Here is a 115,343-nt window from a genome sequence, read left to right on the forward strand (position 1 = left end):
GACCGTGCCGGTCGGCCGGGCCTTCGCCTCCGACACCCGCAGCCAGACGCAGATCCTCGCCGGTTCCAGCGAGTCCACGGTCTCCGCGACCGCCACGGCGAACTGGGCCAAGAAGGGCGCGGCCCCCGCGCTGTCGGCCCAGAAGAACTGCGCCAAGGGCGGCGTGGACATCACGGCGACCAACAAGGGCGACGAGGCGTTCACCTTCAAGCTGATGGGCATCGAGCACACCATCGCGGCCGGTGCCTCGCAGACGGTGACCATCCCGTTGCAGGAGGACCAGGCGTACGACTTCACGATCAAGGGTCCGAACGGCTTCGAGAAGCGCTTCAAGGGCGTCCTCGACTGCAAGACCGAGAGCACCACGGGCGGCGGTGAGCAGCCGTCGTCGCAGCCCAGCCCGGCTTCCGTGGGCGGCACCGGCACCCAGGCCGGCGACCTCGCCGAGACCGGCAGCTCGAACGCCACCCCGATGATCGCGGGCATCGCCATCGCCCTCGTGGTGATCGGCGGCGGAGCGGTCTTCCTGGTCCGCAAGAAGAAGACCCCGACCCAGGACTGACCCCCACCACGCCTGACGCCGGCCCCGGTCCGCCTTCACGGCGGCCGGGGCCGCATGCGTTCTCGGCCGCACCCGGAGCGTCGCCAAGAGCAGCAGAATTCGACGGCCCGGCACGTTTCCGTAGCCCGGCGCCAAGCCCGCCGAACGGGCGAAAAGTGCCGCAGCCGCGCCAGGCGCCCTGCCTCGAAGCGGAGGCTCCCCTAGGGTTCCCGTGCTCTTTGATCACCTGTGGTCTCAAACATCCGATGCCGTTCGTCCGGAGTTGGGGGCCTTCATATGTAGCTGTCCACGAGTGGGGAGCCGTACGACCTCACCTCGGGGACGCTCGTCGTTCTCCCTCAAGGTGGGCCCCATGCCGGTGTGGGAGTCGTGAACTGGATGGCGCAGATCGGCGTCACCGTGAGCCATGCCGTCGAGCAGCCGGAGCCGAGGCGGGCGAGCGCAGAGGAAGTCTCACTTCTCGGTATCCAGAAGTCCGCTCTGGTGACCCACATCCGGCGGACGTACTACAGCGACCAAGGGCGGCCAGTAGAGACGGCTGACATCGTCGTGCCTGCCGCCCTGTGCGAGATCGTTTACGAGATTCCGGTCAACCCTCACTAGGGTCCGAAGCAGCGTCGGCGTGACTGAGTTCCGCGGCTGGCTTTTTGAGCCCTGAGCGGGCACCAAGGTCCGGGGTGAAATGGGGGATGGCTGTGAGCCATCCACGGGGGAGGCGGGGGCCATGGCGGCGGACAGTGAACGGGAGCGCTGGGAGTGGGCGCCCGAGGTCGGTGTGGGGCCCTTGCGGTTCGGGATGAGTTCGGCCGACGTCGCAGTCGCGCTCGGGGTCTCCGCCCCGCAGGAACAGGTAGGCGGCCCGTACGAGCAGGAGAACTTCGCCGACGGGGTGAAGGTCTTCTACTGCGAGGGCAGGCTGGCGTGCGTGGCGTTGGACGCGGTCCTCGGCCCTCAGGCCTTCCTCGCAGGCCGGGCGCTGGACGGCCATGACCCCGAGCAGGCGCACCAGCTTCTCCTGGACCACGCTGACGAGCACGGGAACTGCTTGCTGTACACGTCCGATGACTCCCTCGCTCTGACTGATCTTGGGCTGCTTCTGAGGGCTCAGCGGGTTGGGGAAGCGCTTTTGTCGCGACCGCTCTTCGTGATCGAGGAGTGGTTGGAATCGGAGTGGTACCGCGACCGCCTCCCGCTGGAAGGAGCCCCGGTCGTGCACGTATGGAACCAGCTCACGTAAGGCCCACACCTGTTTCCGCTGCGACGTCTCCGGCGATCCTGGGCCGTCCCTGGGCCGTGCGACGTTGCCCGAGGGTGACCAATGGCGACCAACAGTGACGGCTCTGCTGTGACGGACTGGGGTCGAACGCCCAGTTCAGGGCCTCAGGCGCATACGGGTTTCCATCCAGGGATGGACGTCAGGCAAGATGGGGTGTATCTGCCCACACATCGATTGCCGGACGGTTTCTCTTGGCTGAGTTCATCTACACCATGCGCAAGACGCGCAAGGCGCACGGCGACAAGGTGATTCTGGATGACGTCACCCTGAACTTCCTGCCCGGCGCGAAGATCGGTGTCGTGGGTCCCAACGGCGCCGGTAAGTCCACGGTGCTGAAGATCATGGCGGGCCTCGAGCAGCCGTCGAACGGCGAGGCCTACCTCTCGCCCGGGTTCAGCGTCGGCATCCTCATGCAGGAGCCGCAGCTCGACGAGTCGAAGACGGTCCTGGAGAACGTGCAGGACGGCGCCGCCGACACCATGAAGAAGCTCCACCGCTTCAACGAGGTCGCCGAGCTCATGGCGACCGACTACTCGGACGCCCTTCTCGAGGAGATGGGCAAGCTCCAGGAGGACCTGGACCACGCCAACGCGTGGGACCTGGACGCGCAGCTCGAGCAGGCCATGGACGCCCTGGGCTGCCCGCCCGCCGACTGGCCCGTCAACAACCTCTCCGGTGGCGAGAAGCGCCGCGTCGCGCTGTGCAAGCTCCTCATCGAGGCCCCCGACCTGCTGCTCCTCGACGAGCCCACCAACCACCTCGACGCCGAGTCGGTGAACTGGCTGGAGCAGCACCTGTCGAAGTACGCGGGCGCCGTGGTCGCCGTGACCCACGACCGCTACTTCCTCAACAACGTCGCCGAGTGGATCCTCGAGCTGGACCGCGGCCGCGCGCTCCCCTACGAGGGCAACTACTCGACGTACCTCGACAAGAAGGCCGCGCGCCTCAAGGTCGAGGGCCGCAAGGACGAGAAGCGCGCCAAGCGGCTCAAGGAAGAGCTCGAGTGGGTGCGGTCCAACGCCAAGGGGCGCCAGACCAAGTCCAAGGCCCGTCTCGCCCGTTACGAGGAGATGGCCGCCGAGGCGGACAAGATGCGGAAGCTGGACTTCGAGGAGATCCAGATCCCGCCGGGCCCGCGCCTGGGCAGCATCGTCGTCGAGGTCCAGAACCTCTCCAAGGCCTTCGGCGACAAGGTCCTCATCGACGACCTGTCGTTCACGCTGCCGCGCAACGGCATCGTCGGCGTCATCGGTCCGAACGGCGCGGGCAAGACCACGCTGTTCAAGATGATCCAGGGCCTCGAGACGCCGGACAACGGCTCGATCAAGGTCGGCGACACGGTCAAGATCTCCTACGTCGACCAGAGCCGCGCCAACATCGACGCGAAGAAGACCCTCTGGGCCGTCGTGTCGGACGAGCTCGACTACATCAACGTCGGCCAGGTCGAGATGCCGTCGCGCGCGTACGTCAGCGCCTTCGGCTTCAAGGGCCCGGACCAGCAGAAGCCGGCCGGCGTCCTGTCCGGCGGTGAGCGCAACCGCCTCAACCTCGCCCTGACGCTCAAGGAGGGCGGCAACCTGCTGCTCCTCGACGAGCCGACGAACGACCTCGACGTCGAGACCCTGTCGTCGCTGGAGAACGCGCTGCTCGAGTTCCCAGGTGCGGCCGTGGTCATCTCCCACGACCGCTGGTTCCTGGACCGGGTCGCCACGCACATCCTCGCCTACGAGGGTGACTCCAAGTGGTACTGGTTCGAGGGCAACTTCGAGTCGTACGAGAAGAACAAGATCGAGCGCCTCGGCGCGGACGCCGCGCGTCCGCACCGCGCCACGTACAAGAAGCTGACGCGAGGCTGATCGTGCGTCATATCTACGCCTGTCCCCTGCGCTGGTCGGACATGGATGCCTTCGGGCATGTCAACAACGCTGTCTTCGTGCGGTACTTGGAAGAAGCGCGGATCGACTTCATGTTCCAGCTGGCGCCCGGGGACGGGTCGCCGTCGTTCTCCGGCGGGTCCGTCGTGGCCCGCCACGAGATCGACTACGTACGCCCGCTGGTGCACCGGCACACGCCGGTCACCATCGAGTCGTGGGTGACGAAGATCGGCGCCGCGTCGCTCACGATCGCGTACGAGATCAAGGACGAGGACCAGGTCTACGTGCGGGCCTCGACCGTGGTCGTGCCGTTCAACCTGGAGGCGCAGCGGCCCCGGCGGATCACCGCCGAGGAGAAGGCGTACCTCCAGGAGTACATGGACGACAGTGCCGACAGCGGCTCGGGGGCGCTGGCCGCATGACGGCACCCGTGCTGCACTTCGCCGACGCCGGGGAAGGGGCGGATCTCGCCGCCTTCCTCGGCCGGCTGGTGCACTACGACCGGGCCGCCGCGGTGCGGCTCCAGGCGGGCGGACAGGCGCTGGCCGTCTTCGGGCGGCCGCCGTCCTTCGAGGTGCTCGCGATCCGTACGGCCCGCCTCCTGAAGCCGTACGAGTACGGGCTGGACAGCTCGCTCGACGTGACCGTGTCGGCCGGTGAGCTGCTCGAGTCGATCGACGAGGCCGCCGGGACCGCGCGGGTGCCCGCCGCGGTGACCGGACCTCCGTGGGCCGGCGTCCTGCCCCCGCGCGGCGGCTGGGAGCTGGTTCCCGGCTTCCCCGGCGTGGACGTCGTGCGCGGGCTGGTACGGACCGCTGTCGCCGAGTTCAAGGCGCGGGTCGAGGAGTTGGCTCCCGACGCGCGCACCCGCGCCGAACTGGACCGGATCGGGCGCGAGATCTGGTCGCGGACCATCGGCGACACCGGGGTTCCGGTGCGCGCCGTCCACGCGGCGCAGTCGCTCGGCTTCCTGCGCGGGGACGCGCTCGACCTGCTGAGCAGCGGCGCGTGGCTGCGGCTGCGCACGGCCTACGGCTCCGTGGCGCTGCGGCGCAGCAACGGGCTCTCCGGTCTCTCCGTCACGCCCGCCTGACCGGACGGCAGGCACCCGGCTGACCGGACGGCAGGCACCCGGCTGACGGATCGGCCCGGCTGACGGATCGGCCCGGCTCGGGGATCAGCCCGGCTCGGTGTCGTCCGGCCACACCCCGATGTGGTCCTCCTCCAGCTCCAGGAGCACCCTGTCCCGCATTCCCAGCGCCCGCGTGTGGTCCGCGGGGAGCTGGAGCCGGCCCGCGCGGTCGAGCATCGCGTACTCCCGTGAGATCAGGGACTCCTGGCCCGTCGTCGCGTCGACCTCCGTGCGGCGCAGGACCTCCGTCGAGGTGCGGCCGTCGCGGATGGCGACCGTGCGGCGGACCTCGGAGGCGACGGTCTGGTCGTGCGTGACGATCACGATGGTCGTGCCCAGCTCCTCGTTCGCCGTGCGGAACGCGGCGAAGATCTGCTCGCCCGTGTGGGAGTCCAGTTCGCCGGTCGGCTCGTCGGCGAGCAGGACCGACGGTTCGTTGGCGAGCGCCACGGCGATGGCGACGCGCTGCTGCTGGCCGCCCGACAGCGCCTGCGGGCGCCGGTCGCGGCAGTCGCCGACCCCCAGCAGGTCGAGGAGTTCCACGGCCCGCCGGGACTTGTGCGCGCGCTTGGTGCCGCCCTTCAACTGCATCGGGAGCGCCACGTTCTGAGCCGCTGTCAGGTAGGGGAGCAGATTGCGGGCCGTCTGCTGCCAGACGAAGCCGACGATGTCCCTGCGGTAGCGCAGACGTTCCTTCGCGCCCATCGCGAGCAGGTCGCAGCCCGCGACCTTCGCCGCGCCCGCCGTCGGCTCGTCGAGCCCCGCGAGGATGTTCATCAGCGTCGACTTGCCGCTGCCCGACGCGCCGACCAGAGCCATCAACTCGCCCTCGCGCACCAGGAGATCGAGCCCCTGGAGCGCCTGCACCTCGACGCCGTCCGTGGAGAAGATCCGCACCAGCCGGTCGCAGGTGATCAGGGCGTCATGGCCGTACGCGGGCTGCTCGCGGCGGTCCGCGGCGCGCCGTTCGAGATCGGCGAGGGTGGGGTCGGTGGTGGTCATGGTGTCTCTCCCGGTGTCCCTTCGGCCCTCGCCGCTGACGTTGCCGATCCTGTCGGTGTGGTGACGTCGTACGCCTGCTGTCGCCTTCGGTTCATGACGCTTCCCCCGCCCTCAGCTCCCGGACGAATCCCCGCCGCCCGGTCCACCAGGCCTGCCCGGCGGCCACGGCCGTGGCGAGCAGGACGACGCACAGCGCGGGCAGCAGGAGCGACAGGGCGTCGGTGCGCAGCTGCGCCACGGGGCCCCCGTCACCGGCCGTCGCCAGGGCCAGACCCGTCAGGTCGACGCCCGGTGAGAGGAGCCGGATCGCCGCCCACCCCGTGAGGGCGCCGCCCGCCGCGGCGAGCGCGGCCTGGGGGAGCGCTTCGAGGACGAGGAGGCGGCGGGCCTGGCGGCGGGTGAGGCCCATGGTGCGCAGGCGTGCGAGGAGCGCGGTGCGTTCGGGGGCGGCGCGTGCGAGCGCGAGGAGCAGGGTGAGGGCCGCGTACCCCGCGCCGGTGAGGACGGCCGCCGAGTAGACGCGGGCGGCGCCGGTCTGGAGGGGGGAGTCGACGTACCGGGCGCGTTCGGTGGCGCGCAGCCGCACCGACACCTTGGAGCCCGCGGCCTTGCGCAGGGCGGGTCCGTCGATGTGGTCGCCGGTGACGAGGAGGGAGCTGGGGAGGTAACGGGACGCGATGTCCTCGTTGGCCTTCTCGCCGATGCCGACCCGGCGGGCCAGGGCCGCCCTGTCGAGCACGAGGAAGTCGTCGGACAGGGCGGGTGTCGTGGTACGGACCTCGGAGATGCGCAGCACGACGTCCTCGCCGTCCAGCCACAGAGAGAACGGTCCGGTCCCGAAGACGTCCCGCATCGAGGGGGAGGCCAGCACGGGAAGCGGCGACGCGGGGGTGCCGGCCTGCGCGGCGTCCGTCGTCAGCGCGCCGGCGGGGAACGGCCCGAGGTCCGTACGGGCGGCCAGACGCGCGTACGACGCCGTGTTCACGACCGCGAGCGGCACCTTGCGCTTGCCGTCCTTCGGCTCGGCGTCGTACCGCAGCGTCAGCGGGGACACGTCCCGCACCCCGGGCATCTTCCGGACCTGCCCGGCGAGCGCGGCGGGCAGCGCGGAGCCGGACTCGACGCGGGCGTCCGCGCCGGTCGCGAGAACCGCCGCCCGGTCCCGCTCGTGGCCGATGCCCGCGAGGACCGAACCGCCGAACGCGGCCGTCGTCAGGGCCGTGAGCAGCGCGAGCAGGGGGAGTACGGCTGTACCGGCACCGGCGCTCGCGCGGCCCGTCCGCGCGAGCGACAGATAGCCGACGACGCCGCGCAGCCGCCCGGCGGGGCGGGCCAGCCAGCGCAGCGGCAGCGGGTAGACGCGGACCAGGACGAACGCGGCGACGACACCGACCAGGACCGGCGCGAGCGCGACGAGGCTGTCCCCGCCGTCGGACGTGCCCCGGCGGCGCAGCGCCACGATGGACGCGACCGCCAGCACGAGCAGGGTGAGTTCGGCGACGGTGCGGCGGCGTGAGGGCCGGGCGTGGGCGAGGTCGTCGCGCGCGCCGCCCACGTGGACGCGGTGATGCGCGGCGACGGCGCGCAGGGGCAGGGCGAGGCAGGTGAGCAGGACGACCGCGGCGGCCGCGAACACGGCGGGCTGCCAGCGGCCGTGCCGGATCACGAGCAGCGCGAGCGCGAGACCGGCCGTGCCCGCGGGCACGGCGACGACGGCCGTCTCGGCGAGCAGCCGCCCGGCGAGCCCGCGCACCGAGCCGCCGCGCGAGCGCAGGACGGTGAACTCGGCGCGGCGCCGCTCGGCGGCCAGGCCGCCCGCCATCAGGAGCACGATGCAGGCGACCGTGCCCGTGCCGTACGCGGCGACGGAGACGACCGGGCCGATACGGGACCGCAGGTCCTGGTAGCCGGTGACGAACTCGCCGAGGCCGGTGGCGACCTCGGTCTCGCCGCCCGTGGCCCGGCGCACCGCGAGCAGGCCCGGGCCGTCCTTCGTATAGGCGAGGGCGGACTTGAGGGCGGGCATGGTGCGTGAGTCGAGGGCACCCAGGTCGGGCGCGAGCTGCCAGAACTGCTCGGGGTCGCCGGCCGTGCCGATCAGCGCGGGCGCCGCGTCGGGCGGGAGGAGGATCCCGCCGACCCAGAAATTCGAGGGAGGCATCGTCTCGGTCTGACGCAGCGACGGTGCGGCGAGGACCGGGTTGGCCGCCCAGTACGAGGCTTCGGGATCCCTCGCCTTCACGACACCGGTGATGCGCACGGACACGTAGCCCTTCATCAGGGCGGGCACGTGGATCACCGAACCGGGCTCGATGTGCAGCGCCTTGGCGGTCGCGGTCGTCACCGCGCCCTCCACCTCGGGCGTCTCCCAGGTGACCTTGCCCGCGCGCGGCAGCCGACCCGCCGCGACCGTGCTGTGCCGGGCGAGGCCGCTCTGCGCGGAGAGCGTGAACTGGGCGGGCAGCCCGTCGGGCCGCGGCAGCCACCTGTCGGTGGTCGCCGCCAGCTGCACCGTGGTGCGCAGCCCGTACGAGGACTGCGCCTCGTCCACGGCGAGCGGCGCGCGCAGGGAGCCGACGATCTTGTCGTACGCGGCGCGCAGGGACTTGGTGCGCATCATCTCGTCCCGCGCGTCCGCCTCCTGTTCGATGCCGGGTTGTGCGGTGGTGAGGTCGAGGACGGTGCGCTGGGGTGACGCGGCCGAGACCGCGTGGCGCAGGCCCGCGTCCTCGTAGTCCTGGACGGCGCGCGGGAAGACGGCGGCCAGGCACGACGTGAGGGCGACCAGGAGGGCGAGCGCGCAGGCGGCGCCGGGCGCGGCGCGCAGGCGGGTGCGCACCCAGGGGGCGACGGTCGGTGGCGTCATGTCACTCACTCCCCTGGCGGCGCAGTGTGATGGCGGCGTCCGGCGGTCGGCGCAGGGCGATGCCCGCGGTGATCAGGACGGGCGTCACGGCGACGCCCGCGAGGAGCGACAGGACCTGCCCCCACGGCAGTTCGACCAGGACCCGGGGCATCGGCTGGGCGGCCTGCCCGGTCAGTACGACGAGCGGCACCACGGCTCTCGTGAGGAACGAGCCCAGGGCCAGCCCCACCAGGAGGGCGAGCGCGACCAGGATGCCCTGCTCGGCGGCGACGAGACGGGCGAGCTGGCGCCGGGGCGCGCCGAGCGCCCGCAGGATCGCGAACTCGCTGCCGCGTTCGCGCATCGAGCCCGCCGTGTTCACGGCGAACCCGACGGCGGCGAGGAGGGCGGCGGCGACGGCGGCCGCGGCGAGCGCCGACTGCGGTCCCGCGCCGAGCGGGTCGTCACGCAGCGACTCGGCGATCTCGGACCGCACGACGACCTGCGCCGGGTCGGCGTCGGGGCGGGCGCGCAGCGCGGCGGCGGCCTCGGCACTGCGGCCGGGCTCGGTGCTCAGCCACCACTCGTCGGGCAGGACGGTGTCCTTGTGCCGGTCGGCGAGCGCCCGGTTCAAGGTGGGCAGATCGAGCAACAGGGCGCCCCCGTCGGCGGACTGGGGGCCGGTGGCCGTCCCGGCCGTGGTGTCGGCCCCGGCCTCGGGTCCCGTGGTGGGCAGGGCGCGCACGCTCGCGGAGATCCGCACCTTGACGGGCGAGCCGTCGACGGGCACGGCGACCGTGGATCCGACCCGCGCTCCGGAGGAGCTCAGGAAGCGGTCGGTGGCCACGGCGGTGACCTCCTCGACCACGGGGCGCTTCGCGGTGAGCCGGACGCTCATGCTGGTCGGCGATCCGAACGGGACGGCCGCCGGATTCAGCCGCCCGGTGTCGAACCCGACGGACACGCCGCCGCCCGACGCACGCCCGACCACGGGGGCGCTGGGCCGGCTGTCGCGGATGTCTTCCCCGCCGCCCCGCACGAACGCCCGCCACCGCGTCCCCGGCTTCAGCGACTGCTGCGCCCCGGCCGCGTTCACGGCGCGCAGTCCCTCGAACGTCAGACGGTGCTTCACCGTCTCGGTGACGGACTGGTTGATGTCGAGGGCCAGGCCGGTGAGGGTCAGCGGGGTCGCGGGCCGGTCGGATGAGGAGGAGCCTTCCCCGCCGAGGTCCATCGTGAGCCGGTGCGCGCGCCCGTCGGCGGGCAGGTCGTCCAGGAACACCTGGTACGGGACGCCGTAGCGGTCCTCGACCGTCGCGGTGACGGTGCCCCGCACATCGGACGGTGAGGCTTCGTGCGGACGGGCGGGCGTGCTCAGGCGCAGCGTGAGGGAGGCGCCGACCGCGTCGGCGGGCAGCACGACGCCGGGCGAGCGGCCGTCGCCGCCGGGGCGCAGCGACGACAGCAGCTGCGACGGTGACTTCGCGGACAGGTCGTCCCGCAGCATCAAGCGGTCCGTGGCGTGCGCCGAGTCGAGAGCGAGGAGCGTCGCCTCGCGGCTTCCGGGCAGGGGCATCGTCGTGCGGAGGGCGGGAGCCGCGTCCCGTACTCCGGGAGCCGCCGCGTAGACCCCGGCCTGGCCGAGTCCGCCGCCCGGCGCGAGGACACGGATGGAGGCGCCCGCCCGGAAGTCCGCCTGGTCCTCCTGCGAGCGGTTCCAGGACGCGCCCTGCCCGATCGCCAACATGCCCATGGCGACGGCGAGTACGAGGAGCAGGACGGGGCCCGCGCCGCGCAGCGGGCGGCGGCTGAGCTGCCAGCCCGCGAGCGCCGACGGCAGCCCGCGCCCCCCGGCCGCGCGCCGCTCCGCGAGCTTCGCGGCCGGCGGCAGCAGCCGCAGCGTCAGGACGGTACCGGCGAGCAGGGCCAGGGCGGGGGCCGTGACGAGGAGCGGGTCGATGCCGAGGGTGCCCGAGGCGTTGCTGCTGAGCGTGCCCGAACCGGACGTCTGCCGGTCCAGCTGCCAGTACGCCACGGCCGCGATGACCAGGAGTCCGACGTCGGCGCCCGCCCGCAGCGGGGCGGGCAGGGCCTTGGCCCGAGCGCGTTCGGGGCCGGCGGCACTCAGCGAGGGCACCGTCACGGCGAGCGCGCAGCCCACCGCGACCGCCACGGCGACGAGCCACACCCCGCGGTCGGCGCTCACGTCGAGCCGCAGCCCGATCCGCGACAGGGCACCCCAGGAGGACAGCAGCCGGACCAGCGGGCCCGCGAGGAGCGGCGCGCACACGGCGGCGGGCAGCGCGAGCAGCGACGCCTCGACGGCCGCGAGCGAGGTCACCCGGGCCCGCGAACCGCCGCGCGCCCGCAGCATCCATGTCTCGCCCGCCCGGTCCGTGCTCAGCAGCCGGGCGACCAGCAGCAGCGTGTACGTGGCGAGCAGGACGAGCTGGAGCGCGACGATGAGGAGGGTGGAGCGGGAGACGAGCAGGGCGCGCTCCGCCCGGTCGAGCGTCTCCGGCAGCGAGGTGGTCACCCCGGTCGTGCCCGCGAGCGCCTTCTCGTGCAGGAGCGCCCTGGTGCCTGCGCGGGCGCTGGTGCTCAGCGTGTCGATGTCCGACGTCGTCACCGACGAGAAGTCCGCCGACGCCAGCCAGGCCGACTTCCCGGCGGAGACCCGGCCGGCCGCGAGGTCGGCGGGGGCGGCGAGCAGCGGCCCGTACGTCGTGAAGGAGATCTTCTGGATGCCGCGGCCGCCGAGGTCGTCGAGCGTCCAGTAGGGGGCGGTCGGCCGGACGGGCCGGTACACGCCGGTGAGCACGACCGACACCGTGGGGCCGCCGATGCGGTCCTTCAGGGTGAGCCGGTCGCCGGGGCGCAGCTTCAGCCGCTGGGCGGCGATCTCGGGGAGCGCCGCCTCGACGGGCGCCTTCGCCCCCTGTGACGCCTTGGATCCTTGTGCCGCCCTGGGCGCGCGGCCCTTCGTGATGCGGACCTCGCCGCGCTCCAGCGCCGCGAACTGGGTCAGGTCGGGGTTCCCGGAGCGGGCGGCGGGCGACTGGAGGGAGCGCGGCAGTGCGTACGGGCCCGACCTCATCAGTGTCCGCACCCGCACCGGCAGACCGTCGAAGGTGTCCCGCGCCCCGGACCGGACCGCCGCGTCCGCCGCCTCGCGGCCCTCGGCCGGCACATCGGCCTTGACCGTCAGCGCCGTGGTCGCCGCGTCGCGGGTGAGCAGACTGTTGCGCAGGGAGGCGTCACCGATCGCGCCCGAGAAGGCGCTGAGCATCGCGAGAACCGACGTCGTCAGCAGGACCGCGAGCAGCGCAGCCGTCAGGAGCAACCGGTGCGCGCGCACCCGAAGGAGAACAAATCCTGACACCCCTGCCCCCGTACCCGCTCTACGCCGCACATCCCCCGAAAGTCTGTCCGGATGCTTTCAGAGCGAACGGAGTTGGGGAAGGGGTTTGAACCGGATACCGGGGGCGGCGCGTCGGATAACGGCGTCTCAGCCCTCCGTGTTCACCATCGAGGCCGCGGCGTACGTCAGGTAGTTCCAGAGCGTGTGCTCGTGCTCCTCGGACAGGCCGAGCTCGTCGACCGCGGTCCGCATGTGCCGCAGCCACGCGTCGTGCGCCGCACGGTCCACGGCGAACGGCGCGTGCCGCATCCGCAGGCGAGGGTGGCCCCGGTTGTCGCTGTAGGTGCGGGGGCCGCCCCAGTACTGCATCAGGAACAGGGTGAGGCGCTCCTCGGCCGGACCCAGATCCTCCTCCGGGTACATCGGCCGCAGCAGCGGGTCCTGGGCGACGCCCTCGTAGAAGCGGCGGACCAGGCGCCGGAAGGTCTCCTCGCCGCCGACCTGCTCGTAGAAGGTCTGCTCCTGAAGCGTGCCGCGCGGAATCTCGGTCACGTCGGTGGGCCTCACAACTCTCGCTCGGGTCACCCCGATGCCTTTCCGGCCGGGGGTCCGGGGTCGTCCCCCGGGAATGCAGCACGTGTCCATCGTCTCAGACGACCGGGACGAGGACTTGAGGCTTAGGCCCTGCCCTCCCCGCACCCGACTACACCCCGGACGGGGGCTCGCTCTTCCGCCCCCGGCACAGCACAGTGGACGCATGGGCGCACAGGGCACGGACCCGGATGCGGGAGCCGACGCGGCACGGGCAGCGCTCGTGCGGGAGATCGCCGTGAGCGGGGCCTTCGACGGCGACCCGGCCTGGCGCGAGGTGTTCGAGCAGGTCCCGCGCCATGTGTTCGTGCCCTACTACTACCTTCCGGCGCCGGCCGGCTACCGGCGGCTGTGGCGCGAGGACCCCGACGTGCGGGAGCGGGAGCGCTGGCTGCGCGGCGCCTACGCCGACGAGCCGCTCGCCACCCGGGTGCGCGACGGGGAACTGATCTCGTCCAGCAGCCAGCCGTCCCTGATGGCGCGGATGCTGGTCGAACTGGACGTACGCGAGGGACACCGCGTCCTGGAGATCGGCGCGGGCACGGGCTACAACGCCGCGCTGCTCGCCCGCCGCGCCGGCGACGACAACGTCACCACCGTCGACCTGGACCCGGAGATCACCGAGTCCGCGCGCCGGCATCTCGCCGCGGCGGGCTTCCGGCCTCATGTCGTCACGGGCGACGGCGCGGTCGGCTGCCCCGAGCACGCCCCTTACGACCGGATCATCGCGACGTGCGCGCTCCGGGCCGTGCCCAGTGCCTGGCCCGCGCAGTGCCGGCCCGGGGCACGCATCCTGGCGCCCCTCGCGACCGGCCTGATCCTGCTCACGGTGGGCGAGGCCGGCCATGCCGAGGGCCGCTTCCTGCACACGCCCGCCTACTTCGTGCCCCTGCGTGGCGGGACGCAGGGCGAGGAACCGGTGCAGCACATCGGCGGGCTGCCCCGCAGGGTGCTCGCCGACGACCTCTTCCGGTTCCTGCTCTCGCTGACCGCGGGCCGACTCGACCCGCACGAGGCCCTCGCCCTGTGGGAGCGGGAGGGGCGGCCCGTGCGGGAACGGTTCGGCGTCACGGTCAGCGGTGAGCAGGAGTGGGCCTGGCTGGACGACCCCGAAGGGCCGTACGCCTGGTCGCTGCGTCCCGACCGGATGTGAGACGACAGGCCCTAGCCCCGGTGGATCGTGATCGTCGTCCAGGCGCCCACGTGCACCCGGTCGCCGTCCTGGAGCGGCACGGGGACGAAGGGCTGGATGGGGTCGTCGCCGCCGTTGACCGTGGTGCCGTTCGTCGAGTTCTGGTCGACGACCGCCCATGATCCGTCCGGCTGCTGCACCAGCACGGCGTGCTGGTGCGAGACGCCCGGGTCCTCCGGCGGCACCGACAGATCGATGTCGGGGGTGTCGCCGGTGGAGTGGCGGCGACGGCCGATCGTCATCTGGTTCCCGGTGAGCCGGCGCTGCTGCTCGGGCGAGTACGCGGGCAGGTTCAGGCCCGAGGCCTCGGGCCCGCTGCGGTGCATCATCGCCATGAAGTACTCACGGTCCGGGCCGATCGTCGCGCTCCAGGACGCGGGCTGCTGCTGGAAACCCTGGGGCGCCTGCGGGGCCTGGGTCTGCTGCGGTGGCGGGAAGCCCTGCGGGCCGCCCGGCGCCTCGGTCGCGCCCGGACCCTGACCCTGCTGCGCCGGGGCCGACGGGGGCGAGAGCACCCAGTCGTCACCGCCGCCGAACGACGGACCCGACGGACCGGGCGGAGGCGGCGGCGGACCCTGCGGGCGGCCGGTCTCCTGCGGGAACGCGGGCGGGGCCGGCGGACCCGGCTGCTGGAACGCCTGCGGGGCGCCGCCCGTGCGGGGACCCGGCGGGGGCGGCGGGGCCTGTGCCGGGCCGCCGCCGAACGGCGGGATCGGCTCGGCGGGCCGGTTCATCTGCGAGGGCCGCGAGCCCTGGTACTCGAAGGAGTCACCGGGACCGGGCGGCTGCTGGAAGCGGAGCGCCGGGTTCGGGCCGACGGGGCCCTGACCGGCGCCCGCGCCGGGGCCGGGAGCCGGCGGGTTCGGCGCGGCCGGCGTGTAGGACGTGGCCGTGTTGGTCAGGAAGTTCCACCGGCACTCCTCGCAGAACGGCGCGCCGCCCTCACGGGGCGTGCGGCACTGCGGGCACAGCTCGGGACCAGCGCCGGGCGGCGGCGGAGCGGACTGCCCCGTGTTCCCCGGCGGCGGGTAGCCGTAGCCGGGAGGCGGGGTCTGGCCACCCTGGGGGTAGCCGTAACCGGCGGCCGGGGGCGGCGGCGGAGGGGGCGGGGGTACGGCACCGGCCATGCGGTGACCGCAGACCTCGCACCAGTCGTCGGAACCCGACTGGTGTCCGTTCGGGCAGGTCGGCATGTCGGCGCTTCCCCCTCCGTTACTTCGCTACGTCATCACTTCTTGACACGGACAGTCTTGGTGGACCGGGTCTCGAGGGTCATTTCGTCGGCCTCGGCGACCTTGGCCTTCAATCGAACAGTACCTTCCGCGGCGTCGACCACGTCCACCACCTTCGAGAGCAGTTTGGCCGTATCCGCGTTCCCGGAGGCCGCGGCGAGCTGTACGGCGCGTCCCAGCTTGGCCGTCGCCCCGTCCGCGTCGCCCGCTTTGCGGGCATCCAGACCCTGCTGGATGACCTGTGCCAGTTCCGCCTGACCTGTGTAGTGCGCCACCTGTGGATTGATCGACGTGGACGCCGTCATGTCGTCCGTCCACACGGCCCGTACGAGTCCCTGCGCGAGGGTCTGCGCGCTGCCGTCGGCGCCCGGGACCACCAGCGAGACGCGGCCGGCCAGCATCTCCTGGCCGAGCTCGGCGTTCGGGACCTGCACGCACACGTGGTAGTCGCGGGACTCGTCGCCCCACGAACCCGTCGGGTAGTCGCCCGCGCGGGGCCCCGCCTCGACGCGTCGATCCGTCAGCTCCTCGACGGTGGGCGCCACTTGCTTCACGAATTTGATCTCGGCGCCGAGCGGCGTCCACAGCCGCAGCGCGACGTCCGCGACCTCTTTGCCCATCGCCGTCTCCATCATCCGAGTGAAGTCGGCGGCCAGGGCGGCCGGGTCCGCGACGATGTCGGCGGTGCCGAGCATGGCCGAGGCGATCCCCGTGACCTCCTTGACCTCCCAGTCCGTCCCCACGCCCCGCGCGTCACACGTGAAGCGGCCCGCGCACGCGTCGAGCGCGGCCTTCAGGTCCTCGGGCGACTCGTGCTCGTTGCGCCCGTCGGTCAGCAGGATGCCGTGACGCACCGAGGACGCGGGGACGTCGGCCGCCGACAGCAGCCGGTCGGCGAGGCGCAGCCAGGTGCCGATCGCCGTGCCGCCTCCCGCGGACAGCTTGCGCAGTGCCTGCTTGGCCTGGTCACGGGTCCGTGCGTCGGCGACCGAGAGCCGGCCACCGCCCGGGAAGACCTCCTTCGCCACGTGCGTCCCGCCGATCACGGCGAAGTGCACACCGTCGCGCAGGGTGTCGATCGCGGCGGCCGTGGCGTCACGGGCGTTGCGCATCTTCGTCGGCGGGTAGTCCATCGAGCCCGAGCAGTCGACCATCAGGGCGACCGCCGCGTCGGCCCCCCGGCCCGCGGCGTAGAACTGCGGAGCGGCCACCGCGCCGCCGACCGTGCCGCCGCCCGTCGACGTCACGGTCACGATCGCGTTGACCTCACGACCGCCCTCCGGCAGGAACTCGTTCTGATAGACGTCGACCGAGAACTGCGGAACGCTCGGCTTCGAGAAGTTGGCCATGGTTGTTGGTCCCCCCTGCACCTTCGTGCGCCTCGTGGAACTTCCCCGACGATCCGGCGACTTCCCCGCGTCGCCAGGGCCTTTCGTCCGGATCGTGCCGGGCTCGCGGGTCCTGGCACCGCGCCCCGTTCCCTGGTCCGGCCCGATCCGGACGAAAGGCCCTAGACCGATCCTGCCCCCTGCGGCGGGACGGGGAACGGCAGCACCGCCACTGTTACGTTGTCGTGGCCGCCGCCGTCGAGCGCGTGGCCCACGAGGACCTGGGCGCTGTGCAGCGGGCGGTGCGCCGCGTCGGCCGGGATGACCCTGGCCATCTCCTCCGCGGCCTCCGCGTAGTTCCACAGCCCGTCCGTGCACACCACGACCACACCGGGGCGGTCCGGCTTGAACGAGGCCGTGTGCGGCTCCAGTTCGTACGCGTCCGCGCCGAGCCAGCCCGTGATGGCGTGCGCGCGCTCGTCCGCGTACGCCTCCGCCTCGTTCATCAGGCCCGCCGCGACCATCTGCGCCGCCCACGAGTCGTCCTCGGTGAGGCGGGCGGCGGGGGCCGTGCGGTCGTCGGGCACCCAGTAGGCGCGCGAGTCGCCGACCCAGCCGACGATCAGCAGGTCCTTGGCGACGACCGCGCCGACCAGCGTGCACGCGGGCGCGTTCTGGTGCGGGGCGTGCTCGCGGGCCGAACCGGGCTCCTGCGCCAGGACGTTGACCGCCTCGGCCGCCACGACGATCGCGTCGTGCATGGCCTGCTGCGGATGCGTGCCGCGCGGCAGGGACTCAAGCAGCGCCTCGCTCGCGGCGCGCGACGCGGCCAGGGACGCCTCGTCGGGACGGGTCGCAGAGGAGACGCCGTCGCAGACGATCGACACGACGGACGGCGTCCCGTCGGGCAGCGCGGCCGACGCGATCGCGAACGCGTCCTCGTTGCGATGGTGGCGCAGCCCCCGGTCGCTGACCGCGGCGACCGCGCCCAACTCCTGCTCCATGTGGTCGCGTTCGCGCGGCTGCGCGTGCCCGCAGTTCTCGCAGTAGCCGTCGCGGTCGACGTGCCCGGCCCGGCACGCCACGCAGAGCTTGGTGCCCGCGGGCGGGGTCGCGAGCGCCTCGGGCGGCGCCGTACGCGGGTCGGGCGCGGGCAGCGTGTAGTCGCCGGCGCCGGCGGACTCGCCGGCCTGCTCGGGAACCCCGTCGAAGCGGACGGACGACGGCAGTTCGGAACCGCCCGAGTCGGTGCCCGGCAGGTCGGTGGGCAGATGCACGGGCGCCGGGGTGTCGGAGCTGTCGAGCTCGGGGGCGGCCGGCCACTCCACGGCGGGCGTCGGTGCCGGCGCCGCGCCGTCCGTGCTCAGGGTGACCGTCGGCAGGTCGTCCGGCGGGGCCGGCACCGCCGACAGGTCGTACCCGCACGCGCCGCAGAAGCGGTCACCCGACTCGAGTGGCTCCTCGCAGCTGGGGCACGTCGACATGGCCGTCGGCCGAGGCATCTGCGACATCAACTCACACCCACGTTCGTGGACGGTAACGGTTCGCCCGCTCCACCAGTTCGATCCTCTCCTCGCCAACCTGAGCGAGCCTGGCCAGTGTCCGGTACGAGCGCTCGAGGCCGAGTCGCAGCCCCCGCTCGTCCAGGTCGTTCCCCAGCACCAGGGTTCTCACGGGTCCCTGGCGTGGAGCGGAACCTTGACCACCGGAGAGTACCCAGTCGAGCGCGGTACCGAGGACCTCGGTCGACAACTGCTCCCGGCGCACCGCGTCCAGGCCGAACCCGTCCAGCGCCTCGACCTGGCCCGCCGCGGCCGTCAGGTCGTCGAGCAGGGGCCCGTGCGCGACGGCCGCCTCCGCCATCCGCTGCCGCAGCCTGGACCGCACCGCGGCGACCCGGGCCGCCGTGTAGTGGATCGACGACTCCGGCACGGACTCCAGGGTGTGCACGGCGCCGTGCCGGTCGGCCGCGGCGAGCTGCACCCGGGCCAGGCCGAACGCGGCGCTCACATAACTGGGGTCGGTGGCCCAGACGAGGCGGTAGTACTCCGCCGCGTTGTCCAGCTGGCCGAGCACCTCCGCGCACACCCCGAGCGCGAGCTTCGGGGCGGGCTCGCCCGGGAACGCGTCGTAGACCGCGTCGAACGACAGGGCCGCGTTCGTGTGGTCGCCGGTCGCGAGCGCCGCGACCCCGCGGTACCAGACGACCCGCCAGTCGTCCGGGTGCTGCGCCTCCAGCTCTGTCAACGCATGGGCGGCGGAGATCAGTTCGCCCATCTCGAGGCGGGCCCGCAGCTCGCGCAGGCGCAGCTCCACGGAGGCGGCGGGCGCGGCGCGCAGCGCGGTGATGAGCTCGCCCGGCGCCGACGCCATCAGTCCCGCGAGGAACCCGGCGTTCGGGTCGCCCGGGTCGACCCTCGGCACGGGGAGCGCGAGCGCGGTGATGGCGGCGTCGAGAGGCTTCACCAGCGAGCCGGGGGAGGCGGGTGTGCCCGGGGCGCCGGGGAGCGCGGTGGGCACGCCGGCCGGCGGGAGCGCGGGTGCAGCCTGTCGTGCGCCCCGCCCCCTGCGCCGCACCGGCTCCGCCCGGACCCCGAGCCGCGACACCTCGTCCTTCAGCTGCGCGAACAACTCCGTGTCCGTGACTTTGACTTCGGGCCCGAACAGCGTGGACAGGGCCGGGCGCGGACGGCCCGTCTGGAGGGCCACGACCTCGCGCAGCACGCCGGTCAGCTGCTCCGCCATCTCCTGCGCGGACGCGAACCGGCGGGCCGGGTCGGGGTCGGTGGCGCGTACGAGGAGCCGGTAGAACGATTCGTACGTGCGGAAGACCTCGATGCTGTCGGGGTCGGGCAGCGAGTCCGCGAAGACGTTCGTGTAGCCCTGGAAGTCGAAGGTCAGGACGGCCAGCGTGCGCGCCACCGTGTACAGGTCGGAGGCGACGGAGGGGCCGACGTCCGCGACCTCGGGTGCCTGGTAGCCCACGGTCCCGTAGATCGCCGACTCGTCGTCGTCCATCCTGCGGACCGCGCCCATGTCGATGAGCTTGAGCTGGTCCTCCGTCTGGATCGCGTTGTCGACCTTGAAGTCGCAGTACAGGAGGTTGCGGCTGTGCAGGTGCCCGAGGGCCTCCAGCGCCTCGATCCCGTACGCGCAGGCCTGCTCGACCGGCAGCGGGTCGCGCTTGCCGGCCGGCGTGCGGCGTCCGTTGGCGATCTCCTTCAGGGACTTGCCGCCGACGTACTCCATGACGATGTAGCCGTCCATGGAGCCGGTGCGCTGGTCGAGGTGCTCGACGAAGTTGTAGATGCGGACGATGTTCGCGTGCTCGATCTCGGCGAGGAAGCGGCGCTCCGAGATCGCCGCGGCCATCGCGTCCTGGTCACCCGTGTCGAGGAGGCCCTTGAGGACGACCCAGCGGTCGGAGACCGCGCGGTCCACGGCGAGATAGACCCAGCCGAGCCCGCCGTGCGCGAGGCAGCCCACCACCTCGTACTGGCCGTGGACGATGTCGCCCGTGCGCAGTTTCGGCACGAACGAGTACGGGTGGCCGCACTTCGTGCAGAACCCCTCCGTGCGGCCCGGGCGGTCCCCGCGCGCGCGGCCCACCGGCGCCCCGCAGTCCGAACGCGAGCAGAATCGCTTCCGCTCGGGGACCTCGGGGTTCTCCTGGATCATCGCCCGCGGGTCGGGCCGCGGCACGTCCGGCACCTGGACCAGCCCGGCGCCGAGGCGCCCGCGCCCCGAGGACGCGGCCGAGGCGCCCGAACTGCGCACGGACACCGACCGGGACCCCTGCGAACCGGCCGACAGCGAGCGCGACAGACGGCCCGAGACGGACCGGCGCGACTGCGAGGAGCGCGAACTGGCCCGAGAGGACCGTGAACTGCTGCGCGCGCTGGAGCTGTTGGAGCCACGGCCGCCGACCGTGACGCCCGTCGGCGGCGACGTCACCATCCCCGTCGGCGAGACCACCGGGGCCAGACCGCAGGTGTCGCAGTACAGCTCCCCGCCGCCCACGTCCTCGTACGACCCCGCGCACCCGGGGCGCTGGCACTGCCGCTGCTCGCTCATGATTCCCCCCTCCGGTCGGCGGGACCGCCCTGATCGGGCACCCGCGGGACCAATACGTCGGCGGCCGCCCGCTGGTACCGCAGGACCGCGTCCTCGGCCGCCCGCAGGTCGCAGGGTGCGCTCCACAGCATCCGCCGGGCCGCGTCGTAGCGCTCCACGAGCAGCGGGTCCTCGGCGAAGCCGAGCCGCGCCACCTTCGCCTTGTACGCGTCGAGGCGGCCGCGCAGCTCGGCGCGGACCGCCAAGGGCTGGGTGACCGCCGTCAACGACTCCCGGGCCCGCAGGAGTTCGTCCTCGGCCCGAGTCTCCAGCGTCTCCAGAAGCGGTGAGAGCCGGTGCCACTGGGCGGATCTGCGGTACTCGGCCGCCGTCGCCAGCTGCTCCTGGAGCGCCGTCGGCGGGCCGCTGACCGCGGGCACCTCGAACGCGGCGATCTTGGCGAGGACCTCGCCGCGCGCGGTCCGCGCCTCGGCGAGCGTGCGGTCGGCGCGCGAGAGGACGTCCCGCAGCCTGCCGAGCCGGACCTCCGCGTCCTGGCGCACGGTCAGCACCGCGTCGATCTCCCGGCGCACCTCCTCCAGGGCCCGTGCCTCACGGTCGTACGCCGTCGTGTCGGGACGGCCACCGCCGGGCGCCGAACTCCCGCTCCCGGAGCGCCAGTACGCCAGCGGATCGGACACGACGTCCTCCCGCAGCCGCGCCAGCGCGTGCGTGATCCGCTCCAGGTCGTCGCCCGAGGGGTGCTCACCGGGGCGTACGCCGACGGAGTGCGCGAGCTGGCGCGTGCGGCCCAGCTCGGCGGCGAGGAGGTCTATGCGGGCGGGCAGCGCCGACCAGACGGCGTCGGCGGCGACCACCATGTCCAGCGAGCTCGCGTACAGGTCGTTCATCCGCTCGACCAGGTCGGCGAGCGTGAACCGGTCGCTGAGCCGGGCGGGGCCGGTGAGCGACGCGGGCGTGGAGGGGCCGCTTCCGGCGACGGTCACGCTCTCGCCGCGCAGCAGCTCGGTCAGCTCGACGAGGTCCTCACGGCTCGACCAGCGGCGCCGCGCCCGTATCTCACGAGCGGAGCGCAGCGCGGCGGTGTACGCGTCGAAGTACGTCCACAGCAGGGTGATGGCCTGGTCCGCGGCCGCCCAGCGCTCCTGAGTGGTGCCGGTCAGCCGCGCGCCTTCGAGGAGTCTGCGGCCCGCGTGGTCCTGGAGGGCGAACAGTGACGTCTCGATCGCCTCGTGCTCCGCGCCGAGCCGCGCCAGCGCACGGTCCACCTCGTCCCGGTCCATCACCGGATTGGGGGGTCCCGTGACGCCCATCGATCACCTCTCCGTTCACATCGCTGCCGCCGACTGCCGTCGGCCGTCGCTGTGCAGTGCCGCAAGTAGCGCCCGGCCGGGGCTACTTGTACTTCGGTGCGGGCGGCCCGGAGGACGCGCCGAGACCGTCCTTGAGCCACGTGTCGTACGAGTCCTGCCAGCCGCCGTCCTTGCGGAAGTCCTCCAGGACCTGGTTGACCCGGCGTACCAGGTCGTCCGTGCCGCGCTTCATCGCCACGCCGTAGAACTCCTTGGTGAACGGCGTGCCCTTGAGCTCGACCGTCGGGTCCTGCGCGGCCTGGCCCGCGGCGAGCGCGCTGTCCGTCACCACGGCGTCCACCTCGCCGAGCTGCAGCCTGACGAGGCAGTCCAGCTGGTTCGGCACCGTCGTGGAGATGTCGGCGCCGGGGGCCAGCGTGCCCGCCTTCCGGTCCGCGTCGAGACGGTCGAAGGCGGTCGAGCCGGCCGCCGTGCAGATCCGCTTGCCCGCGAGCGACTTGTCGTACCCCGTGATCGAGGAGGTCTTGGGCGCCAGCACCTGCTGCCCGGTCTGGAAGTAGGCCGTGGAGAAGGCGACGTCCTTGAGCCGCTCGCAGCTGATCGTCATCGTGCGGACGACCATGTCGACGTTCCCGTGCTTGATCGCGGGGATGCGCTGGTTGGTCGGGATCGCGCGGAACCGGATCAGGTCGCGGTCGCCGAGGATCTTCTGGGCGATCTCGTGCGCCAGGTCGATGTCGAAGCCCTCGAGCTCGCTGGACTTCTTGTTCGGGTCGCGGTAGCCCCAGTGGTAGCTGTTCTGGTCGACGCCGACGATGAGGTAGCCGCGCTTCTTGATGGCCTCGACCGCCGCACCCGACTCGTCGCCGGACGGCTTCAGACTCCGCTCCGGATCGGTGCAGTTGTCGGCCCTGGCCTGCACGCCCGTGGCCAGACCGGGGCCGCCGACACCCGTGCTTCCGTCGACGCCGGCGCCCCGGGTCAGGGGGAGCAGCAGCGCGAGGACCGCGGTCAGGGCACAGGCGACCGCCATGGCCGCCACACCGCCCCAGCCGCGCAGGCTGGTCCGCATACGTCGTGCGCTCATGGCTGTCCCGCCCCCTCTCACCGGTACTCCGAAAGCCGGCGTCCGATGCCGAGCACGGCGCCCGCCGCGCCCAGCACGGCGAGTACCGCGGCACCCACCGGGAGCCCCGTCATCGCGCCGCGCCCGTCGGTGGCCGCCTGCTTGAACTCCGCCTGCTCGTGCGTCAGGGCGGACTGCAGTTCCTTGTCGACGTTGTCGAAGCACTCGCGGGTCGGCTTGTCCTGCGCGGAGCCGATCACCTTGTCGAGCGCCCCCTGGTAGTTGCCCGCGTCGTCCTGCTCGCGCGCGTCCTTGTGGCGGTCCTGCCACGCCCGCATGTTGTCACCCGCGGCCTGCACGGGCCGCTTTCCCGTGCTGTCGTCGGCGAGCTTCGCCGCGTCCCCGAGCTTCGTGGCGAGCGTCTTCATCTGGTTCTGGTAGTCCACGTCGAAGGCGTCCTCGGCCACGCCCTTGACCTCGACGGTCTCGGCGCCGCGGCTGACCAGCGTCAGGTTCTCGTTGCCCCGCGCCTTGAGGGAGGCGATGCGCGCGTCGTGCAGCACGTTCAGCGAGCGGACGCCGTGGTCGTACGACTCGTCGAGTCCCGCGCGGGCGACGCTGTGGCCGACGACGAGCCACAGGAGGACGACCGTGGACGCGGCCGTCGCGGCGACCAGGCCGTGGTTGAGCACGCGGTTCGTCCGGTGGTAGTTGCGCCGCTGGGCCCAGGCGAGCGCGCCGAGCGCGACGACGCCGAGGCCGATCGCGGCCCAGGGGTAGGGCGTGGCGCTGTCGTAGTCCGAGCGGAGCCGCTCGTTCTCCTTCTTGTACAGGTCCTCGGCCGCGGGGAGCATCTGCTCCTGCATCGTCTCGTTCGCGTACCGCAGGTAGGCGCCTCCCAGAGGGAAGCCCTGCCGGTTGTTCGCCCGGGCGCGTTCGATGAGGCCCTTGTACTGCGGCAGGAGCTTGTTGAGCTTCGAAATGGCCGCGGTGGAGGGGGAGTCGGGGTCCGAGTTCGCCGCCGCCGTCACCAGCTTGGCCGCGGCCGTCCTGATGTCCTTCTCGTACCGGTCGCGCGTCTCGGCCGGCTCCTGGCCGCCCGCCAGGAAGCCGCTGGACGCCGCCGTGTTGGCGTCGGCGAGCGAGCGGTAGATGTCCGCCGCGTCGGCGCTCAGGGGCTGACTGCTGTGCAGGACGTCGTCCGCGGCGGCCGAGCGGTCGGTCGTCTGCCAGGCCGTGACCGCGCCGAACGCCACGACGAGCAGGGCGAGTACGGCGCCGATGATGCGCAGGCGCCCCGGCTCCGTCGTCGCCGCGGCGCGCACCCGGTCGACGCCCTCCGCCCACGCGGTGCTGCGCGGGGGTGTGACGGGCTTCGGGCCCTGCGCGTGCGGCGGCCGCACCTGCGGCGGCACGGACGGCACGGTGGGCGCGCCGACCGTCCCCGGCGGCGCCGCGCTGCCGTTCGGCGGGTTGTTCACTCGACCTCCCCCATGGTCATCGGCCGGCACTTCCGTCCGGCGTGCGGGGAGCGCGGGCGAAGGTGCACGGCCGCAAGTATTGCCGCCGGGACTGACATCCGCACAGCCATTGACTGGATCTTGTTCGGATTCCCGTGCGAACGCACCAAACCGACCGCCCCCTCGACCGCCGTCGTGCAGCCCCCTGCCCTTGAACACGAAGGGAGAATCCGATCGGTTCCCTCCGCGCGCGCCGGGCGCGGCAGCGCGTGCCGCCGGGGCCCGCTCAGCCCCCGAAGTGCGCCCGCACGCGGGCGTGCACGTCCTCGTCCGCCCCCACGGCGTCGAGGCCGAGCAGCACCGCGCCCAGGACGGGCGGTGCGCTGACCACGCGCGGCACCGCCTTCGGGGCGCGTGCGGCCAGCATCTCCCGTATCCGGTCGTCGAGTTGGGGATGACGTGCGGCGAGCACCGAGCCGCCCAGGAGCACGGGCGCCTCCTCGTCGAGCAGGCCGAGCCGGTCCAGGGCCACCACGGACATGGCCACGACCTCGTCGCCCATGCGGTCGATCAGGGCGCGGGCCACCGGGTCGCCGTCCGCTGCCGTCGCGAAGAGCACCGGCGTCAGCTCGTGCCGTCGCTCCATCGGGATGCGGCCCAGGTGCAGCGCCTCGATCAGCGCGTACATGGAGGGGAGCCCGAAGTGCGCGGGCAGGGAGCGCATCAGGGCGGTCGTGTCGCCACGGCCGTCCTCGGCGCGCGCCGCGTACCAGAGGGCCTCCTCGGCGAGGCCGCCGCCACCGCCCCAGTCGCCGGAGATCTTGCCGATCGCGGGGAAGCGGGCGGTGCGTCCGTCGGGCAGCATCCCGGCGCAGTTGATGCCGGCGCCGCACACGACGGCGACGCCGCGTGGCTCGGAGTCCTTGAGGAGCCCGGCGCGCAGGACGGCGAAGGTGTCGTTGCGCACGTCGACGGAGGCGGCCCAGCCGCGCGTACGCAGCTCAGCCGCCAACTCCCTCTCCTCGACGGGGAGATCGGCGTTGGCCAGACACGCCGAGACGTGTCCCACCGTGGTCGTGCCCGCCTCGGCGAGCGCGCGGTCGACGGCCTCGGCGAGCACGTCGACGGCGGCCTCGACACCCACCTTGGGCGGTTGGAACCCGCCGCCGCGGGCCGCGCCGACGACGGTGCCGTCGGCCGCGGCCACCGCGACGTCGGTCTTGCTGTTGCCGGCGTCGATCGCCAGCACCCAGCCGTTCACAGAAGAGCTCAGACCCACGCGAGGTGCTCCCGGTTGTGGGCGATCAGCTGGTCCGTGAGCTGCTCGGCGTAGTCGATCTGGCCCACCAGGGGATGCGCGAGGAGTGCCTTGAAGACACGGTCGCGGCCGCCGCGCAGGGCGGCTTCGAGTGCCAGGTCCTCGTAAGCGGTGACATGCGCGACGAGGCCCGCGTACAGCGGGTCGAGCGCGGGTACGGCCAGCGGCCTCGCGCCCTTGCCGTCGACCGCCGCCTGTACCTCGATCACCGCGTCGTCGGGCAGGAACGGCAGTGTGCCGTTGTTGTACGTGTTGACGACCTGGTACGGGGAGCCGCCGCCTCCGAGGAGGGACGCCGCCAGGTCGACGGCCGCCTCGCTGTAGAAGGCGCCGCCCCGCCTGGCGAGCAGCTCAGGCTTCTCGTCGAGCGTCGGGTCGCCGTACATCTCCAGCAGTTCTTTCTCCATCGCGGCCACTTGGGAGGCGCGCGACGGCTTGGTGCGCATGTCCCGCACGACCTCGTCGTGCTGGTAGTAGTAGCGCAGGTAGTAGGAGGGCACGACCCTGAGGCGGTCCACGATCGCGCGGGGCATGTGCAGGTCCTCGGCGATGGCGTCGCCGTGCTCGCCGATCAGGCGCGGCAGCACGTTCTCGCCGTCCGGGCCGCCGAGGCGGACGCCCAGCTCCCAGGTGAGGTGGTTGAGGCCGACGTGGTCGAGGTGGACCTGCGACGGCGTCACGTCGAGCAGCCGCGCGAACTTCCGCTGGAAGCCGATCGCGACGTTGCACAGACCGACGGCCTTGTGCCCGGCCTGGAGCAGCGCGCGGGTCACGATGCCGACCGGGTTGGTGAAGTCGATGATCCAGGCGTTCGGGTTCGCGCGGCGCACCCGCTCGGCGATGTCGAGGACCACCGGCACCGTGCGGAGCGCCTTCGCGAGACCGCCCGCGCCGGTCGTCTCCTGGCCGACGCAGCCGCACTCCAGCGGCCAGGTCTCGTCCTGGTCGCGGGCGGCCTGGCCGCCGATGCGCAGCTGGAGCAGGACGGCGTCGGCGTCGGCCACACCGGCGTCCACGTCGCTCGTCGTACGGATGACGCCGGGGTGGCCCTGCTTGGCGAAGATGCGCCGCGCGAGACCGCCGACCAGTTCCAGGCGGTCGGCCGCCGGGTCGACGAGCACGAGCTCCTCGATCGGCAGAGTGTCCCTCAACCGCGCGAATCCGTCGATGAGTTCGGGTGTGTAGGTCGAGCCTCCGCCGACCACGGCGAGCTTCATATCGGTTCTCAGCCCTTTACTCCGGTGAGGGTGACGCCTTCGACGAAGGCCTTCTGTGCGAAGAAGAAGACGATGCAGACCGGCGCCATCACGAGGAGTGTCGCGGCCATCGTCAGGTTCCAGTTGACGCTGTGTGCGGACTTGAAGGACTCGAGGCCGTACGACAGCGTCCAGGACGCGGGGTTCTGGGCCGCGTAGATCTGCGGCCCGAAGTAGTCGTTCCAGCAGTAGAAGAACTGGAACAGCGCGATCGCGGCGATGCCCGGCTTGGCCATCGGAACGATGATCTTGAGCAGGGTCCGCAGCTCACCGCAGCCGTCGACCTTGGCCGACTCGATGTACTCCTTCGGGATCGTCAGGAGGAACTGACGGAGCAGGAAGATCGAGTACGCGTCGCCGAACGCCATCGGGATGATCAGTGGCCACAGCGTGCCCGACAGATGGAACTGCTGGGCCCACACCAGGTACATCGGGATCACGATGACCTGCGGCGGCAGCATCATCGTCGAGATGACGAGGATCATCGCCGTCCGGCGGCCGCGGAAGCGGAACTTGGCGAGCGCGTACGCGACGGGGATCGCCGAGCACACGGTCAACAGCGTCCCGAGGCCCGCGTAGAGCAGGGAGTTCTTCCACCAGTCGAGGAAGCCGTCGGTCTCGAAGACGGCCCGGTAGTTCTCCCAGTGCCAGGAGTCCGGCCACAGGTCGCCGCTCATCGCCTGGCTGTCGCTCATCACCGACGTCAGGAAGACGAACACGAACGGCAGGATGAACAGCAGCGCGACGGCGATCGCGACGCTGTGCACGGCGATCCAGTGCAGGACGCGCTTGCGGCGGGCGCGTGCGGCGGCGGGGCCGCGCGCGGGCGGGGCCTGCGCGGGAACCGCGGCCGGGGTGGGGCTGAGTGTCGTAGTCGTCATCCTGATCAGTCCTCCGCCGCGAGCAGACCCGAGCGCTTGCGCATGAGCAGCATGGTCACGGCCATGGCGATGGCGAAGAGCACGAGCGAGAGAACGCACGCCGCGCCGGTGTTGAAGTTCTGGAAGCCCATCGAGTAGACGAGCTGCGGGACGGTGAGCGTCGAGTGGTCCGGGTAGCCGGGCTGGATGACGCTGCCGGGGCCGATGGAGACGCCGGAGGCGATCTTTCCGGCGACCAGGGCCTGCGTGTAGTACTGCATCGTCTGTACGACGCCGGTGACGACGGCGAACATGACGATCGGAGTGATCGACGGCCAGGTCACGTACCGGAACTTCGACCAGGCGCCCGCGCCGTCCAGCTCCGCGGCCTCGTACTGCTCCCTGGGTACGTCGAGCAGGGCGGCCATGAAGATCACCATCAGGTCGCCGATGCCCCACAGCGAGAGCATCACCAGGGACGGCTTGGCCCAGGCGGCGTCGTTGAACCAGTTCGGGCCGGTGATACCGAGGTGCGCGAGGACCTCGTTGACCGGTCCCGTCGAGGGGTTGAGCAGGAAGACGAAGGCGACGGTCGCCGCCACCGGCGGGGCCAGGTACGGCAGGTAGAAGGCCGTACGGAAGAAGCCGGCGCCGGTCTTGATCTTCGTGATGAGCAGTCCGAGCGAGAGCCCGAACACCACCCGCAGGGCCACCATCACGACGACCAGCCACAGCGTGTTCCACAGGGCGGGACCGAACAGCGGCATCTGCTCGAAGACGTACTTCCAGTTCCGCAGCCCCACGAAGTCGGGCTTCTGGATCTGGTTGTAGTGCATGAAGGAGAAGTAGACGGTGGCGATCAGCGGGTACGCGAAGAAGACGCTGAAGCCGATCAGCCAGGGGGAGAGGAAGCCGAGCGTGCGCAGTCTGCGCCGCGTGGGATTGGACAGTGTCAAGGCCATGATGGGGCTCCCGCTCCTCAGCTCTTCGACTGAAGGGTGTCGGCGTCGATCTGCCGGTCGAGCTCGCGCAGCCCCTTCTTGAGGTCGTGGACCTTGCCCGCCTCGACCGAGTACGAGAAGTCCTGCAGAGAGGTGACGTACATGCCGCCGTTGGTGGAGGGCGGCATGACCTGGCTGTACTTGTTCTGCGCGATGTCGAGGAAGGTGCGGAACGTCGGATCGGCGTCCAGCTTCGGCGACTTGAGGGCGGCGAACGTGGACGGCACGTTGTGGATCGCGTTGGCGAAGCTGACGACCTGATCGGTGTCGGCGGTCAGGTACTTGACCAGCTCCCAGGCCGCGTTCTGGTGCCTGCTGCTGTGTGCGATGCCCGCGACGGTGCCGGTGAGATAGCCGCGCCCGTACGTCTCGGCCTGGTCGTCGGGGACCGGCAGCGGTGCCACGCCCCAGTCGAAGCCGACCTTGGCCTCGTTCATCATCAGGCCGCGCCACTCGCCGTCGAGGTGCATCGCCAGCTTGCCGTTCATGAACGCGTTCTGCGTGGACATCTCGTCGCCGAAGGACGTGCGGAAGCGCTCCAGGGCGTTGTAGCCGCCCTGTGCCTCGACGAGCTTGTGGGTGGTGTCGAAGAACTTGTACGTGGCGGGGTCCTTCGCGAGCCGCGAGTCGCCCTTGGAATCGAAGTACGTGGGGCCCCACTGGGCGAAGAGCCGGTCGGGGCTGTTCTGGTACAGGCGGAAGTTCGGCATGAAGCCGACGCGCCGGTAGGAGTTGCCCGCACGCTTCGTGAGCTTCTTGGCGTCGGCCTCGAACTCGGACATGGTCCGCGGCGGCCGGCTGATGCCCGCCTCCTCGAACGCGTCCTTGTTGTAGTACATCCCGTACGCGTCGGCGAGCAGCGGCAGGGCGCACTGGTTGCCGTCGTAACTCGTGTAGTCCAGGAGGGTCTTGGGGAAGACCTTCGCCTTGTCGAGGCCGCTCTTCTTCATGAACGGGTCGAGATCCGCCCACATGCCGGAGTCGCAGTACTGGCCCACGTTGTTGGTGGTGAACGAGGTCACCACGTCGGGGGCCTCGTCGCCTCCGGCCCGCAGCGCCTGGTTGATGGTGGCGTCCGTGACGTTCCCGGTGGCCTCCACCTTGATGTTCGGGTGGAGCTTCTCGAAGCGGGCGATCGAGTCGTTGATCGCCTTCACCTCGCCCGGGGCCGACCAGCCGTGCCAGAACTTCAGCGTCACGGGCTTCGTCGGGTCGTCGTCGGCGCTGCCGACACTCGGGTTGGCGCAGCCGGACAGCAGCAGTCCGGCCGCGGCGAGCGCTACGGGCGCGCGCAGGGGTACACGCCATCGCGGCATGGCGAACGTCCTTTATCTGTACGGGAATGGGAGGAAGTGACGAAAGGCGGGGGAGAGGAAGTCGAGCGGAGTCAGACGTTGCCGGTGTCGAAGACGATGTCGCGGGCCTGGGTCAGCGCCGAGCGCAGGGCGCCGGTGAGGATCGGATCGTCGTCCAGATCGCTGATACGCAGCTGGGGCCGCGGCAGGGCGAGCCCGGTGAGTTCGTCCTCGACGCGGACGCGCAGCGCCTCGCCGCCGGTCTGGGCCACCTGTCCCGACAGGACGACGAGTTCGGGGTCGACGACGGCGACGACGGCGGCGAGCCCGGTGGCCAGGCGGCGCGCCACCTCGTCGAGCACGGCGGGGTCGGCGAGGGCCTCGCCGAGATCCTTGGCGCCCCCGGCGAGCAGCCGCACGGCGGGCGCGGCGACCAGGCTCTGGAAGCCGCCGCCCGCGTCCTCGCCCGCGATCTCCTCCTCGCCGCCGCGCGCCAGCGGGGCGCCGGGCAGCGGCATGTAGCCGATCTCGCCCGCGCCGCCGGTCGCGCCCCGCAGGAGCACGCCGCCGAGCACGATCGCCGCGCCGACACCCTCGTCGACATAGGCCAGCACGAAGTCGTCGTGGTCCTGCGCCGCGCCCTCGTACTGCTCGGCGATGGCGGCGAGATTGACGTCGTTCTCGATGGAGACCGGGGTGCCGAGGACCTCGGCGAGCTCGGCGAGCAGGGTGCGCGAGTGCCAGCCCGGCAGGTGCGGGGCGTACCGGAGCTGGCCGGTGTGCGGGTCTATGGCGCCGGGGGTGCCGATCACGGTGGCCGTGATGTCGTCGTGGCCGAGTCCGGCCTGCCGCAGGGCGCCGTCGAAGGCCTCGGCGACGAGCTGGGCGGTGCGGTGGCGCACGTCGTCGGCGACGGCGACGGCCTCGATGCGGCAGCGGCCGCGCTCGGTGCCGGCGATGTCGGCGACCACGGCGGTGACCCCGGTGGGGTCCGCGGAGACGGCCACGATGTGGGCGGCGCCGGGGTGGATCTCGTACAGCACGGCGTTCGGCCCGGGCCGCCCCGTCTGGCTGCCCGTGGTGCGCACCAGGCCCACCGCTTCCAGCCGGCTGAGCAGCTGGGAGGTGGTGGGCTTGGACAGGCCGGTCAGCTCTCCGATCCGGGTGCGGGTCAGGGGGCCGTGCGCGACGAGGAGGTCGAGTGCCGCGCGGTCGTTCATGGCGCGCAGGACGCTCGGGGTACCGGGGGTTCCCGGGGGCGTACCGGCCATGACCTGTCTCCTCGCAGCACTGTTAGGAAGGTTTCCTATTTGATGTGCGAGGAACGTAAGCCGTGGGTGAAGGGGGCGTCAATAGCCGACGGCCGTCAGGCAACCAAGTCGTTACCCGGGCCGTCCGGGCGCGCGGCGCACGCGTCGTGGCCGTACGCCGGGAGACGTACGGCCACCTGGTGACACGCGCCCGAAAACGCGAAGACCCGGATCGTTGTCAGGCGGAAATGCCTTCGATCCGGGCCAGTGCCTCGTCCGCGCCGAACGGCTGCAAGTACGGCAGCCAGCGCGGATCCCTGTGCCCGGTCCCGATGATGCGCCAGGCGAGCCCGGTCGGAGGGGCCGGCTTGTGCCGCAGGCGCCAGCCGATCTCGACCAGGTGACGGTCGGCTTTGACGTGGTTGCAGCGGCGGCAGGACGCGACCACGTTCTCCCACGCGTGCTGGCCGCCGCGGCTCTTGGGAATGACGTGGTCGACGCTGGTTGCGACGCCACCGCAGTACATGCACCGCCCGCCGTCCCTGGCGAACAGCGCCCGCCGGGTCAGAGGAACGGGCCCCCTGTAAGGGACCCGGACGAACCGCTTGAGGCGGACCACGCTGGGCGCGGGGACAGTACAGGTTGCGCTGTGCATATAGGCGCCGGACTCCTCGAGGCACATGGCCTTGTTCTCGAGGACCAGAACGAGCGCGCGGCGGAGCGGTACGACGCCGAGTGGCTCGTACGACGCGTTGAGGACCAGGACATGCGGCACGGATGCCTCCTTGTACGCCGGCGGCGCGTGGCTCGCGCCGGGACGATCTGTAGTCAGTTTCCCCTCATGGCCTGCACAAGCGCCACCATGTCCCGGTAACGGGCTGGGAGTGTTTTCGACCACACCCCCTGCATCCCCGGGTGAGGACGGCCTCTCCCTCGAACAAGACAACAATCCACACACAATGCCCCGTTAGTGTGGTGGGTCTGCCCGTAACTTCGCCATTCACGGGCGGCCGCTATGCCTGGAGGTTTCAGCCGTGATCTTGTCCGTCCGGTCGGTGTCCGACCCATCCTCGGACCCGACCACTTTCAAGGACGCCCAGGAGCAGGCCACCAACGCCGCCAGCTGGGTCGAGCAGAACTGGTCCACCTGGCTGGGTATCGGCCTGCGCATCCTGCTCATCGTCGTCATCGCCGCGGTCCTGAGAGTGGCCATCCGGCGCGCCATCACCAAGCTCATCGAGCGCATGAACCGCACGGCGCAGGCCGTCGACGGCACGGCGCTCGGAGGCCTGCTGGTCAACGTGGAACGCCGCCGGCAGCGCTCGCACGCCATCGGCAGCGTGCTGCGCTCGGTCGCGTCCTTCGTGATTCTCGGCACAGCCGCCCTGATGATCCTCGGCACGTTCCAGATCAATCTGGCCCCGCTGCTCGCCTCGGCGGGCGTCGCGGGCGTCGCGATCGGCTTCGGTGCCCGCAACCTCGTCACGGACTTCCTGTCCGGCGTCTTCATGATCCTGGAGGACCAGTACGGCGTCGGGGACAGCATCGACGCGGGCGTCGCCTCGGGCGAGGTGGTCGAGGTCGGCCTGCGCGTCACCAAGCTGCGCGGCGCCGACGGCGAGATCTGGTACGTCCGCAACGGCGAGGTCAAGCGCATCGGCAACCTGTCGCAGGGCTGGGCCACCGCGAGCGTCGACGTCACCGTGCGCTCGGACGAGGACCTGGTCAAGGTCAAGGAGACCCTGACCGAGGTCGGCGTCGCCATGAGCAAGGACGAGCCCTGGAACGAGATGCTGTGGGGCCCGGTCGAGGTCCTCGGCCTCGACAGCGTGCTCCTCGACTCGATGGTCGTGGGCGTCTCGGCGAAGACCATGCCCGGCAAGGCCCTCACCGTGCAGCGCGAACTGCGCTGGCGCATCAAGCTGGCCTTCGACGAGGCCGGGATCCGCATCGTGGGCCGACTGCCCCTGCAGGCCGCCGAGGAGGCCGCCGCCGACCCGACGGCCGGCATCTCGGCGCCGTCCGCCTACGCGTCGACCACGTCCCCGCAGTCCCTGGCGGCCTCCCCGATCACGCCGCCGAACCTGTCGAAGTAGTCGCGGCGACGGCCGGGCCGTACGCCAGGAGGGGCGCCGCCAGGAACCACGGTTCCGGGCGGCGCCCCTCCCTCTTTTCCCGGCACGGTGCCTGCCCCGCGGGGGAGCGCGTCAGCCCGCCCGCAGCTCCGAAGGGTGGACCGCGCGTCGCAGCAGCGGCAGTGAGGTGGCGGTGGCCGCGAGGCAGGCGGCGTAGACCGCGGGCGGGACCAGGAGCGGCATGACCACCGGAGCCGCCGCGCCGACGGCGGAGGCGTACGCGAGATGGACGGCCGTGCCGCCGAGTGTCGCGAGGGCGACGGCCGGTGCCAGCGGCAGCGCGGTCTCCAGGAGCAGTGTGCGGGCCAGAACCCGGTGCGGGACTCCGGACGCGGCCTGGGCGGCGAGGGTGCGGCGACGGGTCGCCACCGACTCGGCGGTGCCCACGGCGAGGCTGAAGAGACTGATCGCGAGAGCGACGAGGACGGCGGCGCCGACGAGGTCGATGCCGAAGGTGTAGTAGCCGATGTCCATGCCCAGGTGGCCCTCGCGCTGCGAGCGGTGCAGTGTGTCGAGCAGGACCTCCCGGACCCCGACGAACGCGACGCCCACGACGGTGACGAGGAGCAGGGCCGCGTGCGTGCGGGCGGCTGCCCACGCGTCCTGGCGGAGCCGGTGCGCCGCGACGAGCACGGCGGGACGGGTGGCGCGGCCCGCGAGGCGCGCGCCGATCAGACGGGACGAGGCCCCGGCCACCCACACCGAACCCGCCCCGGTCACGACGACCACCGCGCACACCAGCAGGGGTGCGGCCGCGATGTCGCGGGTGCCGCGCAGGGCGAGCAGCGCCGAGCCGGCGACGACGAGCAGCACCGGCACGATCAGGCCGACGAGGACGCCGGGCCCGTGGTCGGCCGTGACCCGGCGCACCTGACCGAGCGGCGACGCCACCACGTGGCGCAGCGCGAACACGCTCACCCCCGCGCCCGCGGCCGGCACAGCGAGGGCCAGGGCCACGAAACCGGCCCAGGCGAGCGGCACGGGATACCCCGTCGTGGCGAGCATCGCCCCGAACGCGATCAGCGCGAGGACGGAACCGGCGAGGCACGCGAGCCCCGACTCCAGCGCCGCGATCCGCCGCACCTGGCGTGGCCCGGCCCCGGCGAGCCGCAGCGCGGCGAGCCTGCGGTCCCGGTGCACCGCGCCGACGCGGGCGCACTGCCCGAGCAGCCCGGTCACGGGCACCAGGAGCAGCAGCAGTGCGACGACCACGCCCTGCCGCGTGCCCGGTTCGTCGAGCAGACCGTTCCCGTACGGGGCGGACACCTGGTGGCCGGTGAGAGCGGCGAGGGCTGCGGCGCCGAGGCAGAACACCGTGGCGAGGGCTGCGCCGAACGCGGTGAGCGCCAACCGCCACCGCTCGCGGCGGTCGGAGCCGGCGGCCAGCGTCCAGGCGAGCCGGGTGTCGGTGCGGACGGAGGGCCGCGCGGTGGCGCGGGCCGCGACGTCAGTGGTCATGGGACACCGCCTGGGGGAGCACCGGGCTCTCCTGGACCGTGCCGTCGTGCAGCCGCACCTCGCGGTCGGCGTACGCGGCGACCTGCGCGTCATGGGTGATGAGGACGACTGCGGTGTGGGTCTCACGGGCGGCGTGTGCGAGCGCCGTCATGACCTGTTCGCCGCCCAGGGAGTCGAGTGCCCCGGTCGGCTCGTCGGCGAAGACGATGCGCGGGCCGGTGACCAACGCGCGGGCCAGAGCGGCTCGTTGGACCTGTCCGCCGCTCATCTCGCCGGGGCGCAGCTCGCGCTGTCCGCGCACGCCGAACCGTTCGAGCCAGGCGTCTGCCCGGGCGTGGGCCTCCGCGCGGGAGACGCCCGCGAGCAGCAGTGGCAGCGCCACGTTGTCGATCACCGGCAGTTCCGGGATGAGCTGGCCGAACTGGAAGACCACGCCGAAGTCGGTGCGCCGCAGTTCGCTCAGCCGCTCCTCCGCGAGCCGGTCGAGCTGCTCGTGTCCGTACGACACCGATCCCGCGTCCGGCCGCACGATCCCGGACAGGCAGTGCAGCAGCGTCGACTTGCCGCTGCCGCTGGCCCCCGAGACGGCGAGGATCTCGCCCGCGTACAGGTCGAGCGCGGCGCCGCGCAGCGCCTCGGTCCTGCCGTACGACTTCACCAGGCTCCGGGCGGCCAGCAGGGGCGCTCCGGCCGGGACTTCGCGTGCTTGCGTGCTCATGCTGCGGTGACCTCCGCGGTCAGGGTGGAGAGCCGGGCCGCGGTGGTGTTCATCCAGCGCAGGTCGGCGTCGAGGTGGGCGAGGGCGTAGTCGGCGGAGAGGACAGTGGTGAGATCGGCGCCGGGGCCGGTCTTGACGGCGGTGAGCTCACGCATCCGCGCCATGTGGGCGGCCCGCTGCTCCCGCAGTACGGCGGCCGGGTCCACGGCGTCGCCGACCAGGATCGACACGACGACCTTGGCGAAGATCTCGTTGGTCACGAAGGGGGCGGGCGGCGTGATCTCCCCTGCCCACCGCACGAGTTCACTCGCTCCTTCGGCCGTGGACCGGTACAGCGTGCGTTCGGGGCCGCCGTCGGATTCGGTGCCCTCGACGTCGGCGAGGCCGTCGCGCACCAGGCGTTGCAGGGTCGTGTAGACCTGCGCGTAGGCCAGCGGCCGGGCCTGCGGGAAGCGATCGTCGTAGCGCCGCTTGAGGTCGTAGCCATGGCTCGGACCCCCAGCCAGCAGCCCGAGAAGGACGTGACGGGTGCTCATGCCGTCAGTATGTACTCGGTATATGTACTGAGTACATAGTGGCGGGCGAGCAGTTTGAGATCGGATCAGAAGTGAGAACTGAAGTTCCGCTCAGGTCACTCCGCGACCGCGTACGCCTCCACCGACCACAGCGAATAGCCGTACCGCGTGGCCCGCTTGTCGCCCTGTACGCGCACGAAGCGGGTGTCGCGGGCGTCCATGCGGACCGACTCGCGGCCTCCGTGGCCGTCCTTCACGGTCGCGGCCGTGCGCCAGGACTTCCCGTCGGCGGACGTCTGGATCCGGTAGCCCTTCGCGTACGCGTCCTGCCAGGTCAGCACGACCTGGCCCAGCCGCACCGGCTTCGCCAGTTCGACCTGCCACCAGGCGCCGTCCTCGGCGGGGGACGACCACCGGGTCTGCGGATCGCCGTCGCCGGCGGCGGCCGCCGGGAAGTCCGAGGTCTCGTCACCCGAGGACGAGGGCCTGCCCTCGCGGACCAGGTCAGGACCCGCCGTGCGGGGATACGCCCGCACCGACACCGTGCGCGTCGTGCCGGCGAAGCTGACCGGCACGTCGTACGTGCCCGCCGGGGTGCCCTCCGGGACGGTGATGTCGACCGGGGCGCTCACCTGCGTGCCGCGCGGGAGCGTCGCCCGGTCCGGCAGCGCCACCTTGATGCCGTGCGGGCCCTTCGCGTGAAGGCGCCCCTCCACGGAGCCCGGCCGCTGCGACGTCAGGCGTGCCGTGACCCGCCGTGCGCCGCCGCCGATCTCCGCGTCCAGCTCCGTGCGGGCCAGCTCGAACGAGGCGTCGGGGGAGTCCGCGTACCAGGGGACGACGTGGCGCACGGCGCCCTTCGCGGCGCCGGTCACGCGGATCGCGTCCGCCCGTACGTCCTTCGGCCTGCGCTCGGTGAACCCGCTGTCCGTGAGCGTGCCCACGGACCTCCAGCCCTCGCCCGGCTCATGGACCTGCACGGTGCCCCGCGTGCCGGGGTCGGCCAGGACCGTCACCGCAGTGAGCCGCCGCGCCCGCGGCAGCTTCGCCTCACCGTCGCGCGTCGCGTCGGCGCGACCGGTCCCCGCCCATTCCGCGTACGCCTTCTGCGCCCGGTCGAGGAACGGGTCCAGCACGCCCTTGCCGACGGTGACCTGAGGGGACTTCAGAGCGGCGCGCCGACGCTCCAGGAGCCGCGCCGCCCGCCACGCCGCCGCCCCGTCGCCGCGGGCCTGCGCGTCGAGCATGTCGACGGCCGTCTCCCCGGCCTCTCCGTAGCGCGCCAACCGGTCGCTCCAGGGACGCACTTCGGCGTCCACCGGCGTCGACCTGAGCCGCTCCGGCGTCCGCCGCATCACGGTGAACGCGTCCCGCAGCTTCTTCGCCGCCGCCTCGTACCGCGCCCGGTCGGTGACCAGCGTCGTACGCGAGTCCCAGAAGCGGGAGACGACCGGCTTCAGATATGCGGACTCGTCCTCGCCGAGCACGGACGACGCGTCGTTGCCCGCCAGCGCGCCGAGCGCCTCACGGGTGGGCGCGTCACCGCCCGCCAGGTCGTCGATCGCGGCCTTCCAGGACTCCTGAGGGCGGTAGTCGCGCGGGTTCCACGCGTAGTCCGCCGTCGTGAACAGCGGGATGCGGGAGGCCGCCGGCTGCTCCATCGCGTTGGCGAGCAGTGCCGCCGAACCCGTCGCCACGGCGGGCTCACGGCCCGTGTAGGGCCCGAGGAAGATGCGGTCCTGCGCGTAGTCGTTGACCGGGTAGTTGTCCATCGTGACGAGGTCGTGTGCGGAGCCGAACGCGGCCCGCGCGCCCGCCAGTTCACGCCCGGTGATGGTGCGCGGGACCACGCCGACACCCGTCCACGCCACCTCGACGGAGTCGTCGAGCCCGCTCGCGAGCGCGCCGCGGTACTCCGTGGACCCGTCCTGGTAGAACTCGGTCGGCATCAGTGACAGCGGCCCCGCACCCGGGTGCCGCGCGGCGAGGTGCCGTGCCACCGCGTTCGCCACGCGCGCCTGCGCCCGTGCCGCCGCCTGCGGCCCCGAACCGAACGTCCTCGCGTCCGCCTCGCAGTGCCACTCGCTGTACGACACGTCCTGGAACTGCAGCTGGAACGCCCGCACACCGAGCGCCCACATGGCGTCCAGCTTGCGGTTCAGGGCCCTGACGTCGTCGTCCGACGACATGCACATCGCCTGCCCGGGCGCCACGGCCCAGCTCAGCGTCACGTGGTTGGCGCGCGCCCGCTCGGCGAGCGCCCGGAAGTCCGCGCGCTGGGCCGCCGGATACGGCTCGCGCCAGCGTGCCTGCCGGTACAGGTCGTCGCCCGGCGCGTACAGGTAGCGGTTCTGCTTGGTGCGCCCCATGAAGTCCAGCTGGTCGAGCCGCTGTTCACGGGTCCACGGGGTCCCGTAGAACCCCTCCGTCATGCCGCGCACGGCCGTCCCCGGCCAGTCGCGCACGACGACCCCGGCGACCTTGCGCCCGCTCACCAGCTGCCGGAACGTCTGCGCGGCGTGGAACAGGCCGTCGTCGCCGACGCCTTCCATGGCGACGGTGTCCCGGCCGTCGGTCCGCCCGACGGCGAGTCGGTACCCGCCGGACGGCAGGTCCTTGCGGGCCGACGCCCCGAGGGCGCCGAGCGCCGTCTCCAGGCCCTGTCCCCGGCCCGGGCGCGCGCCGGCCGCTCGCCAGCCGTCACCGGCCGCGGTCGAGGCCGCCACGGAGCCGATCCGGACCACGAGCGCGGGAGTCGTGGGCAGGGAGCTCTCGTCGTCGACCTCGGTGATGTGCCGGGCTCCCGCCCCGCGCAGCACGGTGCGCAGCGCGTCCACCGCGTACCGGTCGGCACCCGGGCCGGTGACGAGGACGACCTCGTCGGTCACGGTCACCGACTCCGAGCCGGAGGCGGTACGCAGCGACTGCGGCCGGGGCCACACCGCGGGCGTCCCCGTCTCGCTGTCCCGGTCGCCCGTGGAGAGCGGGTGAGCGGGAGGGACCGCCGCCGCTCCGGAGGCTCCCCCGAGCGCACTGGCGATGACGGCGGCAGCGACCGCCGCCGCCCCCTTCCTGTGGCGCCGGAGCTGCACGGCTCACTCCTCGTTGGTCTCGGCTCGGTGGGGACCGGTCATGGGCGTCCCAGGATGGCAACCGAGCCCACCACTGACCGGGTCGGAGTGTCAACGGGAGTGGCCGTTGTGCCGCAATTGCCCGGCCGGGAGTGGTGGGAAGGGGTGATTCGCGCCGCTCACCGGCCGAGTCCCGCCCATGGAACAGAATGTGACCAGTAACACGTTGTCGGTCCGTTCATGTCTGCGGCCGCGCTCGCTGGGTAGAGCTGCCGAGACCGTCCCTCACGAAAAGATCGACGACAAGACCCGCGAAGAACCGCGAAAAGGAGGCCACCATGGCCGCATCAGCGCACCTTCTGCTCTCGGCCCTGTCCAAACAGGCGGACGTCATCCTGCCCGCCCCCTCCCTGCCGCTGCCGGACGAGTTCGCGTTCGGCGCCGAGCTGCCCCTCACCAGCGAACCGCCCCTCGCCGACGCCGAGCCGCTGACCAGCGAGCCCGCCCTCATCGACGTAGCGCCCCTCACGAGCGAGCCGACCCCCTCGGGTCCGGTCGCGGGCCTGGACGCCCCGGGGATCTAGGGCCTTGCGTCCAGATCACGCCGGGCTCGCGCGGCCCGGCACGCCCCTCCGCGGTGTTGTCGTCAGTCGCCGATTCCCCCGAGCTCTCGGCTCCGCTCGAGCAGGGGCCCCCATCGCCCCGCCTCCTTCCTCCGTCTCGCAGCTGCACGCACCAGACCCCGCTCCCTGATCCAGCCCGATCCGAACGGAAGGCCCTAGGTGACGCTGGCCCGGCTCGCCGCGCTGCACGGGATCGCCCCGTCCTACTCGCCGTCCCCCGGCCGCACGGTCGAGGCCCCGGACGCCGCGCTCGTCGCCGTCCTCGCCGCTCTCGGCGTCGACGCGCGCACCCCGGAGGCCGTACGGGACGCGCTGGCCGCGCGCGAGGCGGAGACCGCGGCGCGGCTGCTGCCCCCGACGGTCGTCCTGTGGGCCGGTGAACCCACCCCGGACTGGGCGCGGGAACTGCCCGAAGGCGTGACGCTCCAGCTGGTCACCGAACAGGGTGAACGCATCGACGGCTGGCGGCCGTCCAGGTCCGCTCCCCTCGGCGTCCACCGGCTGCACGCCACCGCACCCGACGGCGCCGCGGCCGACGCCCATCTGATCGTCGCCCCGCCGCGCGTGCGCACCCCGGGCGAGCGCGCCTACGGGCTCCTCGTGCAGCTCTACTCCCTCCTGTCGGCGAAGTCCTGGGGCATGGGCGACCTCGGTGACCTGGCCGACCTCGCGGCCTGGGCGGGCCGCACCGCCGGTGCCGGGTTCGTGCAGGTCAACCCGCTGCACGCGGCCGTGCCCCGAGGAGAAGGGCCCTCGGACCCCTCCCCGTACCGGCCGTCGTCGCGCCGCTTCCCCGACCCGGTACACCTGCGCGTCGAGGACATCCCCGAGTTCGCGTATCTGCCCGATGCCGACCGCGACCGCGTGGGCGCGCTGCTCGCGGAGGCCGCCCGGCTGCGCGACGGCGTCCTGCACGAAGGCGTCCTGATCGACCGCGACGCCGTGTGGGACCTCAAGCGCCGCGCCCTCGAGCACGTCGTGCGCGTCCCGCTCAGCCCCGGCCGCCGGGCCGCCTACTGGGACTTCCTCGCCGAGCAGGGCGCGGACCTGGACCACCACGCCACCTGGTGCGCGCTCGCCGAGCGGCACGGTCCCGACTGGCACACCTGGCCCGAGCCGCTGCGCGATCCCGGATCGCGCGAAACCGCCGCAGCCCGCGCCGAGTTGTCGGACCGCGTCGACTTCCACAGCCACCTCGCCTGGCTCACCGACGGCCAACTGGCCACCGCCCAGCGCTCCGCGCGCGACGCGGGCATGCCCGTCGGACTCGTCCACGACCTGGCGGTGGGCGTGCACCCGGAAGGCGCCGACGCCTGGGCCCAGCAGCACGTCTTCGCCGCGGGCATGTCCGTCGGCGCGCCCCCGGACGCCTTCAACTCCCGCGGCCAGGACTGGGGTCTGCCGCCCTGGCGCCCCGACCGGCTCGCCGCCGTCGGCTACGCCCCGTACCGCGCGGTCCTGCGCGGCCTGCTCGCCCACGCGGGGGCGGTCCGCATCGACCACGTCATGGGCCTGTTCCGGCTGTGGTGGGTGCCGGCCGGGCAGCCGCCGACCGAGGGCGCGTACGTCCGCTACGACGCGGAGGCGATGCTCGCCGTACTCGCCCTGGAGGCCGACCGCGCCGACGCCCTGGTGATAGGGGAGGACCTCGGCACGGTCGAGCCCGGCGTCCGGGAGGCACTGCAGGCGCGCGGCGTGCTCGGCACGTCCGTGCTGTGGTTCGAGCGCGACTGGGACGGCACGGGCCGCCCGGTGCCGCCGGAGCGGTGGCGGACGGACTGCGTGGCCACCGCCACCACCCACGACCTGCCCTCCACCGCGGCCCGGCTGACCGGCGACCATGTGCGGCTGCGCGACAGCCTCGGCCTCCTCGGGCGGCCGCTCGCGCGGGAGCAGGCGCAGGCCGCGGCGGAAGTCGCCGAGTGGACCGCCCTGTTCGCGCGCCTCGGACTGCTGCCCGGCGGCGGGGGACAGGGGCCGAGCGAGGAGGAGGAGATCCGCGCCGTCCACCGCTTCCTGCTGCTCACCCCGGCCCGCATGGTCGGCGTCTGGCTGCCCGACGCGGTCGGCGACCGGCGCCCGCAGAACCTGCCGGGGACCTGGGACGAGTACCCGAACTGGCGGCTCCCGATCGCCGACCCCACCGGCCGTCCGGTCACCTTCGAGGAGCTCACGGCCTCGCCGAGGGCGCACGCGCTGATCGGGGTCCTGCGGTCCGGGCTGCCCCGTACGGCACCCCCGGGCGCGCGGCCCGTTTAGGTGTTCGCTACGTTTGCACCGTGGACAAGAAGAACGCCCTGCGCGCCGGCGCCCTGGCTGCCGGTACGACGCTGATGATGCTGCTCATGTCGTCCCCCGCGCTCGCGCTGACGCGCGACGACGGCGACGACCCCGGTAAGGGCCTCACCGTCATCGAGACCCTCGGCCTCTATGTCGTTGCGCCGATCGTGCTGTTCCTGGTGATCGCCGGCCTCGTGATCGTCGGTGACAAGTCCCGCAAGCCGCAGAAGCAGGGCTGACCGCCGCACCTCTCCGTAACGTCTTCGCCGAGGGCGTCCTCGTGTGCACCACGCACCGAGGGCGCCCTCGGCGCGTTCCCCGGGGTTTTTCACGGGTTTCCCCGGGGTGTTCCGCGGGCGTTCTGCGTGCGTTCGGCCGGGACGTTCTACGGCCGCTCGGCCGTCAGATAGCGCTGGAGGGTCGGCGCCAGCCACGCCACCGTCTCGTCGCGGCCGAGCCCCACGGCGGGGCCGAAGCGCAGCACGTAGCGGGTGAGCGCGAGACCGAGGACCTGTGACGCGCAGAGCGCGGCCCGCACCGGGGCCTCGGCGGGGTCGGGGCAGACGCGCAGGGCGAGCGGCAGCGTCTGCCTCTTGAAGACGTCCCGCATCCGCTCGGCACCCGCGGCGTTGGTGACGCCCACGCGCAGCAGTGCGGTGAGCACCTCGTTCTCCTCCCACAGGTCGAGGAAGTGCCGCACGAGGGTCCGGCCCATGTCGTCGACCGCGATCTCCTCGGGGTCGGGCAGCCGCAGGTCCAGGTCGATCGCCGCGGCGAAGAGCCCCTCCTTGTTGCCGTAGTAGCGCATCACCATCGACGGGTCGATCGCCGCGTCCTTGGCGATGGCGCGGATCGTGGCCCGCTCGTACCCGTCGGCGGCGAAGCGTTCGCGGGCCGCCGCGAGGATCGCGGTGCGGGTGGCGTCGGAGCGGCGTGCCGGCTGGGTGGTTCCTGTCATGCCAACAAACGTAGGCCAACAGCTGTTGACAGTCCAGAGCGGCGGGTCCAGAATTGCCAACAAGCGTTGACCAACAAGTGTTGGCAATAGGCGCCCGGGTACACCCGACCTGAGCTCGCAGGCACCAGGAGGCCACCATGAACGGCACCACTCCTCGCACCGTGATCGTCGTCGGCTCCGGCCCCACCGGCCTGCTCCTCGCCGGCGACCTCGCCGCCGCGGGTGTCTCCGTCACCGTCGTCGAGAAGCGCCCCCACAAGATCAGCAACCTCTCCCGGGCCTTCGTCCTGCACGCCCGCACCCTGGAGCAGCTCGACGCCCGCGGCCTCGCCGACGGCATCGAGGCCAAGGGCCAGGCTCTCGACCGGCTGAGCCTCTTCGGCCGCCTCGCCGTCGACCTGAGCGACCTCCCCTCCCGCTACCGGCACCTCCTGGTCCTGCCGCAGTACGAGGTCGAGGCCGCCCTCCAGCGGCGCGCCATCGACGCGGGCGTGACGTTCTCGTACGAGACCGAGGTCACCGGCCTCACCCAGGACGCGGACGGGGTGACCCTCCGGGTCCGCACGGGGGACGGCGGGCCGACGACGATGCGGGCCGCGTACGTCGTCGGCGCAGACGGCATGCGCAGCGCCGTGCGCGAGAGCGTCGGGCTCCCCTTCCCCGGCAAGTCCGTCATCCGTTCCGTCGTCCTCGCCGACGTGAAGCTCGCCGAGGAGCCCGCGAACGTCCTCACCGTCAACGCCGTCGGTGACGCCTTCGCCTTCATCGCGCCCTTCGGCGACGGCTACCACCGCGTCATCGGCTGGAACCGCGCGCGTGACGTCCCCGAGTCCGCGCCCCTCGACCTCGACGAGATCAAGGAGGTCACCCGCCGCGCCCTCGGCCGCGACTACGGGATGCACGAGGCCCGCTGGATGTCCCGCTTCCACAGTGACGAGCGCCAGGCGCCCGCCTACCGCGTCGGCCGCGTCCTGCTCGCCGGCGACGCCGCGCACGTCCACACCCCGGCCGGCGGCCAGGGCATGAACACCGGACTCCAGGACGCCGCCAACCTCGGCTGGAAGCTCGCCGCAGTGGTCGACGGCCGTGCGGGAGAAGCCCTGTTGGACACCTATGAGGCCGAGCGTCACCCCGTCGGGAAGGCCGTCCTGCGCAGCAGCGGCGGCATCGTCAGGCTCGCCATGGCCAACCGGCCCTGGACCCTCGCGGCGCGCGCCGCCCTCACCGCGTTCCTCGGCCGCGTCCGCCCCGCACGCACCCGGATGGTCGGCCGGCTCACCGGCATCGGTGTCGCCTACCCGGCCCCCCGCGGCGCGCACCGCCTCGTCGGCACCCGCGTCCCCGATGTCGCCCTCAAAGAGGGCCGGCTCTACGAGGTCCTGCGCCAGGGCACGTTCGTCCTGATCGTCCCCGAGGGCGTCGACGGCGAGGGCGGCGACCGTTACGCCGTCGCGCACTGGGCCGGTGACCGCCGCACGTCACTCCTGGTGCGCCCCGACGGGTACGTCGCCTGGGCGTCGGACGACGAGCCGGCGGGCGGGGGCGTCGTCTGCGTGGGTGTCCCGGACAGCATCGACTCGTACGCGTTCCGGGCGTAGGCGGCCGGGCCGGGGGCTCGACGGTTCGGTCCGGTGTCAGGCGGGCTGCGTGCCCGCCATCAACTGACGGAGCAGGTCGGCGAGTTGGCCGGCCTGCTCCTTGTCGAGCGAGGCGAGCGCCTCGCTCTGCACGGCGAGCCCGGCGCCGACCGCCTCGTCGACCAGTGCCCGGCCCTCGTCGGTGAGTGTCACCTGGAGGCCGCGGCGGTCGTGCGGGTCGGGCGAGCGGCGCAGCAGCCCGCGCCGCTCCAGCTTGTCGAGCCGCCCGGTCATGCCGCCGGTCGTCAGCATCAGCGTCGCCGACAGCTGGCGCGGCGAGAGCGTGAACGGGTCGCCGGAGCGCCGCAGCGTGGCGAGGGCGTCGAACTCGCCCCGCGCGATGCCGTAGCGCGCGTACGTCTTGTCGATGCGGTCGCCCATCGCGCGCGAGATCCGGTAGACGCGGCCGAAGACCTCCATCGCCGTGGTGTCGAGGTCGGGCCTGACCTCGGCCCACTGGTCGATGATCGCGTCGACGGCGTCCTTGCTGCTGCTCATGGGGCGAGTATGCGGCCCGGATTCGGCCGGTCGCAAGAAAGTAACTCGGAAGAAAGTAACTTTGATGGAAGTGACTTGACGGAAAGTAGCTTACGACTAAGCTACTTTCCACGAAGCTACTTCTCCAGCTCATTTCACCGCGGGGGGCGCCCGATGAAGACGAACCAGCACAGCGTCGTGAAGGCGAACAGGCGCAACGGCGCCGTGATCGCGCTGACCGCGCTGGCACCGATGTCCTGGGGCTCGACCTATGCGGTCACCACGGAGTTCCTGCCGGCCGACCGTCCGCTGTTCACCGGACTGATGCGGGCCCTGCCCGCGGGCCTGGTTCTGCTGGCCCTGGCGCGCACGCTGCCGCGCGGCGCCTGGTGGTGGAAGTCCCTGGTCCTCGGCGCGCTGAACATCGGCGCGTTCTTCCCTCTCCTCTTCCTCTCCGCGTACCGCCTCCCTGGCGGCATGGCGGCGGTGGTCGGCTCGATCGGCCCCCTCTTCGTCGCGGGCCTCGCCACGCTCCTGCTCGGTGAACGCCCCACGCGGCGCACGCTCTTGACCGGCATCGCGGCCGCGCTCGGAGTCAGCCTCGTCGTCCTCAGGGCGGCGGGCGCGCTCGACCCGGTCGGCGCGCTGGCGGCGCTGGCCTCCACGGCGTCGATGTCGACGGGAACGGTCCTCACCAAGCGGTGGGGCCGCCCGGAAGGGGTCGGCCCCCTGGCGCTCACCGGCTGGCAGCTCACGGCCGGCGGCCTCCTCATCGCCCCGCTAGCCTTCCTCGTCGAAGGCGCGCCCCCGGCGCTGGACGGCCGGGCCGTCGCGGGCTACGCGTACCTGGCGCTCGCCAACACGGCGGTCGCGTACTGGCTGTGGTTCCGCGGCATCGGCCGCCTGACCGCGACGCAGGTCACGTTCCTCGGACCGCTCTCGCCGCTGACGGCGGCGGTGATCGGCTGGGCGGCGCTCGGGCAGGCGCTGACGCCGGTGCAGCTGGTGGGCATGGCGCTGGCGTTCGGCGCGACGCTGCTGGGCCAGCGCCCGCCCCGGCGTGCAGGCGAATCCCCCGCTCCGCAGCAGCCCCGACCTTTCAGTTCATCTGAAGAGAAGGGACAGAAAGTTTCGATGGACTTGACGGGTGGGGGGCTGCGACGGTAGTCGGGTCGTAGAGAGACCAGCGCTCAGGGGGATACGAGATGGCAGTCCTGGACCGGACGACCACCGGCGCCGACCGGGCCGCAGCAGGCGACGCGGGAGACGCGGGAGCGGGAGGGCGCCGCGCAGGCAGCGGGCTCGGCACCGGCCTCGCGCTCGCGGTACTCGCCACGGTCGTCTGGTCGGGCAGCTTCGTCACCTCCCGAGCGCTGCACGACAGCGTGCCCCCGATCCAGCACGCGTTCTGGCGCTGGATCATCGCGATCGCCGCGGTGGCGCCGTTCGCGGCGCGTTCCGCCTGGCGGCAGCGGGCCCTTCTCCGCGCCCACCTGCGCTTCCTGCTGCTCGCCGCGCTGCTCGGTGTGACCGTCTACAACACGCTCGTCAACCAGGCGGCGATGACGACGTCCGCCGGGAACATGGGCATGATCATGGCCGCGTCGCCGGTCCTGATGGCGGTGTACGAACGCCTCGGCGGCGCGCGGCTCGGGGCCCGCCGGGTGACGGGCACGGTGGTGGCGTGCGTGGGTGTGCTGCTCCTGGTCAGCAAGGGCTCCCTGGGGCCGGACTTCACGGCGGGCGACCTGTGGGTGGTCGCGGCGGCGGTCTGCTTCGGCTCGTACAGCGCGCTGCTGCGGCGCAGGCCGGCTCGGATCGGCGGGCCCGCGTTCCTCTTCGCGACGTTCGTGCTCGGCGCGCTGCTGCTGCTGCCGGTGTTCCTCGTCAGCCTCGCCGTCCAGGGCGGCTTCGAGCCGACGGCGGCGACCGTCTCGCCCCTCCTGTACGTGGGAGTGGTGTCGTCCGCCGTCGCGTTCTTCGCCTGGAACAAGGCGATCGCCCAGATCGGCGCGGCCCGCGCCGGCGTCGTCTACTACCTCCAGCCGGTGTGCGTGGCCCTGCTCTCGTACGCGGTCCTCGGCGAGGCCATGGGCGGGCTGCAGATCGCGTGCATGGCGCTGATCCTGGCGGGGGTGGCCCTCGGCTCCGCGACCCGGAGCGGGTCCCGGATACGTTGACCCCATGCGCGCCACCGACTGGGACATCAAGAAGCTCGCGATCCTGCGGGCCCTGCGGGACCGGGGAACCGTCACGGCCACGGCGCAGGCGCTGCTCATGACCCCGTCGGCCGTGTCGCAGCAGCTCACCAACCTGGCCAGACAGCTCGGCGTGCCGCTCCTGGAGGCGCACGGGCGGCGCGTACGCCTCACCGACGCCGCCCACCTCGTCCTGCGGCACGCCGAAGCCGTGTTCGCCCAACTGGAGCGAGCCGACGCGGAGTTGGACGCGTATCTGCAGGGCGAGTCCGGGGAGGTGCGGGTCGCCGCGTTCTCCACCGCCGTGCCGGCCCTGGTGGTTCCCGCCGTGCGCGCCCTGCGCACCGCCCACCCCGGGATCGCGGTCCGGGTGCGCGAGGCGGAGGCGGCGCAGGCGTACGAGCTGCTCTCGGCCGGTGACGTGGACCTGGCCCTGTCGCTCGCCGCGCACGCCCCCACCGCGCGCGACCCCAAGTTCACCCGGGTGCCGCTGCTCGCCGACCCGCTCGACGTGGCCCTGCCGGCCGGGCACCCGCTGGCGGGAGCGGCGGGCCCGCGCCTGGCCGAGCTGGCCGGCGAGCACTGGATCTTCGGCGGCTCGGGGCCCTGGTCGGAGATCACCCGGGCGGCGTGCGAGGCCGCCGGATTCGTGCCGGAGCAGGCGCACAGCGCGGCCGGGTGGACGGCGATCCTGGCGATGGTCGAGGCGGGGATGGGCATCGCCCTGGTCCCGCGCATGGCGGCGGCGGGCAGGGAGGGGGTCGTGATGTGCGCGCTGGGCGAGGACCGCCCGGTCCGGCACGTGGTGGCGGCGGTGCGCAGGGGCGCGGAGGAGGCGCCGGCGGTGTCGAGGGTGCTGGACGCCCTGAGGGACGCCGCGGCGGAGCGCTGACACCCGGGCCGACCATTCAGTTCACCTGAACGTACATGTCGAAAAGTTTCGATGGACCTAAGGGCTCGACGGGTCCGACAGTGGACGTATGACGACATCCGACGCCACGCCGCTCGAAGCCCCCGAGGATCCCCACGCCAACGACGCCGCCCCCTACTCCGGCGGCGACCCGTACGCCGACTACCGCCACTTCGGCGACACCGAGAGCTACGCGGAGCTGGTGGACCTCGCCGACCGGCGCCTGGGTGCGGGAGTCGTCGCCGCGAACGACGAGTTCTTCGCCCAGCGCGAGAACCTCCTCGTCCGCGAGCCCGCCGTGTTCGACCCGGAGCACTTCGGGCACAAGGGCAAGATCATGGACGGCTGGGAGACCCGCCGCCGCCGCGGCACCGCCGATTCCCCCTTCCCCGCGCCCGAGGACCACGACTGGGCGATCGTCCGGCTCGGCGCGCCCGGCGTGATCCGCGGCATCGTCGTGGACACCGCTCACTTCCGCGGCAACTACCCGCAGCGCATCAGCGTCCAGGCGGCGTGCGTGGAGGGCTCCCCGAGCCCCGAGGACCTGCTCGCCGCCGACGTGAAGTGGGAGGAGCTGATCGCGCCGACCCCGGTACGCGGCCACGCGGCGAACGGCTTCACGATCACCTCGGAGCGCCGCTACACCCACCTGCGCCTCTGCCAGCACCCCGACGGCGGCGTGGCCCGCCTGCGCGTGCACGGCGAGGTGGTTCCCGACCCCGAGTGGCTCGACCTGCTCGGCACGTTCGACCTGATCTCGGTCCTCAACGGCGGTACGTACGAGGACGCGTCGGACAAGTTCTACTCGTCGCCCACGCAGATCATCCTGCCCGGCACGTCCCGCAAGATGGACGACGGCTGGGAGAACCGCAGGCGCCGGGTGCACGGCACGAACGACTGGGTGCGGTTCCGCCTCGCCGCGCAGGGCGCGATCCGCGCGGTGGAGATCGACACGGCGTACCTGAAGGGGAACTCCGCCGGCTGGATCGCCCTGAGCGGCCGCAACGGCGACACGGGTGAATGGTTCGACATCATCCCCCGCACCCGCCTCCAGCCCGACACCCTCCACCGCTTCACACTCCCCGCCCAGGCCGTCGCCACCCACGTACGCCTCGACGCCTTCCCGGACGGCGGCGTCGCCCGCATGCGCCTGCACGGCTCCCTCACGGAAGCGGGCCGCGACCAACTGCGCGCCCGTCATGCCGAGTTGAACGGCTGATCGCTCGCACACGCGAAGGCGCCCGGCACCGGAGGAATCCGGTGCCGGGCGCCTTGCGCCGTGCCCGCGGGTACTACGCGTCAGCCGCCTGTGCCCGCAGCGCGCGCTCCACGCCCGCTCGGGATTCCGAGACCAGGCGGCGCAGGGCCGCGTTCGGTTCGGCTGTGGTGAGCCAGGCGTCCGTCGCGTCCAGGGTGGGCTGCGAGACCTGGATCGCCGGGTAGAGGCCGACCGCCACCTGCTGGGCCATCTCGTGGGAGCGGGACTCCCAGACGCCCTTGACCGCGGCGAAGTACTTCTCCGTGTACGGGGCGAGCAGGTCGCGCTGGTCCGTCTGGACGAAGCCGGCGATGACCGCTTCCTGGACCGCGTTCGGGAGCTTGTCGGACTCGACCACCGACGCCCAGGCCTCCGCCTTCGCCTCGGCGGTGGGGCGCGCCGCGCGGGCCGTCGCCGCGTGGCGCTCGCCCGCCGCGGTCCGGTCCCGCTCGTACTCCGACGCGATCTCCGCCTCGTCGTAGCGGCCGACCGCCGCGAGCCGCTCCACGAACGCCCAGCGCAGCTCGGTGTCGACGGCGAGGCCCTCGACGGTCTGCGTGCCCTCCAGGAGCGCCTCGAGCAGGTCGAGCTGCTCCGGCGTGCGGGCCGTCGCCGCGAAGGCGCGGGCCCACGCCAGCTGGTGGTCGCTGCCCGCCTCCGCTGCCCGCAGGTGCGCCAGCGTCGCCTCGGTCCAGGTGGCCAGCCCCGCGTCGCGCCCCACGGGGGCCGCGTACAGGTCGACGGCCAGCTTGACCTGGCGGTGCAGGGACTGCACGACCCCGATGTCCGTCTCCTTGCCGATGCCCGACAGGACCAGCTCCAGGTAGGCGCTGGTGGGCAGTTCGGCGTCGCGCGTCATGTCCCAGGCCGACGCCCAGCACAGGGCGCGCGGCAGGGACGACTCGAAGTCGCCGAGGTGCTCGGTGACGAACGCGAGCGACTCCTCGTCGAGGCGGACCTTCGCGTACGACAGGTCGTCGTCGTTGAGGAGGATCACGGCCGGGCGGCGCTTGCCGGCCAGCTGCGGGACCTGGGTCAGCTCGGTGGCGGTGACGTCCAGCTCGATGCGGTCGACGCGCACCAGCTTGCCGGCGGTGTCCAGGTCGTACAGGCCGATCGCGATGCGGTGCGGGCGCAGCGTCGGCTCGCCCTTGGCGCCGGCGGGGAGCGCGGGCGCCTCCTGACGGATGGCGAAGGACGTGATGACGCCGTCCGCGTCCGTCTCGATCTCCGGGCGCAGGACGTTGATTCCGGCCGTCTGGAGCCAGGCCTTCGCCCACGCCGTCAGGTCGCGCCCGCTGGTCTCCTCCAGCGCGCCCAGCAGGTCGGACAGGCGGGTGTTCCCGTACGCGTGGCGCTTGAAGTACGCCTGCACCCCCTGGAAGAACTCGTCCATGCCGACGTACGCGACGAGCTGCTTGAGAACGCTGGCGCCCTTGGCGTACGTGATGCCGTCGAAGTTGACGAGGACGTCGTCGAGGTCGCGGATCTCGGCCATGATCGGGTGCGTCGAGGGCAGCTGGTCCTGCCGGTACGCCCACGTCTTCATGGAGTTGGCGAACGTCGTCCACGAGTGCGGCCACCGGCTGCCGGGGGCGTACGCCTGGCAGGCGATGGACGTGTACGTGGCGAACGACTCGTTCAGCCAGAGGTCGTTCCACCACTCCATCGTCACGAGGTCGCCGAACCACATGTGGGCCAGCTCGTGCAGGATCGTCTCCGCACGCACCTCGTACGCCGCGTCCGTCACCTTCGAACGGAACACGTACTGGTCGCGGATGGTGACCGCGCCCGCGTTCTCCATCGCGCCCGCATTGAACTCCGGCACGAAGAGCTGGTCGTACTTGGCGAACGGGTACGCGTAGTCGAACTTCTCCTGGAACCAGTCGAAGCCCTGCCGCGTGACCTCGAAGATCGCGTCCGAGTCGAGGAACTCGGCGAGCGAGGGCCGGCAGTAGATGCCGAGCGGCACGGACTGTCCGTCCGCGCCCTCGTACGAGGAGTGCACCGAGTGGTACGGGCCGACGATCAGGGCCGTGATGTACGTGGAGATGCGCGGCGTCGCCTCGAAGCGCCAGACGTCGTCCTTCGGCTCCGGGGTCGGCGAGTTGGAGATGACCGTCCAGCCCGTCGGCGCCTTCACCGTGAACTGGAAGGTCGCCTTGAGGTCCGGCTGCTCGAAGGAGGCGAAGACGCGGCGCGCGTCCGGCACCTCGAACTGCGTGTACAGATAGGCCTGCTGGTCGACCGGGTCGACGAAGCGGTGCAGACCCTCACCCGTGTTGGTGTACGCGCAGTCGGCGACGACCCGCAGTTCGTTCGGCCCCGCCTGCAGGTGCTTGAGCTCGATCCGCGAGTCGCGGAACACGGCGGCGACATCGAGCGAGTGTCCGTTCAGGACGACCTCGTGGACCGCCGGGGCGACCAGGTCGATGAAGGTGTGCGCGCCCGCCTCGGCGCTCTCGAACCGCACGCTGGTCACGGACCGGTAGGTGCCGCCCTCCTGCGCGCCCGAGAGGTCAAGATCGATCTCGTACGACTCGACATCGAGCAGTTTCGCCCGCTGCTGCGCCTCTTCACGGGTCAGATTGGTGCCAGGCACGCGGTCATCTCCTAGATCCGGTCTACGTTTGTGACGTTCCGGTCATCCTTCCACGAGGGAAGCGGAGAACGCGATGTCCGTTTTCCGCCGGTCAACCCGCGCGCGCGGGACGAGCCTGGAGCACATGACCACGTACACCGCACAGCCCATCGCACCGGCCGCACTCAAGGAGCTGCGGGACACCGACGACGCGGGCCGCCCCTGCGTCGAGTTCACCGCCACCGACGACGCGGCCGTCGGGTCCCCGCTGCGCTGCTGTCTGCGCTCCGTCGAGCCCGGCGAACGGATCGCGCTCGTCTCGTACGCGCCGCTGCGGCGCTGGAGCGAGGCCACGGGCGCGCACCCGGGCGCGTACGACGAGCAGGGCCCGGTCTTCATCCACGCCGACGACTGCGGCGGGCCGGCGGCGGGCGCCGGCGGCTACCCCTTCGACCGGCCCGGCGCCCTGCGCACCGTGCGCCGCTACGACGCCGAGGGGCACATCGTCGGCGGGCGCCTCCTGGAGATCCCCGAGAACGCGACGGCCGGCTTCGACGCGGCGTTCGCCGAGGCGTTCGACGACCCGCACGTGGCGCTCGTCCACGTGCGGGCCCTGGAGTACGGCTGCTTCCAGTTCGAGGTGCGCAGGCCGCGGTAGAAACCGCCGCGCGTTCGCAGCGGCCGGGCGTCAGCCCTTGAGCTCGGCCGCCACCAGCTCCGCGATCTGCACCGCGTTCAGCGCGGCGCCCTTGCGGAGGTTGTCGTTCGAGACGAACAGCGACAGACCGTTCTCCACGGTCTCGTCACCGCGGATGCGGCCCACGTACGAGGCGTCCCGGCCCGCGGCCTGGAGCGGCGTCGGGATGTCGGAGAGCTCGACGCCGGGGGCGCCGGACAGGAGTTCCGTGGCGCGCTCGGTCGAGAGCGGACGGGCGAAGCGGGCGTTGATCTGGAGCGAGTGCCCCGAGAAGACCGGCACGCGCACGCAGGTGCCGGAGACCTTGAGGCCCGGGATCTCGAGGATCTTGCGGGACTCGTTGCGGAGCTTCTGCTCCTCGTCCGTCTCGTTCAGACCGTCGTCGACGATGGCGCCGGCCAGCGGCAGCACGTTGAACGCGATGGGGCGCTTGTAGACCTGGGGCTCGGGGAACTCGACGGCGGAGCCGTCGTGCGTGAGCTTGTCCGCCTCGGCGACGACCTTCTGCGCCTGGCCGTGCAGCTCGGCGACGCCCGCGAGGCCGGAACCGGAGACCGCCTGGTAGGTGGCGACGACCAGCGCTTCGAGGCCGGCCTCCTCGTGCAGCGGACGCAGGACCGGCATCGCGGCCATCGTCGTGCAGTTCGGGTTGGCGATGATGCCCTTGGGGCGGTTCGCGATCGCGTGCGGGTTGACCTCGGAGACGACCAGCGGGACCTCGGGGTCCTTGCGCCAGGCCGACGAGTTGTCGATCACGACCGCGCCCTGGGCCGCGACCTTCTCGGCGAGCGCCTTGGAGGTGCTGCCACCTGCGGAGAAGATGACGATGTCGAGGCCCGTGTAGTCGGCCGTCGAGGCGTCCTCCACCGTCACACCGTCGATGACCGTCCCGGCCGAGCGGGCCGAGGCGAACAGGCGCAGCTCGTCGACCGGGAAGTCCCGCTCGACGAGGATCTTGCGCACGACCGTGCCGACCTGACCGGTGGCTCCGACGATTCCGACCTTCACAGGGTTTTCCTCCGTATGTACACGAACAGAACAGCGGGGGTGCCGCTCCATGATGCGTCTGTCCCCGGCCGCCTTGTCCAATCCATTGTCCGAGGTGCGGGACGCCACATTCATCCCTGTCTCACGGTGCGAACGTTTCACGCGGTCGCGGCGTCCTAGGGGAAACGCGGGAGAGTCAGGGGGAGGGGAGGGGCATTGCTGCGCAGAAGAACGCGCCGCGCGGAGGCGGCCGATCCGCTGGATGCCGCACAGGAGGACCGGGTGCGGGCCGTCCTGTCGCTGGGCGGGGTGCCGCACGGCGACCTTCAGGACGGCGTGCAGCAGGTGCGGCTGCGGCTGCTCGAACGGGCCGCACGGGGCGACGAGGCACCGCGCGACGTGTCGGCGTGGGCCGCCGTCGTCGCCTCGAACCTGGCGATGGACTGGCACCGGGCGCGCCGCCGCCAGGAACGGCTCGGCGAGCGCCTCGCCTCGCTGCGCCAGGAACAGCGCGCTCAGGACGGCGCCGAGTCGCGCGTCCTGTCGCTGGCGGTGGCGCAGGGCCTGGACGAGCTGCCGGACACCCAGCGCCAGGTCGTCGTGCTGCGCTTCTACGCGGATCTCCCGGTACGGGCGATCGCCGAGGAGCTGGGCATCCCGGAGGGCACGGTCAAGAGCAGGCTGCACACGGCGGTACGGATGCTGCGGGCGCGGCTGCGCGAAGGGGAGGTGGTGTGACATGGAGCACGAGGACCGTGCGCTGATGCAAGCGCTCACGGAGGAGCCGTTGCCCCCGAAGGACGCGGCCGACCCGGAGGCGGTGGCCGCGCACGCCGCCGCGGTGGCCGACGTGGCGCTGCTCGCGGAGCAGGTGCGGGGGATCGGGGACGCGCTCGCCGCGCGGGCGCAACCGCAGCCGGCACCGGAACTCGTGCCGGCTCCCGGGCCCGCGTCGGCTCACGGGTCCGGGCCGGTTCCGGAGTCCGGGCGGGTGAAGCCGCGCGTTCCCGTGTCCGTGTTCCCGATGCGGCGGCGTCCCCGGCCCTTCGTCGTCGCGTTCAAGACGCTCGCCGCGGTGTGCGCCGCGGGGATGCTGGGCGGGCTCGCGTGGCTCGCGGTCGACGGGGGCGCCGGCGTGAGTGGATCCGCGAGCGACAAGTCCGCGAGCGACGCCAAGGCCGGCGCGAAGGGCGAGGGCGGCGGGGAGGGCGGGGACGTCACCCCGGAGGGCTTCGTGGCGTGCTCGCGGCTCATCGTCGAGGGCACCGTCGTCCGGGTCGAGACCGTGCCCGGCGCGCGGCGCGACACGATCACGCTGACCGCGACCCGCTACTACAAGCCCGCCGAGGGACCGCAGAAGGTCACCTTCCGGATGGATCACGACGTCGACCCGCGCCTGAAGCCGGGCGACCGCACGCTGATCAGCATTCCCAAGGGTGAGGACCACCCGGACAACTGGGCCACGAAGGCCGGGGACCGCGCGTCCCTGCGCGACATGGTCGTCCACGCGCTGCCCGGCTCCCGCACCCTGAAGTGCGCGAAGGCCCCCGGCCCGGGCGTGTGACGCGTCATGGGAGCGGGACGGAGAAGGGCGGGCGCCCGTACGGACGCCCGCCCCTCCCGTCATCGGGTCACCGTTACGGCGTGACCTTCTCGATCTTCACGCTGCCGAGCCCGGCGACCGTGCCGCGCCCGTTCAGGAGCTGCACCTCGCCGAAGAACTCGCGGCCCTCCGGCGCGGCCGCCGCGGCGACGACCTCGGCGGTGACCTGGGTCGAGTCGCCGTTGCCGAGCTTCACGGACTTCGCCTCGTCGACCTTGACCTGGCCGAGCGTCGGGGAGAAGAACACGTCGCGGTAGTCGTACTCCGTCGAACCGGACGGGACGGAGTAGCCCACGACCTCGACCGTGTACGTGCCGGCGGCCGGCTTGCTGATGCTGACGGCCTCCTCGGAGTCACCGTCGGCGGACTGGCCGACCACGTTGCCGCCCTGGTCGTAGACCGTCAGGTCCAGGTCGGCGGAGTTGTCGGAGACACCGCCGATGGCGACGTCCAGACGGTCGGCGCCCGCGGGGACGACGACCGTGGAGGTCTGCGTCTCACCCTCCTTGAGGGAGGGACGCGCGGTCTTGGCCGAGCCGAGCGGGCCGCCCTTCAGCTTGCCGTCGAGCGAGGCGAACTTGTTCGTCACCTTCCAGGAGACGGAGGCCGGGGTGCCGACCTTGGCCTCGGGGACGGTCTGCACGGCCGGGTCGAAGGCCGCGCCGAGCACGGCGACGTCCAGCTTGTACGGGTTGTCGAGCTGCGGCGACGTACGGCGCGCCTCGACCTCGATCTCCCAGACACCGGCCTGCGGGTCCGCGTACGAACGCAGGTCGGGGCGGCAGACGTTGGCCGGGTTGTAGTTCGGGTAGCAGCTCGGCGTCGACGTGTCGTCGACCGGGACGCCGTACGGGTGGATCGAGATGAAGCGGGTCTGGCTCTTGTCCTTCAGACCGCTCATCGCGACCTCGAGGGACTTCGCGCCCTCGGGGACCGTCAGGAAGTACGACTTCGTGCTGTTGCGCTGCACGGAGCCGGAGTCCGAGAAGGCGTACGACGGCTTCGCGAGCGGCGTCGCGACGACGACGGTCGCCATGATCTGCTGGTCGACGCCCTCGGTGCGCGGGTCGTCCACCTCCAGGACGGCGCTGCGCAGACCGGCGCTCTTCGGCGCGGCCTGCACCTTGACGGTGACCGGCTTGTTCAGCGGCAGCGAGACGGTGTCGTCGCCGAGGATGCGGAACGTGGAGCCCGAGTTGTTCTTGAGGGACAGCTCGTGGCGGACCGCACGGTCCGGGCCCGACGTGCGCGTGACGGTGACGTCGTAGGTCTTCTTCTGGCCGGCCTTGAGGCCGCCCTCGCGGTCGTAGATGCCGGTGCCGAAGCCCGGGTTCTCGAGCGCGTAGTCGATCGCGGTGTCGACCGGTGCCTTCACCGTGTAGGTGTGGGCGTCCGCGCCGCGCTTGATGGACTTCCACGCGTCGACGATGTCGATGAGGCCGGAGCCCTCGGCGTACGCCTGCTCGCCGCTGATGTGCTTGGCGGTCGAGGTGAGCGCCGTGCGCAGCTTCGCCGGGGTGAGCGCGATGTGCTTCTGCTTGGCGGCGGAGAGCAGCAGGGCCGAGGCGCCCGCGGCCTGCGGGGAGGCCATCGAGGTGCCCTGGAGCATCGAGTAGCCGGCCGGCAGGGTGTAGCCCGCCTCGGCGACCGGGGAGCCCGGCAGCCAGGTCTGCGTCGTGTTGATCGCGGCGCCTGGCGCGGTGATGGTCGGCGTGAAGCCGCCGTCCTCACGCGGGCCGCGCGACGAGAACGGCATCATGGCGTAGCGCTTCGTCACGCCGGAGCCGTAGTTGGCGGCCCAGGTCTCCTTGGAGATGGACGCGCCGACGGAGATGACCTTGTCGGCGAGGCCGGGGTCGCCGATGGTGTTCGCGCCGGGGCCGGAGTTGCCCGCGGAGATCACGAGCTGGACGCCGTAGGTGTCGATGAGGCGCTTGTAGAGCAGCGAGCGCGCGTTGTTGCCGTCGTTGAGGGCGGGCAGGCCGCCGATCGACATGTTGACGATGTCGACGCCGCGCTTGGCGACGAGGTCGATCATGCCCTCGGTGAGCGCGACGTTGGTGCAGCCGCCGGACCAGGTGCAGGCGCGCGAGGAGACGAGCTTCGCGCCGGGCGCGGCACCGCTCATCTTCCCGCCGAACAGGCCGTTGGCGGAGGTGATGCCCGCGACGTGCGTGCCGTGCTCGGACTCGATGACGCCGATGTTGACGAAGTCGGCCTTCTTGCCGACCCAGTCGCCGCCGTACGGGTCCATCGGGACGTCCTTGCGGATCTCCATGACGAACGGGATGCGCTCGACGACGTCGGTCGCCGGGTCGTCCTTGCCGAAGTACCCGATCTGGTAGCCGTCCTTGTACGGCTTCATCGGGGTGTCGTCGGTGAAGTCACCGTTGTCGTTCAGGTCGACGGTGACGGTGCCGGCCTTGGCGTCGTAGAGGACGGCCCAGGAGTCGGTGGTGTCGCCGTCGCGGTTCAGGTCGCCCTTGGCGTCGCCGCCGGTGGTGGCGGACTCCTTGAACGTCGAGACCTGGTAGGAGCCGGCCGCGGCCTTGAAGGTGCGCCCGCCGTAGGTGAACGCCGGGCCGGTCACGGAGGTGACCATCGCGCGCCAGGTGGCGTCGCCGTCGACGATCGGGTCGGTCGAGGTGACCCAGTCGACGATCTTGCGCTCGCCGGTGGTGGTCTTCTGGAGCGCCGGGTGACCGAGGTCCACACCGGAGTCGAGGATGCCGATCGTGACGCCGCGGCCGTCGGCCTTCGGGTTGTCCTTCACGAAGTCGACGGCGCCCGTCTCGAAGGACGGGTTGTACGGGTTCTTCGCCGGGGTGTTCTTGCCCGGCGCGGCGTAGGAGCCTTCGGCGCCCTTCGAGCCCTTGGCGGTGTCGCCGGCCGGCGTCGGGTCGTCGAGCTCGATCTCGTGGCGCAGGTCGATGCCTTGCACGGAGGAGAGCTTCTCGGCCGCCTTGATCGCGGCGTCCGCCTTGGCGGTCGGCACGGTGGCGCGGACGTAGCCGAGCTTGTCGTAGGTCCGCCCGACCGAACCGCCCTTGACGGCGTCGAGCTGGTGCGCGACCTGCTCGGTCGCGCCGGGCGCGGTCGCGACCATCATGGTCACGTTCTTCTCGCCGGCCGCCTCGGCCTGGTCGAGGAGCTGGGCGTCGGACGAACCGAGCTTGTCACCGGCCGACTTGACGGGTGCGTCGGTCGACGGGGTGGTGTCCGCAGCCGCGGAGGAGGCCAGGGGTATCGGCCCGACGGCGGTGAGCGCTGCGACGAGGCCGGCGGCGGCCGCGAGCCGGGCCGCCCGTCTCGCTCCGGATATCGGTGCGCGCTGGGGATCGAGGGTCATCAGCATCCCTGTACGTAAAGGTCGGAAAGGGTCCGGAATTCGGTACCGGATGACCGGTCAGCTTTACGTAAGTGGCGCCTGTTTGGGGAGAGTTGCCCATGACGTGATCAGGTCATGGCGTACTTCCGCCATGCGTCATCGCGGACAAAGCGCCGCATACGGGGAAACGAGCGCAGCGGGGAACGGCACACGCACCCCGCGAGGAGTTCCGCCCGTCGCGTCACCGACCCGCACGTTCACCGCCCCGACCCGGCGCGGACCGCATAACGTCACCGTGTGCACAGGGAACTGAGGGTCGCGGCCTACGCAGTCTGCGTGCGGGAAGGGCAGGTGCTGCTCGCCCGCTGGGTGGCCGGCGACGGCACCAGACGCTGGACGCTGCCGGGAGGCGGCATGGACCACGGCGAGGACCCGTACGACACCGTGATCCGCGAGCTCGACGAGGAGACCGGCTACGCGGTCGAGCCCGTCGCTCTGCTCGGTGTCCACTCCGTCCTGCGCCGCTACCCGCGCAAACTGGGCGCCGTCGCCGACTTCCACGGACTGCGTCTCGTCTACGAGGGCCGCGTCACCGGCGGCGAACTGCGTCACGAGGTGAACGGCTCCACCGACATGGCCGCCTGGCACCGGCTCGACGACGTGCCCGGCCTCGCCCGCGTCGAACTCGTCGACGCGGGCCTCGAACTGTGGCGCGACAGGCCCACGTCGGGCCACCTCTTCCCCGAAACGTGAACACGGAGTGACCGGCTCCTCTACGGCGCACGAGGCGTACGTGACCGCGCAGGGTGGCCGGTGATCCACGTGGCGTGATCGGCGCTGCCCGTTGCGGCCTCGTTAACGCGCAGGTCATCCCCGATGTCAACGATCCAGTACGAGCGGGTTGTTCTGCCACGGCGAGCGCCCCGCGACCACTGCCGACGCGTTCGCACTCGGGGAGACCGCGCCATGCCGCGCATACGCTCTGTCGCCGACACCGCTGCATCCGCCACCGCCGCCAAGGCCGCCTCGATCGCCTCGGCGCTCGACCGCCGCACCTTCCTCGCCGCATCCGGAGCCGTCTCCCTGACGGCCGGGATCGGCTACGCGCTCGGCCCCGGCACGAGCAGCGCCGCCGCGGGCCCCGCGCCCGCGGGCCCCGTCCCGGCCGCCGTCTCCCGCCGGGCCCCCGCCGCCCCGCTCGCGCCCTACACGCGCGGCACCACCCTCGGATCCGTCGCCGCCGCCCCGGCCGGCGCGGGCTACCGGCGCCTCGGTGACGGCCCCGCCTGGCAGCGCGTCGTCCGCGGCGACCTCGCGTCCGCCAAGTCGGGGCGCGAGGGCCGGCGGACCGCGCTCGCCGCGTTCGTCCAGTTCACGGACCTGCACCTGGTCGACGTACAGCACCCGCTGCGCTACGAGTACCTGCGCTCCCAGACCGCCAGCGCCTGGCGCCCTCAGGAGTCCCTCTCGGTCGCCGGGGCGGTCTCCCTCGTGGAGCGGGTCAACGCGCTGCGCGGGGCGCCCGTCACCGCGTCGCCCCTGCACTTCGTCATGACGACCGGCGACAACACCGACAACAACGCCAAGTCGGAGCTGGACTGGTTCCTGAAGGCGATGAGCGGTGGGCGCATCACCCCGAACACCGGCGACCCGCGCCGCTACGAAGGAGTGCAGGACAGCGGCCTCAAGCTGTACTGGCACCCGGACACCGCCCTGCGCGACGCCGACAAGCAGCTCGGCTTCCCTCGCATCCACGGCTTCCTGGACGCCGCGATCGGTGAGCTGCGCAGCGCGGGGCTCAACCTGCCCTGGTACTCCACCGTCGGCAACCACGACGCGCTGCCCGGCGGCTGCTACGCGCCCGGCGACTCCTTCTTCGCCGACTTCGCGGTGGGCGGGCGAAAGCTGATGGAGCTGCCGGACTCCGCCGGCAAGGCGATCTGGGACAACGTGAAGAAGGGCGGCGACCCCAAGGGCCAGGCCTTCAAGGACCTCCTCAAGTCCCAGGCCCGTCACATGCGTTCGGTCACCCCGGACGAGTCCCGCGCTCCCTTCACCCCGGCCGAGTACCTCAAGGCCCACCTCGACCCCGCGCACACGGGGCCCGGCCCGCACGGCCACGGCTACACGCAGGCCAACGTCGACGCCGGCACCCAGTACTACGCCTTCCGCGTCTCGGACGACGTTCTCGGCATCAGCCTCGACACGACGGACCCCGGTGGGCACTACGAGGGCTCCGTCGGTACGGCCCAGCTCAACTGGCTGGAGCGCACCCTCAAGGACAACGAGAAGAACGGGGGCTCCCACGTCCTCGTCTTCAGCCACCACACCAGCAAGACCATGCGCAACCTCCGCCAGGACCCGCACCACCCCCGTGAGGCCCGGCACGGCGGCGACGAGCTCCTCGCGCTCCTCGGCCGCCACCGCAACGTCCTGGCCTGGGTCAACGGTCACAGTCACAAGAACGACATCACCCCGCACGCGGGCCCCGAAGGCCGTTCCTTCTGGGAGATCTCGACCGCGTCCCACGTCGACTTCCCGCAGCTGGCCCGCGTCATCGAGATCACCGACAACCACGACGGCACGGTCTCCCTGTTCACCACGCTCATCGAGTCCGCGGCCCCGCACCGCACCGACTTCACCGATCTCACCCAGACCGGGCTCGCGGCTCTCTACCGCGAACTCTCCTTCAACGCCCCCGGATCCCGCGCCACGCTCTCCGGCACCCCCGGCGACCGCAACACGGAACTCGTCCTGCGCAAGGCCTGAGGCGCACAGCCCGAGGCGCACAGCCCAAGGCGCAAGGCCTGAGGCGCACAGCCCGAGGCGCACAGCCCAAGGCGCAAGGCCTGAGGCGCACAGCCGGGGACGCGAAACCTCAGAACGGCTTGATCCCGCTCAACCCGATCTTGGCCCTCAACCCCGTCCCACGACCCCTGAGTCACCCAGGTCGACCACAGCACACAGCTGTCGGACCTCGGCGAAGGAGACACGGGATGTCAGTGCGTACCGGCCTGGTGGGTGTGGCCGTAGCGGTGTCGGTGACGGCGGGGGCGCTCGCGACCCCCGCTCTCGCCGACGCGCCGGCCAAGGACGGACACCGGGCGACGCAGCGGGCCATGGATGCCGCGGTCGCGGCGGGCGTGCCCGGAGTGACCGGGCAGGCGACGGACGAGTACGGCACCTGGAAGGGCACTTCGGGCCTCGGCGACCTGCGGACGAACGCCCCGCGCGGCGACCGGGACCGCTATCGCGTCGGCAGCGTCACCAAGACGTTCGTCGCGACCGTGCTCCTCCAGCTGGAGGCCGAGGGCAGGCTGAGCCTGGACGACACCGTCGACCACTGGCTGCCCGGCGTCGTCACCGGACACGGCCACGACGGCCGGAAGATCACCGTCCGCCAGCTCCTCAACCACACCAGCGGGATCTACAACTACACGGCGGACAAGGGCTTCCAGCAGACCGTCTTCGGGCGCGACGGCTTCCTGAAGCACCGCTACGACACCTGGTCACCCGGCAAGCTCGTGTCGGTCGCCATGGCGCACCGGCCCGACTTCGCGCCCGGCACCGCCTGGAACTACTCCAACACCAACTACGTGCTGGCCGGCATGGTCGTGAAGAAGGTCACCGGACACTCCTACGCCGACGAGATCCGCCGGCGCATCATCGAGCCCCTCCACCTGCGCGCCACCAGTCTGCCCGGCACCGCCGTCACCGTGCCGCGCCCGGCGGGCCGCGCCTACAGCAAGTTCCCCGACGACCCGGACAAGAAGACGTACGACGTCACCGAACTCAACCCGACGATCGCCTCGTCGGCCGGCGAGATGATCTCCGACTCGGCCGACCTGAACCGCTTCTACTCGGCCCTCCTGCGCGGCCGGCTGCTGCCCGCCGCCCAGCTCGCCGAGATGAAGAGGACCGTCCCCGTCTCGAAGGACGAGCCGGGCCTCGGCTACGGTCTCGCCCTCATGCGGCAGAAGCTCAGCTGCGGCAAGGAGCTCTGGGGCCACAGCGGCGGCATCCACGGCTCCAACACGGACTCCGTGACCACGCCCGACGGCCGCCACACCCTCTCGTTCAACTTCAACGGCGACTGGACGGGCGACAGCCAGGCCGTCATCGAGGCCGAGTTCTGCCCCGAGTAGACGGCGGAGCCGGCCGGTCCGGCGGCCCGGGTTCCGGCGGTGTTCAGTGCGGCAGCACCATCACGTACGCCGCCGGTTCCCGGTCCACGGACGCCATCAGCGCGGTCCGTACGACCGTCGCCTGCTGTTCGAGGGACTCGCGCAGCTTGCGCGGCGTGAGGTGGACGACGGTGATCCCGAGGCGCTCCAGGTGCTCGCGCTTGCGGGCGTACTCGGACCACTCCAGGCTGTCGCTCTCCTCCTGGAGCTCCGGGCGCAGCCCGTGCCGGGGCGCGTGGGGGCCTCCCCCGCTCGAGCGAAGCCGAGAGCTCGGGGAAGTGTCCAGCTCCACGGCGACGGCCTGGTCGGGCCAGTACGCGTCGACACCGCCGAGGTGCGGCCCGCCGGGCAGGCGCAGGTCCACGTTCCACAGCGGGTCGGGCAGGCCGTACTCGCGCACCATCTCGTACAGCCGGTCCTCGGCGATGGCGCGCCCCTCGGCGAGCAGCGAGTCCACGGCGTCGATGACGTGCGGGCGGCTGAGAAGCCTGGCCTGGTTCAACTCCCGTACGACGGCGGCGGGTTCGCAGTGGCCGCCGCGGACGGCCTCGGTGAGCAGGCGCCGCACGGCGCCCGCGTCGTCGAGCTGGGCGACGGCGTCCGCGAGGGCGCGCGGCACCGGCGCCACCGGCACCCCCGCGACCCGCTGCGGCGTGGGCATCCCGTGACTGCGCACGAGCCGGGCGAGACCGGTCGAGCGCAGCCGCCGTGTGCGCGGCACCATGACGTCGATCCGGTCGAGGGAGAGCAGCGGCGGAGCGGACACGAAGCGGTGCAGGGCCAGGGCGGCAAGACCGGTGACCATCGCGTTGGCGTACGGGGTCTGGGGCGCGGCCTGTGGGGGGTGCGGCTCGTCGGGGGTGGTCTGCGTGGGCACGGCGACGGCGGTACGGGTCTGGGGACGGCCCGCGTACAGGAGGACCGCGTGCAGCCGCTCGTCGGCCGTGGCCTGGCCGGGGTGGAGCAGGTACACGCCGGGCAGGAGCTGCTGCCAGGGGCCGCCCGGCCGGCACTGCTCGGTCAGGGCGGCGGAGTTGACCCCGTGCGCCTTGAGCTGGGAGGCGCTCAGCACGCGCTGACGGCAGTCGTCGAGGTGCTGGAGGGGGAGGGGGGACAGCGGGGTGTTGTGGTTCATGACCGGGCCATTCCCGGCGCCGCCCGGGCCCCTAACCGCTGTTACACGCTCGTCGAAGAAAAGGGACAAGCCTGCCCTAAAGTACGGGCGTTCGACTGCCGAGAAGGGCAGGCGGGAAGACAGGTTACGGCCGGAAGTACCCGCATTCGGTAACTCCCGGCCGTAGCAGTCCTGTTGGGCCTCTCGGTGCTAGATCCCGGCCGCCGCGTCGCACGCCTGCGCGCGCAGGGCGCGGGCGAGGTCGTCACGGGCCTCGAGGACGAGACGGCGCAGCGCGGGCGCCGAGCCCTCGTGGGCCGTCAGCCACGCGTCGGTCGCGTCGAGCGTGCCCTGCGAGTCCTGGAGCGAGGGGAACAGGCCCTTCACCACGTCCATGCCGATCTGGATGGACCGCTCCGCCCAGACGCGCTCGATCGCCGCGAAGTACCGCTCCGCGTACGGCGCGGTCAGCTCGCGCTGCGCCGGCTGCTGGAAGCCCGCGATCGTCGCCTCGACCAGCGCGTTCGACAGCGCGTCCGACTCGACGACCTGCGCCCAGGCCTGCGCCTTCACCGCTGCGGACGGGCGCGCCGCGAGGCAGCGCACCTGGTGCCGCTTGCCGGACGCGGTGTCGTCACGCGCCAGCTCCGCGTCGATCACCGACTCGTCGGCCTCGCCCGTGGAGGCGAGCGCGTTCACGAACGACCAGCGCAGCTCCTGGTCGACATCGAGCCCGTCGATCTTCGAGGTGCCTTCGAGCAGGCCGCGCAGCAGCTGGAGGTCGGCGTCGGCGGAGGCGACGGAGGCGAAGAACCGCGCCCACGTCAGCTGGTTCTGGCTGGCCGGCTCGGCGAACCGCAGCTCCCGCAGCGCGCCCTCGGCGAGCCGGCGGCTGCCCTCCGCGCGCCACTCGGGCGCCGCGTAGTGCGTGACCGCCGAGTTCGCCCAGGTGTGCAGCATCTGCAGGACGCCGATGTCGCTCTCGCGCCCGGCGAACCGCAACACGAGGCCGATGAAGTCGCGCGCGGGCATGAGTCCGTCCCGCGTCAGGCTCCACAGTGCCGACCAGCACAGGGCGCGAGCCAGCGGGTCGGTGATGTCGCCGAGGTGCTCGCGGAGGGTGGCCAGCGAGTTCTCGTCGAAGCGGATCTTGCAGTACGTGAGGTCGTCGTCGTTGACGAGGACCAGCTCGGGCGCCTCGGCGCCGGCCAGCTCGTCCACCACGGTCCGCGGCCCGTCCACGTCGACCTCGGCGCGCGCGTACCGCACGAGCGCCCCGCCCGCGCCGTCGCGCCGGTAGAGGCCCACGGCCACGCGGTGCGGCCGCAGCGTGGGGTGGGACTCGGCGGCCTCCTGGACGACGGCCAGCTCGGTGATGTGCCCGTCGGCGCTCGTCGTCACCTGCGGGGTGAGGGAGTTGACGCCCGCCGTCTGCAGCCACGCCCGCGACCAGGTGGCCATGTCGCGGCCGCTGGTCTCCTCCAGGACGGACAGCAGGTCGCCGAGCTGTGTGTTCCCGTACGCGTTCCGCTTGAAGTAGCGCCGGGCCCCTTCGAGGAACGCCTCACGGCCCACATAGGCGACGAGCTGCTTCAGGACGCTCGCGCCCTTCGCGTACGTGATCCCGTCGAAGTTGAGCTTGGCGTCCTCCAGATCGCGGATGTCGGCCGTGACCGGGTGCGTGGAGGGCAGCTGGTCGGCGCGGTACGCCCACGCCTTGCGGTTGTTGGCGAAGGTGATCCAGCCGTTGGTGAAGCGCGTCGCCTCGACCATCGAGAACGTCCCCATGAAGTCCGCGAAGGACTCCTTGAGCCACAGGTCGTCCCACCACTGCATGGTCACGAGGTCGCCGAACCACATGTGCGCCATCTCGTGCAGGATGACGTTCGCGCGCCGCTCGTACGACGCCTGCGTCACCTTCCCGCGGAAGATGAACTCCTCACGGAACGTGACACAGCCCGGGTTCTCCATCGCGCCGAGGTTGTACTCCGGCACGAACGCCTGGTCGTACTTCCCGAAGGGGTACGGGTAGTCGAAGTGGTCGTGGAAGAAGTCGAGCCCCTGCTTCGTCACCAGGAACACGTCGTCCGCGTCGAAGTGCTTCGCGAGCCCCTTGCGGCACATCGCGCCGAGCGGGATCTCCAGCTTCGTACCGTCCTCGAAGACGCGCTCGTAGGAGTCCGTCACATAGTGGTACGGGCCCGCGACGATCGCCGTGATGTACGTCGAGATCGGCTTGGTCTCGGCGAACTGCCATACGCCGTCGGCCGGTTCGCCCGTCCCGTTCGACCAGACCGTCCAGCCCTCGGGGGCCTGCACGCTGAAGCGGTAGGGCGCCTTGAGGTCGGGCTGCTCGAAGTTCGCGTAGACGCGCCGGGCGTCGGCGGGTTCGTACTGCGTGTAGAGATAGACCTCGCCGTCCTCGGGGTCGACGAAGCGGTGCATGCCCTCGCCGGTGCGGCTGTAGGCGCACTGGGCGTCGACCACCAGCTCGTTCTCCGCGGCCAGGCCGTCGAGCGCGATCCGCGTCCCGTCGAAGACGGCCGCCGTGTCGAGGTCCTCGCCGTTCAGCGTCACCGCGTTCACGGACGGCGCGATCAGGTCCACGAAGGTGGCGGCGCCGGGCTCGGTGGCCCGGAACCGGATCGTGGTCACCGAGCGGAAGGTCCGGGGGCCCTCGCCGTCGGTCTCGCCGACCGCGGACCGCAGATCGAGCTGGACCTCGTACCCGTCGACGGACAGCAGGCCCGCCCGCTCGCGGGCCTCGTCGCGGGAAAGATTCTCTCCGGGCACGGGCGGCACTCCCTTGTGACTCGACTGGCTGCACTTGTGGTGCGAACAGGACCGATCCTGCCATGTGCTCCTGACGGCGGACAGCCGGGAATGGGACGCCGGTGCGGGACGTTGGCCAGGAGAGTCAACGCCACGGAATACATGAGGAGAACCATGTCCGAGAAGACCCCCGTCGACTTCTGGTTCGACCCCCTGTGCCCCTGGGCCTGGATGACCTCACGGTGGGTCCTCGAAGTGGAGAAGGTCCGCGACATCAAGGTCAGCTGGCACCTGATGAGCCTCGCCGTCCTGAACGAGGACAAGCTCGACGACCTGCCCGACGAGTACCGCGAGCTCCTCGAGACGAAGGCCTGGGGCCCGGTCCGCGTCGTCATCGCCGCGCAGGAGGAGCACGGCCCCGAGGTGCTCGGCGACCTCTACACCGCGCTCGGCACGCGCATCCACAACGGCGGCGAGGGGCCCACGAAGGAAGCCGTCGCCGCCGCCCTCGACGAGGTCGGCCTGCCCGCCTCTCTCCTCGACCACTGGGACGGCACGAAGTACGAGGCCGAGCTGCGCGCCTCCCACAAGGAGGGCATAGACAAGGTCGGCCAGGACGTCGGCACGCCCGTCATCGCCGTACCCGGCGCGAACGGCGAGCAGATCGCGTTCTTCGGCCCCGTCGTCACTCCGGCCCCCAAGGGCGAGGAGGCCGCGAGGCTCTGGGACGGCACGCTCCTGGTCGCCTCGGTCCCCGGCTTCTACGAGATCAAGCGCACCCGCACGCAGGGGCCGATCTTCGACTGACGGTCAGTCCGGCTCGGGGATGCGGATGTGAAGGTCGCGGCTGCCCACACACTGCCTGAAGCCCGTGCGGACGTGCCGGCAGCCGGGCGCCTCGCACATGACGCAGTCGTCGACGTTGTTCTTCACGAGGCGATTCTTGAGCCACTCCTTCTCGTCCCGCGTCAGCGAGCGGTGCGTTTCCTGGGAGTCGCAGGTGTGACAGGGCAGCTTTGGCATGCCGCCACCATCCTCCGGAGTCGCCGCTGCCGGAAGACCCCCGCGAGTCATGTCCTCGCGGGGGTCTTCCGTCTTTCCGCCCGCCGTCGCGATGGTTGAGAAGACGATCACGAGGCGGGACGCTTCAGGGGCTCAGGGGGCGACGAGCAGGTTGAACGCCCGGTCCTTCGCGGCCGCGTACCGCTTGGCGACGTCCTGCCAGTTGACGACGCGCCACATGGCCTCGATGAAGTCGACCTTCTGGTTCTTGTACTGGAGGTAGAACGCGTGCTCCCACGCGTCGAAGACCAGGATCGGGACCGAGCCCTGGCCGACGTTGCCCTGGTGGTCGTAGATCTGCTCGACGACGAGGCGCCCGCTCACCGGCTCGTACGCGAGGACGCCCCAGCCGGAGCCCTGCGTCGTCGCGGCGGCCTTGGTCAGCTGGGCCTTGAACCCGGCGAAGGAGCCGAAGGAGGCGGTGATGGCGTCCGCGAGGTCGCCCACGCCGTCCGCGGCCAGCGGCTCGCCGCCGCCGTCGCCGCACATGTTGTGCCAGTAGATGCTGTGCAGGATGTGGCCCGAGAGGTGGAACGCGAGGTTCTTCTCCAGGCCGTTGATGGCGCCCCACGACTCCTTGTCGCGGGCCTCCTCCAGCTGCTCCAGGGTGTCGTTCGCCCCCTTCACGTACGCCGCGTGGTGCTTGTCGTGGTGGAGCTCGATGATCTGCGGGTTGATGACCGGTTCGAGCGCCGCGTAGTCGTACGGAAGTTCAGGAAGCGTGTAAATGGCCATGTCCGAGCCCTCCGGCTGCGTACTGCAGAGCTTATTGCAAGTAATGTGCAAGTGCAGGCTATCAGCAGAAGTGCGGGGCGCAACGAGAAGGACCCCCGGGCCACTTGGCCCGGGGGTCCTTCGCTGAGCGGGGGAGATCTACGCGTCGGCCGCCGCCCGCGACTGAGCCGCCTTCTGGCGTACGTAGCCGACGATCGCGAGCACGACGGTCAGGCCGCCCGTGTAGTACAGCTGTACGCGCGTGTCGTGCTCACGGGCCATCAGGACGAAGACGGCGACCATCGCGACGAGGGCCAGGACCGTGAGGTACGGGTACGCCCACATCTTCACGACGAGCTTCTCCGGGGCCTCGCGCTCCAGCTTGCGGCGCAGGACCAGCTGCGAGATGGCGATGAAGAACCAGACGACGAGGATGATCGCGCCGATGGTGTTGAGCAGCCAGGCGAAGACGTCGTCCGGGCGCCAGTAGCTCAGCAGGACGCAGACGAAGCCGAAGACGGCGGAGGCCAGGACCGCGACGCGCGGCACACCGCCGCTGACCTTGCCGATCACCTTCGGGCCCATGCCGCGGGCGACGAGCGAGCTCGCCATGCGGGAGGCGCCGTAGATGTTGGCGTTCATGGCCGACAGCAGGGCGATGAGGACGACCACGTTCATGATCTGGCCGGCGCCGGGGATGCCCAGGTGGTCGAGCGTGGCGACGTACGGGCCCTTGGTCGGGATCTCCTTCGCCGTCCACGGCAGCAGGACGACGACGACGGCCATCGAGCCGACGTAGAAGAGCGCGATGCGCCACATCGCCGTACGGACCGCCTTCGCGACGCCCTGCACCGGGTGCTCGGACTCGGCCGCGGCGATGGTGACGGTCTCCAGACCGCCGTACGCGAAGACCGAGGCGAGCAGGCCGACGATCAGCCCCTCCGTGCCGTTGGGCATGAAGCCGCCGTGGCCCGTGAGGTTGTCCATGCCGGGTGCGGAGACGTCGGGCAGGACACCGAGGATCGCCAGCACGCCGATGACGAGGAAGAGCACGATCGCGCCGACCTTGAGCGTCGCGAACCAGAACTCGAACTCGCCGAAGTTCTTCACGGCCGCGAGGTTCGTGCCGGTGAACAGCAGCATGAACAGCGCGACCAGCGCCCACTCGGGCACGCCCGGCAGCCACCCGTGCACGATGCCCGCCGCGCCGATGCCCTCCAGGCCCACGGCCACACAGAGCAGGAACCAGAACGACCAGCCTGCCGTGAACCCGGCCCACGGGCCGATGCCCCGCTCCGCGTGGACGGAGAACGAGCCGGAGGCGGGATACGCGGCGGCCATCTCGCCGAGCATGCGCATCACGAGCATCACGAGTGCGCCCGAGATCGCGTAGGCGAGGATGATCGACGGCCCGGCGGCCGCGATGGCGGTACCGGAGCCCACGAAGAGGCCGGCGCCGATCACGCCGCCGAGCGCGATCATGGAGAGATGGCGCTGCTTGAGACCGCGCGACAGCGACGGCTCGGCCGGCGACTGATCGATCGGCTGCGCGTCGACCGGCGACTGCGCGGACGTCCGAGACATGGATGTGCCCTGTTCATTAGCTGAGACGGGGAAAGGCCCACAGTCTGAGCAGCGGCACCGGGTACAGGGAACAGCTGACCGGTATACGGACACGACGCTCACACATCGTGAAAGTTCAGGCACGCCGTGCGCGCAGTTCCCGCACTCCCGCGACGGCCACGACGAGCGCGGTCGCGCCGGTCGACCACAACAGCTGCGGACGGGCCGTGTCGTCGGTCAGCATCAGCCCGATGACGGCCGCCATGGCGGCGAGCGTCGCCCACGTCAGCCACGGGAACCACCACATCCGCAGCACGAGCCGCTCGGGCGCCTCCCGTTCCACGAGCCGCCGCAGCCGCAGTTGCGACGCCGCGATCAGCGCCCACACGAACAGCAGCACCGCGCCGACCGAGTTGAGCATGTAGAGGAAGACGGACTCCGGCCACTCCAGATTGAGCAGCACCGAGACGAAGCCGAACGCGACCGACGCGAGCACCGCCCGGCGCGGCACGCCCCCGCCGCTCACCTTCAGCAGCGCGCGGGGCGCCTCACCGCGCTCGGCCAGCGAGAACACCATGCGCGACGAGCCGTAGAGGTTCGCGTTGAGCGCCGACAGGAGCGCCACGAACACCACGATGTTCATGATCTGGCCCGCGGACGGCACCCCGATCGCGTCGAGGACCGTGACGTACGGGCTGATGCCCGCCCTCTGGGCCGTCCACGGCAGCACCGTCACGATGACCAGCATCGAGCCGACGTAGAAGAAGAGGATGCGGAAGACCGCGCTGCGCACCGCCCGCGAGACCGCGCGCACCGGGTCGTCGGACTCGGCGGCCGCGATCGTCACGACCTCCAGGCCGCCGAACGCGAACACGACCGCGAGGACACCGGAGATGACGCCCTGCCAGCCGTGCGGCAGGAAGCCGCCCTGTCCGGTGAGGTTCGTGAGGCCGACCGGGTCCCCAGAGGAATCAGACGCAGCCGGCAGCAGCCCGAAGACCGCGAGCGTGCCGAGGATCAGGAACGCGACGATCGCGAACACCTTCAGGGCGGCGAACCAGAACTCGAACTCGCCGAAGTTCTTCACGGCCGCCAGGTTCGCCCCGGTGAAGACCAGCATGAACACCAGTACCCACGCCCACTGGGGCACGCCCGGCGCCCAGCCGTTCGCGATCTGCGCCGCGCCCGTCGCCTCCACGGCGAGCACGACGACGAGCAGGAACCAGTAGAGCCAGCCGACGCTGAACCCCGCCCAGCGGCCGAGCGCCCGTTCCGCGTGCACGGAGAACGAACCAGACGCCGGCATCGCGGCCGACATCTCGCCCAGCATCCGCATCACGCACATCGCGAGCGTGCCCGCGATCAGGTACGAGACGACGATGCCGGGCCCCGCGACCGCGATACCGGCGCCCGAGCCGACGAAGAGCCCCGCCCCGATGACGCCACCGAGGCCCAGCATCGTCAGATGCCGCTGCTTGAGCCCGCCTCCGAGCGGTTCGGGTTCGGACGGGAGCTGGTCGTGCATGGGAGGTTCAGACTGCTTTCGGGGCTCGCGCGGGTTTGGCAGGAACCTACAGTCTCCCCGGCGGCCGACCCCGGGCGCAAAACGGGCTGTTTCGGCTCTGGCCTCAGTGACGAGCATCACGCCAAGTCGCGCATGAGTCACGCCCTTTGTGAGGAGCCCACCAACACCCGCCGTCACCCTTTGTCGAGCAGTGACCGTGATCGTGGATCAGCCCCTGGGATAGCGTCACGGTGTCCCCACCTGCCCTCACCCCCGCGGAGTCCCGATGAGTACGGCTGCCGTCTCCACCCGCCCCGGCAAGGTCCTGGCCGACCTGCTGCCCGCCTCGCGCACCCGCGACATCGCGCTCGTGCTCGGCGGCGCCGCCCTCACCGGCATCGCGGCCCAGATCGCCGTGCCCGTGCCGGGCTCCCCGGTCCCGGTCACCGGGCAGACCTTCGCCGCGCTCCTCGTCGGCACCGCGCTCGGCGCCCGCCGCGGCTTCCTCTCCCTCGCCGTGTACGCGCTCGTCGGCATGGCCGGCATGCCGTGGTTCGCGCAGGGCACCTCCGGTGCGAGCAGTGCCTCCTTCGGCTATGTCATCGGCATGCTGCTTGCCTCCACCGTCGTGGGCGCGCTCGCGCGGCGCGGCGGCGACCGTTCCGTCCTGCGCACCGCGGGCACGATGGTCCTCGGCTCCGCGCTCATCTACGCGGTCGGCGTGCCCTACCTCGCCGCCGCGACCGGCATGACCTTCACGCAGGCGGTCGCCGCGGGCCTCACCCCGTTCCTCATCGGCGACGCCGTGAAGGCGGCCCTGGCGATGGGCGTGCTGCCCACCGCCTGGAAGTTCGCCGACAAGTAGTTCCCACCACGGGCGTTCAGCGCACGTTGTAGTTCCTCCGGAAGAGGTTCGCCGGGTCGTACGCGGCCTTCACATCGGCGAGCCTCTTCCGCGTCCGTGCGTCGTACAGCCCCTCCGTACGGTCGCCGCCGCCGAACGCGAAGTTCAGGGACCGGCCCATCCGCTGCTCCTCGACCCGCTGGAACGCGAGGGCGTGATGGGCGCGGACGGCCTCGCGGTCCGTCCCGTCCAGCGGCGACAGGATCCGCACCAGCCACTGCGCCTCCCGGTACGGCACGCAGTTCGCGGCCGGCCTCGACAGGGCCCCGCCCAGGTGGTTGACCTGTACGACGTGCAGGGAAGAGGCGTCCGGCCCGCACAGCGCGAGGAGTTCGGCCACGCCCTCGACGGCCGGCTCCCGCAGCACCGCGCTGTCCCCGTAGTAGGCGTGCGGGAAGTCAGGATCGCTGTGGACGGTGTGGCTCTCGGCGTACGGCATCTCGCGCAGGCTGTCCGTCAGAGCCGGTCCGAGCGCCGTGCGCAGGGGCGCGACGAGCCGTTCGCCCTCGTCCGCGCTCCCGGTGAAGGCGACGCGTACGGAGATCACGTACCGGCCGCGCAGGTGGGCGGGGAGCGCGGGGACGTCCGGGTAGACGAGGGCCGAGAGGGATGACGTCAGCGCGTCCGGCACGGTTCGCGCCCAGTCCGTGTAGGCCCGCAGCACGGCCCCCGCGTCGGCCTTCGCGCCGTCGTGGGCGAGCGAGCCCCCGTACAGCCGCGCGACCGGCACCAGGGCCATCTCCAGACCCGTGACGACGCCCAGATTCGCGCCGCCGCCGAGCAGGCCGCGGAAGAGCTCCGGCTCGGCATCGGAGGAGACCGTGCGACGGCGCGCGTCCGCCGTGACGACGTCGACCGACCGGACGTGATCGGCCGCGTAACCGAACTCCCGCGCCAGGATGCCGAGTCCGCCGCCCAGCGTGTACGAGACCGCGCCCACACCCGGCGCCGAGCCGTTCAGCGGGGCGAGGCCGTGGGGAGCGGCCGCCTCGACGACCTGCCGCCAGCGCGTCCCCGCGAAGACCCGCACCGTGCGCGCCGCCGCGTCCACCACGACCCCGTCCATGCGCCGCGTGGAGATCAGCACCCCGCCCTCGGAGTCTTCGGGCAGGCCGTGCCCGGTGGCCTGCACGCCGACGGGCAGACCTGCACCGGCCGCGTACGCGACAGCGGCCTCGACGTCATCGGCTGAGGTTGCCGCGTGGATGACGTCGGGCCGCTGGGCGAAACCGGTCTGGAAACCGGCCAGTTCCTCGTCGTACCCGGCGTCGCCGGGCCGCAGGACGAGCTGCTGTGTACGGATGTCGTCGGAGTTCATGCGGCGGACTCTGCCCGCATTACCTGACACCCGCCGTCAGCTTTTGTGCCGAGACCTTCCGGGACTGTCCGGACGGATCAGGCGGTGACCTTCTTCCGCTTTTGCACCTGCTCACGCACCAGCGAGAACCCGACCACCAGGGCCGCCACGAGCAGCGACAGGACGACCTGCTCGCGGCCCGCGTCGTCGGTGAGCATGTAGACGAGCACGAACGAGATCATCGCGATCGTGGCCCACGTCAGATAGGGGAAGAGCCACATCTTCACGACGAGCTTCTCGGGCTGCTCGCGCAGGATCATTCCGCGCATCTTCAGCTGCGTGAAGCAGATGACGAGCCAGACGAAGAGGGCGACGGCGCCGGAGGAGTTCAGCAGGAAGTTGAAGACGGTGTCCGGCCACTGGTAGTTGAACCAGACGGCGAGGAAGCCGAAGACCACGGAACCGAGGATCGCGGCCTGCGGCACACCGCGCTTGCTCGTCCTGGCGAAGGCCTTGGGCGCGTCACCGCGCTGGCCGAGCGAGAACGCCATGCGGGAGGCGGTGTAGAGCCCGGAGTTCAGGCACGAGAGCACGGCCGTCAGCACGATGACGTTCATGACCTGACCCGCGTGGGGGATGCCGATCGAGTTCAGGGCCGCGACGTACGAGCCGTCCTTGGCGATCGACTTGTCGTTCCACGGCAGCAGCGTCAGGACGACGAAGATCGAGCCGAGGTAGAAGACGCCGATACGCCAGATCACGCTGTTCGTGGCCTTGGTGACGGCACGCTGCGGGTCCTCGGACTCGCCGGCGGCCAGCGTGACGATCTCGCTGCCCATGAAGGAGAAGACGACCATGAGGACGCCCGTGAGGATCGACCCGGCGCCGTTGGGCATGAACCCGCCCGCGTCCGTGAGGTGCGAGAACCCCGCGCCGGGGTTGTCCGAACCCGGCAGCACACCGAACACGGCGAGCATGCCGATGATCACGAACGCGCCGATCGCGACGACCTTGATCCCGGCGAACCAGAACTCGAACTCGCCGTACGAGGCGACCGAGGCGAGGTTCGTCGCGGTCAGGACGACCATCACGATCAGGGCCCAGCCCCACTGCGGCACGGCCGGTATCCAGCCGTTGAGGATCACGGCACCGGCGGTGGCCTCGACCGCGAGCACGACGACCCAGAAGAACCAGTACAGCCAGCCGATGGAGAAGCCGGCCCAGCGGCCGAGCGCCTGGTCGGCGTAGGCGGAGAAGGAGCCGGACGAGGGCCGCGCGGCGGCCATCTCGCCGAGCATCCGCATGACCATGACGACCATGAGGCCGACGAGGGCGTACGAGATGAGGATGGCCGGTCCGGCCTTGGCGATGCCCGAACCGGAGCCGACGAAGAGGCCGGCACCGATCACACCGCCGATGGCGATCATCGACAGGTGCCGGTTCTTGAGTCCGGCCTTCAGCCCGTCGGGACCGTTGTTTCCGGTCTGGCCGTTGTCGGGCTGTGAATCTCCAGGATTGTGGGGCGCCTGGTCGGCCTTCGCAAGGGAGGGTTGCGAGGTCATGGACGAATCCTTAAGTCTCGGGTCACGAGCAGACGCATTCAAACCCAGGGACGTACCGGACGGAAGACCTGACTCCGTATCGTGATTTTCGCCTCCGAGACGTTTGCCCGTAAACGATCCGAGACGTTTACCCGTAAACGAACGGGCACGGCGACCCGACCGCGCCGTGCCCGGGTGGGACGTGCCACACTCGGACCCATGCGCGTGTACCTCGGCTCGGATCATGCCGGCTACGAACTCAAGAACCACCTCGTCGAATGGCTCAAGGCCCACGGCCACGAGCCCGTCGACTGCGGGCCCCACATCTATGACGCCCAGGACGACTACCCTCCGTTCTGCCTCCGCGCCGCGGAGCGCACGGCGGCGGACCCGGACGCCCTCGGCATCGTGATCGGCGGCTCCGGCAACGGCGAGCAGATCGCCGCGAACAAGGTGAAGGGCGTCCGTGCGGCCCTCGCCTGGAGCGAGCAGACCGCCGCGCTGGGCCGTGAGCACAACGACGCGAACGTGGTCTCCATCGGTGGCCGCATGCACACGCAGGAAGAGGCGACGAAGTTCGTCGAGATCTTCCTCTCCACCCCGTACTCGGGCGAGGAGCGTCACACGCGCCGCATCGAGATGCTGTCGCGCTACGAGGAGACGGGCGACCTCCCCCCGATCCCGGCCCACCACCCGCAGGGCTGAGTCAGCCCCTCGATCCGGCGCCTTCGGCGTCCGAGGCGCGGGGTCCGGGGCGCAGCCCCAGGACTTTCGGGAAGGGGCGGGCCGGGGGAGAGGATCCACCCGGCCCGCCCCCACCAACCCCAGGAGACAGAGACCCGTGCCAGAGGGCCACACCATCCACCGCCTGGCCCAGGACCACGCGGAGCGCTTCGCCGGCCGCCCGGTGGGCGTCCGCAGCCCGCAGGGCAAGTTCTCCGACAGCGCCGCGCTCGTGGACGGCCTGGTCCTCGACGGGGCGGACGCCCACGGCAAACACCTCTTCCTGAGCTTCGCGGACACCGGCTGGATCCACATCCACCTGGGCCTCTTCGGCAAGTACACCCTCGGTGAGACCCCCGCCCCGCCGCCCACGGACACCGTCCGCCTGCGGCTGCTGAGCGACACGCACTACTCCGACCTGCGCGGCCCCACGACCTGCGCCCTGATCACGGATGCCGAGAAGCAGGCGATACACGACCGCCTCGGCCCCGACCCGCTCAGGAGCGGCGACGACCCGGACCGCGCCTGGCGCCGTATCTCCCGCAGCCGCACCACCGTCGCCGCGCTGCTCATGGACCAGAAGATCATCGGGGGCGTCGGCAACGTCTACCGCGCCGAGGTCCTCTTCCGGCACGGCATCGACCCGTACACCCCGGGCAAGGACCTCACGCCCGACGAGTGGACGGCGATCTGGACGGACCTGGTGGCGCTGATGCGCGAGGGAGTCCGGCACAACCGCATCGACACCGTCCGCCCGGAGCACACCCCGGAGGCGATGGGCCGCCCGCCGCGCGTCGACGACCACGGTGGCGAGGTGTACGTCTATCGGCGGGCCACGATGCCCTGTCACCTGTGCGGCACGGAGATCCGCACGGCGCCTCTCGCGGCCCGCAACCTCTTCTGGTGCCCGAGGTGCCAGCCCCCGCGCTGACCGGCACCCGTCACCCGCCGCGTCAGAACCCGTGCGGCAGCCAGGGCGCCACGGTCGACCCGAACGCGAGCGCCGCCTCGTCGACCGCGCCAGGACGCAGCTCCCCCACCCGGCCGGCCGCCGCCAGCGCCGAGAGCGACGTGTCGCCGAGGTAGACCGTCCCCAACTCCCGTACAGACAGGGTGAGTTCGGCGTCATCGTCCGTACGCTTGCAGGACGCGCCCTTCGCGTCCCCGGTCAGCCGCCACCGCCCCGCGTTCCACGGACAGAACTCGTCCGTCACGTCCAGGACGACGTCGACCGGCGCCTGATACGTGCGGGCCTCCAGCGCGGCTCCGAGGTCCACCAGCCGTACGTGCATCGAGTCCCGCAGCCGCACCTGACACCGCCGGATGTCGCTGACGAGGGAGAACAGCGGATCGTCGACCGGCCGGTTGCGCGCCTGGACGGACGAGGTCAGGTCGATGCCCAGGAGGAAGCGCCACAGCGCCGCGTACGCCGCAGGGTCGAGCGCGTCGATGTGCCGCAGAGTGATCCGGCCCTTGGGTCCGGCCGCGTCCCACTCGGGCTTGTTGTGGAACCGGACGTAGCCGACCGTCTCGCCGTCCCGCTCGGCCAGCACGCACTGCATCGGCGACGCGCCCTCGCGCTCCGACGGCGGGTCGAGCAGCGGCAGCCGCTCCCAGCCGGGCCTGCGGGCGAGCATGCCGGGCCGGGTGCCGACGGTCCGCACGTACACGGCCTCGCACGCGGCGGCGGCCTCGGTCACGTCGGCGAACCGCAGCCGTACGTCGTCCGTGCCCGCCGGAGCGTTGATCCGCACCCGCGTCGAGTCGATCTCCACGCTCGCCTGCCGCGTCCCGATCCCGTACCCGAAGCGGCCGTAGATCGCGGGCTCGGAGGCGGTGAGCACGGCGAGCGGCTCGCCCCAGGACCGCACGTCGTCGAGCTGGCGCCGCATCATCGACGTCAGGACCCCGCGCCGCCGGTCCGTCGCCGCGACGGACACCATCGTGACGCCCGCCGCCGGGACCCGGGCCCCGCCCGGCACCGTCACCCGGAACGTGAACGCCCCCGCCGTCCCCACGCACCGGTCGCCGTCCCACACGCCGATGGACCGGTCGAACTCCGTGAGGTCGTCCCACAGCGCCCGTTCCTCGGGCGCTTCCGGAACTCCTCCGAAGGCCAGCTCCAGCTTCGCGTACCACTCGTGCCAGTCGTCCTGGCGCAGCACCCGTACGTCCATCGTCATGAGCCATCCCTACCAGGACACCGTGGACGAAGCGAGAGATTTTCCCCGCCACGGAAGGCGCCGGAGCTGCCTGGAAGAGGGACAAGTGGGACCTCCCGTGCGAAGCCCCTGGGCCGATGGATAAGGTCCACGAGCAATGGCAGGACGACGCGCGCACGCCGAGACGTTTCCGGCCCGGATGAAGATGAGACTGCACCGGGCCCGCATCGGCATGCGCAAATCCGGTGTCGACTACTTCCGCGGCGACGGGTCCGACTGGGTCGCGCTGGTGGGCCTGCTCCTCATGGTCCCGGTCATCGCCTGCGGCACCCTCCTCAACTCGGTCTGGTGCGCCCCGACGGCGCTCGTCCTGCCGATCGTGGCGGGCGGACTGCTGCTGCGCCCGGCCAGCCTCCTCGGCCTGTACGCGGCCGCCGCCGCGGCGCTCATCGTGGAGTCGGTCAGACTCGGCCCGTACGCGGAGGGCGCCGCCCGGGTCACCCCCGGCACCGTCCTGGTCGTGGCCGCCTGCGGTTTCTTCGGCCTGCTCATAGCCCAGTTCCGCAGCCGGGTCGGCGTGCCCTGGCGGCGCGGCGGAACGATGTTGTTCGACCTGCGGGAACGCATCCGCGTACAGAGCAAGTTGCCGCAGCTGCCGAAGGGCTGGCACCGCGAGATGGCGCTGCGCCCGGCCGGCGGCCAGTCCTTCTCCGGCGACTTCGTCGTCGCGGCCCGTACGAACGGCGGCCGCACGCTGGAGGCGGTCCTCACCGACGTGTCGGGCAAGGGCATGGACGCGGGGTCGAGGGCGCTGCTCCTGTCCGGAGCCTTCGGCGGACTCCTCGGCTCCCTGCCGCCGCACGCCTTCCTGCCGGCCGCCAACGGCTATCTGCTCCGACAGGACTGGGACGAAGGCTTCGCCACGTCTATCCACCTCGTCCTCGACCTGGAGTCGGGCGACTACGAACTCTTCTCGGCGGGGCACCCGCCGGGCCTCCAGCTCAGCGCGGGCAGCGGACGCTGGGAGGAGAAGGCGGCGGAAGGCCCGCTCCTCGGCGTCTACGACGGCGCGCAGTTCGACTCCACCAAGGGTTCCCTGCGCCCCGGCGACGTCCTGATGCTCTTCACGGACGGCTTGGTCGAGACGTCCGACCGCGACATCACCGAGGGCATCGACCGCCTCACCGGCGAAGCGGACCGCTATGTGTCGGGCGGGTTCCACGGCGCCGCCTGGCACCTGATCGAGGCGGTCGCCAAGGACGTCAACGACGACCGCGCGCTGCTGCTGATCTGCCGGGACGCGTGACGGCTCCGCCGGGGCGCGGGTTCGTCGCCCGGGTGCGGGTCCTCTGTGACTGGTCGCGCGGTTCCGCGCGCCTCTGACGGCACGCGGCTTCGCCGCACCCCCATCAAGCGCCCTGAGTTGGCGCACGAAGTGCGCATCTCAGGGGCGCGGGGAACGGCGCGAACAGCCACGATGCACGCCGCACCCGGCAACGAAAGCCCGCCTCTGCGGCGCGGCCCCGTCACACCCCGGCGCCCACCCGCTCATCGAGGGGCGCCCCATTCACCCGCCCCCCTGGAAGGCCCCGCGCAAGCCACTGCGAGCGGCCCGCCGCCATCGGCCCGAGGACGGCGAGCAGGAGCACGTAGCCCGCGATGAACGGCGACAGCCGTTCGTCCAGGCCCGCGCCCGCCGCCATCGTGGCGAGGATCAGGGCGAACTCGCCCCGGGCGAGCAGCGTCGTGGAGATGTTCGCGGCGGGGCCGGGCCCGAACCCGTACACGCGCGCCGCGCCGAGCCCCGCGAGCACGTTCATCACCAGCGTCACGGCGACGGCCGCGAGGACCGGCCACAGCACCGTCGGCAGGTCGCCCGGGTCGATGGAGAGGCCGAACGCGAAGAAGAAGATCGCGCCGAACGCGTCCCGCAGGGGGTGCACGAGCGTGCGGATGCGCTCGCCCGAGGCGGTGGAGCCGAGCATCAGGCCGACCATGAACGCGCCGATCGCGTCCGCGACCCCGAACCACTCGGAGACCCCGGCGACGAACACGGCCGCGCCGAGGAAGGAGATGACGAGGAGCTCGTCGTCCTTGGTGTGGAAGAGCCGGCCCACGACGCGGGTGCCGAAGCGCGCCGCGAGCGCGAGCAGCAGGAGGAAGCCGAAGGCCTTGCCGCCGTCCATGACCGCCGACGCCAGGCTGTCCGCGCCGGACAGGATCGGCTGGAGCGCGGCCAGGTAGAGGGCCAGGAAGATGTCCTCGACGACGATGATCCCGAGGATCGGCTTGGTCTCCGGATTGCCGAGGCGGCCGGTGTCGACCAGCACCTTCGTGACGATCGCGGACGAGGAGATGCCGAGGACCCCGGCGAGGACCAGAGCCTCGGAGGTGCCCCAGCCGAGGGCGAATCCGAAGCCGAGGCCCGCGCCGACGTTCAGCGCGAGGTACGTCCCCCCGGCGACGGCCATCTTCCGGCCGCCGGTCTTGAGGTCGTCCAGATGGAACTCGAGGCCCAGGTAGAAGAGCAGCAGGACCAGGCCGAGCGCGGAGAGCATCTCCAGGTCGTGCGGGTCGGCGACCAGCACGATGCCGGGGGTGTGGGGGCCGAGGAGGATCCCGGCCAGGATGAACAGGGGGATGGTGGGAAGTCCGATGCGTCCGCCGAGGCGGGCGAGGACGGCGGCGGCGAGAAAGGCGCCGCCCATGGCTATCAGGGTGTCTGCATGTCCGATGGGTCCGTTCCTTCCGTTCTTGGCTCGGTCGAATGGCTGGCTCAGGTCAAGAAAAGGTCAAGAACGCGTCAATAGTTAGCTTACCAAACCATTTTCACGGCATCCGGTGGGGTTCTCTCGGCCCCGTTTCGCCGGCGGGCCTCATGGCCGGGTGGCCCCCGAATCCGTACGTTCGGGACATCGAATCCGGCGCGTACGAGAGGGCGACCGAGGGCCTGCGCCAGAAGCGGTCCTTCGCCGGGGCCGTCCTGCCCCGCGCAGGCCGTAGGGTCGGCCGCATGCTGACCCTCGCCGAGGTGGAGGCCCTGGCGCGCAGGGCCCACGCCACCCAGACGGACAAGGCCGGGCGCCCCTACGCGGAACACCTGGAGGCGGTCGCCGAAGGTGTACGCGCCCGGGGCGGCGACGCCGAGCAGATCGCGGCGGCCTGGCTGCACGACGCGATCGAGGACGACGCGCTCTCACCGCAGTGGCTGGCCACGGCGGACCTCACGGACCGTACGAAGGCAGTCGTCCGCGCCCTCACCAAGCGCCCCGGCGAGCCTCAAGAGGCCTACGCGCAACGAATTCTGGCCACTCCGGGAGCGCTGCTGGTGAAGGAGTCGGACCTGGCCCACAACGCGGACCCCGCCCGTCTGGCGGCTCTGGACGAAGCGACGAGGCAGCGCCTGACGAGGAAGTACGCGGGGATGAGATCGCTGTTGGGCATCACCGAGACCCCGTAGTCCCCGCGCCCCTGTGCGGGGCGCGGGGACCGGGCGACAAGCTCTCGCGCACCCGCACCCGACACAGGGCGACGGACGGCGGCGGCAGCCTCAGGCGCGGACCCGTCCACGGTCCCGCGCCACCTCGGCGGCGTCCTTCTTGAACGCCCACTCCATCTTCGGCTCCATGGCGAACCGGAACATCCGCTGGACCGGAGGAGTGCACAGGACCGTGATCAGAGAGGCCGCGACGACCGTCACGAACACCTCGCCCAGCGGCTTGTGCAGCCAGGCGTAGTCGTCGAACCAGCCCCAGAACCGCGAGCCCTTCGCGATGAAGCCGTGCAGCAGGTAGCCGTACAGTGTCCCCGCGCCCAGCACGGTGAACCACATCTTCCGCCGCGGCACCCAGGCGAAGAAGCACGCGGTGAGGACGACCGAGCAGCCGAAGAGCGCGAACGTCATCACGGCACCGGCCCACCACGGCGCGCCCAGCTCCTGCGCGCTGTCGCGGTGGTAGAACCACGCCGACGTCATCCGCGGAGCGGCCCAGTAGGCCAGCACCAGCGCGGCCGCGAAGATCGGCACGGACAGGATCCGCACCTCACGCCGGCGCACCAGCTGGAAGTGCTCCGGCTTGAGGACGAGGCCGACCACGAAGAAGGGGAGGAACTGCAGGACACGCTGGAGATCGAGGTCGTCGCCGATGTCGGGGGAGACGGAGGCGAGCACCGCGATGGCGACGGCGAGCGGCACCGGCCAGCGGACGATCTTCCACAGCGGGGTGGTGAGCCGCCACACGAACAGGGCGACCAGGAACCAGGTCAGGTACCAGGGGTCGAGCAGGCTGATCGGGTACGTCGGGTCGTCGTTCGCCCAGCGTTTGAAGAAGGTGTACGCGACCTCGAAGATCACGTACGGCACGGCGACCCCGGTGATGAGCCGCCGGAGCCGGTCGGGCCGCATGTCGAAGCTGCGGGAGAAGTAGCCGGAGATCACGATGAACGCCGGCATGTGGAACGTGTAGACGGTCATGTAGAGCGCCTCGGCGACGCGGCTGTGATCCGTCAGCGGTTCCCAGGAGTGACCCATCGCGACCAGCACGATGGCCAGGTACTTGGCGTTGTCGAAGAACGCGTCCCGCTGTTTCGCGGGCTTGGCGGCCGGTGTGGGGGGAGCGGCTGCCGTGTTCGGTGGCTGATGGGCGGGGGCCGTCTGTGCCGCAGGGAGCGGGGCTCGGGTGGGGGCAGCGCGGAACATCTGAGGCACCTTAGCGGCGCCCTCGGTATTTCGTAAAACCCTCACGTCAAATCCTCCTTACCGCGCGAGTACCCCCGATTCGGAGAAGTCTGCATAGTGCCGGCGAGGTTTTCGCAGGACTTCCGGAGGGACTTCGGGAGGCATCCATATGAGTCCGTTATGACCACTCTCATCCTGATTAAATAGTGCATATCGGCCGGACTCGACCGAGTCGGATGTGGTCCCCGCGACAATTCGAATTCGCGGCGAACAACGCGTGGGTGATCCCACGTGCCCACGATGTGGACATGCTGTGTGTGCATGGAAACGATCAGGCCGAATTACGGGTCACGGGGTCCCGCGAAATTGCCCGGGGGGCACGCGCTGATCATGTGCCCCATGGGTGCACGGCCGGCGCCCCGCCGCACGGGAGTGGCCGACGATGCGTCACCCGCCGCATACGGGGGCCGTGTTGGTGGCACGATGGTTCTGGCGGGGGTGTGCGGGGTCGTACCCCCCGGGCCGGGAGTGTGGACCGACCTAGGGTGTGATCAGTGTGGCCATTTCGCTGTCAGTCGTACTGCTGTTGGCGATCATTCTCGTGGTGCTGATCCGGGGAGGGTCGATCAAGGCCGGGCCTGCCGTCGTGGCGGTCCTGTTCGGGTTCTTCCTGGCCTCGACCGGAATGGCCGACGACATCCAGAGGTTCCTGAACTCGATAGCGGACACGATCAACTCGATCCAGTTCTGACCGCTCGGGAGGCTGTCCGGCCCAGGGCGTGAAAAACCCCGGGCCCAGGACGTGAAAAACCCCGGGCCCGGTTCTCACGAACCGGGCCCGGGGCCACAAGAGCGGGCGACGGGAATCGAACCCGCGTAGCTAGTTTGGAAGACTAGGGCTCTACCATTGAGCTACGCCCGCACAGAGTGCGCCGCAGGTCGGTGACCGCGGCAACGGGAAGCATCGTAGCGGGTCGGAGCCCTCCGTCGCACACCGCATTCACTCCGCTCGCAATGCGGGAGCCGCACCGGCCGCGTGCATGTACCCTACGTGTCGCACCGACGGGGTGTGGCGCAGCTTGGTAGCGCGTCCGCTTTGGGAGCGGAAGGCCGTGGGTTCAAATCCCGCCACCCCGACCAGCCTCGCAACAGCAGCGTCTCAAGCGGTAAACGCCCCCTCAAGATCGCGTTGTGGGTCGGCTCCGGCTTGCCGTTACTATGCAAGCTGCGTGCCCGTGTGTCTCTCAACCGGGCAGGAACCCAGAAGTCAGCCCCCAAGGAGACCGAACCGTGAAGAGCGCCGTGGAGACCCTGAACCCGACCCGGGTTCGGCTCAGCATCGAGGTGCCCTTCGAGGAGCTCAAGGACAGCCTCGACGCGGCGTACAAGAAGATCAACCAGCAGGTCACGGTGAAGGGCTTCCGCAAGGGCAAGATCCCTGCCCGCGTCATCGACCAGCGGTTCGGCCGCGGTGCGGTGCTCGAGGAGGCCGTCAACGACGCGCTTCCGAAGTTCTACACCGAAGCGGTCAACGAGGCCGAGCTCAACGTGCTGGGCCAGCCCGAGGTCGACATCACGGAGCTGAAGGACGGCGAGACGCTGAACTTCACCGCCGAGGTCGACGTCCGTCCCGAGATCGAGATTCCGGACTACTCCGGCATCGAGGTCGAGGTCGACGCCATCGAGGTCAGCGACGAGGACGTGGACAAGTCGGTGGAGCAGCTCCGCGAGCGCTTCGCCTCCACCTCCCCGGTCGAGCGTGCCGCCGAGGACGGCGACGTCGTCACGATCGACCTCGAGGCCAAGGTCGACGGCGAGGTGCTCGAGGACGGCGTTGCGTCCGGCGTCTCGTACACGATCGGCTCGGGCGAGCTCCTCGAGGGCATCGACGAGGCCGTGAAGGGCCTGGAGGCCGGTGGCGAGGCCACCTTCACCTCCGAGCTCAAGGGCGGCTCCGCCGAGGGCAAGGAGGCCGAGGTCACCGTCAAGGTCACCCAGGTCGCCGCTCGTGAACTGCCGTCCCTGGACGACGAGTTCGCACAGCTCGCCTCCGAGTTCGACACCCTCGACGAGCTGAAGGCCGACAGCCGCAAGCGCCTCGAGAACATGAAGCAGTACGACCAGGCCACGCAGGCCCAGGAGCGCGTCCTGGAGAAGCTGCTCGAGCTGGTCGAGGTCCCCGTTCCCGAGAAGCTGCTCGAGGACGAGGTCAAGACCCGCAAGCACAACCTCGAGCACCACCAGCTCGGCCAGATGGGCCTCGACCTCGAGAAGTACCTCGAGATCCAGGGCAAGACGGTCGAGGAGTTCGACGCCGAGACCGCCGAGCAGGCCGTCAAGGGCATCAAGACGCAGTTCGTCCTCGACGAGCTCGTCAACAAGGAGAAGCTGAACGTCAACCAGGAGGAGCTCACCGAGCACCTCATGCGGCGCGCGCAGTCCTCCGGCATGTCCCCCGACCAGTTCGCCCAGGCCGTCGTCGAAGGCGGCCAGGTCCCGATGCTGGTCGGCGAGGTCGCCCGCGGCAAGGCCCTCGCGGTCGTCGTCGAGGCCGCCACGGTCAAGGACACGAACGGCGAGATCGTCGACCTCGAGGACGACGAGGACGAGTCGGCCGCCGCCGGCGAGACCGTCGAGGCGGACGCCTCCGCCGAGGCCGAGGCCGAGGACAAGAACGAGGCCTGAGCCTCGGTCTGAATCTCTTCAGCGTGACCGGGCCCCGGGACGACATCGTTCCGGGGCCCAGTCGTACCTGCGGGGCGGGGTGCGACATGCGCTCACAGCGAACAGTTCCCCTTGCGGGATTCACCGGAGGGACCCGCGCGTTAGGGTCCATGAATACGAGGGCAGATGAGTCCCCGCAGCCGCCGCCGAACGGTGGCGTGCAGGTGCGGGGCCCCGGCCCTCCGGATAAGACGCGAGACGGCGCGTTGCCGTCAGAGACGAGCAGGTGGATACGTGACGAATCTGATGCCTTCCGCCGCCGGTGAGCCGTCCCTCGGTGGTGGCCTCGGCGACCAGGTCTACAGCCGACTGCTCAACGACCGCATCATCTTCCTCGGCCAGCAGGTCGACGACGAGATCGCCAACAAGATCACCGCCCAGATGCTCCTCCTGGCCGCTGCCGACCAGGACAAGGACATCTACCTGTACATCAACAGCCCCGGCGGTTCGGTGACGGCCGGCATGGCGGTCTACGACACCATGCAGTACATCCAGAACGACGTGGTCACCATCGGCATGGGCATGGCGGCCTCCATGGGCCAGTTCCTGCTGACCGGCGGCACCCGGGGCAAGCGCTTCGCGCTTCCGAACACCGACATCCTGATGCACCAGGGTTCCGCCGGCATCGGAGGCACAGCCTCGGACGTCAAGATCCAGGCCGAGTACCTGCTGCGTACCAAGAAGCGCATGGCGGAGATCACGGCCCGCCACTCCGGGCAGACCGTCGAGACGATCATCCGTGACGGTGACCGCGACCGCTGGTACACCGCCGAGGAGGCCAAGGAGTACGGCCTCATCGACGAGATCATCACTGCCGCTACGGGTGTTCCGGGCGGCGGCGGTACCGGGGCCTGATCCCCGGTACGCGGTCATCCCAGCCCACCTCACCAGGACGGAACACCGACCATGAACAACATCCCCGGCAGCGGTCTGTACACCGGCCCGCAGGTCGACAATCGCTACGTCATCCCGCGCTTCGTCGAGCGCACCTCGCAGGGCGTGCGTGAGTACGACCCGTACGCGAAGCTCTTCGAGGAGCGCGTGATCTTCCTCGGCGTGCAGATCGACGACGCGTCCGCCAACGACGTCATGGCGCAGCTCCTGTGCCTGGAGTCGATGGACCCGGACCGCGACATCTCCATCTACATCAACAGCCCCGGCGGCTCCTTCACGGCGCTCACGGCCATCTACGACACGATGCAGTTCGTGAAGCCGGACATCCAGACGGTCTGCATGGGCCAGGCGTCCTCCGCGGCCGCCGTGCTCCTCGCGGCCGGTACGCCGGGCAAGCGCATGGCGCTGCCGAACGCCCGCGTGCTGATCCACCAGCCCTCCGGCGGCACCGGCCGTGAGCAGCTCTCCGACCTGGAGATCGCCGCGAACGAGATCCTCCGGATGCGTGAGCAGCTCGAGGAGATGCTGGCCAAGCACTCCACGACGCCGATCGAGAAGATCCGCGACGACATCGAGCGCGACAAGATCCTGACGGCCGAGGACGCCCTCGCGTACGGCCTGATCGACCAGATCATCTCCACCCGGAAGATGAACAACTCCGCGGCCGCGTGACGCAGCGCTGTATCGTCTGCCGCTCCTTGGCACGCTTCACGTAGAAGTGAACCGTGCCAAGGGGGGCCCGAACGGGGGGCCCGGCAAGGTACCGTCGGATACAGGCACCAGGAGTCGCTTACGCGAGCGTCTCCCAGGCGAAGGGGAAGCACCTCGTGGCACGCATCGGTGACGGCGGCGATCTGCTCAAGTGCTCGTTCTGCGGAAAGAGCCAGAAGCAGGTCAAGAAGCTCATCGCAGGCCCCGGTGTGTACATCTGCGACGAGTGCATCGACCTCTGCAACGAGATCATCGAGGAAGAGCTCGCGGAGACGAGCGAGGTCCGCTGGGAAGAACTTCCCAAGCCTCGCGAGATCTACGAGTTCCTCGAAGGCTATGTCGTCGGCCAGGAGGCCGCGAAGAAGGCCCTCTCGGTCGCTGTGTACAACCATTACAAGCGGGTCCAGGCCGGTGAGAACGGCGGAGCCCAGGGACGCGACGACGCGATCGAGCTGTCGAAGTCCAACATCCTGCTCCTGGGCCCCACGGGCTCGGGCAAGACGCTCCTGGCCCAGACCCTGGCCCGCATGCTGAACGTTCCGTTCGCCATCGCGGACGCGACGGCGCTCACGGAGGCCGGCTATGTGGGCGAGGACGTCGAGAACATCCTCCTGAAGCTGATCCAGGCGGCCGACTACGACGTCAAGAAGGCCGAGACCGGGATCATCTACATCGACGAGATCGACAAGGTGGCCCGCAAGAGCGAGAACCCGTCGATCACGCGCGATGTGTCCGGTGAGGGCGTCCAGCAGGCCCTGCTCAAGATCCTCGAGGGGACCACGGCTTCCGTCCCGCCCCAGGGCGGCCGCAAGCACCCCCATCAGGAGTTCATCCAGATCGACACGACGAACGTGCTGTTCATCGTGGGCGGCGCGTTCGCCGGCCTGGAGAAGATCATCGAGTCGCGGGCGGGTGCCAAGGGCATCGGCTTCGGCGCGACGATCCACTCCAAGCGCGAGCTGGAGGAGAAGGACCAGTTCCAGGAGGTCATGCCGGAGGACCTGGTGAAGTTCGGGATGATCCCCGAGTTCATCGGCCGTCTCCCCGTCATCACCTCGGTCCACAACCTGGACCGCGAGGCGCTCCTCCAGATTCTCCTGGAGCCGCGCAACGCCCTGGTGAAGCAGTACCAGCGCCTCTTCGAACTCGATGGCGTGGAGCTGGACTTCGAGCGCGAGGCCCTGGAGGCCATCGCCGACCAGGCCATCCTGCGCCGCACCGGCGCGCGTGGTCTGCGCGCGATCATGGAGGAAGTCCTCCAGTCCGTGATGTACGAGGTCCCCTCCCGCAAGGACGTGGCCCGCGTCGTCATCACGGCAGAGGCCGTCCACTCGAACGTGAACCCGACGCTGATCCCCCGCGACGCCCGCGGCTCGGGCAGCGGAGAGCAGAAGTCGGCGTAGCGCACACGTGAGACATGAGAAGGGCCCCGGTCGGGTGACCGGGGCCCTTCCCTCATGTCGTGCCTGAGGTGCCGAGCGGGGTCAGGACTTGACGCGGACCTCGCCGCGGAGCTTGGTCGACGTGTCGGCGGCGCTCTGCAGATCCGCGCTCTTGCCCGTCATGGCCGTCGCGAGATCGACGGGGATGACGATGCCGAGGGTGCTGTGGTCCCCCCAGATGCAGATCGGCATCGACATCTCCTTGGGGGCGGAGGAGGTCTCGCCGCTGCTGGGCGTGTCGTTCTTGATCTTCGTCTCCTGGCACTTCATCACCGCGCCGTCGGAGTCGAAGCTCTGCGGGCTGCCGACCAGCTCACCGGTGTCGGAGTTGTCCGACGAGGACTTCTCCTTCATCTCGGCGAACATCCCGTCGACGACCTTCTCCGGGTCGGAGATCTCGCCGTACACGCCCATGAACTTCAGGTACTTGACCGCGAGCGGGTTCGTCTTGGTGTCGCCGGCCTGGTACTCCGCGCCGACGCCCTGGGCGTTCTTGACGCCGTTCTTCTCGGCGTCCTTGACGTCCTTGTCGCTCATGCTGGAGTCGTCGCCGCTCGCGGCCTTCTTGTACTCCCCGAGCACCGTCGCCGGCGTCGTCAGCTTGTGGGGGCCGTCGTCCGCCACGGACGAGCCGCCACCGCCGAACACGAAGTACGCGCCCACGCCGATCGCCGCGACCACGGCCACCGCGCCGATGATCAGGCCCGTCTTCTTCTTGCCGCCCTGGGGCGGCGCGGGGGGCGGGGGGACCTGGCCGTAGGGGGCCTGGGGGTGCTGCCCGTAGGGGCCAGGCTGCTGGGGCTGGCTGTAGCCGCCGGGCTGGCCGTACGGCTGCTGCGGCTGGCCGTACGGGGGCTGCTGGGGCGGCACACCCTGCGGGGCCTGCTGCGGGTAGCCGTAGCCGGGCTGGGGCGCGGCCGGGGGCTGTTGCCCGTAGGGGCCCGGCTGCGGCTGGCCGTAGGGGCCGGGCTGCTGAGGCTGCTGCCCGCCGTACGGGCCCGGCTGGTTGTAGCTCATTACTGGGGTTCCCTCCCGATGCTTACGCGTTCCGAACATCCTGGCGGAAGGTGGCCGTGTGTGGGGAACCCAGGGTCGGATCGGTGCCATGTTGTTGAGAGGTTGTGCCAGACGGCCGGGGCGGCCGCCGTGTCGCACGGGAATCCGGTTTCGGGGCACCCCTGCCACGCCTCTAAACTGGGCCCGTGACCGAGAACACTCAGCAGCAGAATCCAGCGCCCACCACCGAACTGCCGACCCAGTACGCGCCGGCCGAGGTAGAGGGGGCGCTGTACGAGCGCTGGGTAGACCGGGGTTACTTCACCGCTGACGCGAACAGCGAGAAGGAGCCGTACACGATCGTCATCCCCCCGCCGAACGTCACGGGCGCGCTCCACCTGGGCCACGCCTTCCAGGTCACGCTCATGGACGCCCTCACGCGCCGCAAGCGCATGCAGGGCTACGAGACGCTGTGGCTGCCCGGCATGGACCACGCCGGCATCGCGACCCAGAACAAGGTCGAGCAGCAGCTCGCCGAGGAGGGCAAGTCCCGCCAGGACCTGGGCCGCGAGGCGTTCACCGACCGCGTGTGGCAGTGGAAGGACGAGTACGGCGGCCGGATCCTCGGCCAGCTGCGCCGCCTCGGCGCGGGCCTCGACTGGTCGCGTGAGCGCTTCACGATGGACGAGGGCCTGTCGAAGGCCGTCCAGACCATCTTCAAGAACCTGTACGACGACGGGCTCATCTACCGCGCCGAGCGCATCATCAACTGGTGCCCGCGCTGTCTGACGGCGATCTCGGACATCGAGGTCGACTACCAGGACGACGACGGCGAGCTCGTCTCGCTCAAGTACGGCGAGGGCGACGAGACGGTGGTCGTCGCCACGACCCGCGTCGAGACCATGCTCGGTGACACCGCCGTCGCGGTGCACCCCGACGACGAGCGGTACGCGCACCTGATCGGCAAGCGCATCAAGCTGCCGCTCACCGACCGGACCATCCCGGTCGTCGCCGACACGCACGTCGACCCCGAGTTCGGCACCGGCGCCGTCAAGGTGACGCCCGCCCACGATCCGAACGACTTCGCGATCGGCCAGCGGCACGACCTGGAGTCCATGACGATCATGGACGAGCGCGGTGTCATCACCGTGCACGGTCCCTTCCAGGGTCTCGACCGCTTCGAGGCGCGCTCCGCGATCGTCGCCGCCCTGCGCGAGCAGGGCCGTGTCGTCGCCGAGAAGCGTCCGTACGTCCACTCCGTCGGCCACTGCTCGCGCTGCAAGACCACCGTCGAGCCGCGCCTGTCCCTCCAGTGGTGGGTCAAGGTCGACACGCTCGCCCAGGCCGCCGGTGACGCGGTCCGCGACGGGCGCGTCGCGCTCCACCCGAAGGACATGGAGAAGCGGTACTTCGACTGGGTCGACAACCTCAACGACTGGTGCATCTCACGCCAGTTGTGGTGGGGCCACCGGATCCCCGTCTGGTACGGGCCGAACGGCGAGGTCGTGTGCGTCGGCCCCGACGACCCGATCCCGGGCACTGAGGCCGAGGGCTGGACCCAGGACGAGGACGTCCTCGACACCTGGTTCTCGTCCGGCCTGTGGCCGTTCTCCACGCTCGGCTGGCCGGAGAAGACCCCGGACCTCGAGAAGTTCTACTCGACCGACGTCCTGGTGACCGGCCACGACATCATCTTCTTCTGGGTCGTCCGGATGATGATGTTCGGCCTGTACGCCATGGAGGACCAGGTCCCCTTCAAGACCGTCGCCCTCACCGGTCTCGTCCGCGACGAGTTCGGCAAGAAGATGTCGAAGTCGAACCCGAACGCCGTCGACCCGCTCGACTGGATGGACGCGTACGGCTCCGACGCGGTGCGCTTCACCCTGGCCACCGGCGCCAACCCCGGTGCCGACGTGCCGATCGGCGAGGACTGGGTCAAGGCCTCCCGTAACTTCGCCAACAAGATCTGGAACGCGACGCGCTTCGCGCTGATGAACGGCGCGACGGTCGAGGGACCGCTGCCGGCGCCCGAGGCGATGACGGCGACGGACCGCTGGATCCTGTCCCGGCTGAACAAGACCGTCGCCGAAGTCGACGCCTTCTACGACGACTTCCAGTTCGCCAAGCTCTCCGACGCCCTCTACCACTTCGCGTGGGACGAGGTCTTCGACTGGTACGTCGAGCTGTCGAAGACGACGTTCTTCGAGGGCGGCGAGCAGGCGAAGGTCTCGGGCCGTGTCCTGGGCGAGGTCCTCGATGTGACGCTGCGTCTGCTGCACCCGATCGTCCCCTTCGTCACCGAGACGCTGTGGACGACGCTGACGGGCGGCGAGACGCTGGTGACCGCCGAGTGGCCCAAGGACAGCGGCTTCCGTGACGCCGCCGCCGAGCGCGAGATCGAGACGCTTCAGCAGGTCATCACCGAGGTCCGGCGCTTCCGTTCCGACCAGGGCCTGCAGCCCGGCCAGCGCGTCCCGGCCCGGCTCGACCTCGACGGCACCGCGCTCGCTCCGCACGAGGCCGCCATCCGGCAGCTTCTGCGGCTGCAGCCCGAGGGTGACGCGTTCTCGGCCACCGCGACCCTGCCGGTCGCCGGCGCGCAGATCGCGCTCGACCTGTCCGGCACGATCGACGTGGCGGCCGAGCGCAAGCGGCTCGCCAAGGACCTCGCCGCCGCCGAGAAGGAGAAGGCCCAGGCCACGGGCAAGCTCGGCAACGAGGCGTTCCTCGCCAAGGCGCCGGACGCCGTCGTCGACAAGATCCGTGGGCGCCTCGCCAAGGCGGACGAGGACATCGCCCGCATTCAGCAGCAGTTGGAGCGGTTGCCTCAGGCCTGACGTGGCCGACGCCTCCGACGTGCGACGCGTCCGACGTGCGTGATGTGTGGTGAAGGCCCCCCGGGATCCTCGTGATTCCGGGGGGCCTTCGCGTTTCTCCGGGGGCGCTTTACGTGCGGAGCCCCAGGCGTTGCAGCTCCGCTTCCGCCAACGCGTCCAGCACCATCGGGTCCGCCTCTCGCCAGCCCTTCGCCAGCGAGCCCGGGCCGGCGTGCGGGGGGACATCCAGGTCCAGGTCCGGGTCCAGGTCCGGGTCCAGATCCGGGGCCGGGTCCAGATCCGGGTCCAGGGTCTCGTGGGGCGTGACCGGGAGCAGCTCCGCCGTCGCTGCCAGTTCGTCCAGGGGGCGCAACAGCGCCCTCAGCGCCAGTAGTTCACGGCCGTCCTCCGTCCCCGCCAGCTCCTGCGCTGCCGCCGCCTGGCGCGTCCAGCGGATGCGGCGCGGCAGCCACACCGTGAGCATCAGGCCCACCGGGATCACGAAGAGCGCCACCGCGCCCAGGACCGCGAGGGCCTGCGCGGCCGCGGGGCCCTGCGGAGCCGGTGCCGCGCTCACGATCCGGCCGCCCGCGTGCGCCACGCCCCGCAGCGCTCCGTCCACCGAGCTGCCGAGGAGCGGGATACGGGGTCGGTGAGCTGCCGGTTGGGACGCCGGCTGTACCAGCCGGTGCAGGGCCAGCGCCATCGCCGCCCAGAGCGCCGTCCACAGCAGGGCGGAGCTGTCGCCGAGGAGTTGGCGTGCGCGGCGACCGGGGTTGTGTGCGTACCACATGGTCCGATTGGACCTTCTCCGTACGGGGCCGGGGGCGCACCGCGCCGGGGGGTCTCGCGGCGTCCCCGGTTCGGGTCAGCCCTGTCCGGCCCCCACGCGCCCTTGGGATCAGGGCACTTACGCGGCCTTCAGCAGGCGCTGGAGCGAGTCGAAGTCCTCCACGCACTTGCCGCACCCCAGCGCCACGCTGTCCAGCGGGGCCTGCGCGGGGAAGGCCGGGATGCCCGTCGCCCGAGTCATGCGCACGTCCAGGCCCGGAAGCAGCGCGCCGCCGCCGGTCAGCACGATGCCGTGTTCCATGATGTCGCCGGAGAGCTCCGGCGGGCACTCCTCGAGGGTCGCCCTGAGCGCCGAGACGATCGCTTCGACGGGGGAGTTGAGGGCTTCCCGGATCTCTTGGGTGGTGAGGGTGGCGGTGTGGGGGAGGCCGGCGAGCCGTTGGCGGCCTCGCACCGTGAAGGTGCCCGTCTCGGAGAGTTCCTCGGCGGGGGCCGCCGAGCCGATGGCCAGTTTGACCGCCTCCGCGGTGCGTTCGCCGATCAGCAGGCCGTGTTCCTTGCGCACGTGGTCCGTGATCGCCTCGTCCATGCGGTCGCCTCCGACGCGCAGGGACCGGGCGGTCACGATGCCGCCCAGCGAGATCACGGCCACCTCCGTGGTGCCCCCGCCCATGTCCACGACCATCGAGCCGCGTGCCTCGGCCACCGGGAGACCCGCGCCGATCGCCGCGGCCATGGGTTCCTCGATGACGTGGACCGCCCGGGCGCCGGCCCGCTGTGCCGCGTGGACGATCGCCCGGCGCTCCACCGGAGTGACTCCGCTCGGGACGCAGATGACCATGCGGGTCCTCGGCCGGCGGCCGGGGACCGCCTTGCGCACGAAGTGGCGGAGCATCTCCTCCGCCGCCTCGTAGTCGCTGATCACGCCGTCGCGGAGGGGGCGGATCGCGGTGATCGAGCCCGGGGTGCGGCCGAGCGTCTCCTTGGCTTCGGTGCCGACGGCGACGGTCGTCCTGTTCTGTTTCAGCGCCACCACGGACGGCTCGTTGAGCACGATCCCCTTGCCGCGTACGTAGAGAAGAGTGTTGGCGGTGCCGAGATCGATGCCTATGTCCATGATCGCCAAGTTTGCAGGGCGATGCCGCGGTCCGGATGGACCAAGGTCCCGAAACGGACGGGCCGAAAGTCCCTGGCTCGCCGGGTGGGGTGCGGGCCGGGCCGTGTCGGTGGTTCTCCGTAGACTGGCTTGTGTGAGTGAGCTCCCCCCGCGCGACAGCGGCGAATCCGACGGCTTCGACGACATCGTGGACGCCGAGACCGAGCGTGACCCCGATCTGGCAGTGATCGAGGCCGGCAGCCGTACCCTCCGGACGCAGGGGGGTGCTCCGCAGGGGGACGGCGTGCCCGCACGGCCGCAGGACCCCGAGGTGGCCGAGGCCCTGCGAGCGGTCGAGACCGAGCTGGCGGGGCGGTGGGGCGAGACCAAGCTGGAGCCGTCCGTCTCGCGTATCGCCGCTCTGATGGACGTGCTCGGTGACCCGCAGCGCGCCTATCCCTCGATCCACATCACGGGGACGAACGGCAAGACGTCCACGGCCCGCATGATCGAGGCCCTTCTCGGCGCTTTCGAGCTGCGCACCGGGCGTTATACGTCGCCTCACGTCCAGTCGATCACCGAGCGCATCAGTCTCGACGGTGCGCCGATCGACTACGAGCGGTTCATCGAGACCTATCGGGACATCGCCCCGTATGTGGAGATGGTCGACCAGAAAGAGGAATTCCGGCTTTCCTTTTTCGAGGTGCTCACGGGGATGGCGTACGCCGCTTTCGCCGACGCGCCCGTCGATGCCGCCGTCGTCGAGGTCGGAATGGGCGGCAGCTGGGACGCCACCAATGTGATCGACGCTTCGGTGGCCGTCGTGACGCCCATCGATCTGGACCACACGGACCGGCTGGGCTCCACCCCTGGCGAGATCGCCCAGGAGAAGGCCGGAATCATCAAGCGGGGCGCCACGGTGATCATGGCGCAGCAGCCCGTCGACGCCGCTCAGGTGCTCCTGAAGAAGGCCGTCGACGTGGACGCCACCGTGGCCCGGGAAGGGCTCGAGTTCGGCGTCGTCTCCCGGCAGGTCGCCGTGGGCGGGCAGCTGCTGACCCTGCGCGGGCTCGGCGGCGAGTACGACGGGATCTTTCTCCCGCTGCACGGCGCCCACCAGGCGCACAACGCGGCCGTCGCGCTGGCCGCGGTCGAGGCCTTCTTCGGGATCGGGGCCGAGCAGGCCCGGCTGCTCGATGTGGACACCGTCCGCCGGGCCTTCGCCGGCGCCACCTCGCCCGGCCGGCTGGAGGTCGTGAGGCGTTCGCCGACCGTGGTGCTCGACGCCGCGCACAACCCGGCCGGTGCCCGTGTCACCGCCGAGGCCATCAGCGAGGTCTTCGACTTCAGCCGGCTGGTGGGAGTCGTGGGAGCGAGCGGCGACAAGAACGTGCGTGGGCTGCTCGAGGCCTTCGAGCCGATCTTCGCCGAGGTCGTCGTCACGCAGAACTCCAGCCATCGTGCGATGGACGCCGACGAGCTCGCCGCCATCGCGGTCGAGGTCTTCGGGGACGAGCGCGTGCAGGTCGAGCCCCGTCTCGACGACGCTCTCGAGGCCGCCATCACGCTGGCCGAGGAAGAGGGCGAGTTCTCCGGCGGCGGTGTGCTCGTCACCGGGTCCGTGATCACGGTCGGCGAGGCCCGGCTGCTGCTGGGGAAGGGCTGATCCGCTGTGCGCGTGCTGTGTTCATCGACCCTGATCGGTGAGTTCCTCGTCATCGGCTTCGCCGGACTCGTCGCCATGAAGGACCCCGACCTCTCGGGCGGGGTCGTGTGGGGCGTGTGCGGTGCCGCCATGCTGGTGTCCGTGCTGCTGTGCGGGGCGCTCGGGCGGCGCGGCGGCATCGAGCTGGGGTGGGTGCTTCAAGCGGCGCTCGTCGCCAGTGGGTTCGTCGTGCCGATGATGTTCGTCCTGGGGCTCTGCTTCGCCGGACTCTGGTGGGCCTCCGTCCACTTCGGGCGCAGGATCGACGAGGCCAAGGCCCGGTGGGCCGCCCAGGCCGAGGCCGGAGGTAACACCGCGTAGCCGTGCCCGGTATCGTGCGGACATCCCACGAAGATTTTGGAGCCGCACCATGAGTCAGCGCACCCTTGTCCTCCTCAAGCCCGACGCCGTCCGCCGCGGTCTCGTCGGCGAGATCATCGGCCGGATCGAGCGCAAGGCCGGCTGGACGATCAGCGCGCTGGAGCTGCGGAACCTCGACCAGGACACCCTGGAGCAGCACTACGGCGAGCACAAGGGCAAGCCCTTCTACGAGCCGCTGGTCGCCTTCATGGCGTCCGGGCCCGTGGTGGCTCTCGTCGTCGAGGGCGAGCGGGTCATCGAGGGTGTGCGTCAGCTGGCCGGCCCGACCGACCCGATCGCCGCCGCTCCGGGCTCCGTCCGCGGCGACTTCGGCACCATCGTCCGCGAGAACCTGATCCACGCCTCGGACTCGGAGGAGTCGGCCGAGCGCGAGCTGAAGATCTTCTTCCCCGGACAGGTGTAGTCCGGTCCGTGAGACCGCAAAGTTCTTTTTCTGACACTGCGTCAGTCGCGGAGCGCCGCTGAACAGGGGCGGCCGGAGAAATTCGGCCGCCTTTTGGCATATGCGCCCCCATTGGGGGAACGCGACACTCCGTCGGCACGTCCCCATTAGCGGAGCGGGGATTCATCTGCTGACAATGGCGAAGACCCTCGCGCCGTGTTCGTGCAGGCGAGACTACGATGTAAGCCTCCACGCCACTCGCACCCACCTCGCCTACCTAACAAGCCATCAAACGCTCCACTTGGGAAGGCCAGACGAATCCTGATGGGGAACTCAATGTCGTTCATCGGCCGTGACATGGCTGTCGACCTCGGGACCGCCAACACGCTGGTGTACGTCAGGGGTCGCGGGATCGTACTCAACGAGCCGTCCGTCGTCGCGATCAACACCAACACCGGCGGCATCCTCGCCGTCGGCGCCGAAGCCAAGAAGATGATCGGCCGCACGCCGGGCAACATCGTCGCCGTGCGCCCGCTGAAGGACGGCGTGATCGCCGACTTCGAGATCACCGAGCGCATGCTCCGCTACTTCATTCTGAAGATCCACAAGCGGCGCTACCTCGCTCGCCCCCGTGTTGTGGTGTGTGTGCCCTCCGGCATCACCGGTGTCGAGCGGCGCGCGGTCATCGAGGCCTCCTCGCAGGCCGGTGCCCGCCAGGTGCACATCATCGAGGAGCCCATGGCCGCGGCCATCGGATCCGGCCTCCCGGTCCACGAGGCCACGGGGAACATGGTGGTCGACATCGGCGGCGGCACCACCGAGGTCGCGGTGATCTCACTCGGCGGAATCGTCACAGCACAGTCCATCCGGGTCGCCGGGGACGAGCTGGACAACGCGATCATCCAGCACATCAAGAAGGAGTACTCGCTGCTTCTTGGTGAGCGGACCGCCGAGCAGATCAAGATCACGATTGGCTCCGCGTACGACCTCGACTCCGACGAACACACCGAAATCCGCGGGCGCGACCTCGTGTCCGGACTCCCGAAGACCGTCGTCATCTCGGCCGCCGAGGTGCGCAAGGCGATCGAGGAACCGGTCAACGCGATCGTCGACGCCGTCAAGACGACCCTGGACAAGTGCCCGCCCGAGCTGTCGGGCGACGTCATGGACCGGGGCATCGTGCTCACCGGCGGCGGCGCTCTGCTGCGCGGCCTCGACGAGCGGCTGCGCCGTGAGACGGGCATGCCGATCCACATCGCCGAGGACCCCCTCGACAGCGTGGCGCTCGGCTCCGGCAAGTGTGTCGAGGAGTTCGAGGCGCTCCAGCAGGTGCTGGACGCCCAGCCGCGCAGATGACCTGACGCGAGACGTCCGCCGTACGAGTGCCTGCCACTTCGTGCGGCGGATCGTTGATATATAGGCAAGGCGTAAGAATTCCCCATAACCTGCGATACCTCAGGGTTTCCGCAGAATCCGATTGAGGAAGGCACGGCCGCCGCACGTGAGGGACACACGAGAGAGCCGGCTGCTCCTGGTGCTGCTGATCGCCATCGCGTTCGCACTGATCACGGTGGACATCCGCGGTGGGGAGGACTCGCCGGTCGACGGTGCCCGCCAGGCCGCCGCCACGGTCTTCGGCCCCGTGGAGAACGGCGTCTCCAGCGCAGTCGACCCGATCGGCAACGCCATAGCTGCCGTCAAGGACTCCGGTGAGCGGCACAACCGCGTCAGCGAACTGGAGCGCGAGAATGCCGCCTTGAAGGCGAAGCTCGGCAGCGACGACCGCAACAGAAGCAAGATCCGCCAGCTCGACTCCATGCTGAAGACGGCGGGTGCGGGGCAGTACGGCATCAAGGGGGCGCAGGTCATCGCCATAGGAGCAGCCCAGGGATTCTCCTGGACCGTCACCATCGACGCCGGCGCCAACGACGGCCTCAAGCGCGACATGACCGTTCTGAACGGGGACGGGCTCGTGGGGCGCGTGACCACCGTAGGACCCGACACCGCGACCGTCCTGCTCGCCAACGACCCCGACTTCACCGTCGGCACCCGCATGGAGCGCACCGACGAGCTCGGCTTCGCCTCCGGACAGGGCGACCGGCCGCTGCGCGTACAGCTCCTCAACGGCAAGGCCAAGGTCAAGAAGGGCGACCGTCTGGTGACCTTCGGGTCCCAGGCCGACAAGCCGTTCGTGCCCGGCGTGCCCGTGGGCCAGGTGGTGCGCGTCGATCCGTCCGGCGGCGACCTGACGCGGACGATCTATGTGAAGCCGTATGTCGGATTCACCAAGCTCGACGTCGTGGGCGTGGTCGTACAGGCTCCGCGCACCGATCCGCGCGACGAGGTGCTGCCGTCCAAGCCGGCCAAGCCCAAGCCGACGCCCACCGTCACCGTGACGGCCACGCCGTCCGGGCCCCCGGCCGGCGCCGACGGCAACGACGAGCAGTAGGAGCTGGATCCCATGCGCTTCAACCGGTTGCTGCTCTCCACCACCCTGGTGATCGTCGCCCTGGTCGTCCAGGTGTGCGTACTCGCCCGGCTCCAACTGCCCGGCGCCGTGCCGGACCTCGTGCTCCTGACCGTCGTCGGCCTCGCCCTCGTGTACGGCCATGTCGGCGGCGCGTTCATCGGGTTCGGCGCGGGTCTGCTCGCCGACCTGGCGCCGCCGGCCGACCACGCCGCCGGGCGCTACGCCCTCGTGCTGTGTGTCGTCGGCTACCTCGTCGGCCTCGCCAAGCCGGACAACGGCCAACTCAGGTCCGCCTTCGGCCCGATGGTCGTGGTCGTCGCCGCGGCCATCGGCTCGACCCTGCTCTACGCGAGCGTCGGCGCCCTCGTCGGCGACACCGCGGCCCGCCATGTGGGCATCGGCAGCCTGCTGTTCACGGCCGCGCTCTACGACCTGCTCCTCGCGCCGTTCACCGTGCCGTTCATCATCGCCCTGGCCAGACGCGCCGACAACGATCCGCTCGCCGATTCCTCGCCCGGCGCCGGCAAGGCCACCGACGTCACCGCCGGCTGGCTCTCCTCCGGCACCGGCCTGCGCATCGGCAACCAGCGCGGCGGACTCCGCCTGAAGGCCGCCAGGTCCCGCACCGCGCGGGCCGGCCGCATCAAGGGGGTCAAGCGCCTGTGACCGCCGCGCACATCACCGCGTACACGCACTGAGAGGGGGAGGCAGCATGACCAACATTCCCGAGACCGGGCGGACCCCACGCGTCCAGATCCGGCTCGTCATTCTCCAGATCCTGGTCCTGTCCCTCCTGCTCACCCTCGGCGGCCGCCTCTGGTACCTCCAGATCCGCAACGGCGCCGAGTACGCCAAGGAGGCCTCCGGCAACCACGTCCAGCAGGTCGTCAGCCCCGCCGTGCGCGGCTCGATCCTGGACGCCCGCGGTGTGCCGATCGCCGACAACGAGACCCGCCTGGTCGTCTCCGCGTCCCGCACGGACCTGATGAAGATGCCCGACGACGGCAAGGCCGTCCTCGCCAAGCTCGCCGCCGTCCTCGGGATGAAGACCGGGGACGTCACGGAGAAGGTCCGCCTCTGCGACGCCAAGACGCCGCAGCCCTGCTGGAACGGTTCGCCCTACCAGCCCATCCCGATCACGGACGAGGCCACACCCAAGCAGGCCCTCCAGATCCGCGAGCGCTCCGAGGACTTCCCCGGCATCACCGCCGAACCCGAGGCCGTGCGCCGCTACGCGGGACCGGGCGGCTCCAACACCGCGCAGGTCCTCGGCTACCTCTCGCCCGTCACCGACGCCGAGATCGAGAAGGCCAAGGACACCTCGTCGCCGTACCTGCGCTCCGACCAGGTCGGCCGCTCCGGCCTGGAGCGCACCTACGACAAGGAGCTGCGCGGCAAGGCCGGCGTCACCCGCTACGAGGTCGACAACCTCGGCCGCGTCATCGGGCGCGCCAAGAGCGACAAGGCCGAGCCCGGAGCCAACGTCGTCACCTCGATCGACGCGCGCGTGCAGGGCGTCGCCGAGCGCGAGCTGAACGAGGCGATGAAGGTCGCCCGCCAGCAGTTCGACAAGATCACCGGCGAGAACTACAAGGCCGACTCCGGCGCGGTCGTCGTCATGGAGGCCAAGACCGGCCGGATCGTCTCCATGGCGTCCGCACCGTCGTACGACCCGAACGTCTGGATCGGCGGCATCTCCGCCAAGGACTACAAGCAGCTCACCGGCAAGGGCTCCGACTACCCGCTGCTCAACAGGGCCATTCAGGGGCAGTCCGCGCCCGGTTCGACGTTCAAGGTGATCTCCACGGCCGCCGCGGCCGAAGCCGGCTACAAGTGGGACGGCGACTACCCCTGCACCAGCTCCTACTCGGTCGGCGGCCAGGTCTTCAAGAACTTCGAGGGGGAGAACTTCGGCCCCATCTCTCTCGGCCGCGCGCTGGAAGTCTCCTGCGACACCGTCTTCTACGGCCTCGCCGACCGGGAGTGGAAGAAGGACGGCGGCATCAACCCGAAGGGGACCCCCAAGGACTACTTCTACAAGGCCGCCCACCAGTTCGGCCTCGGCAAGACCACCGGAATCGACCTTCCCAACGAGGTCACCGGCCGCGTCCCCGACCGCCGGTGGAAGAAGGCCTTCTGGGAGGCCAACAAGGACAGCTGGTGCAAGACCGGGAAGAAGAACGGCAGCTACGTCGAGAAGATCGCCTACGAGAACTGCCTCGAGGGCAACAAGATGCGCGAGGGCGACTCGATCAACTACTCCATCGGTCAGGGTGACACCCTCCTCACGCCGATTCAGGAGGCCATGATCTACGGGGCCCTCGCCAACGGCGGCACCGAGTACGTCCCGACCATCGGCAAGGCGATCATCAGCGCCGACGGCAAGACGGTCAGGGAGATCAAGCCCCAGGTCAAGGCCAAGCTCCCGATCAGCAAGGCGACCCTCAAGGGCATGAACGACGCCCTCGCCGGCGTCGTCACCCGCGGTACCGCCGCCTGGAAGTTCGGCGGCTGGCCCCAGGACAAGATCCCGCTGCACGCCAAGACCGGCACCGCCGAGGTCTACGGCAAGCAGACCACGTCATGGCTGGCCACCTACTCCAAGGACTACTCGGTCATCATGACGATCTCCCAGGCCGGTACGGGCTCCGGAGCCTCCGGTGAGGCCGTCCGCAAGATCTACAACGCGCTGTACGGCGTCGCCGCCGACGGCTCGATCGACAAGAAGAAGGCCCTGCTGCCCTCGCCGGAGAAGAACCTGCCGAAGATCCATCAGGACGGTTCGATCGACGCGCCGACCATCAAGCCCTACAAGCCCGCCGACCCGAGCCCGTCCCCCTCGCCGCAACTGGCGGCGGTCCTCGGCACCCCGGTGACCGGAAGGCGGCACTGACACCATGGCCGGTACCAACGGTTTCTCCGTCTCCGGGTACGGACCCGAGCGCTCCACCCTGTCCCGGCTCATGGCCAGGGACTCGGTGATACGCCGCCTCGACTGGCCGATCCTCCTGTCGTCGCTCGCCCTGTCCCTCATCGGCTCGGCGCTCGTCTACTCGGCGACCCGCAACCGCACCGTGATCAACCAGGGCGACCCGTACTACTTCCTGTTCCGGCACCTCATGAACACCGGCATCGGCCTGGCCCTAATGATCGGCACGATCTGGCTCGGCCACCGCACCCTGCGCACGGCCGTGCCGATCCTCTACGGCGCCTCGGTCTTCCTGATGCTGCTGGTGCTGACCCCGCTCGGCGACACGATCAACGGACAGCGCAACTGGCTGTCCGCGGGCGGAGTGTCGCTCCAGCCCGCCGAGTTCGCCAAGATCACGATCATCCTGGGCATGGCGATGCTGCTGGCCTCACGGGTCGACGCGGGCGACAAGCAGTACCCCGACCACCGCACGGTACTGCAGGCGCTGGGCCTCGCCGCCGTCCCGATGCTCGTCGTGCTGCTCATGCCCGACCTCGGCACGATCATGGTCGCGGCCGTCATCGTGCTCGGTGTGCTGCTCGCCTCCGGCGCCTCCAACCGCTGGGTGTTCGGCCTGCTCGGCGCGGGCGTGCTCGGCGCGATCTCCGTCTGGCGGCTGCACATCCTCGACGATTACCAGATCGCCCGCTTCGCGGCCTTCGCCAACCCGGCGCTCGACCCGGCCGGCGTCGGCTACAACACGAACCAGGCCCGCATCGCGATCGGCTCGGGCGGCCTGACCGGCACCGGCCTCTTCCACGGCTCCCAGACCACCGGCCAGTTCGTCCCCGAGCAGCAGACCGACTTCGTCTTCACCGTCGCCGGCGAGGAACTCGGCTTCGCCGGCGCCGGACTGATCCTGCTCCTGCTCGCCGTCGTCCTGTGGCGCGCCTGCCGCATCGCCCGCGAGACGACCGAGCTCTACGGAACGATCGTCGCCGCCGGGATCATCGCCTGGTTCGCCTTCCAGGCCTTCGAGAACGTCGGCATGACGCTCGGCATCATGCCGGTGGCGGGCCTGCCCCTGCCGTTCGTGTCGTACGGAGGATCGTCCATGTTCGCCGTCTGGGTGGCGATCGGGCTCCTCCAGTCGATCCGCGTGCAAAGGCCCATGTCGGCGTAGGGAAGACCTGGTCCGCCAGGGGGTCTGCCCAGAATCCGGATTCACGACTAAATTCGGTTCATGGCGGAGACGAAGCGCGAGATCGAGCGGAAGTACGAGGCGCCCGTGGCCGACGAAGGCTTCGGGCTGCCGGATCTGAGCCGTGTCGCCGGGGTCTCCGCCGTCATCGACAAAGGCGTCGTCGACCTGGACGCCGTCTACTACGACACCGTCGACCAGCGCCTCGCGGCCGCCGCGATCACCCTGCGGCGCCGCACCGGCGGCGCCGACGCGGGCTGGCACCTCAAGCTCCCCGTCTCCCTCGCCGAGGGAGTGCGGGACGAGATCCGGTCCCCGCTGTCCGACGACGTGCCCCGCGACCTCAGCGGCCTCGTACGCTCCCGGGTGCGGGAGGCCGATCTCGTTCCCGTGATGCGGCTGCGCTCCTCACGCGACGTCCGCGAGCTCACCGACGCCGACGGCGCGCTCCTCGCCGAGGTCAGCGTCGACGGCGTACGGGCCGAACGGCTCACCGGCGGGCCCGGCGCCGCCACCTGGACCGAGATCGAGGTCGAGCTGGCGGACGGCGGCGACCCGGCGTTCCTCGGCAAGGTCGAGAAGAAGCTCCGCAAGGCCGGCGCGAGCCGCTCTGCCTCGGCGTCGAAGCTCGCGCGGGCGCTCACGGAGACCGGCATCGGCCCGCGCCCGCCACGGCCCGCCGCCGACCCCGAGACCCCCGCAGACCACGTCCTCGCCTACCTCAGGGCCCAGCGCGACGCGATCGTCGACCTCGACCCCGCCGTCCGCCGCGACCTGCCCGACGCGGTGCACCAGATGCGCGTCGCCACCCGCCGGCTGCGCAGCGCCCTGCGCTCGTACCGCAAGATCCTCGACCGCGCCGTGACCGACCCGATCGGCGACGAGCTGAAGTGGCTCGCCGGTGAGCTCGGCGTCGACCGTGACCAGGAAGTCCTCACCGATCGGCTGGCAGCGGCCCACGCCGAACTGCCGCGCGAGCTGTCGACGGGCCCCGTCCGCAACCGGCTGCGGACCTGGTCACGGGCCCGGCGGTCCGGATCGCGCCGCCATCTGATCGCCGTACTCGACGGCAAGCGCTACCTCGCCCTCCTCGCCGCCCTCGACGCGCTCGTCGACGCGCCCCCGCTGCGGGCCGAGCAGCCGAAGAACGCCCTGGCCAAGGCCGTGCTGCGGGACTACAAGCGGCTCGCGGGCCGTGTCGAGGGCGCGCTCGACACGGACCCCGGCCCGGCCCGCGACCTCGCCCTGCACAACGCCCGCAAGGCCGCCAAACGCAGCCGGTACGCGGCCGAGGTCGCGATGCCCGCGCTCGGCCACCGGGCCAAGGACGTCGGCAAGCACGCGAAGGAGCTCCAGTCCCTGCTCGGCGAGCACCAGGACAGCGTGATGGCGCGCGAGGCGCTGCGCGACCTGGCGGCGCAGGCCCACGCGGCGGGCGAGAGCTCCTTCACATACGGACTGCTGTACGGGCGCGAGGAGGCCCTCGCCGAGCGGGTCGAGGCGGAGCTGCCACCGCTCTGGGCGAAGGCTGTCTCCTGGTCGAGTTAGGCTTGACAGTCGTCCCTGTCAGCTCACGAAGGTCCCGGGTATGCCTGCCGAAGCCGCAGAGTCGGTTTTTCCACAGCTCGAAGCTTTGCTCCCGCATGTGCAGAAGCCGATCCAGTACGTGGGCGGTGAGCTCAACTCCACCGTCAAGCCGTGGGAGAGCTCCGACGTCCGCTGGGCGCTGATGTACCCGGACGCCTACGAGGTCGGGCTCCCCAACCAGGGCGTCATGATCCTCTACGAGGTGCTGAACGAGCGCGAGGGCGTTCTCGCCGAGCGCACGTACAGCGTCTGGCCGGACATGGAAGCGCTGATGCGCGAGCACAAGGTGCCGCAGTTCACCGTGGACTCGCACCGCCCGCTCAAGGCGTTCGACGTGTTCGGGCTCTCCTTCTCCACCGAGCTCGGCTACACGAACATGCTCACGGCCCTGGACCTCGCCGGCATCCCGCTGGCGGCCAAGGACCGTACGATCGACGACCCGATCGTCCTCGCGGGCGGCCACGCGGCCTTCAACCCCGAGCCGATCGCCGAGTTCATCGACTGCGCCGTCATCGGTGACGGCGAGCAGGCCGTCCTCGACATGACGGAGATCATCCGGGCCTGGAAGGCCGAGGGGTGCCCCGGCGGCCGCGAGGAGGTGCTGTTCCGCCTCGCGAAGACGGGTGGGGTCTACGTCCCCGGGTTCTACGACGTCGAGTACCTGCCGGACGGCCGCATCGGCCGCGTCGTGCCGAACCGCTCGGGCGTGCCGTGGCGCGTCAGCAAGCACACCGTCATGGACCTCGACGAGTGGCCGTACCCGAAGCAGCCCCTCGTCCCGCTCGCCGAGACCGTCCACGAGCGGATGTCCGTCGAGATCTTCCGCGGCTGCACCCGCGGCTGCCGTTTCTGCCAGGCCGGCATGATCACGCGCCCCGTGCGGGAGCGAAGCATCACCGGCATCGGCGACATGGTCGAGAAGGGTCTCAAGGCGACCGGGTTCGAGGAGGTCGGCCTGCTCTCGCTGTCCTCCGCCGACCACTCCGAGATCGGTGACATCGCGAAGGGCCTCGCCGACCGCTACACCGAGGACAAGATCGGCCTGTCGCTGCCGTCCACCCGCGTGGACGCGTTCAACGTCGACCTGGCGAACGAGCTCACGCGCAACGGCCGCCGCTCCGGCCTGACCTTCGCCCCCGAGGGCGGCTCCGAGCGCATGCGCAAGGTCATCAACAAGATGGTCTCGGAGGAGGACCTCATCCGTACCGTCGCCACGGCGTACGGCAACGGCTGGCGTCAGGTGAAGCTGTACTTCATGTGCGGCCTGCCCACCGAGACCGACGAGGACGTCCTCCAGATCGCCGACATGGCGATGAACGTGATCCAGAAGGGCCGCGAGGTCTCCGGCCAGAACGACATCCGCTGCACGGTCTCCATCGGCGGCTTCGTGCCCAAGCCGCACACGCCGTTCCAGTGGGCCCCGCAGCTGTCGTCCGCCGAGACGGACGCCCGCCTGGAGAAGCTCCGCGACAAGATCCGCGGCGACAAGAAGTACGGCCGCTCCATCGGCTTCCGCTACCACGACGGCAAGCCCGGCATCGTCGAGGGCCTGCTCTCCCGCGGTGACCGCCGTATCGGCTCCGTCATCCGCGCGGTCTACGAGGACGGCGGCCGCTTCGACGGCTGGCGCGAGCACTTCAGCTACGACCGCTGGATGGCCTGCGCCGAGAAGACGCTGCCCGAGTTCGGCGTCGACGTCGACTGGTACACGACGCGTGAGCGCACGTACGAGGAGGTCCTGCCCTGGGACCACCTGGACTCCGGTCTCGACAAGGACTGGCTCTGGGAGGACTGGCAGGACTCGCTCGACGAGACCGAGGTCGAGGACTGCCGCTGGACGCCGTGCTTCGACTGCGGGGTGTGCCCGCAGATGGACACGCACATCCAGGTCGGCCCGACGGGCAAGAAGCTGCTGCCGCTGACGGTCGTCAAGTAGCAGGAGAACAGCGGGAGTTGAGGGGTCGGGGCGCCATGAAGGCGCCCCGGCCCCTCACTCATGTCACGCCGTGATCGGTTTGGCGTCCACGCGGACGTGGTCGATCGCCCAGTACCAGTTGTTGCCCGCGTCGTACATGCGGAACTTCAAGGTGACCGTCTTCGCGCCCGCCGGGACCGCGAGTTCCTTCGTCACGAAGGTGTTCTCGGCGTCCTGGCCCGCGTTGTCGTTGCCCGTCGCGTCGGCGCTGTAGTGGAGGAGGCGCGTCTCCTCGCCCGTGTCGAAGAGCGCCGTCACCGCCGCCTTCTGCGGGGCCTCCTGGCGGTAGTGCGAGTCGAAGGCCACGTACAGCTTCGACGTGCCGGACGGGACCGGGACCGCGGGGGAGACCAGCGTCGAGTCGAACCTGCCCTTCGACGACGGCGATCCCGTGTCGTCCCAGTCGTCCGGGTCGGCGACCGCGACGACGCCGAGCGCTCGGCCGAAGCCGCCCCGGTCCTGACCCGCCGGTGACCAGGCGCGCTTGGTGTGGAACGTCCAGCCCTGGAGGCGGGTGGTGCCCTGCGGCATACCGGCGGCGTTCACCACGGACCAGCCCTTCGGGGCCTTCGCCGTCCATCCGACGACCCCCGACACCGGCTCCAGCGCGTCCGCCACCGACTCGAAGTCCTCGCCGAGCAGATGGCCCGCCATGGAGGGTGCGGTACGCGCCGAGACCTCGCCGTCGGCCAGGACGAACCGCTCGCCGGAGCGGGCCCGCACCGTCACGAGCAGCCGGTACGCGGCCGTGCCCGACAGTTCGACGGGGACCTGCACCTCCCACTCGGCGGTGGCCGACGTGCCCGCCGCGAGCGTGGCCGGCGGCGCCGAAACCGCCTTCACCGCCCAGCCCTTGGGCACCACCGGGTGCGCCTCGATCGCGGAGACGGCGCTCGTCGCGTCGAACCGTGCGCGGACACGGGCGGCCTTGCCGGGGACCAGGATCGCCTCGTCGATCGTGGTCGACGCCGCATCGAGGGACACCGTGACGCCGAGCGCGTCGGGCAGCCCCATCGCGGGGTCGGTGACGCCTTCGAGCCTGCCGGGGACCCGGCCCGCGTACCGGCGCAGGAAGCCGGGCTCGTCGCCGACGGTGACGGCCACGTCGTACCAGCCCTCGCGCGGCACGCGGATCCGGACGGTGCGGTGTGCGCCCGCGCCGACGCGGAACTCGCGGGTGCCGCCGCCGTAGGCGAGGTCGCCGACGAGGAACGTGCGGGCGGTGCGGGCGTGGTTGGTCAGCTCGACGTCGGCGCCGCGGCCGTCGTCGGCGAGGTCCAGGTGCGCCTCGTACGTGCCCGCCGCGTCGCCGCGCAGATGCCACAGGGCACCGTTCGGCCCGTGGACACGCAGGTCGTAGCCGTTGTCGCCGGGGCTCCACACGTCGGACAGCTTCGACTCGGTGCTCAGCGTGTAGTGCCTGGGCGCGGTGCCGGGCTCGGGGTACACCGCGAGGACGGCGCCTTGGCGGCCGTGGTTGGCGAGGTCCAGGGTGACCTTGCCCCCGCGCACGCGGGGGGTGACCCGCAGGTCGTACGGGGTGGGGCGGGCGGTGCGGCTGCCGCGCTGCTGCTCGGGCAGGAGTTGCGGCTCGGGCACGGTGGGCGCGGGCAGTTTGCCGGTGTCGGTGACCTTCTGGCGGTTGCCGCTGGTGTCGGGCAGCGTGGGCCACGACGGGTTCTTGCCGGAGAAGTCGAAGACATCGGTCAGGTCGCCGGTGATCTCCCGGCGCCAGGGGCTGATGTTGGGCTCGCGCACCCCGAAGCGCTTCTCCAGGAACTGGATGACGGACGTGTGGTCGCACACCGTCGACGCCACGGCGCCGCCGCGCGTCCACGGCGACACGACGATCATCGGTACGCGCATGCCGAGCCCGAGCGGGAAGGGCCCCGCACTCTTCGTCTCACCGGCGGGCAGCGTGTCGGACCAGGTCAGCGACCCGTCGGCGCCCTTCACGCGGTACTGGCCCCGCTGGTTGACGGGCCGGTAGAAGGACGAGCCGCCCTTGGTGACCCGCACCACGACCTCGCCGTCGGGCGTCACGGTGGACCGGCCACGGCCCTCGGCGACCGGAGGCACGGGTGCGATCAGGTGGTCGTAGAAGCCGCCGTGCTCGTCGTAGTTGAGGATGAACACTGTCTTGGCGAAGACCTCGGGGTTGTCGGCGAGGGCGGACAGCAGACGCGCCGTCAGATCCTCCCCGTGCGGCGGCGCGTAGCTGGCGTGCTCGGACAGGGCGGCCGGCGCGACGAGCCAGGAGACCTGCGGCAGCGTGTCGTTCTTCACGTCCTCGGCGAACGCGGCGACCAGCGCGTCCCCCATCGCCCACGGGTCGTTCGTCTGCGCGGGGTTGCCGACCTTCTTCATGCCGCGCTCGTACAGCGGCTCACCGGGCTTGGCGGCGCGGAAGGTGGTGAACCAGGCGAGCGCGTTGTCGTCGAAGTTCTCCTGCGCCTGGTACGTCTTCCAGCTGACGCCCGCCGCTTCGAGGCGCTCCGCGTAGGTCGTCCACTCGAAGCCGGGTTCCTGGTTGTCGACGACGGCGATGTCGCGCACCGTGCCGCCGCTGGTGCCGGTCATCAGGTGCTCGCGGTTGGGGTTGGTGCTGGTCTCGGTCGAGCAGTAGTAGTGGTCGCAGATGGTGAAGACCGAGGCGAGCGCGTTGTAGAAGGGCATGTCGGCGGGCTCGTAGTAGCCCTGGCCGAGCCAGCCGCTGCCGCGCCGGGTGACGTAGCCGTCGGCCATCCCGTCGTTGCGGGCGTTCATCGAGTCGCCGAACCCGAAGGCGGCGGCACCCTGCTGGTAGGCGCTGGTGTGCGCGGCGTTCATCGCGAACGGCGCGAGCCAGCCCTCGGCGCGCGAGGGGTCGGGCTGGTGGAACACGGGCCTGCCGTTGATCCCCCGCACGGCGGCGCGGTCACCGAACCCCCGTATCCCCTGCATCGTGCCGAAGTAGTGGTCGAACGAGCGGTTCTCCTGCATGAACACCACGACGTGCTGGATGTCCTCCAGTCCGCCGGGCCTGCCCGGCGCGGCGAGCGCGGTGCGCAGGCTCAGCGGCAGCGCGGCCAGCACGCCGGCGGCCGCGGCGCCGCCGATGAGGGTCCGGCGGGAGAGTTCGGGTCTGTGCTCGGGGTGCGGTGAGCTCGTGCTCATCGGGGGTGTCCTCCAACGTCCTTCTGCAAGCGGCCTGTTTGGCCCAGACCCGTTATGAATACGAGACAGAAGTGGCCGTGGCCAGAGGTGTGCGTGAAGTTCCCATGACGCGGATCCGTATGCCGCGCTCCGGCGTCTGAGAAGGCATGGACTGGGAGAAGCGCCCGACGCCCGCGGAGCACGGTGCCGCTGAACGGCCGCCCGAGGGCTGCCTCGTGGCCGCGATCCGCATCCCGGTGCGCATCGTCGTCCTGGTCCTCGTCGTACCGGTCCGCCTGGCCTGGGACGCCGTCGCCGCCGGCGGTCGCGTCGTGTGGCGTCGCGGTCTGGTGCCCCTGGCCCGCGGGACCGGACGGCTGCTGCGCGCGGTGTTCGTGGTGCCGTGGGTGTGGCTTCGGCGGCGCGTACTGGCTCCGGCGGCGCGGGGCGTGGGCGTGGCGCTGAGGTGGCTCGGCAGAGCGCTGTTCGTAGTGCCGTGGGTGGTGCTGTGGACGCGCGTGCTGGTTCCGGTCGGCCGGGGGGTCGCTGTCGCGCTGACCTGGACCGGCACAGCGGTGTTCGTGCGGCCGTGGGTCGCGCTGTGGCGTCACCTCCTCGCGCCGGTCGGCCGCGGGGTGCGGACCGTCGCCCTGTGGGTGTGGTGGAAGGGCGTCGTCGCCTCGGTCGCCTGGTGGTACCTCCGCGTGATGACGCCGGCCGGGCGCGGGATCGCGCGGCTGGCGCGGGGGGTGGGGGCGGGTCTCGCTCTCCTGGGGCGGGGCATTGCGGGCCTGGCCTCTGCTGTGTGGGGCGGGGTTGTCGCGGTGGGGCGTGGGGTCGGGTGGCTGGCGCGGGGGCTGGGGGCGGGTCTCGCCTCCGTGGGCCGGGGGATCGCGCGTCTCGCCTCGGCCGTCCGGGCTGGGCTCACCGCGCTCGGGCGCGGCCTGCGCGTGGGCGGTGTGTGGCTGCTGCGGGCGCTCTTCGTCCGGCCGTGGGTGTGGCTGTACGTGCGCGTGCTCACGCCTCTCGGCGGCGGGATCGCCCGGCTGGCGCGCGGCCTCGCGGCGGCGGGTCGCGCCCTGGGGGCGGGCCTGGCCGCACTGCTGCGCGCCCTCGTCGTCGTCCCCGCGGTGTGGCTCTGCGCACACGCCCTGACCCCGCTCGGCCGCGGAATCGCTCTCCTCGCGAGAGCCACGGCGACCGCCGCCGTCTGGCTCGCCAAGGCCTTCTTCGTCTGGCCCTGGGTATGGCTCCACATTCGCGTATTCGTACCCGCCGGACGTACAACTTCCCTTCTTTTCAAGCTGGTTGGGGTCCGTCTCGCCCTCGCCGGCCGAGCGCTGGGCGCGGGCCTGGCGTGGGTCGGGCGGGGCGTGTGGGCCGGGGTGGCGTGGGTCGGGCGGGGCGTGTGGGTCGGTGTCGCGTGGGTCGGGCGTGGGGTGTGGGCCGTCGCCGTCACCCTCGTGCGGTGGATCTTCGTCGTGCCCGCCGTCGCCCTCTGGCGCCGGGTGCTCGTGCCCGTCGGGCGGGCGGTCGTCGTTCTCGTACGGGAGACCGGTGACGCGCTCGGGCACGCGTGGCGTATCGCCGGACACGTGTCGAGGGCCGTCGGACGGTTCCTCGGGCGGCTCCTGCGGTGGATCTTCGTGGACCCGGTGCGCTGGGCGTACCGCGACGTATGCACCCCGCTGGGACACCTCGTCCGGGACTCCGTGTGGCGGCCCGCGGCCCAGGCGGTCAAGGACGCGGGGCGCACCGCGCGCCAGGCCCTCGCGGCGGCGCGTGAGAGCGTGCGTCAGGCCAGGGTGGACGTCCGCCGGGCGCTCTTCGGAGCACATCGGGCGGAGCCCGGACCACTGGCCAGGGACCGGCGGGAACCTGGCTCGCCGCAGGCACGTACTCTAGGTAGCAGTACGACCGCACTCACGAAGGACTAGAACACTGGGCAAGCGACAGCCCGAAGGCCCGCCGCCCGCACCCGCGGTGCAGCGCATCCGACTGCGCTACACCAAGCGCGGCCGCCTCCGGTTCACCAGCCACCGTGACTTCCAGCGCGCCTTCGAGCGTGCGCTGCGCCGTGCCGAGGTGCCCATGGCGTACTCGGCGGGGTTCACGCCGCACCCGAAGGTGTCGTACGCCAATGCCGCACCCACCGGCACGGGCAGCGAAGCCGAGTATCTGGAGATCGCGCTCACCGAAGCGCGCGATCCGGACACGCTGCGCGAGCTCCTCGACGAGTCGCTCCCCACGGGGCTCGACATCATCGAGGCCGTCGAGTCCCGCACCTCGGGCCTCGCCGACCGGCTCACCGCATCCGTCTGGGAGCTGCGGCTCGACGGCGTCGACGCCGCTGAGGCCAAGGCCGCCGCGGACGCGTTCGTCGCGGCGGAGGCCGTCGAGGTCCAGCGGAAGACGAAGAACGGGATGCGGACGTTCGACGCCCGCGCCGCCGTCGTGAGCCTCGAGGCCGCCGAGGCCCCGCAGGCGAGCGACGCCCAGGCTGATAGGCCGACCGACAAGGCCTGTGCGATACTGCGCCTGGTTGTTCGGCACGTGACGCCTGCCGTTCGACCCGACGACGTTCTGTCCGGTCTCCGAGCTGTGGCCGACCTGGCGCCGCCGGTCCCCGCAGCGGTGACCAGGCTGGCGCAGGGGCTTTTCGATGAAGAGACCGGCACGGTGACCGACCCGCTCGCGCCCGACCGCGAGGCAGTCGAGGCCGCACCTCCCGCAAGCGGGGGGAGCGCCGCAGCTGCCGCCGCGACGGCGCCGGTGCCAGGTTCCGCGTAAGGACGGTCGTCGAAGCGCCGCCCTCGTACTCGGGAGCCACCTGGGTCGGGCAGCGCACGAACCCAAGGACTTTCGCCAGGCCGTACGCACACATGGCGTACGGAACCGGCGAGAACAGACAGAGAGCTCCCGTGCGGCGCCCGCGCCCCGGACGGCGGCACCGCGCATGAACGCGCGAGCCGCGGACGTCACCGGACCAGGCGCGGCGCCCGGGAGCCTGACGGGAGATCCACCCGCATGCTTGAGCCGACCGAACCCACTGAGACGTCGTCGTCCGTGGGAACCGACAACAACAGCCCCAGCGACACCCTGCCGCCGCGCCGCCGGCGCCGGGCTGCCTCGCGTCCCGCGGGCCCGCCCACGGGTGCCGCCGCTGACACCACCAAGGCCGTGAAGGCCGCCGCCCCCGTCGCCGACGAGGCCGAAGAGACCGAGGCAGGCGCCGCCGCCGAGGCCCCCGCGCAGGACGCCGCCCCCACCGGGCGCCCGCGCCGGCGTGCCACCCGCCGCGCCTCCGCGCCCGCCGGCGCACCCAAGACTTCCGACGCAGCAGAGAGCGCCGAGGCCGAGCCTGCCGCCTCCGCGCCCGCCGTCGCCGCGCAAGAGACCGCCCCCGAGCCGGAGGCCGCGCCCGAGCCGGAGGCCGCGCCCGCCGGGCGTACCCGCCGCCGCGCCACGCGCCGCGTCTCCGCCCCCGCCGGTACCCCCGAGCAGGCCGAGGCCCCCGCGGTGACCGAGCCCGTCGCCGAGCCCGTCGTGGCCGCGGAAGAGCCGGCAGCCGAGCCGGAGGCCGCGCCTGAGCCGGAGGCCGCCCCCGCCGGGCGTACCCGCCGCCGCGCCACACGCCGCTCCACCGCTCCCGCCGGCGCGCCCGAGCCCGTGGCCGCCGCCGAGCCCGCCGCGACGGAGGCCCCGAAGTCGGAGGCCCCCAAGACCGAGGCCCCCAAGACGGAGGCCCCCGCCGCCGCGCCCGACGAGGACGCCGAAGGCGGGCGCCGCCCGCGCCGCCGCGCCACCCGCAAGGCCGCGGTCGGCTTCTCCGAGCCCGCGCAGCGCTCCGCCAAGAAGGCCGCCTCGCGCGCCACCGCCGAGCCGGCCGCCGACGAGACCAAGGGCACGAAGGGTTCGCGCCGTCCTGCGCGGCCGTCCGTCGCCGTCTTCCAGGCGCCGGTCTTCGCCGAGCCGATGTTCCAGACCCCGGAGCGCGCCGCCGCGGCGGCCGCGGCCGAGGCCGCGGTGGAGGAGGAGCCGGTCGAGGCCGAGGCTCCCGTCGAGACCGTGACCGTGGCCGACGTGGTCGCGGAGGAGACGCCGCGCCGTCGCCGCCGCCGTGGCCGCGCCGCCGAGGAGCAGCCCGCCGCCCCGGCCGTCGAGCCGCAGCGGCCCGCCGCCGTCGAGGAGCCCGCCGAGGCCGAGGAAGCCGAGGGCGACCAGGACCACGAGGACCACGACGAGCAGGGCGACCGCCCCACGCGCCGCCGGCGCCGTGGTGGCCGGCGTCGCCGTCGCGGTGACTCCGCGGACGCCGAGTCCGACGAGCAGACCGACGAAGAGGCCGAGCCCACCGACGAGGGCGCCGAGCCCACCGACGAGAGCGACGAGGCCGACGAGGCCGACGAGCGCGAGGAGTCCGGCCCGTCCGGCTCCAGCAGCAGCCGTCGCCGCCGTCGCCGTCGTCGCCGCGCGGGCGACGCCTCCACCGACAGCGAGCCGGGCGACAGCGACCCCGAGCGCACGGTCGTGAAGGTCCGCGAGCCCCGTAAGCAGGAGGAGCGGGGCACCGGCGCCGACGAGGTGCAGTCCATCAAGGGCTCGACGCGTCTCGAGGCGAAGAAGCAGCGCCGCCGCGAGGGCCGCGAGCAGGGTCGCCGTCGTGTGCCGATCATCACCGAGGCCGAGTTCCTGGCCCGCCGTGAGGCCGTCGAGCGCGTCATGGTCGTCCGCCAGCACGGCGAGCGCACCCAGATCGGTGTGCTCGAGGACGACATCCTCGTCGAGCACTACGTCAACAAGGAGCAGGCGACCTCGTACGTCGGCAACGTGTACCTGGGCAAGGTCCAGAACGTGCTGCCGTCCATGGAGGCCGCCTTCATCGACATCGGCAAGGGCCGCAACGCCGTGCTCTACGCCGGTGAGGTCAACTTCGAGGCGCTCGGCATGGCCAACGGGCCGCGCCGCATCGAGACCGCCCTCAAGTCCGGCCAGTCCGTCCTCGTGCAGGTCACCAAGGACCCGATCGGCCACAAGGGTGCCCGCCTGACCAGTCAGGTCTCGCTGCCCGGCCGCTACCTGGTCTACGTCCCCGAGGGGTCGATGACCGGCATCAGCCGCAAGCTGCCCGACACCGAGCGCGCGCGTCTGAAGACCATCCTCAAGAAGATCGTCCCCGAGGACG

General features: G+C 71.3%; 88 protein-coding genes, 2 tRNA genes and 1 pseudogene (2 of these 91 cut by a window edge). 48 read left to right on the forward strand and 43 right to left on the reverse strand.

Features of this window, described 5'->3' with window-relative positions:
- From ACFC96_RS22830 to ACFC96_RS22855, 6 genes and pseudogenes are all read left to right on the forward strand, one after another.
- Window positions 1–562 carry the final stretch of a Cys-Gln thioester bond-forming surface protein gene (locus ACFC96_RS22830; protein WP_376256290.1) on the forward strand. 854 nt of this gene lie to the left of the window's left edge, so 562 of the gene's 1,416 nt are visible here — the last part of the coding sequence; the start codon falls outside the window, past its left edge; the stop codon is at window positions 560–562.
- Between the two features lie 282 nt (window positions 563–844).
- A pseudogene (locus ACFC96_RS22835) lies at window positions 845–1,165 on the forward strand (UTRA domain-containing protein); the annotation flags it as partial.
- A 121-nt stretch (window positions 1,166–1,286) separates the two neighbouring features.
- Window positions 1,287–1,799, forward strand: a complete 513-nt coding sequence (locus tag ACFC96_RS22840; RefSeq protein ID WP_376613852.1) for a hypothetical protein — start codon at window positions 1,287–1,289, stop codon at window positions 1,797–1,799.
- 230 nt (window positions 1,800–2,029) lie between these two features.
- Window positions 2,030–3,694, forward strand: a complete 1,665-nt coding sequence (gene ettA / locus ACFC96_RS22845) for an energy-dependent translational throttle protein EttA (RefSeq protein ID WP_376256286.1) — start codon at window positions 2,030–2,032, stop codon at window positions 3,692–3,694.
- On the forward strand, window positions 3,694–4,134 hold the full coding sequence (locus ACFC96_RS22850) for a thioesterase family protein (protein ID WP_116513659.1): 441 nt from the start codon (window positions 3,694–3,696) through the stop codon (window positions 4,132–4,134). Before ettA ends, ACFC96_RS22850 begins: the two co-directional genes overlap by 1 nt.
- The gene (locus ACFC96_RS22855; RefSeq protein ID WP_376613854.1) at window positions 4,131–4,805 is read left to right on the forward strand and encodes a hypothetical protein; all 675 of its coding nucleotides are present in this window, start codon (window positions 4,131–4,133) and stop codon (window positions 4,803–4,805) included. The genes ACFC96_RS22850 and ACFC96_RS22855 overlap by 4 nt, the downstream gene beginning before the upstream one ends.
- An 84-nt stretch (window positions 4,806–4,889) precedes the next feature.
- Here the strand turns inward: ACFC96_RS22855 and ACFC96_RS22860 are convergent, their stop codons facing one another.
- From ACFC96_RS22860 to ACFC96_RS22875, 4 genes are all read right to left on the reverse strand, one after another.
- Window positions 4,890–5,846, reverse strand: coding sequence for an ABC transporter ATP-binding protein (locus ACFC96_RS22860; RefSeq protein ID WP_376256282.1), 957 nt, complete (start codon window positions 5,844–5,846; stop codon window positions 4,890–4,892).
- Between the two features lie 91 nt (window positions 5,847–5,937).
- Window positions 5,938–8,712, reverse strand: a complete 2,775-nt coding sequence (locus tag ACFC96_RS22865; RefSeq protein ID WP_376613856.1) for an FtsX-like permease family protein — start codon at window positions 8,710–8,712, stop codon at window positions 5,938–5,940.
- Between the two features lies 1 nt (window position 8,713).
- Window positions 8,714–12,073, reverse strand: coding sequence for an FtsX-like permease family protein (locus tag ACFC96_RS22870; protein WP_376613857.1), 3,360 nt, complete (start codon window positions 12,071–12,073; stop codon window positions 8,714–8,716).
- Window positions 12,074–12,199: 126 nt separating this feature from the next.
- A complete protein-coding gene (locus ACFC96_RS22875; RefSeq protein ID WP_376613859.1) occupies window positions 12,200–12,604 on the reverse strand; it encodes a globin in 405 nt (134 codons plus the stop codon).
- A 205-nt stretch (window positions 12,605–12,809) separates the two neighbouring features.
- Here ACFC96_RS22875 and ACFC96_RS22880 point away from each other — a divergent pair, with 205 nt between their 5' ends.
- Window positions 12,810–13,796, forward strand: a complete 987-nt coding sequence (locus ACFC96_RS22880; protein WP_376613861.1) for a methyltransferase domain-containing protein — start codon at window positions 12,810–12,812, stop codon at window positions 13,794–13,796.
- A gap of 11 nt (window positions 13,797–13,807) precedes the next feature.
- On the opposite strand, the gene ACFC96_RS22885 is transcribed toward ACFC96_RS22880, so the two are convergent.
- The 14 genes from ACFC96_RS22885 to ACFC96_RS22950 form a co-directional block, all read right to left on the reverse strand.
- Window positions 13,808–15,028, reverse strand: coding sequence for an FHA domain-containing protein (locus tag ACFC96_RS22885; RefSeq protein ID WP_376613863.1), 1,221 nt, complete (start codon window positions 15,026–15,028; stop codon window positions 13,808–13,810).
- A 35-nt stretch (window positions 15,029–15,063) separates the two neighbouring features.
- On the reverse strand, window positions 15,064–16,416 hold the full coding sequence (locus ACFC96_RS22890) for a VWA domain-containing protein (protein ID WP_376613865.1): 1,353 nt from the start codon (window positions 16,414–16,416) through the stop codon (window positions 15,064–15,066).
- Window positions 16,417–16,577: 161 nt separating this feature from the next.
- Window positions 16,578–17,906 carry a PP2C family serine/threonine-protein phosphatase gene (locus ACFC96_RS22895; protein WP_376256268.1) on the reverse strand — a complete coding sequence of 443 codons (1,329 nt, stop codon included), beginning with the start codon at window positions 17,904–17,906 and terminating at the stop codon, window positions 16,578–16,580.
- Between the two features lie 4 nt (window positions 17,907–17,910).
- Window positions 17,911–20,469, reverse strand: a complete 2,559-nt coding sequence (locus ACFC96_RS22900) for a tetratricopeptide repeat protein (protein WP_376613867.1) — start codon at window positions 20,467–20,469, stop codon at window positions 17,911–17,913.
- Window positions 20,466–21,782 (reverse strand): hypothetical protein, encoded by a 1,317-nt coding sequence (locus tag ACFC96_RS22905; protein WP_376256264.1) that lies wholly within the window; start codon window positions 21,780–21,782, stop codon window positions 20,466–20,468. The genes ACFC96_RS22900 and ACFC96_RS22905 overlap by 4 nt, the downstream gene beginning before the upstream one ends.
- An 82-nt stretch (window positions 21,783–21,864) precedes the next feature.
- Window positions 21,865–22,869, reverse strand: a complete 1,005-nt coding sequence (locus ACFC96_RS22910; protein ID WP_376256262.1) for a glutamate ABC transporter substrate-binding protein — start codon at window positions 22,867–22,869, stop codon at window positions 21,865–21,867.
- 17 nt (window positions 22,870–22,886) lie between these two features.
- Window positions 22,887–24,329 (reverse strand): hypothetical protein, encoded by a 1,443-nt coding sequence (locus ACFC96_RS22915; protein ID WP_376613869.1) that lies wholly within the window; start codon window positions 24,327–24,329, stop codon window positions 22,887–22,889.
- 265 nt (window positions 24,330–24,594) lie between these two features.
- Window positions 24,595–25,587 carry an N-acetylglucosamine kinase gene (locus tag ACFC96_RS22920; protein WP_376256259.1) on the reverse strand — a complete coding sequence of 331 codons (993 nt, stop codon included), beginning with the start codon at window positions 25,585–25,587 and terminating at the stop codon, window positions 24,595–24,597.
- Window positions 25,578–26,843: a 6-phospho-beta-glucosidase gene (locus tag ACFC96_RS22925; protein ID WP_376613871.1), complete on the reverse strand. Its 1,266-nt coding sequence runs from the start codon at window positions 26,841–26,843 to the stop codon at window positions 25,578–25,580. Before ACFC96_RS22925 ends, ACFC96_RS22920 begins: the two co-directional genes overlap by 10 nt.
- Window positions 26,844–26,851: 8 nt before the next feature.
- Window positions 26,852–27,763: a carbohydrate ABC transporter permease gene (locus ACFC96_RS22930; protein ID WP_376256255.1), complete on the reverse strand. Its 912-nt coding sequence runs from the start codon at window positions 27,761–27,763 to the stop codon at window positions 26,852–26,854.
- 5 nt (window positions 27,764–27,768) lie between these two features.
- The gene (locus ACFC96_RS22935; RefSeq protein WP_376256253.1) at window positions 27,769–28,704 is read right to left on the reverse strand and encodes a carbohydrate ABC transporter permease; all 936 of its coding nucleotides are present in this window, start codon (window positions 28,702–28,704) and stop codon (window positions 27,769–27,771) included.
- A 17-nt stretch (window positions 28,705–28,721) separates the two neighbouring features.
- A complete protein-coding gene (locus ACFC96_RS22940; protein WP_376613873.1) occupies window positions 28,722–30,059 on the reverse strand; it encodes an ABC transporter substrate-binding protein in 1,338 nt (445 codons plus the stop codon).
- 71 nt (window positions 30,060–30,130) lie between these two features.
- Window positions 30,131–31,309, reverse strand: a complete 1,179-nt coding sequence (locus ACFC96_RS22945; protein ID WP_376613875.1) for an ROK family protein — start codon at window positions 31,307–31,309, stop codon at window positions 30,131–30,133.
- 217 nt (window positions 31,310–31,526) lie between these two features.
- Complete coding sequence (locus tag ACFC96_RS22950; RefSeq protein ID WP_100594167.1) at window positions 31,527–32,063, reverse strand: HNH endonuclease; 537 nt, start codon at window positions 32,061–32,063, stop codon at window positions 31,527–31,529.
- A gap of 244 nt (window positions 32,064–32,307) precedes the next feature.
- Between ACFC96_RS22950 and ACFC96_RS22955 the strand changes: the two genes are divergently transcribed.
- On the forward strand, window positions 32,308–33,384 hold the full coding sequence (locus ACFC96_RS22955) for a mechanosensitive ion channel family protein (RefSeq protein ID WP_376256828.1): 1,077 nt from the start codon (window positions 32,308–32,310) through the stop codon (window positions 33,382–33,384).
- Window positions 33,385–33,495: 111 nt separating this feature from the next.
- On the opposite strand, the gene ACFC96_RS22960 is transcribed toward ACFC96_RS22955, so the two are convergent.
- From ACFC96_RS22960 to ACFC96_RS22975, 4 genes are all read right to left on the reverse strand, one after another.
- On the reverse strand, window positions 33,496–34,881 hold the full coding sequence (locus tag ACFC96_RS22960) for an FtsX-like permease family protein (RefSeq protein ID WP_376226986.1): 1,386 nt from the start codon (window positions 34,879–34,881) through the stop codon (window positions 33,496–33,498).
- A complete protein-coding gene (locus ACFC96_RS22965) occupies window positions 34,871–35,599 on the reverse strand; it encodes an ABC transporter ATP-binding protein (RefSeq protein ID WP_376226985.1) in 729 nt (242 codons plus the stop codon). The genes ACFC96_RS22960 and ACFC96_RS22965 overlap by 11 nt, the downstream gene beginning before the upstream one ends.
- Window positions 35,596–36,135 (reverse strand): PadR family transcriptional regulator, encoded by a 540-nt coding sequence (locus ACFC96_RS22970; protein ID WP_376226984.1) that lies wholly within the window; start codon window positions 36,133–36,135, stop codon window positions 35,596–35,598. The genes ACFC96_RS22965 and ACFC96_RS22970 overlap by 4 nt, the downstream gene beginning before the upstream one ends.
- A gap of 95 nt (window positions 36,136–36,230) precedes the next feature.
- Window positions 36,231–39,206, reverse strand: coding sequence for a beta-N-acetylglucosaminidase domain-containing protein (locus ACFC96_RS22975; protein ID WP_376613877.1), 2,976 nt, complete (start codon window positions 39,204–39,206; stop codon window positions 36,231–36,233).
- Between the two features lie 317 nt (window positions 39,207–39,523).
- Between ACFC96_RS22975 and ACFC96_RS22980 the strand changes: the two genes are divergently transcribed.
- The 3 genes from ACFC96_RS22980 to ACFC96_RS22990 all read left to right on the forward strand — a co-directional run bounded on the left by ACFC96_RS22980 (window position 39,524) and on the right by ACFC96_RS22990 (window position 42,327).
- Window positions 39,524–39,769 (forward strand): hypothetical protein, encoded by a 246-nt coding sequence (locus tag ACFC96_RS22980; protein WP_376256244.1) that lies wholly within the window; start codon window positions 39,524–39,526, stop codon window positions 39,767–39,769.
- 198 nt (window positions 39,770–39,967) lie between these two features.
- Window positions 39,968–42,067, forward strand: a complete 2,100-nt coding sequence (malQ, locus tag ACFC96_RS22985) for a 4-alpha-glucanotransferase (RefSeq protein WP_376613879.1) — start codon at window positions 39,968–39,970, stop codon at window positions 42,065–42,067.
- A 20-nt stretch (window positions 42,068–42,087) separates the two neighbouring features.
- Complete coding sequence (locus tag ACFC96_RS22990; protein ID WP_326712987.1) at window positions 42,088–42,327, forward strand: hypothetical protein; 240 nt, start codon at window positions 42,088–42,090, stop codon at window positions 42,325–42,327.
- A 146-nt stretch (window positions 42,328–42,473) separates the two neighbouring features.
- On the opposite strand, the gene ACFC96_RS22995 is transcribed toward ACFC96_RS22990, so the two are convergent.
- On the reverse strand, window positions 42,474–43,046 hold the full coding sequence (locus tag ACFC96_RS22995) for a TetR family transcriptional regulator (protein ID WP_376256240.1): 573 nt from the start codon (window positions 43,044–43,046) through the stop codon (window positions 42,474–42,476).
- 137 nt (window positions 43,047–43,183) lie between these two features.
- Between ACFC96_RS22995 and ACFC96_RS23000 the strand changes: the two genes are divergently transcribed.
- Complete coding sequence (locus ACFC96_RS23000; protein WP_376613881.1) at window positions 43,184–44,644, forward strand: FAD-dependent monooxygenase; 1,461 nt, start codon at window positions 43,184–43,186, stop codon at window positions 44,642–44,644.
- A 36-nt stretch (window positions 44,645–44,680) separates the two neighbouring features.
- Here the strand turns inward: ACFC96_RS23000 and ACFC96_RS23005 are convergent, their stop codons facing one another.
- The gene (locus tag ACFC96_RS23005; RefSeq protein WP_376613883.1) at window positions 44,681–45,181 is read right to left on the reverse strand and encodes a MarR family winged helix-turn-helix transcriptional regulator; all 501 of its coding nucleotides are present in this window, start codon (window positions 45,179–45,181) and stop codon (window positions 44,681–44,683) included.
- Window positions 45,182–45,334: 153 nt separating this feature from the next.
- On the opposite strand from ACFC96_RS23005, the gene ACFC96_RS23010 reads away from it, so the two are divergent.
- From ACFC96_RS23010 to alc, 4 genes are all read left to right on the forward strand, one after another.
- A complete protein-coding gene (locus tag ACFC96_RS23010; RefSeq protein ID WP_376613885.1) occupies window positions 45,335–46,327 on the forward strand; it encodes an EamA family transporter in 993 nt (330 codons plus the stop codon).
- A 38-nt stretch (window positions 46,328–46,365) separates the two neighbouring features.
- Window positions 46,366–47,340, forward strand: coding sequence for a DMT family transporter (locus ACFC96_RS23015; protein ID WP_376613887.1), 975 nt, complete (start codon window positions 46,366–46,368; stop codon window positions 47,338–47,340).
- Window positions 47,341–47,344: 4 nt separating this feature from the next.
- Window positions 47,345–48,250, forward strand: coding sequence for a LysR family transcriptional regulator (locus tag ACFC96_RS23020; protein WP_376256230.1), 906 nt, complete (start codon window positions 47,345–47,347; stop codon window positions 48,248–48,250).
- Between the two features lie 88 nt (window positions 48,251–48,338).
- Entirely contained in the window at window positions 48,339–49,487 is a 1,149-nt protein-coding gene (alc, locus tag ACFC96_RS23025) for an allantoicase (protein ID WP_376256228.1), read from the forward strand.
- A gap of 73 nt (window positions 49,488–49,560) precedes the next feature.
- On the opposite strand, the gene pepN (ACFC96_RS23030) is transcribed toward alc, so the two are convergent.
- Complete coding sequence (gene pepN, locus ACFC96_RS23030) at window positions 49,561–52,128, reverse strand: aminopeptidase N (protein WP_376256226.1); 2,568 nt, start codon at window positions 52,126–52,128, stop codon at window positions 49,561–49,563.
- A 124-nt stretch (window positions 52,129–52,252) separates the two neighbouring features.
- On the opposite strand from pepN (ACFC96_RS23030), the gene ACFC96_RS23035 reads away from it, so the two are divergent.
- Window positions 52,253–52,765 carry a DUF1203 domain-containing protein gene (locus ACFC96_RS23035; protein WP_376613889.1) on the forward strand — a complete coding sequence of 171 codons (513 nt, stop codon included), beginning with the start codon at window positions 52,253–52,255 and terminating at the stop codon, window positions 52,763–52,765.
- 30 nt (window positions 52,766–52,795) lie between these two features.
- On the opposite strand, the gene ACFC96_RS23040 is transcribed toward ACFC96_RS23035, so the two are convergent.
- Window positions 52,796–53,812, reverse strand: a complete 1,017-nt coding sequence (locus ACFC96_RS23040) for an aspartate-semialdehyde dehydrogenase (RefSeq protein WP_376256222.1) — start codon at window positions 53,810–53,812, stop codon at window positions 52,796–52,798.
- A 195-nt stretch (window positions 53,813–54,007) separates the two neighbouring features.
- On the opposite strand from ACFC96_RS23040, the gene ACFC96_RS23045 reads away from it, so the two are divergent.
- Both ACFC96_RS23045 and ACFC96_RS23050 read left to right on the forward strand, forming a co-directional pair.
- Entirely contained in the window at window positions 54,008–54,529 is a 522-nt protein-coding gene (locus ACFC96_RS23045) for a sigma-70 family RNA polymerase sigma factor (RefSeq protein ID WP_376256220.1), read from the forward strand.
- A gap of 1 nt (window position 54,530) precedes the next feature.
- Window positions 54,531–55,355: a hypothetical protein gene (locus tag ACFC96_RS23050; protein ID WP_376613890.1), complete on the forward strand. Its 825-nt coding sequence runs from the start codon at window positions 54,531–54,533 to the stop codon at window positions 55,353–55,355.
- A 73-nt stretch (window positions 55,356–55,428) separates the two neighbouring features.
- Here the strand turns inward: ACFC96_RS23050 and ACFC96_RS23055 are convergent, their stop codons facing one another.
- Window positions 55,429–58,743 (reverse strand): S8 family serine peptidase, encoded by a 3,315-nt coding sequence (locus ACFC96_RS23055; protein ID WP_376613892.1) that lies wholly within the window; start codon window positions 58,741–58,743, stop codon window positions 55,429–55,431.
- Between the two features lie 276 nt (window positions 58,744–59,019).
- Between ACFC96_RS23055 and ACFC96_RS23060 the strand changes: the two genes are divergently transcribed.
- From ACFC96_RS23060 to ACFC96_RS23070, 3 genes are all read left to right on the forward strand, one after another.
- A complete protein-coding gene (locus ACFC96_RS23060; RefSeq protein ID WP_376256215.1) occupies window positions 59,020–59,475 on the forward strand; it encodes an NUDIX hydrolase in 456 nt (151 codons plus the stop codon).
- A 213-nt stretch (window positions 59,476–59,688) separates the two neighbouring features.
- Window positions 59,689–61,491: a TIGR03767 family metallophosphoesterase gene (locus ACFC96_RS23065; RefSeq protein WP_376613894.1), complete on the forward strand. Its 1,803-nt coding sequence runs from the start codon at window positions 59,689–59,691 to the stop codon at window positions 61,489–61,491.
- Window positions 61,492–61,718: 227 nt separating this feature from the next.
- Window positions 61,719–62,867, forward strand: coding sequence for a serine hydrolase domain-containing protein (locus ACFC96_RS23070; protein ID WP_376613896.1), 1,149 nt, complete (start codon window positions 61,719–61,721; stop codon window positions 62,865–62,867).
- Between the two features lie 43 nt (window positions 62,868–62,910).
- Here ACFC96_RS23070 and ACFC96_RS23075 read toward each other — a convergent pair whose 3' ends face one another.
- The gene (locus ACFC96_RS23075) at window positions 62,911–64,041 is read right to left on the reverse strand and encodes a hypothetical protein (RefSeq protein ID WP_376613898.1); all 1,131 of its coding nucleotides are present in this window, start codon (window positions 64,039–64,041) and stop codon (window positions 62,911–62,913) included.
- Between the two features lie 189 nt (window positions 64,042–64,230).
- Window positions 64,231–66,813, reverse strand: coding sequence for an aminopeptidase N (gene pepN / locus ACFC96_RS23080; RefSeq protein ID WP_376613900.1), 2,583 nt, complete (start codon window positions 66,811–66,813; stop codon window positions 64,231–64,233).
- Between the two features lie 153 nt (window positions 66,814–66,966).
- Between pepN (ACFC96_RS23080) and ACFC96_RS23085 the strand changes: the two genes are divergently transcribed.
- On the forward strand, window positions 66,967–67,599 hold the full coding sequence (locus ACFC96_RS23085) for a DsbA family protein (RefSeq protein WP_376613902.1): 633 nt from the start codon (window positions 66,967–66,969) through the stop codon (window positions 67,597–67,599).
- Between the two features lie 3 nt (window positions 67,600–67,602).
- Here the strand turns inward: ACFC96_RS23085 and ACFC96_RS23090 are convergent, their stop codons facing one another.
- The 4 genes from ACFC96_RS23090 to ACFC96_RS23105 form a co-directional block, all read right to left on the reverse strand.
- Window positions 67,603–67,815 (reverse strand): hypothetical protein, encoded by a 213-nt coding sequence (locus tag ACFC96_RS23090; RefSeq protein WP_376256203.1) that lies wholly within the window; start codon window positions 67,813–67,815, stop codon window positions 67,603–67,605.
- A gap of 132 nt (window positions 67,816–67,947) precedes the next feature.
- The gene (locus tag ACFC96_RS23095) at window positions 67,948–68,589 is read right to left on the reverse strand and encodes a superoxide dismutase (RefSeq protein ID WP_376256201.1); all 642 of its coding nucleotides are present in this window, start codon (window positions 68,587–68,589) and stop codon (window positions 67,948–67,950) included.
- A gap of 138 nt (window positions 68,590–68,727) precedes the next feature.
- Window positions 68,728–70,152, reverse strand: coding sequence for an amino acid permease (locus ACFC96_RS23100; protein ID WP_376256200.1), 1,425 nt, complete (start codon window positions 70,150–70,152; stop codon window positions 68,728–68,730).
- A 115-nt stretch (window positions 70,153–70,267) separates the two neighbouring features.
- Entirely contained in the window at window positions 70,268–71,656 is a 1,389-nt protein-coding gene (locus ACFC96_RS23105; protein ID WP_376613904.1) for an amino acid permease, read from the reverse strand.
- A gap of 265 nt (window positions 71,657–71,921) precedes the next feature.
- Here ACFC96_RS23105 and ACFC96_RS23110 point away from each other — a divergent pair, with 265 nt between their 5' ends.
- Complete coding sequence (locus tag ACFC96_RS23110) at window positions 71,922–72,500, forward strand: biotin transporter BioY (protein ID WP_376256196.1); 579 nt, start codon at window positions 71,922–71,924, stop codon at window positions 72,498–72,500.
- Between the two features lie 16 nt (window positions 72,501–72,516).
- Here the strand turns inward: ACFC96_RS23110 and ACFC96_RS23115 are convergent, their stop codons facing one another.
- Together ACFC96_RS23115 and ACFC96_RS23120 are read right to left on the reverse strand one after the other, a co-directional pair.
- The gene (locus tag ACFC96_RS23115; RefSeq protein ID WP_376613906.1) at window positions 72,517–73,857 is read right to left on the reverse strand and encodes an FAD-binding oxidoreductase; all 1,341 of its coding nucleotides are present in this window, start codon (window positions 73,855–73,857) and stop codon (window positions 72,517–72,519) included.
- Between the two features lie 77 nt (window positions 73,858–73,934).
- Window positions 73,935–75,398 (reverse strand): amino acid permease, encoded by a 1,464-nt coding sequence (locus tag ACFC96_RS23120; RefSeq protein ID WP_376256192.1) that lies wholly within the window; start codon window positions 75,396–75,398, stop codon window positions 73,935–73,937.
- Between the two features lie 198 nt (window positions 75,399–75,596).
- Between ACFC96_RS23120 and ACFC96_RS23125 the strand changes: the two genes are divergently transcribed.
- Both ACFC96_RS23125 and ACFC96_RS23130 read left to right on the forward strand, forming a co-directional pair.
- Window positions 75,597–76,082 (forward strand): ribose-5-phosphate isomerase, encoded by a 486-nt coding sequence (locus ACFC96_RS23125; protein ID WP_116512982.1) that lies wholly within the window; start codon window positions 75,597–75,599, stop codon window positions 76,080–76,082.
- A 136-nt stretch (window positions 76,083–76,218) separates the two neighbouring features.
- A complete protein-coding gene (locus tag ACFC96_RS23130) occupies window positions 76,219–77,031 on the forward strand; it encodes an Fpg/Nei family DNA glycosylase (protein ID WP_376256190.1) in 813 nt (270 codons plus the stop codon).
- A gap of 22 nt (window positions 77,032–77,053) precedes the next feature.
- On the opposite strand, the gene ACFC96_RS23135 is transcribed toward ACFC96_RS23130, so the two are convergent.
- Complete coding sequence (locus ACFC96_RS23135) at window positions 77,054–78,283, reverse strand: GNAT family N-acetyltransferase (RefSeq protein ID WP_376613908.1); 1,230 nt, start codon at window positions 78,281–78,283, stop codon at window positions 77,054–77,056.
- A 136-nt stretch (window positions 78,284–78,419) separates the two neighbouring features.
- Between ACFC96_RS23135 and ACFC96_RS23140 the strand changes: the two genes are divergently transcribed.
- Window positions 78,420–79,568 (forward strand): PP2C family protein-serine/threonine phosphatase, encoded by a 1,149-nt coding sequence (locus ACFC96_RS23140; protein ID WP_376256186.1) that lies wholly within the window; start codon window positions 78,420–78,422, stop codon window positions 79,566–79,568.
- 220 nt (window positions 79,569–79,788) lie between these two features.
- Here ACFC96_RS23140 and ACFC96_RS23145 read toward each other — a convergent pair whose 3' ends face one another.
- Window positions 79,789–80,970, reverse strand: a complete 1,182-nt coding sequence (locus ACFC96_RS23145) for a cation:proton antiporter (protein ID WP_376256184.1) — start codon at window positions 80,968–80,970, stop codon at window positions 79,789–79,791.
- A gap of 305 nt (window positions 80,971–81,275) precedes the next feature.
- Here ACFC96_RS23145 and ACFC96_RS23150 point away from each other — a divergent pair, with 305 nt between their 5' ends.
- Window positions 81,276–81,722, forward strand: a complete 447-nt coding sequence (locus ACFC96_RS23150) for an HD domain-containing protein (RefSeq protein ID WP_376613989.1) — start codon at window positions 81,276–81,278, stop codon at window positions 81,720–81,722.
- A 90-nt stretch (window positions 81,723–81,812) separates the two neighbouring features.
- On the opposite strand, the gene ACFC96_RS23155 is transcribed toward ACFC96_RS23150, so the two are convergent.
- Entirely contained in the window at window positions 81,813–82,961 is a 1,149-nt protein-coding gene (locus tag ACFC96_RS23155; protein WP_376256180.1) for an acyltransferase family protein, read from the reverse strand.
- Window positions 82,962–83,496: 535 nt separating this feature from the next.
- On the opposite strand from ACFC96_RS23155, the gene ACFC96_RS23160 reads away from it, so the two are divergent.
- The gene (locus tag ACFC96_RS23160) at window positions 83,497–83,691 is read left to right on the forward strand and encodes a hypothetical protein (RefSeq protein ID WP_100594330.1); all 195 of its coding nucleotides are present in this window, start codon (window positions 83,497–83,499) and stop codon (window positions 83,689–83,691) included.
- A gap of 100 nt (window positions 83,692–83,791) precedes the next feature.
- On the opposite strand, the gene ACFC96_RS23165 is transcribed toward ACFC96_RS23160, so the two are convergent.
- A tRNA-Gly gene (locus tag ACFC96_RS23165) sits at window positions 83,792–83,862 on the reverse strand.
- 141 nt (window positions 83,863–84,003) lie between these two features.
- Here ACFC96_RS23165 and ACFC96_RS23170 point away from each other — a divergent pair.
- The 5 genes from ACFC96_RS23170 (at window position 84,004) to clpX (ending at window position 88,672) form a co-directional block, all read left to right on the forward strand.
- Window positions 84,004–84,080, forward strand: a tRNA-Pro gene (locus ACFC96_RS23170).
- 150 nt (window positions 84,081–84,230) lie between these two features.
- The gene (gene tig / locus ACFC96_RS23175; protein ID WP_375998045.1) at window positions 84,231–85,625 is read left to right on the forward strand and encodes a trigger factor; all 1,395 of its coding nucleotides are present in this window, start codon (window positions 84,231–84,233) and stop codon (window positions 85,623–85,625) included.
- A gap of 285 nt (window positions 85,626–85,910) precedes the next feature.
- The gene (locus tag ACFC96_RS23180; protein ID WP_376256826.1) at window positions 85,911–86,519 is read left to right on the forward strand and encodes an ATP-dependent Clp protease proteolytic subunit; all 609 of its coding nucleotides are present in this window, start codon (window positions 85,911–85,913) and stop codon (window positions 86,517–86,519) included.
- Between the two features lie 51 nt (window positions 86,520–86,570).
- Window positions 86,571–87,230, forward strand: coding sequence for an ATP-dependent Clp protease proteolytic subunit (locus ACFC96_RS23185; RefSeq protein WP_227294656.1), 660 nt, complete (start codon window positions 86,571–86,573; stop codon window positions 87,228–87,230).
- A gap of 155 nt (window positions 87,231–87,385) precedes the next feature.
- Window positions 87,386–88,672, forward strand: a complete 1,287-nt coding sequence (gene clpX, locus ACFC96_RS23190; protein WP_266564255.1) for an ATP-dependent Clp protease ATP-binding subunit ClpX — start codon at window positions 87,386–87,388, stop codon at window positions 88,670–88,672.
- Between the two features lie 81 nt (window positions 88,673–88,753).
- Here the strand turns inward: clpX and ACFC96_RS23195 are convergent, their stop codons facing one another.
- Window positions 88,754–89,728 (reverse strand): hypothetical protein, encoded by a 975-nt coding sequence (locus ACFC96_RS23195; RefSeq protein ID WP_376256177.1) that lies wholly within the window; start codon window positions 89,726–89,728, stop codon window positions 88,754–88,756.
- Window positions 89,729–89,913: 185 nt separating this feature from the next.
- Between ACFC96_RS23195 and ACFC96_RS23200 the strand changes: the two genes are divergently transcribed.
- Window positions 89,914–92,544, forward strand: coding sequence for a valine--tRNA ligase (locus tag ACFC96_RS23200; RefSeq protein WP_376256175.1), 2,631 nt, complete (start codon window positions 89,914–89,916; stop codon window positions 92,542–92,544).
- Between the two features lie 109 nt (window positions 92,545–92,653).
- Here ACFC96_RS23200 and ACFC96_RS23205 read toward each other — a convergent pair whose 3' ends face one another.
- The gene (locus ACFC96_RS23205; RefSeq protein ID WP_376613910.1) at window positions 92,654–93,316 is read right to left on the reverse strand and encodes a hypothetical protein; all 663 of its coding nucleotides are present in this window, start codon (window positions 93,314–93,316) and stop codon (window positions 92,654–92,656) included.
- A 117-nt stretch (window positions 93,317–93,433) separates the two neighbouring features.
- A complete protein-coding gene (locus ACFC96_RS23210) occupies window positions 93,434–94,432 on the reverse strand; it encodes a rod shape-determining protein (protein ID WP_376256171.1) in 999 nt (332 codons plus the stop codon).
- Window positions 94,433–94,565: 133 nt separating this feature from the next.
- Between ACFC96_RS23210 and ACFC96_RS23215 the strand changes: the two genes are divergently transcribed.
- The 10 genes from ACFC96_RS23215 to ACFC96_RS23260 all read left to right on the forward strand — a co-directional run bounded on the left by ACFC96_RS23215 (window position 94,566) and on the right by ACFC96_RS23260 (window position 106,984).
- Entirely contained in the window at window positions 94,566–96,077 is a 1,512-nt protein-coding gene (locus ACFC96_RS23215; RefSeq protein WP_376256169.1) for a bifunctional folylpolyglutamate synthase/dihydrofolate synthase, read from the forward strand.
- Between the two features lie 6 nt (window positions 96,078–96,083).
- Window positions 96,084–96,437: a DUF4233 domain-containing protein gene (locus tag ACFC96_RS23220; protein ID WP_376256167.1), complete on the forward strand. Its 354-nt coding sequence runs from the start codon at window positions 96,084–96,086 to the stop codon at window positions 96,435–96,437.
- Between the two features lie 49 nt (window positions 96,438–96,486).
- A complete protein-coding gene (gene ndk / locus ACFC96_RS23225; protein ID WP_227294650.1) occupies window positions 96,487–96,900 on the forward strand; it encodes a nucleoside-diphosphate kinase in 414 nt (137 codons plus the stop codon).
- Window positions 96,901–97,215: 315 nt separating this feature from the next.
- Window positions 97,216–98,235 (forward strand): rod shape-determining protein, encoded by a 1,020-nt coding sequence (locus tag ACFC96_RS23230; RefSeq protein ID WP_059131610.1) that lies wholly within the window; start codon window positions 97,216–97,218, stop codon window positions 98,233–98,235.
- Between the two features lie 145 nt (window positions 98,236–98,380).
- Window positions 98,381–99,328 carry a rod shape-determining protein MreC gene (gene mreC / locus ACFC96_RS23235; protein WP_376256163.1) on the forward strand — a complete coding sequence of 316 codons (948 nt, stop codon included), beginning with the start codon at window positions 98,381–98,383 and terminating at the stop codon, window positions 99,326–99,328.
- Between the two features lie 12 nt (window positions 99,329–99,340).
- Entirely contained in the window at window positions 99,341–100,015 is a 675-nt protein-coding gene (mreD, locus tag ACFC96_RS23240; protein WP_376256161.1) for a rod shape-determining protein MreD, read from the forward strand.
- Between the two features lie 46 nt (window positions 100,016–100,061).
- Complete coding sequence (mrdA, locus tag ACFC96_RS23245; RefSeq protein ID WP_376256159.1) at window positions 100,062–102,242, forward strand: penicillin-binding protein 2; 2,181 nt, start codon at window positions 100,062–100,064, stop codon at window positions 102,240–102,242.
- Between the two features lie 4 nt (window positions 102,243–102,246).
- Entirely contained in the window at window positions 102,247–103,443 is a 1,197-nt protein-coding gene (rodA, locus tag ACFC96_RS23250; protein ID WP_376256157.1) for a rod shape-determining protein RodA, read from the forward strand.
- Between the two features lie 60 nt (window positions 103,444–103,503).
- Entirely contained in the window at window positions 103,504–105,009 is a 1,506-nt protein-coding gene (locus ACFC96_RS23255; RefSeq protein ID WP_376613912.1) for a CHAD domain-containing protein, read from the forward strand.
- A 40-nt stretch (window positions 105,010–105,049) separates the two neighbouring features.
- Window positions 105,050–106,984, forward strand: a complete 1,935-nt coding sequence (locus ACFC96_RS23260; protein WP_227294644.1) for a TIGR03960 family B12-binding radical SAM protein — start codon at window positions 105,050–105,052, stop codon at window positions 106,982–106,984.
- A gap of 63 nt (window positions 106,985–107,047) precedes the next feature.
- Here the strand turns inward: ACFC96_RS23260 and ACFC96_RS23265 are convergent, their stop codons facing one another.
- On the reverse strand, window positions 107,048–110,179 hold the full coding sequence (locus ACFC96_RS23265; RefSeq protein ID WP_376613914.1) for a phosphocholine-specific phospholipase C: 3,132 nt from the start codon (window positions 110,177–110,179) through the stop codon (window positions 107,048–107,050).
- A gap of 146 nt (window positions 110,180–110,325) precedes the next feature.
- On the opposite strand from ACFC96_RS23265, the gene ACFC96_RS23270 reads away from it, so the two are divergent.
- The 3 genes from ACFC96_RS23270 to ACFC96_RS23280 all read left to right on the forward strand — a co-directional run.
- The gene (locus ACFC96_RS23270) at window positions 110,326–112,095 is read left to right on the forward strand and encodes a hypothetical protein (protein WP_376613916.1); all 1,770 of its coding nucleotides are present in this window, start codon (window positions 110,326–110,328) and stop codon (window positions 112,093–112,095) included.
- Between the two features lie 46 nt (window positions 112,096–112,141).
- A complete protein-coding gene (locus tag ACFC96_RS23275; RefSeq protein ID WP_376256149.1) occupies window positions 112,142–112,948 on the forward strand; it encodes a TIGR03936 family radical SAM-associated protein in 807 nt (268 codons plus the stop codon).
- A gap of 237 nt (window positions 112,949–113,185) precedes the next feature.
- A protein-coding gene (locus tag ACFC96_RS23280; RefSeq protein ID WP_376613918.1) for a ribonuclease E/G crosses the window boundary here: on the forward strand, window positions 113,186–115,343 show its 5' portion. 1,751 nt of this gene lie beyond the right edge of the window; only the first 2,158 of its 3,909 coding nucleotides appear in the window; it begins with the start codon at window positions 113,186–113,188; the stop codon falls past the right edge of the window.

The organism is Streptomyces sp. NPDC055955, from assembly GCF_042270245.1.
Lineage (GTDB): Bacteria > Actinomycetota > Actinomycetes > Streptomycetales > Streptomycetaceae > Streptomyces.

What these genes read in the sequence shown, in the direction of transcription:
- ACFC96_RS22840 (WP_376613852.1), top strand. Translation starts at nt 1,287, where the DNA reads ATGGCGGCGGACAGTGAACGGGAGCGCTGGGAGTGGGCGCCCGAGGTC.
- ACFC96_RS22855 (WP_376613854.1), top strand. Translation starts at nt 4,131, where the DNA reads ATGACGGCACCCGTGCTGCACTTCGCCGACGCCGGGGAAGGGGCGGAT.
- ACFC96_RS22860 (WP_376256282.1), bottom strand. Translation starts at nt 5,846, where the DNA reads ATGACCACCACCGACCCCACCCTCGCCGATCTCGAACGGCGCGCCGCG.
- ACFC96_RS22865 (WP_376613856.1), bottom strand. Translation starts at nt 8,712, where the DNA reads ATGACGCCACCGACCGTCGCCCCCTGGGTGCGCACCCGCCTGCGCGCC.
- ACFC96_RS22880 (WP_376613861.1), top strand. Translation starts at nt 12,810, where the DNA reads ATGGGCGCACAGGGCACGGACCCGGATGCGGGAGCCGACGCGGCACGG.
- ACFC96_RS22885 (WP_376613863.1), bottom strand. Translation starts at nt 15,028, where the DNA reads ATGCCGACCTGCCCGAACGGACACCAGTCGGGTTCCGACGACTGGTGC.
- ACFC96_RS22890 (WP_376613865.1), bottom strand. Translation starts at nt 16,416, where the DNA reads ATGGCCAACTTCTCGAAGCCGAGCGTTCCGCAGTTCTCGGTCGACGTC.
- ACFC96_RS22895 (WP_376256268.1), bottom strand. Translation starts at nt 17,906, where the DNA reads ATGTCGCAGATGCCTCGGCCGACGGCCATGTCGACGTGCCCCAGCTGC.
- ACFC96_RS22900 (WP_376613867.1), bottom strand. Translation starts at nt 20,469, where the DNA reads ATGAGCGAGCAGCGGCAGTGCCAGCGCCCCGGGTGCGCGGGGTCGTAC.
- ACFC96_RS22905 (WP_376256264.1), bottom strand. Translation starts at nt 21,782, where the DNA reads ATGGGCGTCACGGGACCCCCCAATCCGGTGATGGACCGGGACGAGGTG.
- ACFC96_RS22910 (WP_376256262.1), bottom strand. Translation starts at nt 22,869, where the DNA reads ATGAGCGCACGACGTATGCGGACCAGCCTGCGCGGCTGGGGCGGTGTG.
- ACFC96_RS22925 (WP_376613871.1), bottom strand. Translation starts at nt 26,843, where the DNA reads ATGAAGCTCGCCGTGGTCGGCGGAGGCTCGACCTACACACCCGAACTC.
- ACFC96_RS22930 (WP_376256255.1), bottom strand. Translation starts at nt 27,763, where the DNA reads ATGACGACTACGACACTCAGCCCCACCCCGGCCGCGGTTCCCGCGCAG.
- ACFC96_RS22935 (WP_376256253.1), bottom strand. Translation starts at nt 28,704, where the DNA reads ATGGCCTTGACACTGTCCAATCCCACGCGGCGCAGACTGCGCACGCTC.
- ACFC96_RS22940 (WP_376613873.1), bottom strand. Translation starts at nt 30,059, where the DNA reads ATGCCGCGATGGCGTGTACCCCTGCGCGCGCCCGTAGCGCTCGCCGCG.
- ACFC96_RS22945 (WP_376613875.1), bottom strand. Translation starts at nt 31,309, where the DNA reads ATGGCCGGTACGCCCCCGGGAACCCCCGGTACCCCGAGCGTCCTGCGC.
- ACFC96_RS22960 (WP_376226986.1), bottom strand. Translation starts at nt 34,881, where the DNA reads ATGACCACTGACGTCGCGGCCCGCGCCACCGCGCGGCCCTCCGTCCGC.
- ACFC96_RS22965 (WP_376226985.1), bottom strand. Translation starts at nt 35,599, where the DNA reads ATGAGCACGCAAGCACGCGAAGTCCCGGCCGGAGCGCCCCTGCTGGCC.
- ACFC96_RS22970 (WP_376226984.1), bottom strand. Translation starts at nt 36,135, where the DNA reads ATGAGCACCCGTCACGTCCTTCTCGGGCTGCTGGCTGGGGGTCCGAGC.
- ACFC96_RS22980 (WP_376256244.1), top strand. Translation starts at nt 39,524, where the DNA reads ATGGCCGCATCAGCGCACCTTCTGCTCTCGGCCCTGTCCAAACAGGCG.
- ACFC96_RS22995 (WP_376256240.1), bottom strand. Translation starts at nt 43,046, where the DNA reads ATGACAGGAACCACCCAGCCGGCACGCCGCTCCGACGCCACCCGCACC.
- ACFC96_RS23000 (WP_376613881.1), top strand. Translation starts at nt 43,184, where the DNA reads ATGAACGGCACCACTCCTCGCACCGTGATCGTCGTCGGCTCCGGCCCC.
- ACFC96_RS23005 (WP_376613883.1), bottom strand. Translation starts at nt 45,181, where the DNA reads ATGAGCAGCAGCAAGGACGCCGTCGACGCGATCATCGACCAGTGGGCC.
- ACFC96_RS23010 (WP_376613885.1), top strand. Translation starts at nt 45,335, where the DNA reads ATGAAGACGAACCAGCACAGCGTCGTGAAGGCGAACAGGCGCAACGGC.
- ACFC96_RS23015 (WP_376613887.1), top strand. Translation starts at nt 46,366, where the DNA reads ATGGCAGTCCTGGACCGGACGACCACCGGCGCCGACCGGGCCGCAGCA.
- ACFC96_RS23020 (WP_376256230.1), top strand. Translation starts at nt 47,345, where the DNA reads ATGCGCGCCACCGACTGGGACATCAAGAAGCTCGCGATCCTGCGGGCC.
- alc (WP_376256228.1), top strand. Translation starts at nt 48,339, where the DNA reads ATGACGACATCCGACGCCACGCCGCTCGAAGCCCCCGAGGATCCCCAC.
- ACFC96_RS23035 (WP_376613889.1), top strand. Translation starts at nt 52,253, where the DNA reads ATGACCACGTACACCGCACAGCCCATCGCACCGGCCGCACTCAAGGAG.
- ACFC96_RS23050 (WP_376613890.1), top strand. Translation starts at nt 54,531, where the DNA reads ATGGAGCACGAGGACCGTGCGCTGATGCAAGCGCTCACGGAGGAGCCG.
- ACFC96_RS23055 (WP_376613892.1), bottom strand. Translation starts at nt 58,743, where the DNA reads ATGACCCTCGATCCCCAGCGCGCACCGATATCCGGAGCGAGACGGGCG.
- ACFC96_RS23065 (WP_376613894.1), top strand. Translation starts at nt 59,689, where the DNA reads ATGCCGCGCATACGCTCTGTCGCCGACACCGCTGCATCCGCCACCGCC.
- ACFC96_RS23070 (WP_376613896.1), top strand. Translation starts at nt 61,719, where the DNA reads ATGTCAGTGCGTACCGGCCTGGTGGGTGTGGCCGTAGCGGTGTCGGTG.
- ACFC96_RS23075 (WP_376613898.1), bottom strand. Translation starts at nt 64,041, where the DNA reads ATGAACCACAACACCCCGCTGTCCCCCCTCCCCCTCCAGCACCTCGAC.
- ACFC96_RS23085 (WP_376613902.1), top strand. Translation starts at nt 66,967, where the DNA reads ATGTCCGAGAAGACCCCCGTCGACTTCTGGTTCGACCCCCTGTGCCCC.
- ACFC96_RS23090 (WP_376256203.1), bottom strand. Translation starts at nt 67,815, where the DNA reads ATGCCAAAGCTGCCCTGTCACACCTGCGACTCCCAGGAAACGCACCGC.
- ACFC96_RS23095 (WP_376256201.1), bottom strand. Translation starts at nt 68,589, where the DNA reads ATGGCCATTTACACGCTTCCTGAACTTCCGTACGACTACGCGGCGCTC.
- ACFC96_RS23100 (WP_376256200.1), bottom strand. Translation starts at nt 70,152, where the DNA reads ATGTCTCGGACGTCCGCGCAGTCGCCGGTCGACGCGCAGCCGATCGAT.
- ACFC96_RS23105 (WP_376613904.1), bottom strand. Translation starts at nt 71,656, where the DNA reads ATGCACGACCAGCTCCCGTCCGAACCCGAACCGCTCGGAGGCGGGCTC.
- ACFC96_RS23110 (WP_376256196.1), top strand. Translation starts at nt 71,922, where the DNA reads ATGAGTACGGCTGCCGTCTCCACCCGCCCCGGCAAGGTCCTGGCCGAC.
- ACFC96_RS23115 (WP_376613906.1), bottom strand. Translation starts at nt 73,857, where the DNA reads ATGAACTCCGACGACATCCGTACACAGCAGCTCGTCCTGCGGCCCGGC.
- ACFC96_RS23120 (WP_376256192.1), bottom strand. Translation starts at nt 75,398, where the DNA reads ATGACCTCGCAACCCTCCCTTGCGAAGGCCGACCAGGCGCCCCACAAT.
- ACFC96_RS23125 (WP_116512982.1), top strand. Translation starts at nt 75,597, where the DNA reads ATGCGCGTGTACCTCGGCTCGGATCATGCCGGCTACGAACTCAAGAAC.
- ACFC96_RS23135 (WP_376613908.1), bottom strand. Translation starts at nt 78,283, where the DNA reads ATGACGATGGACGTACGGGTGCTGCGCCAGGACGACTGGCACGAGTGG.
- ACFC96_RS23140 (WP_376256186.1), top strand. Translation starts at nt 78,420, where the DNA reads ATGGCAGGACGACGCGCGCACGCCGAGACGTTTCCGGCCCGGATGAAG.
- ACFC96_RS23145 (WP_376256184.1), bottom strand. Translation starts at nt 80,970, where the DNA reads ATGGGCGGCGCCTTTCTCGCCGCCGCCGTCCTCGCCCGCCTCGGCGGA.
- ACFC96_RS23150 (WP_376613989.1), top strand. Translation starts at nt 81,276, where the DNA reads ATGCTGACCCTCGCCGAGGTGGAGGCCCTGGCGCGCAGGGCCCACGCC.
- ACFC96_RS23155 (WP_376256180.1), bottom strand. Translation starts at nt 82,961, where the DNA reads ATGTTCCGCGCTGCCCCCACCCGAGCCCCGCTCCCTGCGGCACAGACG.
- ACFC96_RS23180 (WP_376256826.1), top strand. Translation starts at nt 85,911, where the DNA reads ATGCCTTCCGCCGCCGGTGAGCCGTCCCTCGGTGGTGGCCTCGGCGAC.
- ACFC96_RS23185 (WP_227294656.1), top strand. Translation starts at nt 86,571, where the DNA reads ATGAACAACATCCCCGGCAGCGGTCTGTACACCGGCCCGCAGGTCGAC.
- ACFC96_RS23195 (WP_376256177.1), bottom strand. Translation starts at nt 89,728, where the DNA reads ATGAGCTACAACCAGCCGGGCCCGTACGGCGGGCAGCAGCCTCAGCAG.
- ACFC96_RS23205 (WP_376613910.1), bottom strand. Translation starts at nt 93,316, where the DNA reads ATGTGGTACGCACACAACCCCGGTCGCCGCGCACGCCAACTCCTCGGC.
- ACFC96_RS23210 (WP_376256171.1), bottom strand. Translation starts at nt 94,432, where the DNA reads ATGGACATAGGCATCGATCTCGGCACCGCCAACACTCTTCTCTACGTA.
- ndk (WP_227294650.1), top strand. Translation starts at nt 96,487, where the DNA reads ATGAGTCAGCGCACCCTTGTCCTCCTCAAGCCCGACGCCGTCCGCCGC.
- ACFC96_RS23230 (WP_059131610.1), top strand. Translation starts at nt 97,216, where the DNA reads ATGTCGTTCATCGGCCGTGACATGGCTGTCGACCTCGGGACCGCCAAC.
- mreD (WP_376256161.1), top strand. Translation starts at nt 99,341, where the DNA reads ATGCGCTTCAACCGGTTGCTGCTCTCCACCACCCTGGTGATCGTCGCC.
- mrdA (WP_376256159.1), top strand. Translation starts at nt 100,062, where the DNA reads ATGACCAACATTCCCGAGACCGGGCGGACCCCACGCGTCCAGATCCGG.
- rodA (WP_376256157.1), top strand. Translation starts at nt 102,247, where the DNA reads ATGGCCGGTACCAACGGTTTCTCCGTCTCCGGGTACGGACCCGAGCGC.
- ACFC96_RS23255 (WP_376613912.1), top strand. Translation starts at nt 103,504, where the DNA reads ATGGCGGAGACGAAGCGCGAGATCGAGCGGAAGTACGAGGCGCCCGTG.
- ACFC96_RS23260 (WP_227294644.1), top strand. Translation starts at nt 105,050, where the DNA reads ATGCCTGCCGAAGCCGCAGAGTCGGTTTTTCCACAGCTCGAAGCTTTG.
- ACFC96_RS23265 (WP_376613914.1), bottom strand. Translation starts at nt 110,179, where the DNA reads ATGAGCACGAGCTCACCGCACCCCGAGCACAGACCCGAACTCTCCCGC.
- ACFC96_RS23270 (WP_376613916.1), top strand. Translation starts at nt 110,326, where the DNA reads ATGGACTGGGAGAAGCGCCCGACGCCCGCGGAGCACGGTGCCGCTGAA.